General features: G+C 47.1%; 92 protein-coding genes. 71 read left to right on the forward strand and 21 right to left on the reverse strand.

The genetic code is table 11. The features are described from left to right. The 18 genes from FJQ58_RS20165 to FJQ58_RS20250 all read left to right on the forward strand — a co-directional run. Positions 1 to 1743 (forward strand): S-layer homology domain-containing protein (locus tag FJQ58_RS20165; protein ID WP_202915298.1); only part of this gene is annotated, 1743 nt, incomplete at its 5' end. A gap of 233 nt (positions 1744 to 1976) precedes the next feature. Then, entirely contained in the window at positions 1977 to 3101 is a 1125-nt protein-coding gene (locus FJQ58_RS20170; protein WP_139996576.1) for an SGNH/GDSL hydrolase family protein, read from the forward strand. 259 nt (positions 3102 to 3360) lie between these two features. Then, a complete protein-coding gene (locus tag FJQ58_RS20175; RefSeq protein ID WP_139996577.1) occupies positions 3361 to 5169 on the forward strand; it encodes a cache domain-containing sensor histidine kinase in 1809 nt (602 codons plus the stop codon). Beyond that, positions 5166 to 6254: a response regulator transcription factor gene (locus FJQ58_RS20180; protein WP_139996578.1), complete on the forward strand. Its 1089-nt coding sequence runs from the start codon at positions 5166 to 5168 to the stop codon at positions 6252 to 6254. Before FJQ58_RS20175 ends, FJQ58_RS20180 begins: the two co-directional genes overlap by 4 nt. 99 nt (positions 6255 to 6353) lie before the next feature. After that, positions 6354 to 7343, forward strand: a complete 990-nt coding sequence (locus FJQ58_RS20185; protein ID WP_238404207.1) for an ABC transporter permease — start codon at positions 6354 to 6356, stop codon at positions 7341 to 7343. 10 nt (positions 7344 to 7353) lie between these two features. Further along, entirely contained in the window at positions 7354 to 8235 is an 882-nt protein-coding gene (locus FJQ58_RS20190; protein ID WP_139996579.1) for a carbohydrate ABC transporter permease, read from the forward strand. A gap of 68 nt (positions 8236 to 8303) precedes the next feature. Beyond that, positions 8304 to 9881, forward strand: coding sequence for an extracellular solute-binding protein (locus FJQ58_RS20195; protein WP_162341637.1), 1578 nt, complete (start codon positions 8304 to 8306; stop codon positions 9879 to 9881). Between the two features lie 113 nt (positions 9882 to 9994). Further along, positions 9995 to 14656 (forward strand): polysaccharide lyase family 8 super-sandwich domain-containing protein, encoded by a 4662-nt coding sequence (locus tag FJQ58_RS20200; protein WP_139996581.1) that lies wholly within the window; start codon positions 9995 to 9997, stop codon positions 14654 to 14656. Between the two features lie 125 nt (positions 14657 to 14781). Then, complete coding sequence (locus FJQ58_RS20205) at positions 14782 to 15396, forward strand: hypothetical protein (protein WP_139996582.1); 615 nt, start codon at positions 14782 to 14784, stop codon at positions 15394 to 15396. A 219-nt stretch (positions 15397 to 15615) separates the two neighbouring features. After that, entirely contained in the window at positions 15616 to 16386 is a 771-nt protein-coding gene (locus FJQ58_RS20210; RefSeq protein ID WP_139996583.1) for an HAD-IIA family hydrolase, read from the forward strand. Positions 16387 to 16438: 52 nt separating this feature from the next. Continuing rightward, positions 16439 to 16996, forward strand: a complete 558-nt coding sequence (locus tag FJQ58_RS20215) for a glycerol-3-phosphate responsive antiterminator (RefSeq protein WP_139996584.1) — start codon at positions 16439 to 16441, stop codon at positions 16994 to 16996. 34 nt (positions 16997 to 17030) lie between these two features. Continuing rightward, positions 17031 to 17726 carry an MgtC/SapB family protein gene (locus FJQ58_RS20220; RefSeq protein WP_139996585.1) on the forward strand — a complete coding sequence of 232 codons (696 nt, stop codon included), beginning with the start codon at positions 17031 to 17033 and terminating at the stop codon, positions 17724 to 17726. A gap of 18 nt (positions 17727 to 17744) precedes the next feature. Beyond that, entirely contained in the window at positions 17745 to 19577 is a 1833-nt protein-coding gene (locus FJQ58_RS20225; RefSeq protein ID WP_139996586.1) for a cache domain-containing sensor histidine kinase, read from the forward strand. Next, positions 19558 to 21063, forward strand: coding sequence for a response regulator (locus FJQ58_RS20230; RefSeq protein ID WP_139996587.1), 1506 nt, complete (start codon positions 19558 to 19560; stop codon positions 21061 to 21063). Before FJQ58_RS20225 ends, FJQ58_RS20230 begins: the two co-directional genes overlap by 20 nt. Positions 21064 to 21165: 102 nt before the next feature. Next, on the forward strand, positions 21166 to 22437 hold the full coding sequence (locus FJQ58_RS20235; RefSeq protein WP_139996588.1) for an ABC transporter substrate-binding protein: 1272 nt from the start codon (positions 21166 to 21168) through the stop codon (positions 22435 to 22437). 76 nt (positions 22438 to 22513) lie between these two features. Beyond that, complete coding sequence (locus FJQ58_RS20240) at positions 22514 to 23437, forward strand: carbohydrate ABC transporter permease (protein WP_139996589.1); 924 nt, start codon at positions 22514 to 22516, stop codon at positions 23435 to 23437. Then, a complete protein-coding gene (locus FJQ58_RS20245; protein ID WP_139996590.1) occupies positions 23434 to 24261 on the forward strand; it encodes a carbohydrate ABC transporter permease in 828 nt (275 codons plus the stop codon). Before FJQ58_RS20240 ends, FJQ58_RS20245 begins: the two co-directional genes overlap by 4 nt. Beyond that, on the forward strand, positions 24261 to 25013 hold the full coding sequence (locus FJQ58_RS20250; RefSeq protein WP_139996591.1) for a glycerophosphodiester phosphodiesterase: 753 nt from the start codon (positions 24261 to 24263) through the stop codon (positions 25011 to 25013). The genes FJQ58_RS20245 and FJQ58_RS20250 overlap by 1 nt, the downstream gene beginning before the upstream one ends. A 137-nt stretch (positions 25014 to 25150) precedes the next feature. Here FJQ58_RS20250 and FJQ58_RS32405 read toward each other — a convergent pair whose 3' ends face one another. After that, a complete protein-coding gene (locus tag FJQ58_RS32405) occupies positions 25151 to 25288 on the reverse strand; it encodes a hypothetical protein (RefSeq protein ID WP_162341639.1) in 138 nt (45 codons plus the stop codon). 568 nt (positions 25289 to 25856) lie between these two features. Between FJQ58_RS32405 and FJQ58_RS20255 the strand changes: the two genes are divergently transcribed. Beyond that, positions 25857 to 26963 carry a response regulator gene (locus FJQ58_RS20255; protein WP_238404253.1) on the forward strand — a complete coding sequence of 369 codons (1107 nt, stop codon included), beginning with the start codon at positions 25857 to 25859 and terminating at the stop codon, positions 26961 to 26963. A 79-nt stretch (positions 26964 to 27042) separates the two neighbouring features. Here FJQ58_RS20255 and FJQ58_RS20260 read toward each other — a convergent pair whose 3' ends face one another. Next, positions 27043 to 28776 (reverse strand): sensor histidine kinase, encoded by a 1734-nt coding sequence (locus FJQ58_RS20260; RefSeq protein WP_162341641.1) that lies wholly within the window; start codon positions 28774 to 28776, stop codon positions 27043 to 27045. A 224-nt stretch (positions 28777 to 29000) separates the two neighbouring features. Between FJQ58_RS20260 and FJQ58_RS20265 the strand changes: the two genes are divergently transcribed. Both FJQ58_RS20265 and FJQ58_RS20270 read left to right on the forward strand, forming a co-directional pair. Continuing rightward, positions 29001 to 29498, forward strand: a complete 498-nt coding sequence (locus FJQ58_RS20265; protein ID WP_139996594.1) for an RNA polymerase sigma factor — start codon at positions 29001 to 29003, stop codon at positions 29496 to 29498. Then, positions 29479 to 30324 carry a hypothetical protein gene (locus FJQ58_RS20270; RefSeq protein ID WP_139996595.1) on the forward strand — a complete coding sequence of 282 codons (846 nt, stop codon included), beginning with the start codon at positions 29479 to 29481 and terminating at the stop codon, positions 30322 to 30324. Before FJQ58_RS20265 ends, FJQ58_RS20270 begins: the two co-directional genes overlap by 20 nt. 111 nt (positions 30325 to 30435) lie before the next feature. Here FJQ58_RS20270 and FJQ58_RS20275 read toward each other — a convergent pair whose 3' ends face one another. Continuing rightward, complete coding sequence (locus tag FJQ58_RS20275; protein ID WP_139996596.1) at positions 30436 to 31413, reverse strand: DUF4303 domain-containing protein; 978 nt, start codon at positions 31411 to 31413, stop codon at positions 30436 to 30438. Positions 31414 to 31674: 261 nt separating this feature from the next. Between FJQ58_RS20275 and FJQ58_RS20280 the strand changes: the two genes are divergently transcribed. The 11 genes from FJQ58_RS20280 to gucD all read left to right on the forward strand — a co-directional run bounded on the left by FJQ58_RS20280 (position 31675) and on the right by gucD (position 45716). Beyond that, positions 31675 to 33510, forward strand: coding sequence for a cache domain-containing sensor histidine kinase (locus FJQ58_RS20280; RefSeq protein WP_139996597.1), 1836 nt, complete (start codon positions 31675 to 31677; stop codon positions 33508 to 33510). Continuing rightward, on the forward strand, positions 33491 to 35065 hold the full coding sequence (locus FJQ58_RS20285; protein WP_162341643.1) for a response regulator transcription factor: 1575 nt from the start codon (positions 33491 to 33493) through the stop codon (positions 35063 to 35065). Before FJQ58_RS20280 ends, FJQ58_RS20285 begins: the two co-directional genes overlap by 20 nt. 152 nt (positions 35066 to 35217) lie before the next feature. Next, positions 35218 to 36543 carry an ABC transporter substrate-binding protein gene (locus tag FJQ58_RS20290; RefSeq protein ID WP_139996599.1) on the forward strand — a complete coding sequence of 442 codons (1326 nt, stop codon included), beginning with the start codon at positions 35218 to 35220 and terminating at the stop codon, positions 36541 to 36543. A 66-nt stretch (positions 36544 to 36609) separates the two neighbouring features. After that, positions 36610 to 37476, forward strand: a complete 867-nt coding sequence (locus FJQ58_RS20295) for a carbohydrate ABC transporter permease (protein ID WP_139996600.1) — start codon at positions 36610 to 36612, stop codon at positions 37474 to 37476. 9 nt (positions 37477 to 37485) lie between these two features. Further along, positions 37486 to 38316 (forward strand): carbohydrate ABC transporter permease, encoded by an 831-nt coding sequence (locus FJQ58_RS20300; protein ID WP_139996601.1) that lies wholly within the window; start codon positions 37486 to 37488, stop codon positions 38314 to 38316. Positions 38317 to 38352: 36 nt separating this feature from the next. Further along, the gene (locus tag FJQ58_RS20305) at positions 38353 to 39132 is read left to right on the forward strand and encodes an SDR family NAD(P)-dependent oxidoreductase (protein WP_139996602.1); all 780 of its coding nucleotides are present in this window, start codon (positions 38353 to 38355) and stop codon (positions 39130 to 39132) included. 49 nt (positions 39133 to 39181) lie between these two features. Continuing rightward, positions 39182 to 40528: a family 4 glycosyl hydrolase gene (locus tag FJQ58_RS20310; protein WP_162341645.1), complete on the forward strand. Its 1347-nt coding sequence runs from the start codon at positions 39182 to 39184 to the stop codon at positions 40526 to 40528. Between the two features lie 13 nt (positions 40529 to 40541). Then, the gene (locus FJQ58_RS20315) at positions 40542 to 41519 is read left to right on the forward strand and encodes an aldose 1-epimerase (protein ID WP_139996604.1); all 978 of its coding nucleotides are present in this window, start codon (positions 40542 to 40544) and stop codon (positions 41517 to 41519) included. Between the two features lie 2 nt (positions 41520 to 41521). Then, positions 41522 to 43243, forward strand: a complete 1722-nt coding sequence (locus tag FJQ58_RS20320; protein ID WP_139996605.1) for a dihydroxy-acid dehydratase — start codon at positions 41522 to 41524, stop codon at positions 43241 to 43243. 49 nt (positions 43244 to 43292) lie between these two features. Beyond that, entirely contained in the window at positions 43293 to 44225 is a 933-nt protein-coding gene (locus tag FJQ58_RS20325) for a hypothetical protein (protein ID WP_139996606.1), read from the forward strand. A 33-nt stretch (positions 44226 to 44258) separates the two neighbouring features. Continuing rightward, complete coding sequence (gucD, locus tag FJQ58_RS20330; RefSeq protein WP_139996607.1) at positions 44259 to 45716, forward strand: alpha-ketoglutaric semialdehyde dehydrogenase GucD; 1458 nt, start codon at positions 44259 to 44261, stop codon at positions 45714 to 45716. Between the two features lie 101 nt (positions 45717 to 45817). On the opposite strand, the gene FJQ58_RS20335 is transcribed toward gucD, so the two are convergent. Continuing rightward, on the reverse strand, positions 45818 to 46618 hold the full coding sequence (locus FJQ58_RS20335; protein ID WP_139996608.1) for an AIM24 family protein: 801 nt from the start codon (positions 46616 to 46618) through the stop codon (positions 45818 to 45820). A gap of 277 nt (positions 46619 to 46895) precedes the next feature. Between FJQ58_RS20335 and FJQ58_RS20340 the strand changes: the two genes are divergently transcribed. From FJQ58_RS20340 to FJQ58_RS33435, 6 genes are all read left to right on the forward strand, one after another. Continuing rightward, positions 46896 to 47651, forward strand: coding sequence for a class I SAM-dependent methyltransferase (locus FJQ58_RS20340; RefSeq protein ID WP_139996609.1), 756 nt, complete (start codon positions 46896 to 46898; stop codon positions 47649 to 47651). A 276-nt stretch (positions 47652 to 47927) separates the two neighbouring features. After that, positions 47928 to 48785, forward strand: coding sequence for a class II fructose-bisphosphate aldolase (locus FJQ58_RS20345; protein ID WP_139996610.1), 858 nt, complete (start codon positions 47928 to 47930; stop codon positions 48783 to 48785). Positions 48786 to 49151: 366 nt separating this feature from the next. Continuing rightward, positions 49152 to 51329 (forward strand): S-layer homology domain-containing protein, encoded by a 2178-nt coding sequence (locus tag FJQ58_RS20350; protein WP_162341647.1) that lies wholly within the window; start codon positions 49152 to 49154, stop codon positions 51327 to 51329. A gap of 242 nt (positions 51330 to 51571) precedes the next feature. Further along, on the forward strand, positions 51572 to 52744 hold the full coding sequence (locus FJQ58_RS20355; RefSeq protein ID WP_202915299.1) for an SPFH domain-containing protein: 1173 nt from the start codon (positions 51572 to 51574) through the stop codon (positions 52742 to 52744). Next, complete coding sequence (locus FJQ58_RS20360) at positions 52744 to 53484, forward strand: hypothetical protein (RefSeq protein WP_139996612.1); 741 nt, start codon at positions 52744 to 52746, stop codon at positions 53482 to 53484. Before FJQ58_RS20355 ends, FJQ58_RS20360 begins: the two co-directional genes overlap by 1 nt. 24 nt (positions 53485 to 53508) lie before the next feature. Further along, complete coding sequence (locus FJQ58_RS33435; RefSeq protein ID WP_139996613.1) at positions 53509 to 53916, forward strand: NINE protein; 408 nt, start codon at positions 53509 to 53511, stop codon at positions 53914 to 53916. Between the two features lie 117 nt (positions 53917 to 54033). Here the strand turns inward: FJQ58_RS33435 and FJQ58_RS20370 are convergent, their stop codons facing one another. Next, positions 54034 to 55113, reverse strand: coding sequence for a phosphatidylglycerol lysyltransferase domain-containing protein (locus FJQ58_RS20370; protein ID WP_162341649.1), 1080 nt, complete (start codon positions 55111 to 55113; stop codon positions 54034 to 54036). A 300-nt stretch (positions 55114 to 55413) separates the two neighbouring features. Between FJQ58_RS20370 and FJQ58_RS20375 the strand changes: the two genes are divergently transcribed. The 4 genes from FJQ58_RS20375 (at position 55414) to FJQ58_RS20390 (ending at position 62890) form a co-directional block, all read left to right on the forward strand. Beyond that, positions 55414 to 58053: a hemoblobin-interacting domain-containing protein gene (locus FJQ58_RS20375; protein ID WP_162341651.1), complete on the forward strand. Its 2640-nt coding sequence runs from the start codon at positions 55414 to 55416 to the stop codon at positions 58051 to 58053. 34 nt (positions 58054 to 58087) lie between these two features. Then, entirely contained in the window at positions 58088 to 59812 is a 1725-nt protein-coding gene (locus tag FJQ58_RS20380; RefSeq protein ID WP_139996617.1) for an S-layer homology domain-containing protein, read from the forward strand. 139 nt (positions 59813 to 59951) lie between these two features. Then, entirely contained in the window at positions 59952 to 61757 is a 1806-nt protein-coding gene (locus tag FJQ58_RS20385) for a sensor histidine kinase (protein ID WP_139996618.1), read from the forward strand. Further along, positions 61754 to 62890 carry a response regulator gene (locus FJQ58_RS20390; RefSeq protein WP_139996620.1) on the forward strand — a complete coding sequence of 379 codons (1137 nt, stop codon included), beginning with the start codon at positions 61754 to 61756 and terminating at the stop codon, positions 62888 to 62890. Before FJQ58_RS20385 ends, FJQ58_RS20390 begins: the two co-directional genes overlap by 4 nt. Before the next feature lie 114 nt (positions 62891 to 63004). Here the strand turns inward: FJQ58_RS20390 and FJQ58_RS20395 are convergent, their stop codons facing one another. Further along, the gene (locus FJQ58_RS20395; protein ID WP_139996621.1) at positions 63005 to 63922 is read right to left on the reverse strand and encodes an aldo/keto reductase; all 918 of its coding nucleotides are present in this window, start codon (positions 63920 to 63922) and stop codon (positions 63005 to 63007) included. 264 nt (positions 63923 to 64186) lie between these two features. Between FJQ58_RS20395 and FJQ58_RS20400 the strand changes: the two genes are divergently transcribed. Both FJQ58_RS20400 and FJQ58_RS20405 read left to right on the forward strand, forming a co-directional pair. Continuing rightward, positions 64187 to 65014, forward strand: coding sequence for an alpha/beta hydrolase (locus tag FJQ58_RS20400; RefSeq protein WP_238404209.1), 828 nt, complete (start codon positions 64187 to 64189; stop codon positions 65012 to 65014). A gap of 105 nt (positions 65015 to 65119) precedes the next feature. Further along, positions 65120 to 65461 (forward strand): zinc ribbon domain-containing protein YjdM, encoded by a 342-nt coding sequence (locus tag FJQ58_RS20405; protein WP_139996622.1) that lies wholly within the window; start codon positions 65120 to 65122, stop codon positions 65459 to 65461. 77 nt (positions 65462 to 65538) lie between these two features. Here the strand turns inward: FJQ58_RS20405 and FJQ58_RS20410 are convergent, their stop codons facing one another. After that, positions 65539 to 66738 carry an MFS transporter gene (locus tag FJQ58_RS20410; RefSeq protein ID WP_139996623.1) on the reverse strand — a complete coding sequence of 400 codons (1200 nt, stop codon included), beginning with the start codon at positions 66736 to 66738 and terminating at the stop codon, positions 65539 to 65541. A gap of 341 nt (positions 66739 to 67079) precedes the next feature. On the opposite strand from FJQ58_RS20410, the gene FJQ58_RS20415 reads away from it, so the two are divergent. From FJQ58_RS20415 to FJQ58_RS20440, 6 genes are all read left to right on the forward strand, one after another. Beyond that, a complete protein-coding gene (locus tag FJQ58_RS20415; RefSeq protein ID WP_139996624.1) occupies positions 67080 to 68693 on the forward strand; it encodes an ABC transporter substrate-binding protein in 1614 nt (537 codons plus the stop codon). A 70-nt stretch (positions 68694 to 68763) separates the two neighbouring features. Next, the gene (locus FJQ58_RS20420) at positions 68764 to 69714 is read left to right on the forward strand and encodes an ABC transporter permease (protein ID WP_139996625.1); all 951 of its coding nucleotides are present in this window, start codon (positions 68764 to 68766) and stop codon (positions 69712 to 69714) included. A gap of 4 nt (positions 69715 to 69718) precedes the next feature. Next, positions 69719 to 70564 (forward strand): ABC transporter permease, encoded by an 846-nt coding sequence (locus FJQ58_RS20425; protein ID WP_139996626.1) that lies wholly within the window; start codon positions 69719 to 69721, stop codon positions 70562 to 70564. A 38-nt stretch (positions 70565 to 70602) separates the two neighbouring features. Next, positions 70603 to 71625: an ABC transporter ATP-binding protein gene (locus FJQ58_RS20430; RefSeq protein WP_139996628.1), complete on the forward strand. Its 1023-nt coding sequence runs from the start codon at positions 70603 to 70605 to the stop codon at positions 71623 to 71625. After that, on the forward strand, positions 71612 to 72526 hold the full coding sequence (locus tag FJQ58_RS20435) for an ABC transporter ATP-binding protein (RefSeq protein ID WP_139996629.1): 915 nt from the start codon (positions 71612 to 71614) through the stop codon (positions 72524 to 72526). Before FJQ58_RS20430 ends, FJQ58_RS20435 begins: the two co-directional genes overlap by 14 nt. 27 nt (positions 72527 to 72553) lie before the next feature. Further along, positions 72554 to 72985: a hypothetical protein gene (locus tag FJQ58_RS20440; RefSeq protein WP_139996631.1), complete on the forward strand. Its 432-nt coding sequence runs from the start codon at positions 72554 to 72556 to the stop codon at positions 72983 to 72985. A 675-nt stretch (positions 72986 to 73660) separates the two neighbouring features. Here the strand turns inward: FJQ58_RS20440 and pepT are convergent. The 4 genes from pepT to FJQ58_RS20460 all read right to left on the reverse strand — a co-directional run bounded on the left by pepT (position 73661) and on the right by FJQ58_RS20460 (position 77720). Further along, a complete protein-coding gene (gene pepT / locus FJQ58_RS20445; RefSeq protein WP_139996632.1) occupies positions 73661 to 74893 on the reverse strand; it encodes a peptidase T in 1233 nt (410 codons plus the stop codon). A gap of 97 nt (positions 74894 to 74990) precedes the next feature. Continuing rightward, positions 74991 to 76514, reverse strand: coding sequence for a DHA2 family efflux MFS transporter permease subunit (locus tag FJQ58_RS20450; RefSeq protein ID WP_139996633.1), 1524 nt, complete (start codon positions 76512 to 76514; stop codon positions 74991 to 74993). Between the two features lie 2 nt (positions 76515 to 76516). Beyond that, on the reverse strand, positions 76517 to 77053 hold the full coding sequence (locus FJQ58_RS20455; protein WP_139996634.1) for a PadR family transcriptional regulator: 537 nt from the start codon (positions 77051 to 77053) through the stop codon (positions 76517 to 76519). A gap of 238 nt (positions 77054 to 77291) precedes the next feature. Continuing rightward, positions 77292 to 77720, reverse strand: a complete 429-nt coding sequence (locus FJQ58_RS20460) for a MarR family winged helix-turn-helix transcriptional regulator (protein ID WP_139996636.1) — start codon at positions 77718 to 77720, stop codon at positions 77292 to 77294. A gap of 119 nt (positions 77721 to 77839) precedes the next feature. Between FJQ58_RS20460 and FJQ58_RS20465 the strand changes: the two genes are divergently transcribed. Further along, positions 77840 to 78427, forward strand: a complete 588-nt coding sequence (locus FJQ58_RS20465) for an NAD(P)H-dependent oxidoreductase (protein ID WP_139996637.1) — start codon at positions 77840 to 77842, stop codon at positions 78425 to 78427. A 187-nt stretch (positions 78428 to 78614) separates the two neighbouring features. Then, complete coding sequence (locus FJQ58_RS20470; protein ID WP_238404211.1) at positions 78615 to 82622, forward strand: S-layer homology domain-containing protein; 4008 nt, start codon at positions 78615 to 78617, stop codon at positions 82620 to 82622. Between the two features lie 115 nt (positions 82623 to 82737). Here the strand turns inward: FJQ58_RS20470 and FJQ58_RS20475 are convergent, their stop codons facing one another. Beyond that, positions 82738 to 83589, reverse strand: a complete 852-nt coding sequence (locus FJQ58_RS20475; RefSeq protein WP_139996639.1) for an SDR family NAD(P)-dependent oxidoreductase — start codon at positions 83587 to 83589, stop codon at positions 82738 to 82740. A gap of 2 nt (positions 83590 to 83591) precedes the next feature. Beyond that, complete coding sequence (locus tag FJQ58_RS20480; protein ID WP_139996641.1) at positions 83592 to 83999, reverse strand: MerR family transcriptional regulator; 408 nt, start codon at positions 83997 to 83999, stop codon at positions 83592 to 83594. Between the two features lie 242 nt (positions 84000 to 84241). Between FJQ58_RS20480 and rlmN the strand changes: the two genes are divergently transcribed. The 7 genes from rlmN (at position 84242) to FJQ58_RS20515 (ending at position 90213) form a co-directional block, all read left to right on the forward strand. Next, on the forward strand, positions 84242 to 85318 hold the full coding sequence (rlmN, locus tag FJQ58_RS20485) for a dual-specificity RNA methyltransferase RlmN (RefSeq protein WP_139996642.1): 1077 nt from the start codon (positions 84242 to 84244) through the stop codon (positions 85316 to 85318). A 223-nt stretch (positions 85319 to 85541) separates the two neighbouring features. Then, positions 85542 to 86381 (forward strand): YitT family protein, encoded by an 840-nt coding sequence (locus FJQ58_RS20490; protein ID WP_139996644.1) that lies wholly within the window; start codon positions 85542 to 85544, stop codon positions 86379 to 86381. Positions 86382 to 86588: 207 nt separating this feature from the next. Further along, positions 86589 to 87068 (forward strand): transcription elongation factor GreA, encoded by a 480-nt coding sequence (gene greA / locus FJQ58_RS20495; protein ID WP_139996645.1) that lies wholly within the window; start codon positions 86589 to 86591, stop codon positions 87066 to 87068. Between the two features lie 32 nt (positions 87069 to 87100). Next, complete coding sequence (locus FJQ58_RS20500) at positions 87101 to 87658, forward strand: pyridoxamine 5'-phosphate oxidase family protein (RefSeq protein ID WP_139996646.1); 558 nt, start codon at positions 87101 to 87103, stop codon at positions 87656 to 87658. Positions 87659 to 87953: 295 nt separating this feature from the next. Then, entirely contained in the window at positions 87954 to 89150 is a 1197-nt protein-coding gene (locus FJQ58_RS20505; protein WP_139996648.1) for a ParM/StbA family protein, read from the forward strand. A gap of 54 nt (positions 89151 to 89204) precedes the next feature. Further along, positions 89205 to 89561, forward strand: a complete 357-nt coding sequence (locus FJQ58_RS20510) for a hypothetical protein (RefSeq protein WP_139996649.1) — start codon at positions 89205 to 89207, stop codon at positions 89559 to 89561. Between the two features lie 265 nt (positions 89562 to 89826). Next, entirely contained in the window at positions 89827 to 90213 is a 387-nt protein-coding gene (locus FJQ58_RS20515) for a VOC family protein (RefSeq protein WP_139996650.1), read from the forward strand. A 190-nt stretch (positions 90214 to 90403) separates the two neighbouring features. Here the strand turns inward: FJQ58_RS20515 and FJQ58_RS20520 are convergent, their stop codons facing one another. Together FJQ58_RS20520 and FJQ58_RS20525 are read right to left on the reverse strand one after the other, a co-directional pair. After that, positions 90404 to 91585: an NAD(P)/FAD-dependent oxidoreductase gene (locus FJQ58_RS20520; protein WP_139996652.1), complete on the reverse strand. Its 1182-nt coding sequence runs from the start codon at positions 91583 to 91585 to the stop codon at positions 90404 to 90406. A gap of 36 nt (positions 91586 to 91621) precedes the next feature. Continuing rightward, positions 91622 to 92062 (reverse strand): DUF1641 domain-containing protein, encoded by a 441-nt coding sequence (locus tag FJQ58_RS20525; RefSeq protein ID WP_139996654.1) that lies wholly within the window; start codon positions 92060 to 92062, stop codon positions 91622 to 91624. 423 nt (positions 92063 to 92485) lie between these two features. Between FJQ58_RS20525 and FJQ58_RS20530 the strand changes: the two genes are divergently transcribed. After that, complete coding sequence (locus FJQ58_RS20530; RefSeq protein WP_139996655.1) at positions 92486 to 92809, forward strand: MGMT family protein; 324 nt, start codon at positions 92486 to 92488, stop codon at positions 92807 to 92809. 35 nt (positions 92810 to 92844) lie between these two features. Here the strand turns inward: FJQ58_RS20530 and FJQ58_RS20535 are convergent, their stop codons facing one another. Both FJQ58_RS20535 and FJQ58_RS20540 read right to left on the reverse strand, forming a co-directional pair. Further along, positions 92845 to 94140 (reverse strand): ABC transporter permease, encoded by a 1296-nt coding sequence (locus FJQ58_RS20535; protein WP_139996657.1) that lies wholly within the window; start codon positions 94138 to 94140, stop codon positions 92845 to 92847. A gap of 15 nt (positions 94141 to 94155) precedes the next feature. Continuing rightward, positions 94156 to 94833: an ABC transporter ATP-binding protein gene (locus tag FJQ58_RS20540; RefSeq protein WP_139996659.1), complete on the reverse strand. Its 678-nt coding sequence runs from the start codon at positions 94831 to 94833 to the stop codon at positions 94156 to 94158. Between the two features lie 185 nt (positions 94834 to 95018). Between FJQ58_RS20540 and FJQ58_RS20545 the strand changes: the two genes are divergently transcribed. Together FJQ58_RS20545 and FJQ58_RS20550 are read left to right on the forward strand one after the other, a co-directional pair. Beyond that, positions 95019 to 95756, forward strand: coding sequence for a MerR family transcriptional regulator (locus FJQ58_RS20545; RefSeq protein WP_139996661.1), 738 nt, complete (start codon positions 95019 to 95021; stop codon positions 95754 to 95756). Between the two features lie 129 nt (positions 95757 to 95885). Next, a complete protein-coding gene (locus FJQ58_RS20550) occupies positions 95886 to 96344 on the forward strand; it encodes a hypothetical protein (RefSeq protein ID WP_139996662.1) in 459 nt (152 codons plus the stop codon). Positions 96345 to 97520: 1176 nt separating this feature from the next. Here the strand turns inward: FJQ58_RS20550 and FJQ58_RS20555 are convergent. Together FJQ58_RS20555 and FJQ58_RS20560 are read right to left on the reverse strand one after the other, a co-directional pair. Then, complete coding sequence (locus FJQ58_RS20555; protein ID WP_202915300.1) at positions 97521 to 99755, reverse strand: GDYXXLXY domain-containing protein; 2235 nt, start codon at positions 99753 to 99755, stop codon at positions 97521 to 97523. A 284-nt stretch (positions 99756 to 100039) separates the two neighbouring features. After that, a complete protein-coding gene (locus FJQ58_RS20560) occupies positions 100040 to 101656 on the reverse strand; it encodes a copper amine oxidase N-terminal domain-containing protein (RefSeq protein WP_139996665.1) in 1617 nt (538 codons plus the stop codon). A gap of 196 nt (positions 101657 to 101852) precedes the next feature. Here FJQ58_RS20560 and FJQ58_RS20565 point away from each other — a divergent pair, with 196 nt between their 5' ends. From FJQ58_RS20565 to FJQ58_RS20590, 6 genes are all read left to right on the forward strand, one after another. After that, the gene (locus FJQ58_RS20565) at positions 101853 to 103622 is read left to right on the forward strand and encodes a sensor histidine kinase (protein ID WP_139996666.1); all 1770 of its coding nucleotides are present in this window, start codon (positions 101853 to 101855) and stop codon (positions 103620 to 103622) included. Next, positions 103603 to 104649, forward strand: coding sequence for a response regulator (locus FJQ58_RS20570; RefSeq protein WP_139996668.1), 1047 nt, complete (start codon positions 103603 to 103605; stop codon positions 104647 to 104649). The genes FJQ58_RS20565 and FJQ58_RS20570 overlap by 20 nt, the downstream gene beginning before the upstream one ends. Before the next feature lie 211 nt (positions 104650 to 104860). Continuing rightward, positions 104861 to 106252, forward strand: a complete 1392-nt coding sequence (locus FJQ58_RS20575) for an extracellular solute-binding protein (RefSeq protein WP_139996670.1) — start codon at positions 104861 to 104863, stop codon at positions 106250 to 106252. Positions 106253 to 106312: 60 nt separating this feature from the next. Next, positions 106313 to 107197 carry a carbohydrate ABC transporter permease gene (locus FJQ58_RS20580; protein WP_139996672.1) on the forward strand — a complete coding sequence of 295 codons (885 nt, stop codon included), beginning with the start codon at positions 106313 to 106315 and terminating at the stop codon, positions 107195 to 107197. A 5-nt stretch (positions 107198 to 107202) separates the two neighbouring features. After that, positions 107203 to 108018 carry a carbohydrate ABC transporter permease gene (locus FJQ58_RS20585; RefSeq protein WP_139996674.1) on the forward strand — a complete coding sequence of 272 codons (816 nt, stop codon included), beginning with the start codon at positions 107203 to 107205 and terminating at the stop codon, positions 108016 to 108018. Between the two features lie 35 nt (positions 108019 to 108053). Then, complete coding sequence (locus FJQ58_RS20590; protein ID WP_139996675.1) at positions 108054 to 109085, forward strand: Gfo/Idh/MocA family protein; 1032 nt, start codon at positions 108054 to 108056, stop codon at positions 109083 to 109085. Between the two features lie 189 nt (positions 109086 to 109274). Here FJQ58_RS20590 and FJQ58_RS20595 read toward each other — a convergent pair whose 3' ends face one another. Together FJQ58_RS20595 and FJQ58_RS20600 are read right to left on the reverse strand one after the other, a co-directional pair. Then, positions 109275 to 110333 (reverse strand): hypothetical protein, encoded by a 1059-nt coding sequence (locus FJQ58_RS20595; protein ID WP_139996677.1) that lies wholly within the window; start codon positions 110331 to 110333, stop codon positions 109275 to 109277. After that, on the reverse strand, positions 110330 to 112165 hold the full coding sequence (locus tag FJQ58_RS20600) for an HSP90 family protein (protein ID WP_139996678.1): 1836 nt from the start codon (positions 112163 to 112165) through the stop codon (positions 110330 to 110332). Before FJQ58_RS20600 ends, FJQ58_RS20595 begins: the two co-directional genes overlap by 4 nt. Before the next feature lie 264 nt (positions 112166 to 112429). On the opposite strand from FJQ58_RS20600, the gene FJQ58_RS20605 reads away from it, so the two are divergent. The 3 genes from FJQ58_RS20605 to FJQ58_RS20615 are packed head-to-tail and all read left to right on the forward strand — an operon-like array spanning position 112430 to position 115113. Continuing rightward, the gene (locus FJQ58_RS20605) at positions 112430 to 113878 is read left to right on the forward strand and encodes a DEAD/DEAH box helicase (protein WP_139996679.1); all 1449 of its coding nucleotides are present in this window, start codon (positions 112430 to 112432) and stop codon (positions 113876 to 113878) included. A 27-nt stretch (positions 113879 to 113905) separates the two neighbouring features. Further along, complete coding sequence (locus tag FJQ58_RS20610) at positions 113906 to 114466, forward strand: class I SAM-dependent methyltransferase (RefSeq protein ID WP_139996681.1); 561 nt, start codon at positions 113906 to 113908, stop codon at positions 114464 to 114466. A 32-nt stretch (positions 114467 to 114498) separates the two neighbouring features. Continuing rightward, complete coding sequence (locus tag FJQ58_RS20615; protein ID WP_238404212.1) at positions 114499 to 115113, forward strand: class I SAM-dependent methyltransferase; 615 nt, start codon at positions 114499 to 114501, stop codon at positions 115111 to 115113. The last annotated feature ends 230 nt before the right edge of the window (positions 115114 to 115343 follow it).

Consider the following 115343-nt stretch of genomic DNA (forward strand, 5'->3'; position numbering starts at 1 on the left):
AATGGAACATCCTACACCTTTACGGTAGTTGCGACTAATGCAATTGGAGATTCGTTGGCATCTGATCCTACGGATGGGGTCACACCAAAAGCAACGGAAACACCGGGAAATCCGGACCCGGGCGAAGAGACGCCAGCCACTGCCCCGGACAAGCCATCAAACGTAAAGGCGACAGCGGGCGACGGTGAGGCTGCAGTACAATTCACTGCTCCATCAAGCAACGGAAGCGATATTAGCTTTTACACGATTACGGCATGGACAGGCGGAGCAGTGTTCAAGACCGCGGCGGGAACATCCAGCCCAATCAAGGTAACGGGGCTGGAGAATGGAACGGTCTACACCTTTTCAATAGTTGCAACTAATGCAATCGGTGATTCGTTGCCATCTGATTTCACGGATGAGGTCACACCTAAAGCAACAGAAACGCCGGGAAATCCGGATCCGGGCGAAGAGACGCCAGCCACTGTCCCGGACAAGCCATTAAACGTACAGGCGACAGCAGGCAATAGTGAAGTGACCGTACAATTCACTGCTCCATCAAGCAACGGAATTGATATTAGCCTGTACACGGTCACGGCTTGGATTGGGGACACAGCGGTTAAGACAGCGACTGGTATATCCAGCCCAATCAGGGTAACCGACCTTGCCAACGGAACAACATATACGTTTACGGTTGTTGCGCGCAATGGCTTAGGCGACTCACTGCCGTCGGAATCTTCCTCGGGAGTTGCGCCGGCAGGCGGAGGTTCAACGTCTCCTTCGGTGCCAGTATCACCACCGGTAACGCTGCCCACAACGGCTGAAACGGTAATTCAGGCAAATGAGGCTGGTGAAATCAAGCTGAATGAGGAGATTTGGGTCGTTGTTCCAAAGGAAACATCAAATCGGACGATTCAAATTAAAGTAGAGAAGCTCTCGAATAGCACAAATTTGGTCGAGAACGGACAAAAGCTCGCTAGTCCTATTTTTGAGCTGCTGAAAAACTTTACCGAAAACTTTACAAAACCGATTACGCTACGGTTTGCATTTGATCAGAAGATTCTACAAGACGAAAGTCAAACAGCATCGGTGTTTTATTATGACGAGACGGCTAAACGCTGGATAGAAATCGGTGGTGTCGTGAATAACGGAATCATATCGGTACAAGTAGATCATTTTACAAAGTTTGCCGTGTTCGCAGTGAATAAGCCTGATCCTAAACCAGTGGTTCAGTTCGCAGATATCGCCGGGCACTGGGCAGAGTCTGCGATCAAAGAAGCTGTAGAAAAGGCTCTCATTTCTGGATACCCAGAAGGCACCTTTAAGCCCAATAAAACAATTACCCGTGCGGAATTTATCGTTATTTTGGCAAAAGCGCTAAACTGGCAGAACGAGGGCTCCGATCTTTTTTTCGAGGATAAGGACGCGATTGGCTCATGGGCTCAAAAGGCTGTAGCGCAAGCGGTTGAAGCTAAGGTAATTTCAGGGTACAACGATGGCAGCTTCCGGCCGAATGCGGAAATTACACGCGCCGAAATTGCAGTTATGATTAGCAGGGCGTTTGGGTTTGCGCGGACAGAGGTGGCAGTGGAGAGTGATTTTGCCGATGAAGATGCTATTCCTTTCTGGTCTAGGGAAGCCGTAGCGGCTGCGCGGGAGAGAGGCATCGTAACGGGACGTAGTGGCAATCTGTTTGCCCCTAATGATAGTGCAACCCGAGCGGAAGCAGTAGTCATTTTGCTAAAATCACTTGGCAGCCTATAAAGAAAAAACGGATCGCTCCATTTGTGGAGCGGTCCATTTTTTTGAGGGGGGAAGAAGTAATGGGCATAGTTATGCTCGTCTTGGAGTGACAATTGCCCCTGAATTTTTGTTGTAGAAGTATCCCCTTTGATAAACGTATAATGGGAGCATTAAACAGGAAAAAACAGGGAGGAACTACAGGCGGAGCACGTCATAAATAGGGTCCAATACAATGGGCTGAGGAGGAATGATCAATGAGTAACACAAAATTAGAGGTGTATCCATTATCGGGTATCGACTATTTAAAGGTTCATGGCCGTACAACGGGGAATCTTTCACCCTTAACGCTATATTGGACAGGGAGTGCGCTTGAGTTTAATGTAAATGGCTCTGAACTATGGATTGAAGTTGAAGTTGATTACGATCATTATGAGCCGTGGATAAGCGTCTTGATTAATGGGGTCACTGTAAGCAGACAAATGCTAATAGCCGGAAGGTACTGGGTATGCCTATTTAGAGGAATGAATGAAATCGCTATAAAAAGTGTGCGCGTGGTTAAAGACCTGCAGGCGATGAACGCAGACCCCGGCTGTTCACTGCAGATTCATGCTGTGAAGAGCGACGGCGAATTTAGGCCAGTGAAGGACAAGCCCTATAAGCTGGAGTTTATCGGAGACAGCATTACCTCGGGGGAAGGCGCTATAGGCGCGAAGGCTGAAGAAGACTGGATTCCGATGTGGTTCAGCGCCATTCATAATTACAGCATGATAGCCGCAGAAGCGTTAAACGCGGAATACCGAGTAATTTCCCAAAGCGGATGGGGCGTACTAACTAGCTGGGATAACAATCCGCGTTCCAATATTCCTGATTATTATGAGCAAGTTTGCGGTCTTCTTACCGGAGACAAAAATAAAGCGCTAGGTGCATTTGAAGAAAATAATTTTGCCGCCTGGCAGCCGGATGCTATAGTCATTAATCTCGGAACAAATGATGGCGGCGCTTTCCATACGCCCGAGTGGCGGGATGAATCCACGGGAGAAACGTTTAAACAGCGGCTAAATGAGGATGGCAGCTATAGGGAAGAGGATCTTCAAGTTTTTGAAAGGGCCGCCGAGCAGTTTCTAGTTAAACTTAGAAAATATAATGCTCATGCACATCTCGTGTGGGCCTATGGCATGCTGGGTATACCGATGATGCCCGCAATCTACCGCGCCGTGGATGCCTACGTGAAGAAAACGGGTGATCGGAAGGTGTCGGTATTCCAGCTTCCGACAATCACGGATGAAACCGTAGGGGCAAGAAATCACCCAGGCGTATTAGCCCATCAGCATGCTGCAAATGCGTTAGCAGGATATCTTAAGGGAATTTTGCCGGTATAAAATTGTAAGCAATCGCCCTCCTACTTAAATCTGATATCACACGCCGAGATGGCGGTAATGCAAGTAAACGAGCCATTCCTTGCGGATGGCTTTTTTTCATATTTTTTTTGGATCGTAATTACATAAATGTAATAAGAGGATGACTTAAACTAAAGGAATCCTATTTATATTGTCGAAATAAGGATAATCCAAATCCGAACCGGTGTCGAAAATATAGAACTAACGCAAGCGGGTTAACTTTACTTAGGGGGTGGCGGTCTTGTATCGCAAGCTGCGGCATTCACTGCAATGGAAGCTGGTATTTATGATTACTGCCATCATCACGCTTGTGATTTCAGTAATCGGAACCGTGAATTATAGCAAGAGCATAAATGCGATCGATTCGGACGTAACCAGGTTCAGCAATCAGATTTTGACGCAAGCCAACTTTAATTTAAGCCGATATGTCGAGGATAACGAGCATTTTTTTCAGACACTAGGCACAAGCGGTGAATTTCGCAATTGGTCTACGGCACTAAATGCAAACGCTTACCACATTTACAGAAGCTATAAGAACATGGAAAGCAAATATATCGGTCCCTTTATTGCCTATCATCCTGAGCTGCTTGCTATTGTGTTCTACAGCAGCAATGGATACCAGAGCGTGTACCGAAATCCGGATATTCCGAATTATATGCTGAACACCGGCTACGCTATGGAGAAAGAGCCATGGTTCGGCCAGCTTCCCTTTGAAGGAGAAGCAACGAGATCGGTGAAGGTCAATATCTCCTATGTAAACTCTTCTGGCTCTCCGGTTCAGCTTCCTGTACTAACCTATTTGCAGCAATTCAACTACGGGAATGAGTCCTCCTATTTGCAGATGGATATCTCGCTAATCTCCACACAGGCGATTCTCGACGCTGTTAAGCTCGGTGATACGGGAAGCACGTTTATCGTGGACGAGTCTGGAACGATTATCACGGCCCATGAGCAGGATCAGGTGGGGAACCGCATTGACGACAATCTGCAAAGTGTGTTGAGTCAAAATGATTCCGGCTCCTCTTACATGAAGTCGACGAAGCAGATGATTGTCTACCAAATCATTCCCCAGACCGGCTGGAAGATTGTGTCCCTGATTCCTTACCGAGAATTAGCGAGAAGCGTATTCAGCATACGTAACTGGACGACCGTCATGACGCTCGTTGGCATCGTCATTGCAAGCTTATTGGTCTACCTGGTTGCTACCTCCATAACGGGACGGTTGAAGGAGCTCCGTAAAACGATTGGCATGACCCGGCTGGGTCGTTTGGATGTCCGCGTAAACATGAAGGGAAGTGACGAAGTGGCGGAGCTTGGCGCGGCTTATAATCACCTGCTTGACCGAATGGAAGATTCCATCCACGAGCTGGCCGAATCCCGAATCGTCCAGCAGCATGCCATCTTGTCGGCTTTGCAGGCGCAGATCAACTCCCACTTTTTGTTTAATGCGATGGAATCCATTAACTCTATGGCTAATCTCGCCCGGCACAGAGGGATCATGGATACAACGGTGGCCTTGTCCAATATGCTGCGGTATACCTCCAATTACCAGCAGACGCTGGTTACGCTGGAAGAAGAGCTCAAACACGTATCCGATTATTTGCATATTATCCGAATCCTTTACAGGGATGATGTGCAGTTCGATATGGAGACGGAGGACGAGGTGAAAGGTGCACGATCCCTCAAGGCGATCATTCAGCCTTTCGTTGAGAATTGCATTAAGCATGGTTTTGAAACGACGGCTGAACCGATGATGATCCGGATATCGGCCAGACGGGAAGGCGAGGCGTACGTTTGTATCGAAATCGAGGACAATGGCCGCGGCTTCACGGAGGAAAAGCTTCGGGAGCTGCAGCAAGCTCTTGCGCTTGATCGCCAGGCTCAGGAATTTATGCAGCTGTCTCGGATCGGAGTATTGAATGTTCATTACCGGCTTCGGGCGTTTTATAAGGATAGCCGGTCCGGAGTCTCCCTATCGGTAACAGGCGAGGGGAAAACCTGTATCACGCTTATGTTCCCCTATTACACAAAGGATGTGTATCCCCTATGATTCGAGTACTGCTGGTAGATGACTCGCCGCTAATTCGGGAAAGCCTGTCCCAGTCCGTGGAGGAAGCAGGAGATTTGACGGTTGTATCTGGGACGGCAGCCAACGGAGAGAAAGCGTTAACGTGGCTGGATAGCCATTATGCGGATCTGTGCATTACGGACATTCGGATGCCAGTCATGGATGGATTAACGCTAATTGAGCGGATTAACGAACGTTATCCATGGATGATGTGCCTGGTCGTGTCGAGCTATGACGATTTTGAATATGCCAAAACAAGCATTCAGCTTAAAGCGCTGGACTACATCTTGAAGCCGGTTGATAATCGTTTGCTTAACCGCACGCTGGTGGCGGCGGAGGGCCGTATCAATCAGGAGCGTAGTCGGGATGCGGCCTCCATCATGCTCCGCAAACTTCCTCATCATCGGAGTTTCTTGGAGCGTTGGCTGAATCAGGTCCGGACTCTCCAAACGGGGACCATGCCCCTGCTTATTGTGGATACGTTGGAACTGCTGGAGTCTTGGATTGGTCATCAGTACTACCTTCTAAATGCATTGTCGGATGCTTGGCTCCAAATGCTCATCGAAGAGCTAATGGAGGACAAGCTGCGCTTGGAGCTGAAGGAGGGGAAGGACCTCGTATTCGGCGAGAGAACGCTGCCGATATCCGAAATCAGAAGTCATTTCCGGTTATGTGCGGTACAGAGGCTGGAGGAAGGCTCCCACCAGCTGGTGGCCGCTATGCGCGGAGTTCGAGACACGCAAACAATGCGCAAGATTGAGCTCGTGAAGCAGTATATTCGGGAGCATTTTACCAAGGACATTAATTTGCAGGAACTGGCGGAGCAGGTGGACATGAACAAAACATATATGTGTACGTTATTTAAGCAAGAGACCGGGATTACGGTCTGGAACTACATCGTTGCGGAGCGAATGCAAAAAGCACGAAGCTTGCTGCTGGAAACCTCTTTCAAGGTTTACGAAATAGCTAATGAAATCGGTTATGAGGATGTTCCTTACTTTTCCCAGAACTTTAAGAAATATTATGGCATGACGCCCCTGGATTATAAGAGGCGGATGAAATCATAACCGCAATCCAAACATTACCCCTATAAATCGAAAGATAGACTTCTACTGATTATTTCCCTCTTTCCTTATAATTGACCATAAGAAGGAGGGAGCTGCACTATGTCAGAGAGAAAAATGTCTTATGTCGGTTTACCCCGAAAACTACCGAATAGCGGCCGTTCCATCGGCAAAGAACGCCATGCGAGAGAACCGCTTGCTAAGTTCATCCGAAAGCATTGGCCGCTTTACGTTATGGTTGTCCCCATGCTTGCCTATTTTCTGGTTTTCAAGTATATCCCCTTACTGGGAAGCGTAATCGCATTTAAGGATTACAACATATTCGACGGATTTATCGCAAGCAAATGGGTAGGATTCCAATGGTTCGAAACGTTAGCGACCGAGCGGAAGTTTCTCCTTATTTTTCGAAATACGTTGATTATATCCTTGTACCAGATTGTATTTGCTTTCCCGGCTCCGATTATTTTAGCGCTTCTGTTAAACGAGGTTCGTAAGACTGCATTTAAGCGAACAGTCCAAACCCTCGTATACCTTCCTCACTTCTTATCCTGGGCACTGGTTTACGGTATGGCCTATATGATGTTCTCTACGCAAACGGGCTTAGTCACCCAATTGCTTAGCCATTTCGACATGCCCCCCATTCATTTGTTGCAGGCACCTGAGTATTTTCGCACGCTTGTGGTAGGAGCGGGAATATGGAAGGAAATGGGCTGGAGCGCCATTATCTTCTTGGCCGCATTGACCGGCATTTCTCCTTCGCTGTACGAAGCGGCCCAATTGGATGGAGCAAGCAGGTGGAGACAGCTATTGCACGTCACGTTGCCCGGACTGCTTCCCGCCATCGTTATTTTGCTGCTGCTGAAGGTTGGGAACGTGCTTGACGTAGGCTTCGAGCAAATTTACGTGTTTCTGAATCCCTTGACGTATTCGGTCGGCGAGGTGCTCGACACCTATTCGTTCCGCCTCGGCATCATTAATGGCGAATTTAGCATTACGACGGCGATTGGGCTGTTTAAGTCGATCATCGGTTTTGTTCTCTTGGTGAGCGTCAACAAATTAAGCAATAAGATTACGGGCGAGGGCTTGTACTGAGGAGGCAGCTATGCGTATTAAATCTTCCCTTGGGGGGCGCACGTTCGACGTTTTCAATTATGTGATTTTGGGGCTTATCAGCTTCGTTTCATTGGTTCCGATTTTGCATGTCGTAGTAGGCGCATTCAGCTCCTCCCAAGCTATCATTCATAATCGCGTATTTTTATGGCCGGTAGATGTGACACTCGACAATATCAAGCTGGTCGTTCAAACCTCAACCTTCTGGAAGGCCGCTTGGATGACCATCAAGGTTGTAGTGATCGCGACCACGGTGAATATGGTGCTGACTGTTTTTGGAGCGTATCCGTTATCTAAAAGCTGGCTTCGTGGACGCAAATTTTTTATGCTGTTCCTCATTTTTACGATGGTCTTCCAAGCGCCTATGATTCCTATTTATCTGGTAGTCAAATCACTAGGCTTGCTGAACTCGCTATGGGCTTTGGTCATACCCAGCGCGGTGTCCGCATTTAATGTCATTCTCTGCTTGACCTTCTTCCGCTCTCTTCCCGAGGAGCTGCTGGACGCGGCTAAGGTTGACGGCATGGGGGAATTCCGGATTGTGGCGAAAATTGTCGTGCCCCTATCTCTGCCGATTATCGTCACCTTGCTCTTGTTCTATGCGGTTGGCCACTGGAATTCTTATATGGGACCGCTGATGTATCTGAATGACCGAAATTTGCAAACGCTTCAACTTTATATTTATTCGTTAATTTCCCAAGGGAACAGCAATGATATCGTCGCGGCAGCAGCAGGCGAGGCATCGATTACGCTCGTTCCGGCTGCAATCGAGATGGCTACCATTGTCCTGGCAACGGCACCGATTGTGCTGCTCTATCCGTTCGTGCAGAACTACTTCATTAAGGGCGCCACTTTAGGCTCCGTCAAGGAATAACCGGCTTACCGTTATGCGGACTTCAAGTCTTCATATAAATGGACCATCCAACAAGGAGGCAAAAAGAAATGTTCAAGAAACATAAGGGGTTATTATTGGCCACTTCATTAACGATGGTTGTCGCATTATCGGCTTGTTCGTCAGGGAAATCCAACACGCCGGCCACGGTCGCGCCATCAACAGATACGGCGGCAAGTCCAAGCAGTACCACTGCTCCCGAGCCGGCTGCCATTCGGATCTTCACTTCCGATTTCAGTCAACCGGTTCCGGGCGGCGCAACCATGTCCAACCCGACGCTTAAATATTTGGCAGACAAGACAAATACCAAACTGGACATCGTCTTCCTCCCGCACACCCAAATGGATCAGCAGCTTAGCACTAAATATGCGGCTGGCGACATCCCGGATGTCGTTATGGGCTGGAACGCGGGTGGCGAGTTGTTTGCCAACAACCAACTGCTCGAGCTTAACGATTATATCGACCAATATGGCCCTAACCTGAAAAAGGTAATTCCCCAATCCGCATGGGATGCGGTTACGATCGACGGCAAAATACTAGGGATTCCGGAGCCCGCAGGCGGAAACGTGACGGAGAACAGTATCTTCTACGTCCGCAAGGACTGGATGGATAAGGTCGGCATCACTGAAGCTCCCAAAACGCCTGATGAATTGCTCACTTTACTTAGGGCTTTCCGGGACCAAGACCCGAATGGCAACGGGCAGAAGGATGAGATTCCATTCTCCTCCCGTGAGAATTTGTCGTGGGTCAACAACATCTTCGGCATGTACGGCCAAACCCATACAACTGCCAAATATGAGAATAACGAGCTGCTGCCAGGCTTTATTACGAGCAACAACAAACAAGGTCTTGGATTTATGAGGACGATGTTTGAAGAGAAACTGATCGATAGCGAGTTCATGACAAACAAGCGCAATGTATGGGAGCAAAAGATTCAGCAAGGCATCGTAGGCATGTGGAACCATGACCCCTCCCTTGCATGGGATTGGCAGGATCGCCTTAACAAGTCTTTGCCGAATGAGAAGCCGGATGTGGTAGCTTTCGCGACTCCGAGGGCTCCTGGGGTGACGGACGTCGGCTCCCTAAGAACCTCTACCAATAAGGTCTACCTGGTCACGAAAAAAGCAAAGGACCCTGCTGCGGTCATCAAATTTTTCGATTGGCTGGCTACGCAAGAAGGCCAAGAATTCGTCAACTTTGGAATCCCGGGTGATACGTACACAAATGAGGGCGGGAAAATCGTCTATGACAAGCAAAAGGATACGGATGCCAAAACGAGCACTTGGAGATCACTCATATTAAACATCGTTGGCTATAACGAAGAGCTCCTCAAAATTAAGCTGGATAACGAGCAAGCCTTTGAAAAGCAAAAGATGGCTTATGAAGTGGCCCGCAACGAATCCATTCCGAATTTAATGTCTGCTCTTCCGGCAATTAAGACCAATCAGCCTGAGGTGCCAAACTTCGGCTATAATAATCTGCCTATTTACTTGGAGGCCGCCACTCAAATCATTATGGGCGAGAAACCGCTCGACTACTTCGACGAATTCGTGACGCAATATAAATCTCTGGGGGGCGCCGAAGCGATTAAGCAAGCTTCGGATTGGTATAACTCTACTCAAAAATAAAAGAAAGGAGTGATAGGTTTTTGGTGCAGGGGATTGCGGAGATGTCCCCTGTACCTTTTATGTATGGCTTCGCTGTTGAAGATCAAATCCTAATCGACGAATGAGGTGTGATAGTGAAAAAAACGAAGCGTAAGTTAAGTATGCTGTTGGTCGTAGCGATGTTCGTTTCCTTGTTAGGATCCTTTGCCTCAACAAAAGTAAGCGCTTCCTCAGATGAGTATGACACCATACGCATCAAATGGAGGGAAAACTTAATCGGCGGCACCGGATATGACATCAACGATCCAGTGATTGCCCGTAAATTAAGCAGCTTAAGCCAGACCAGCTGGGATACCATGAACAAGAGCGCAAGCAGGACTTATCTATGGAGCGATCTGTCTAGTACAACGTTATCCGGTCACGTTACAAATTCTTTCCTTCGCATTAAAGATATGGCGGTAGCTTACGCTACCCAAGGCTCCACCCTATATGGCAATCAGCAGTTAAAGACAGACATTATTAATGCTTTGGATTGGATGTACGCTAATCGGTACAACGAAACAAGAGCTTATTACGATAATTGGTGGGATTGGGAAATTGGTTCACCTTTGCAATTAAACGATACGGTAGTTTTGATGTACGATGATTTGACTCAGGAGCAGATTTTGAATTATATGAAACCGATTGATCGCTTTTCCCCTGTGCCGGAGAGAGTGAATTATAATCAATTGGTCAATACCGGAGCCAATCTGGTCTGGAAATGCAACATCATCGCCCTACGCGGAATAATTATCAAGTCGGCTAGCAAGATCACGCTGGCCAGAGACGGTTTAAGCCCGGTGTTCGATTACGTTAACGTCGGAGACGGGTTTTATGAAGACGGCTCCTTCGTCCAGCATGACGTGTTCGCTTACACTGGCGGGTATGGCGCAAGCTTGCTGCAGGAGCTAGGAAATGTCTTGTACATGCTGGTTGGCTCAACTTGGGAGCCTGTAGATCCGGATGCCAACCGAGTTTATCAGTGGGTATATGACGCCTATGAGCCGTTGATCTATAACGGTGCGTTTATGGATATGACAAGGGGCAGAGTCATTGTCAGAAACTATGACCAGGATCATAATACAGGTCACAGGACGATTGCTGCTATCGTGCGATTGGGACAACTGGCGCCTGCGGAGCACGCCGGGCGCTTGAAGGGCATGGTTAAATATTGGGTGCAATCCAGTACAGAATTTGATTATTACAATGATGTCAATTTAACCTTTGCTAATTTAACTAAAGAAATAATGAACGATTCATCCATTGAGCCGAGAGGCGAACTGATCAAGAGCAAGATCTATTCGGGAATGGACAGAGCAGTTCATCTTCGGCCAGGCTTCGGCTTTGGCGTAAGCATGTCTTCCAAGCGAATCGGTACCTATGAAGCTACGGTTGGCGAGAACATGCAAGCCTGGTATAGCGGATCAGGCATGACTTATTTGTACAATGACGATCAACGGCAATATTATGATTTCTGGCCTACGGTAAACAAGTACAGGCTTCCAGGCACGACCGTGGATACGATGCTAAGAACGGACAATGAGGGAACGGCGTACCGAAGCCCAAAAACCTTTGTAGGCGGTTCGGAGCTCCTAGGCGAGAACGCAACTGTTGGCATGGACTACAAGGCTTACGGGAGCTCGTTAACGGCCAAAAAATCATGGTTTATGTTCGATGACGAAGTGGTTGCTTTGGGTGCGGGAATTAGCAGCACGGACAATCGAACGATTGAGACGACAATCGAGAATCGGATGCTGAACAAGCCGTTCAACACCAATGGCATCGACCCTGCTTCGCCTCCTGCCCTTCCGATTGGCAGCGAACCGCTCCGCCATCGGATTTACGCGGTGACGGATAGTACTAACGATAAGGCGCTGAGAGAAGGCTCTTTTGACAATAATTTTGGCACAAGGTGGTCTGGCTTAGGGAGCGGCCAATGGCTTCAGTTTGACCTAGGCAAGGTTCAGTCTGTTGGATATGTAGGCATCAGCTTTTTTGTTCAAGATACGAGAACCTCCGCTTTCGATATTCTGGTTTCGGAGGATAACCAGAATTGGACTACGGCGTACAGTGGTAATTCCAGCGTTGCGGCCAATGATTCGATCATTCAAGTTTTTGATTTCCCGGACGTGCAGGCCAGATATGTGAAGATTATCGGATACGGAAATTCTCTAAACCTTTGGAACAGCTACAATGAGGTGCAAATTTATGCTCCGTTAGCGGCTGGAAACTTGATTATTCAGCCTTCAGTCACGCCGCTAGTTACTACGAGCGTAATCGATGCCACCTATGGATCACGCATACTAACCGCTAATGACTTCAATATCACTACTTTCTGGGCGGCTCAAGAGGAAGGACAATCCTTGGTATTGGATATGGGCAAGGACGTTCAAATCGGCTATGCGGGCATTAGCTTCCCTGAAGGCCAGCATCGGGAATACAGCTTTAATATCCAGACCTCTTCGGACCAATCGGTGTGGGCATCCGTTTACGGCGGATACAGCTCAGGGCAAACCTCCGAGATTAGAGCGTATGATTTAGAGGATACGACGGCAAGATTCGTCAAATTTACGATGAACAACAATGATTTAGGGAACCCAGGCAAGGTATCGGAAATTCAGCTGTATGCTCCAAATGCGCTGGGACCTGTACTAGACCCTCTGCATGTTACTCAAGTGACGAAAGGCGATGAGGAGTTTATCGTTGACGGCGTCTCCAAACCGAATGGATTGGGCTGGAAGGAAGAAATGAACAATGTCTCCTACGCTTATCTGGAGGGCACGGGTGGTTATTATTTCCCTGAGCCGGTTACGATCAAAGGTGAACGTGCAGCTTCCGTAGGCAAGTATTCACAAATTACGACGGCAGGTACGACTACGGAAATTAGCAAAAATTACTTAACGCTTTGGTACGATCATGGCAAAAGCCCGGTGAATAAGGATTATTCCTACGTGATCCTGCCTAATAAGTCGGCAGCGGAGACGTCATCCTACAGCGCGAATCCCGATATTGAAATTATTGCGAATGATCGCAATATCCAAGCCGTTCGGGAGAAGACGAAGAACATCGTCGGCGCTAACTTCTGGCAACCGGGGACGGTAGATCGAATTAAGGCGTCGAACTCTTCCTCCATCACGTTAAAAGACGAAGCGAGCGTGCTGGACATTGCCGTGTCTGACCCAACGCAGCTTCAGACCAAGCTAACGTTTGAAATCTTCAGGCAGGGCTTATCCGTGCTGGAGCAGGATCCGAGCGTAACGGTACTTCAGTTAAGCCCTACGATCAAGTTCGAAGTGAATACGAATAAGCTGAACGGCCATTCCCACGCCGTCCGCTTCCAGTACGATGCCAGCGCGCAAATTCCGCTGCCAACGCCATCGCCAGTCCCTCCGGTGAATCCTCCTGCAGATCCGGAGCCGGAAATACTGACAACGGTGGACGTATTGGATGATTATACGCAAGTTTATGCACGCAGCTCCAATTTGGACTTTGAAAGAGGAACGCCAGCCTACTTCAATGACGATAGATCCCGTGCTATTCGGACGACAAAAAACACATCAGGAGAATATCTAATTTACAAGGCTGCCGACAACAGGGAGATGACCGAATTTGACGTTACCACTTGGTTCCTCCCGTCCGAAGCCAAGACGGACTTTCAAATCTATACATCGCCGGATGATTTGGCGTATACCTTGCTTACCCCAACGAAGACGACACAGCTTCAGGGCTGGACGAGGATCAATTATAGCGGCTTACTGCCTACAGGCACCAAGTTTTTGAAAATTGTTTTCCAGCATAAATCGAATTATGTGTGGAATCCGCAGATCGGAGAGGTAAAGATCGTAAGCAAGCTGGCGACCTCTTCGCCGCCGGTTACGAGGGAATATACGCTGGAAGATCCTTTAAACGATTTTAGCAAGGTGTTCGCACGCAGCACCAATTTCATGTTTGAGAGCGGTTTGCCGGCCAATTTTAACGAAGATACCTCTCGCGTCATCCGGACGACGAGCAATACGAAGGGCGAATATTTAATTTACAAAGCACCTTACAGCATGGATATGACCGACTTTGACGTCACGACCTGGTTTCTTCCGGGCGAGGCGAACAAAACGGATTTTCAAATCTACACTTCGCCAGACAATGAGGTCTACACGCTGTATACACCGACCAAAACAACGGCACTCATGGGCTGGATGAAAACAAACTACAGCGGGTTACTGCCCCAAGGCACGAAGTATTTGAAGATCGTCTTCCAGCATCAATCCGCCTACACCTGGAATCCGCAGATTGGCAATGTAAGAATTACGAGTAAAGTGCCGATCATAACGGTGACCGATCCTTTGAACGATTTTAGCCATATGCATGATCGCAGCGCGAATTTGCTCTTCACGGGCTCTAATTCGGAGCATATCGGCAACGATACGTCGAGACTCGTGAGAACGACGAACACGGAAGAATACGTAGTCTACAAGGCGGAGCCCAATATGGATCTATCCCATTTCACGGTTAAATCTTGGGTCTGGTCGTACGAGTCGATGAATGATCTCGTATTCTACAGCTCGGAGGATAATACGAATTTCACCTTATTCTCCCCGGCTAAAGCGACCGTGCCAGGCAGCTGGAATGAAGTGAACTATAGCGGAGACTTGCCTGTGGGCACACAGTATTTGAAAATCGCCTTCAAGCCTTCACCGACCAACGCTTGGAATCCGCAAATCGGTACGCTAAGCCTGACCAGTCACCTCACCTATTCTTAACTAGAAATTAGGGCGCTTACCTATGAGGGAGCGCTCTTTTTTCTGATTATTGAGGTGGAAAATGGTTCCATTCTATGATAGTGTATTTTTAAAATATTCGAGTAAATAAATTGGCGGTGAACAGGATGAATCGATTGAAACACAGCGGATTTTACAAACTCAAATTTCTTATTACGCCAGAAGAATTTAAAGATGTGCTTCAGCTCTTTGTGCAGAAGCAAGCACGATTTCATCGGACGAATTACGATCAGACCGAGCATGATCAAGCTCAGGTATGTGAGGCTTATCAAACATATTATCAATATTTTACCAAACAAGAAAAACCAGATTATTATCCTTTTTTTGTGTATTCTATTCCTTTATCTATTAATAATAAAAAATCTGGATTTTTTGTGCGAAATGAAAGTATCCGGTTTCCGGATCAGAGGCAATGGGCAGAAGACGAATGGCCTTACCTCATGCTTTCACTTCCGAAGGGCGTGCAAATCGACGCAGAAGATGAGAAGGGGAAGTATTATATTTATGAGGATCTTCGCGAGCATCAGCCGCTAACGTATGCTTTCTTTGATGAAGTAGCGACCCATATCAAAAAAATGACAAAGCCGCTGCGTTTTTCGGCACACACCGTAGATGCTTTGCAAGAGCAAAAACCATCCGTTCGCATAAGTGAAAATGCGGCAAATGACATGGTTAACTCTTGGATGTTCAAAAAATATAAGCTTGTTATGAACGGCAAATAGGAGCTTTTTTTGATCATATGGGATCAATTTACAGGAACAACCTAAGATTGACAATGCAAATCGTTCGTTATACAATACAACAAAATTCATACGCAAACGGCTAGGTTGAGAAAACTGAGAAAACCCTTATCCGTAACCATGTGCTCCCAAGGGAGTGCGTGTTTACTGTGGAAAGGGTTTTTTGTTTTCTTATTTTTTTATTTCAAGGGAGGAAACGAAGTGAAAGGATTTATTTTTGATTTGGACGGCACGCTTTATTTAGGAGAATCGATGATTGACGGAGCAGCGGAGGCTGTTCAAGCTTTGCGGGATCGAGGCGATCGCGTCGTCTTTCTGACTAATAAACCGATCGCAACCCGATTGTCCTATGCGGAGAAGCTGACCAAGATGGGCATACCCGCAACCCTTGAGGATGTGCTCAACTCCTCGCAGATTGTGGCTAAATATTTGCAAAAGCATATGAAGCCCTCGGATCGGATTTATGTCATTGGCGAGGAGCCGATCCATGAGGAATTAAGGGAGCATGGCATCCCGTACACGATGGAAATTCACGATTTGGATTATGTTATTTTATCCTGGGACCGCCAATTCACTTACGATAAGCTAAATTATTTGTATCAAGCGTACATGAATGGCGCTAAAGTGATTGCTTCAAATCCAGATATGACATGTCCTACGGATTTTGGTCAAATACCCGATACAGGCGCAATTATTGCAGCTTTAGAAGCGATTACAGGTAAGCCGATTGATTTTGTCGCGGGAAAACCATCATTAATCGCGGCCGAAGCAGCAGCGGAGCAGCTAGGCTTGCCGGTAGAAAGCTGCTATATGGTGGGCGATCGTCTGGATACCGATATCAAAATGGGAAATGATGCCGGGATGAACTCTGTCCTTGTGCTTACCGGTGTAACGACCGCAGAGATGGCAGAGCAGTCGGCCACGGTACCAAAGCATATTATCCATACGATTAAGGAAATCGTGCAGATATAAAAAAATGCCGACTTCATGTACAATGTTATCACTTAGGGAAGGGGAGAGATAAATGGCTCGAATCGTTGATATCGTCGATCATCAGGTTATAGCGGCAGTGGAAAGGGAAGAAGATTTGAATGACGCGATAAATAGCCGATGTGACGTTATATTTTTGCTGCATGGCTCTATTTTTAACGTGAAGCAATTGGTCGATCGTATAAAAGCAGCTGGCAAGCATGTATTTTTGCATATCGATTTTATTGAAGGCATTGCGCAGGACAGAAGTGGAGTCGCTTACATGGCGCAGTATATTAAGCCTACGGGTATTATATCCACGAAGAATAATTTGATCCGTATGGCCAAGGATATGGAATTGATGACGATACAACGCTTGTTCCTCATCGATCGTAACGCGATTATCAGAGGCATAAAGTCAGTGGAGAGCAGTAAACCGGATGCCATTGAAGTGATGCCGGGCATTATGCCGCGAATTATTAAGGAGATGACTCATATGACGGAGCTGCCTATTATTGCGGGGGGGCTGGTCAGTGAGCAAGAGGAGATTGACGAAGCGTTAAAAGCAGGGGCCTTGGCTGTATCGCTTGGTACTTCCGGGCTATGGTCATAGCCAACTCTAGAATAAGCTTAAGGAGCATACGAAATTGAGTAGCATATGGACGATCAACGAAATAGATCTGACCATACGGGTGTTGACCGCGGCCGCTTTGGGCGGCTTGGTGGGATTCGAGCGAGAATGGAGCAACCATGCGGCAGGCTTGCGCACCCATATATTGGTCTGTATTGGTTCAGCAGCGATTATGCTATTGTCTATTTACGGATTTAATCAATTTGTGAATGAGTCGAATGTCAGAATGGACCCTGCCCGGCTCGCAGCGCAAGTCATTAGCGGGATTGGTTTTTTGGGCGCAGGGGCGATTATGAGGGATGGCTCCAAGGTATCAGGCTTAACCACGGCCGCTTCCATCTGGGTCGTTGCCGCGATTGGCCTATGCGTAGGAGCGGGTTTTTTATTTGCCGCTGTTTTAACGACGGTGATCGTGCTGATTAGTTTATTTGTTTTAAATAAATTAGAGAATCAGATGATGCGCCATCGAAGGCACCGGCAATTAATCATAGCGGTGATCGATAAACCTGGCATGATCGGCAATGTTTTCACACAGCTTGGCGAGCAGGGCATTCAAGTTACGAAGATGAGCTTGCATAATAAGGACGAAGATCAGCCCGTTACGGAAATGAAGCTAAGCGTGAAAGTGAAAAGCCATCTTCGATTAAATCAGTCCATCGAGCTGATTAACAATATGGAGCATGTGGTATCCATAGAAATAAACCTGTTGTAACAAAAGAGGTGTAAGCGTATGAAGCTGAAATTTCCGGTTAAAGGCGTAAAGCCTGTGACGTTTCAAAATAAATTAATGCTCTCTTATATTATGATTATTATGGTCCCCGTATTATCAGCCCTGCTGATTTACGGGGTTAATTTGTACAATCAGACTAAAGGCTATTATGAGGATTTATTGCAGCAGCTAAATAATCGGACGAATGTCAATATGAATGACTTTATTTCCAATCTATCGTTGAACTCCTTCTTTTATTTGACCGACCCTGCGCTCAAAAACATTATTACGAAAAATTATCCGTTAGAGAGCAAGGAGCATGTCGAAAACCTGGCTTATGTCCAAAGGTCGCTCGATCAATTGGTCCTGATGAACCGAAATATTGCCGCGATCTCCGTCCTCGCGCCTAACGGGCGGATTTATAGCTCGAATAATGCTTTTGAGCCTGATATGCAGCCGGTTGTGAATTCGATGGATAAACAAGGGCTGGAAAATGGCGATTTGGTTGTTTCTTCTCCATACGAAGGAACTAAGCGGGGAAATAAGGCTAAAACCATCTCGATCGTAAGATATTTAACGGACCTGAATTTGGGTGAGGGCTCGGTTAGCTACGTGAAGATCGACATTCCGTTTTCGGCATTGGAGAATATATTGGGCGGGGTTACGAATTCCAATAGCGAGCTGGGAACGATTGTAATCTTGGACGGGAAAGTGATTTATCTCTCCAGTGAGCCTTCCGAATCCTACGATTCGGTGGAGATGCAAGAGGTGGCTGCGGCTTTTGAGAAGGGGGCCGTTTCGGGCAAACAATCGCTCAAGCTCGGCAGCGAGCAAGAGTCTTATCTATTTAGCACTGTTGAAAACGGTTACACGAAATGGAAGGTCGTCCATTACCTTCCTGCTCGGCTAATCGACCAAACCTTCTTAACGAATACGAGAAACTATATCGCGGTAAGCATCATGTCGCTTATTGCCGCAGGCATGCTTGCTTTTTTCTTCTCCAAACGGTTCATCAATCCGATCAATAAGCTGAACATTGCCATGAAGCTCGTAGATTCCGGCTTTCTGGAGCAGGTTCCGGTGAATGAGACCAAAACGGACGAGTTAGGCCGGTTGGTCATGAGCTACAACCATATGATTCATCGGCTGAAGGAGAGCAGGGAGCATGAGATCGTATCCGGCCAGCTGCAGAAGCGTGCGGAGATGAATATGCTTCAAGCTCAAATCAATCCTCATTTTTTGTATAATACGTTAAATGTGATCCACTCTGTGGCGGAGTTGAATCGAGTGGGGGATATTTCGATTATGGCTCGAAGCCTGTCCTCCATGTATCGGTACAATATTAAGTCGGGTGACGAGATGGCGATACAGCATGAAATGGAGCAGATCAACCATTATGTGACGATCCAGCAAATCCGCTTCTTTGGCAAATTTCAAGTAAACTATGAGATTGAAGAGGAGCTATATCCTTATAAAATATTGAAATTTCTGATCCAGCCGATTGTTGAGAATGCCTTCTATCATGGGCTAGAGCCCAAAGGGGGCAAAGGCATCTTATCCATATCGGTTCGCAAAAGCGGACATTTGGTCCTTATTCGGGTCCAAGATGATGGCGTGGGGATTGCGGAGGAGAAGCTGACGCTGATCAACGACATTTTTGATAAGCCTTTTGAAGCTGCGAGCCTAGATGATAAGAATAACTTTGGTTTGCGGAATGTACATGCGAGAATCAAAAATTTTTATGGCGAGGACTATTGGATAAAAGCCTATTCCAAGCCTAATGAGGGTACCTGCATAGAGATGGGCATACCGGTAGTAAAGGAGATGAGCGCGAATGAGAATACTCGTAGTTGATGATGAGTATTTTGCCAAAAAGGCGATTGTGCAAATGATTCAAGATTGGGATCCGGAAGTGATCGTGGAGGAAGCGGACAATGGCAAAGAGGCGTTGGAGTTATTTGCGATCCACCCGCCTGATGTTGTGTTCTCGGATATCCGAATGCCGCTCATGGATGGAATCGAATTGGCTGCTTATATCAAGGAGCATCACCCGAGTACAATCAATGTCATTATTAGCGGGTATGATGATTTCAAATACGCGCAGCAGGCGATACAAAATAAGGTTGAGCATTACTTGTTAAAACCAGCAGGCAGAGAACAATTATGGCCGATATTGGAGCAGTGCAAAGAGAAGGAAACGATGTCCAATGAGAAAAAAATGGAGGAGAGCGTAGCTGCTGCCATCTACGAAGGCGCGGCTTTGGCGTTCCCGCCTACGCACGGAAGTGAGCAGGTGCCGAATTATATCATTGTGGTATTGCGAACAGATTCTTCCTGCAAAGACCAGTTGAATCAGACGGTGAAGCGAATAGGAGAACAAGCGAACTGGCGCTTTGTCATGTTCGGGGATCGGCGTCATGCCGATACAACGGTTGTTCTGACGTGGAAGCCCGATGAAATGACTTCGTCCGAATGGCTTAGGCAGCTTCGCCATCGCTTTGAACAGGTGATTCATGCTTTTGCCGCAGAGGCTCAGCAGAGCATATCCATTGGAGTGAGCGGTGTCCATGCACAGTGGGACGAGCTTGCTGCCGCCTACAAAGAGGCGAAAAGCGCTGTATTGTACAAGCTGATTTCTGGCGATAACCTGCTCCACACGCAGGATAACACGAGAGCGCATCATCCCCAAGACTATAACCTAATCGATGATTGGGTTATTTCCTTGCGCCAGAAAATGGTGAGGCATCAGAACGCGGAAGCCGTGGACATCTTGCGCCAATACTTAAAGAATGCCGCGGAGCAGCAGCTATCGGTCATTGCCCTTCAGGATATGTGCGCTAAGGTGACCGCCATGCTGAATTCCCTGATTGAACAGCTTGAGGCTTCCGAAGAGGACAATATCGCTTACTTAGAGCAAATGGACCTTCATGAATATTCATCCATCGATGAAATTGTCGATGCATTCGCGGTCATGATATCCGCCATTGGAGTGAGGATGAGCAGTCCAAGCAAGGATTCGACGAGCATGGTCGAGGATATTAAAAATTATGTGAGGCATAACTACAAGCAAGATATTATTCTTGAGGATTTAGCCAAAACGGTCTATTTTACGGACCCTGCCTATTTAAGCCGGATCTTTAAGAAAAAAACGGATATGCGCTTCTCGCAATTTCTGCTTTCCGTGAGGATGAACAATGCAAAGGCCATGCTGAATAGCGGCTCCGACCTTATGATTTCGGAAATTGCCAGCGCTGTCGGCTTTAACGACTACTCTTACTTTATCCAAATGTACAAAAAGTTTTTCGGTGAGACGCCCGGGAAAACGAAAGCGAGCAGATAGACATTTTTCTCACATTGAAGTGGTCAGTTATCTCCTATTTCGCTGATGCCCGCACCGATATAATTAGGCTATATCAAGCAGCGAAAGGGGTAAGTCATAGACATGAAATTACTTAAAAAATGGGGTTCCGTCGGCATACTTTCAACTTTAATGATTGTAACCGCTTGCTCTAGCGGAAATACACCAAATAACGCTCCGAATGGAAGCGCTTCGCCAGCAAACGGCGAGAAGGTTAAAATTGAGTATTTCCAAATGAAATCGGAAATGGTCGATGTCGTTAACTCGCTAATTAAGGATTTTGAAGCTGCAAATCCGAATATAACGGTTGAACAAAACAATGTGCCAAACCCGGAGAATGTTTGGACGATGCGTGTTTCAACGGACGATGCTCCTTCCGTGTTTACGCATTACCCGCACAATCCCGTGTTCCAACAAATGACGAAGGAAGGCCGCGTTGTTGACTTGACGGGCGGACCTCTTCTTGCGAACGTATCGCAAGGGATCGTTGATCTCAGCCAAATCAACGGCAAAAACTACGTGGTTCCCGTGGCTGTAGCGACACTTGGCGTATACTACAACATCGATATGTTTAACGAGTTGAACCTGGACATTCCACAAACCTATGATGAGCTGATTCAGACAGCTGAGAAAATCAAAGCAGCAGGCAAAACGCCGTTCTACTTCAATGATAAGGATGCGAATCCGATCCGTCAGGAAGTCGTGTCCAGAATGGGCTTGCAGCTGACAGACATTGAGGCGTTCCTGGATAGCGTAATGAAAGGCGAGGCACATATTACGGATAATGCCGAGCTTAAGCCATTTGCGCAAAAGCTTTACGATCTTCGCCAATATGGCCAACAAGATGCGCTAGGAACAGGCTATGACGATGCGCTTCGCGAATTTGCCAATGGCAAATCAGCGATGTGGTACACAGGCATATGGGCTGTTCCAACGATTAAAGAGTCGAACCCTAACCTTAACTTCGCTATGTTCCCGATGCCGGCGGACAAAGCGGAAGATACCAAAGTGCAAGTATCGGTAGATACGGCGCTAGGTCTTCCTGCCAATGGCAAAAACCAAGCGAGCGCGGAGAAGTTTATTGAATTCATGACTTCCAAAGAATCCGTTCAGAAATATGTAGATGTTGGCGGCTATCCTTCAGCAATTACGGGTGTTGAAAACAATAACAAACAAATTACAAGTTTAAGCGATCTGATTAACGCGGATAAAGTATACCCAACGATTGAACGCTCATGGCCATCCGGCGTAAATGGCGATGTAGGTAAAGCGACGCAGGAAATGTTCGCAACGGGCGATATCGATAGCTATTTGAAAGCATTGGACAAAATATTTTTCAATAAGTTTAACCAATAAGAGCGGCCCCCGAGGCATTCAGCTGTGAAGCCGAGGGGGTTTTTCTATTCTTTTCAATGAAAGGTGGAGATGGGCCATGGACTATGCAAATAAAACAGGAGGTTCTGTTCAGAAGAAGAAGTCATTCGCCGGCAATAAAGCCGCGCTTATTTTCTTCCTGCTGACGGTGCCTACGCTGTTGTTATATATCGTTTTCTTTCTGTTGCCGCTGGGGATGGGCGCTTATTACAGCATGACGGACTGGGATGGCTTTTCACTGAGCTACCGTTTCGTCGGTTTCAAAAACTATATCGATATTTTGCAGGATAACCGTTTTCTTCATTCGGTTCGATTTACTTTTTTATACGCGGTTATCGTTGTCGTATTGAAGCTGTTCATCGCTTTAGTACTGGCGATATTCCTAAGCGGAAAGCTGAAGCTGCGCGGTTTTTTCCGTTCCGTTTATTTCTTTCCGGCGGTTCTGAGCATGATTACGGTCGGCCTCATTTTTAACCAGATATTTTATTCGGTATTCCCGGCCATTGGACAAGCATTGGGGATAGATTGGCTGTCGAGAAACATCCTTGGCAACAAATCAACGGCGATTTACGGCATTGCCCTTACGAATATTTGGCACGGCATTGCAACGCCAATGGTTATTTTTATCGCAGGTTTGGCAAGCGTTCCAAAGGATCTGAAAGAAGCATCTTTGATCGATGGCGCAACGCCGCTGCAGCGCTTTTTCTCCGTGACAATGCCTTTCCTCATTCCAATGCTTACCGTTAACTTGGTCATGGCGATCAAAGGCACGCTTACTGTATTCGATTATATCGTAGCGATGACAGATGGCGGACCTGCATTTGCGACGGAATCGATGGGCTTCTTGATTTATAAGCACGGCATGGCGGAAATGAAGTTTGGCTACGGGACCGCCGAGGCGATCTATGTGTTCGTGATGATTGCGATTATCTCCTTCATCCAAATTAAAATTTTAAATCGGAAGGAGGCAGGACAGCTATGAGGAGTAACAAGCTTGTCCAAATCGGCAGCTATACCTTTCTATTCATAGGCCTGCTATTTGTTCTTGCCCCTCTGTATCTTACGTTAACCATTGCGATGAAAACGCCGCAAGAGACGGCAGAAAGCTTTTTTGCATTGCCTACTCGCTTGTATTTTGGTAACTTTATTGAAGTCATTAATAAGGCTAACTTCTACACCTTTGTAACCAACTCGGTGTACGTAACGGCCATTTCGATTTTGCTCATGCTGCTGCTCATTCCGATGGTTTCTTATGCAATTTCGCGGAATATGAATAAACGGTATTATAAGCTTTTGTATCTATTGGTCATGTCCGGTATTTTCGTACCGTTTCAGGCGATTATGCTCCCTATTTATCGGCATATGAGCAACCTAAAAATGTTAAACCAAACCGGATTGATTATTATGTATGTGACGCTGTCCTTCGCCCAAGGGATTTTCTTATGCGTAGGCTTTCTCAAAAACGTGCCCCTTGAGCTGGATGAAGCGTCGAACATCGATGGAAGCGGCGTATGGCGCACATTCATTAGCATTATCTATCCGTTAATGATGCCGATCATTGCAACTGTTCTCATTTTGAACTCCCTGTGGATCTGGAATGACTTCCAGCTACCGCTCATTATTCTTAATCGCCATCCTGACTTCTGGACGCTGCCGCTATTCATATATAATTTCAAAAGCGAATATGCGTCTAATTACAACCTAGCATTTGCCGGCTTCTTTATTTCCATGCTGCCTATTATTATTCTTTATGGCTTTACGCAAAAGCATATTATTGGAGGACTTACCGAAGGAGCGATCAAATAATGGCCATAACGAACGGTACCCAAGTAGACCGCGTGCAGGTTGTAGCCCATCGCGGAACGGCTGGGTATGCGCCAGAAAATACGATGGCCGCATTCGAGCGTGCCATTCAAATGAATGCGGACTACGTGGAGCTCGATATTCAATTAAGCAAGGACAACGAGCTGGTCGTTATTCACGATAGCACGGTGGACAGGACGACAAACGGCTCAGCCGCTGTAAAGGACCTCACCTTGGAGGAGCTTCGCGGTTTGGATGCTGGCTCTTGGTTCCATGAAGAGTTCAAAGGGCAGCAAATTCCTACGCTCGGCGAAGTGTTGGCACTATGCCGCGGACGAATTGGCATACTGATTGAAACGAAGTGGCCGCATCTGTACCCTGGCCTTGAACAAAAGCTTGCCGACGAGCTTGCAGCCTATCAAATGCATCTGCCGGCGGAGCGGGTGATCGTTCAGTCCTTTGATCAGGACTCTCTGAAACGGTTCCATGCCACGATGCCTGAGGTACCTATTGGTGTATTGGTGGAGGATGCTGCTTTATTGGCTGAAGATAAGCTGGCAGAGTTGGCTGATTACGCAGCATACGTTAATCCCGCTCTTGAGCTGGTGACGGCTGAAGGTGTTGCTCATATTCACTCTCGAGGCATGAAAATATTTCCTTGGACGGTCCGTTCGCGCAGCGTGGTTCCTTCCATTCTCGCCCTTGGCGTCGATGGCGTTATAACCGATTATCCCGACTATATCTCGCAAGAGTAAATTTTATTTTGGCAAAACCCCTCAGGGTGTACAGTGGTTGAACCGTTCATTCTATTGATGAAGGTTCACCGACTCCCAAAGGGGTTTTTTGCTGTCGAAAAAGGCAAAGAGAGACTTTCATTTGCTATCTATATAAGCTAAAGCTTCTCGTTTTGGTCGCTGCGCGAGTAGATCATTCTATGGCTTCTAAGAAGAACAATTCGTTTCTCCAGTACGATCCTCTCGCTTTCGTTCAACTTATCTATTTCTCCAAAACCCAGCCATATCCGTTCCATTTGACTCCTCTGAGCTAGATTAAATCTATTTTTTAGACCTATTTCAGCTATTTTGGCTTGTTACGCCAAGTTAGATCTAAAAATTAGATCTATTTCTCCAAAACCCAGCCATATCCGGTCCATTTGGGTCCTCTGAGCTAGATTAGATCTATATTTTAGACCTATTTCAGCTATTTTGGCTTGTTACGCCAAGATAGATCTAAAAATTAGATCTATTTCTCCAAAACCCAGCCATATCCGGTTCATTTGGAGCCGCTGGGCTATGGACTATCATAGACTGATTGTCGGTCCGTGTGGAATTCTTCTTTCAGTAGTCTTTCATGGTCATTTGTTAAAATTTAAAATAAGGGGATTTAACCAAATCCTTAGATAGAAAGTATAAAATACATGGCTATTCGCAATGAAAAGCTAACGGAACAGTCGCCGCAATCATAAATGAGATATCCATACAGTCTTGTGCCCTATCCTTTTGTATTCGTATACTAAAGATAAAGCATTTTAGGGCCTATGATTCGTATTTTGGTTATATTGCAATTTAACGCGAGAGGGGGACAAAGCGGTGAAAGTTATGCTTGTAGATGATGAGCCTGCTATGCTGCTTGCTATGAGGCGCCTGCTCTCCAAAATGGAAGGAGTAGAGCTGGTCGGAAGCTTTCAAAGCGCTAAAGAGGCGCTGTACTTTGTTCAGCAGGAGAAGGTAGAGCTGGCTTTTCTGGATATTAAAATTGCTGAGGATGATGGATTAGAGCTGGCCCGCAGCCTGCGTTTAATTAATCGTACCTTGGATATCGTATTTACAACTTCCCACTCTGAGTTTGCGATTCAAGCCTTCGATGTTTATCCTCTCGATTATATGGTCAAGCCGATTTCCAGATTACGCTTGGCTCAGACGATTGCACAGGCGGCGAATAGACATAACGTTTCCTTAAACAATGGGAAAGAGAGCACAATCAAGCCGCTCTTGGTTCGGGGGTTGGGTTGCTTCGAGGTCAGTGACAATCAAGGTGAAACGGTAAAATGGATATCCAAAAAAAGCATGGAGCTATTTGCTTATTTGCTTGTTAACCAAGGCAGAGGAACCACTAGAACCCGTATCTTGGAGGATATTTTTCCGGAGATGCCGCTAAAGAATGCCGAGACTTATCTTCATACGGCCATTTACCAGATCAGAAAAGTGCTTTCACCGAATGGGTTGAAAGAGATGGTCCTTTCAGTGCAAGACCAGTACCGTGTAAACGTGGATCTCGCAGATGTTGATTTTATTCAATTCGAGCAAGGCGTTAAGGCAATAACGGAAATAAACCAGACAAATGCAGCGGCGGCTATCATGTTGGAAGAACAATATACCGGTGAACTGTTTGAGGATAAATCTTTCGATTGGGTAGCCATGGAACGTGAGAGGTTCGCCATTATGTATGATTCCTTAGCCAAGCGGCTAGCAAGCTGGCTAGCAGCAGAGAAGCGATATAGAGAAGCGGCACTAATCGCGAGAAGAATAGTCTCAAGGAACGAATTTGAGGAGGATTCCAATTTGCTGCTGCTAAAAATCCTCGGGGCTATGGGGGATCGGCAGTCATTTTACAGCTGCTATGAGCACTATACGCAATTGCTGCAGCAAGAGCTTGGCGTACGGCCTTCGGATGAGATTCGCGAGATTTACGAACAATATCAATGATGATACCCAAAAGCCGAGCCGATATCTACAAGTAATGGATGAGAGAAGGATAAGGGGATTAAAGCTGGGCATTTCGATTTTATTGCTCCATATCCCCTTTTAGAGTAAACCGAAACCAGCTTCCCTCTCCTGGCTTGCTCTCCACGGATAAGCTCCCGCCGCTGCGCTGTATGAACTGTTGGCTTACGCGTAGTCCAAGCCCCGCCCCTTTCTCTCCGAGCGTCCCGGCTAACGAGCCCAGTTCTTTCTCGGCAAATAGCTGGCCGATCTGTTCCTCGACCATTCCCACACCATTATCACAGACAGTAACACTCACCATATCCCCTAACCGCGCAGAGGAAATTTGGACTAAACCGCCTACCCCCGTAAACTTAATGGCATTGGACAACAAATTACGCATAATTAATCCTAGCGCTTCCCGGTCCGTATAGACAAGCATGCCAGATGCAACATGATTATTCACGATGATTTGTTTGGCTTCGCTTGTTATATGCAAGGCATGGCAGCACTCCTCCACAACCTCATATAATTCTAGCAGCTGCGGACGAAGGGACATATCTTCTTTCTGGCTGCGGAACCATTCCAACAAATTGGATGTCATCCCGAGCGTGCTGCGAATCTGGTCTCCCAGCAGCTCAATAATTTCCCGGTGGTCTGGGTTGAAGCTATCTCGATCCTCTTCCAGCAATTCAATCAATTGGAATTGAAGTGCCAGCGGACTGCGAATATCATGCGATACGATGGTCATAAGCTGGTCCTTCAGCTGATTGAGCTCTGCGATTTGTTCCAAATGCCTCTGCTTCTCTGTGATGTCAAATATGAGCGAAATACTGCCTTGCCCTTGCTTACGCAGCACCTGAAGCGGATAAACATTGACACTATAAATTCTCCGTTCACCCTCCAGCAGGGCATCTATTTCTACGCTGCCTTGCTGCATAGACCTGCATAACCTATACCAATCGGGCCAACCCGCTAGCAGCTGCTCGATATTTCGATCAGATACCGATGAATGTCCCATCTTGGCGAACCATAAATAGGCCTGTTGATTGCTATCAATTACTTTACCTGAAGAGTTTGCAATCAAAATACTTTCCTGAAGCGTATCCAGTACAATATTTCGGGCAAACGGAACGATTGAAAAGAACTTGTACCTTAAAACAATCAAAAGCATAAGCGTACCTGTAAACCCGCAATAAACCGTCAATGGAAGCAACCAGGGAGACCAAGCGGGATTTGCGAATTTGACAATCTCCAGCACAAACGAAAATGAGGCCAGAAATATAACCCAAAGCCCCGGTTTTCGCAGGTCGCTTCGAATATTGCGTATATATTGAAACAACAAGTACAAGCTTGCTGCGATTATGATAAAGCAGATCATGGTAAATGTAATGGAATAGCTCGTCCTCGTCGTCACTAAATGACCGTTATAGAGCTGAATCGTGAGGTAAATCATATGAAAATGGGGATCCAACCACATTTGCAGCGACCAAAGAGCAAACGCAGCCAGGATTGATATTTTCCAGGGCATTTTTAATCGCTTGTGAGGACCAATTAATTCAAGGACAAACAAAAAGAAGAGAGGAACCATTAAATTAAGGGCGGTCTGATGAATATTTCGGAAAAAAAGCTTTTCTACTAGCAGATAGCTGCTTTTTTCCAGAAGGACACCGCTTGCGTAAACGATTCGACATATAATTACACCAAGCAGATAGACGACTCCGCGTTCTCTTCGGAAGCTATAGACAGAGATGAAAATAATGCATATTAAAATGACTGAAGCCGTCATAAAGAGGAGTTCTATTGTGGCACTCATGAAGGAGATCCTTAGTTTTTGACTTAAAAACAGGGTAACCTCCATTATATAGGCAGCTTTATTGCAAGGCAATGATGGTTTCCATTCTTATCCGGCTGACAATGGTGAAGGCGGCAAACGAGCGGTTATTTTATTACATATATTCGAATGCTAAAAAAAAAAATGAGCGGCAATGAAAAATAATAGAGCTCTCAGTTGTATTAAAAGTGAAAGGGGGTGCTGAGGTGTACAATTCATATGAGCTCAATGAATCTGTACGGCGGGCCTTGGATCTATATTCACAAAGCATGATCAAAATTGCTTTTGCGTACTTGAAAAATATAGCTGACGCAGAAGAAGTGGCACAGGAAGTATTTCTTACTTACCTTCAGAAGCACCCTGTATTTGAAAATAGTGAACATGAAAAAGCATGGTTGATTCGAACAACCATTAATAAAAGCAAAAATATGCTGAAGACCGGATGGTTCAAAAGCAGAAACCCTGTTCCCGAAGATCTAAGCTACCTGCCGAAGGAAGAAAATGATGTTTTACAAGCCGTATTGGCCTTGGACAAGAAATATCGAATTCCAATTCATCTGCACTATTATGAGGGCTACTCGATTCAGGAGATTGCAGTTATTTTGCAGTCTAAGCCCGCAACGGTAGGGACATGGCTTGCACGAGGACGTCTTATCTTAAAAGAGAAGATTGGAGGCCTAGAGGATGAAGAAATCTGTTTATAAATCCGCGATGTCTCGTGTGAAAACAAGTGAGAATTTTAAAGAAGAAACCTATCAAAAAGTGATTTCAGAAATGGAAAAAACATCACAAACCAATCAGATCAATCAAAAGGAGAGTTTGAAAATGGAAAAAGCGAAAAGAAAAACGTTAACGGGTTGGACTGTCGGGATTGCAGCATGCGCGGTATTATCGGTGAGCCTCTTTGCAATGAATCAACAAGCCCCCACGATTAATAACCCTAATCCTTCGGAAGTTGCAACGAAGCCTCCGACATTGGGCAAAGTAGCAGTCAATATTGACGGAGTTATTTCCGAGGTCAGCGAGGATGGAAAAAGCTTTAAGATTGGCGACCTATGGGTAGAGGTAACCGATAAAACGGAGCTGGGCAGCAAGGAGCCTACAGCAGTGAAACCATCGGAAGAGCTGCTGGGCAAAGAATTTAAAGTGGGCAACATCGTGTCGGGCTTCACCTCCCAGGATATCAGCACGGGCAAGGTGGCGGCAGATGTCATCTACAACAATATTGCTCCGCAGAAGGACGATACAGCGAACCCGCCTACTACAGGCAAAGCAGTAGTTAATATTGAGGGCGAAATTACGGAAGTAAGCGAAAATGGGCAAAGCTTCAAGGTTGGCGACTTGTGGGTAACCGTAACGCCAGAAACCGGCCTCGGCATCCAAGGCCCGACGGCTGCTGAGCCATCGGAAGAGCTGCTAGGCAAAGAATTTAAGGTGGGCAATATCGTGTCCGGCTTCACATCGGAAGATGTAAGCACAGGGAAAGTGAATGCAACGCGGATTTACAATAATATTGCACCGCAAAAATAAGAACGTTATCGCAGAGCGCATAGCTGCTAAGAATGATATGAAAAACTGCAAGATCGTACAGCCTCCTAAGGCAGCGATCTTGCAGTTTTTTGTGTCATGGGCGTTGCTCTCTTACCCACCCTTGCGCAGCACCATTTCTAGAATCAGCTTTGTCTCCTGTTTGAGCTCGCCGCTCCATTGCTCTTGGATGTAAGGGATAGCCCGATCACCGAGTTCGATTAACTGTTCATACGCTTCATAGTCGGTTTTCCAGAAGCTGTACGGGCTTCCTTTGCCGAATTCTCCCTTTTCAATGACGGAAATCCAGTGCAGAACCTGCTCGTGGAGCGGCTTCTGCTTTACAGCAAATATGGCCGCTTGGAATGCCTCGTCCTTCTCTTTGACATCAGGCATCGCCTTGTACAACTCCTCCTCACTGACGCATTTTCGAAGCAATTGACTGGTGGTCAGAAAATCGCCTCCGACGCCATCTGCAGCAGACACATAGGCGATGAAATGATCGGTTCGAATGAGCCGCTCAAAGTCATGCCTCAAGCGATGGATTACATCGATGGCAATTAGGAAGAGCTGGGAGTCAACGAGCGTTTTCTCGAATATGTAATTTTGTTCGATAGTCAAATAACCGGGTTCCTCCAAAGTGATGCACGAGTACATGCTTAGCCACTTCTGAAGCCGATCAGGCATAGATTCATACATGAATGGGTAGTCGCCTTCTGCGTATTTGAATTGCAGGTGAAGCTGCTCGCGTGTCATGTTGTCGTGGCCGTAGGCTTCTTCCACGCTTTGATTCAAGCATTCCAGATTATTGATATAGATGAGATAGCTGCCGTGATATGTGTCTGTATAAATAGAAAAAGTGTAGACATCCTTGTTGTTCCCACTCGCAATATAATCATCCAGAGCAGATTGGCAAAACTCATATAAGGCATCCTCAACATCTTTGGAACTTACAAAAATGCCGTTAACCGAGCTGCGTGAATCTATCTCAACGATGTCCTTATCGGGGGTGCAGAGCAGATAGCCTCCGCCGCCTTCTAATGGCCTTTTTCCGCTAATCAGTTTGCCTATATGTACATCATAAGCACTCATTTTGATTCGCCTCCTGCTGGTTTGGACCTTAAGTAGTATTCAACGTATGCTAAACGATTCCTCCCCTTCGGACTACAGTCTTTATAAAATCGGAGGAGGTGCGTTGTGCTTGCGCAAAAAATAATTAATCGTGGTATTGATTATTATTCTGGATATAATAGCACTACAAGATAAGAAATAGTTAAATAGGACTGCAGAAATAAATAAATAAACAATATTCATTGTATGAATCATTATAAAGTCGAAAGGAAGGGTTTATAGATGATACGGATAAAACGCCGGCTGAACTTGATTACGCTTGTTTTACTGCTCATGTGCATTATTATCGTTCCCGTTCTTATCCAAGGCTACATGCTGGGCAAAGGAGCGGTTCAGCAAGTCGAGACACTATATGATAAATCGGTTTCCAGCAACATGGAGTCGCTCTCCATCAGCTTGGACTTTTATGTGAACCATATTGAGGATTATATTCGCACCTTGTCGCAGGATCAGGAATTACAGAGGCTGTTAATTCGAAATGATAACGCTTCCATAAATGAACAAGCGGTCAGAGATCGCCTGAAGTCATTTACTGCTGCATATCGGTTAAGGGTGCCCTTATACGTACAAATTATTAACGATCAAGGAGATGTATTTAGCAATAGCGTTTTGCATGATACCGAGGTTGAGCGATTGAAGCAAGTCGTGCAGCAGTTTAATTGGCCTTCCGAGAGGATACCTTATGATAATAACGTCATGTATCGCAATGTGGGCCCCAATTTTCACGACCTCTCGGAAGGGCAGAACGCATTTTATTTCACTAAAAATATTGTACATGGCAATTCGGCGCTTGGCCTCTTAAACGTAGAGGTCAACGAGAGCTTATTTCAGCGGCTGCTGCGCAAAATTCAACTGAATAGCTCAACCCTTGCATTTATAAGTCAGGAAGACGGCGAATTGCTCATTTCTAGCGAAGATGATGACGACCACCTGCAGGAGCTATCCAGACAGGCGATATCGAAGGCGAAGGTGGACGGTGGGGGATATGAAAGCTTTCTGATTCAGTGGAACGGCCAAAGCTACTTTTGCTCCATCCAAAACATTCCGTTCTTAAGATGGTACTTAATTGCGTTAACGCCAGAAGAGCTATTGGCCAGTCCTACAAAGCAATTGTGGAGCCATACGCTCACGGTAACCGTGTCGTCCATTCTTTTGATTTCACTGATTCTGTATATATTCACAAGAAAAGCAATGATACCTGTGCTGAATTTATCGAGGATGGTTCGGAAAATACGTTTTAATGATGCTGGGCAGGGGCAGGATGTCATTGGAAATTTCCAATACAAAGGCTTGGAGGAAATTGAAATTTTATTCTCGGGCATTCAGCAAATGCTAAGCCGGATTAATGAACAAATTGAGCGAATTAAAACGGATGAACGGGAAAAGTCGAGCCTGGAGCTCAATCTCTTGCTGTCCCAGATCAAGCCTCATTTCCTGCACAATTCGATTAACTCGATCCGTTGGATGGCGGAAATGAAGGGCGAGAAGATGATTGCCCAGACCCTTGTTAATTTAAGCAGCATGCTGAACTACACGCTAAGCAAATCACGAACCATATGGAGCACGGTCGGTGAGGAAATGGATTATGTCAGAAGCTATATTGCATTTCAAGAAAAACGGATGTTTATCAAAATTGAAACGATATGGGATGTGCCGCGTGAGGTGCAGGGCGCAAGAATATTGAAGCTGACGCTGCAGCCGATTGTCGAGAATGCAATCATGCATGGATTTACTAATCTTGATGGAATTACGCCACAGCTGACGATTGCTTGCGCGATGGAAGGGGAGCAGGTACGGGTGGAGGTTATAGATAACGGAGTCGGAATTGAAGAAGGCTCCATTGCCGGTATGCTGATCACCGATTCTAATGAGGACGACGAGGAGGAACGAACCTCGGGGATTGGTCTTAAAAATGTGCATCGTCGCTTGCAACTGGAGTATGGCGAGAGGTATGGCATCGAAATTCACAGTGTAGTGGGTAAAGGGACGAACGTAACGCTTACCTTTCCCTATATCGATCATAATGGAGGGATTCGGAATGAAAGTGATGATTATTGAAGACGATATGCTAGTTAGAATGGGGATCAAATCATTAATTCCTTGGTCTGAAATGGGTCTGGAGGTTGTCTGCGAAGCCAGAGACGGAGTTGAAGCCGTTGAGTTATACGAGAGGTTTCTGCCGGACATCGCACTTGTAGATATTTTGCTTCCCAGAATGAATGGGCTTGATTTTATTGAGAAGGTAAAGCCCTTAAATCCGGACGGGGAATTTGTTATTTTGACCTGCAACCAAGATTTCGAAACGGTTCGCAAATCGCTGCGCCTGGGCGTTCATGATTTCATCGTTAAATCAACGATGGAAATTGAAGAGCTTCAGCTCATTTTGAAGCAGCTGACAGCCAAGATGAAAGCCAAGCTGCTGGAGCATCATTTTCAGGAAGAAGGGACGCCGGAAGCGGGTTCAAGATTCGTTCGTAAAGCCAGCATCTTAAGAGATTGGCTGCACGGCTTATATAACGGCGAGGAGACAGAAGCGTTTGCTGAGAAGCTGGGAGAGTATAAATATTTTCTGCAAAAGGGACAATATGAGGCATGGGTGGTGGCATTAGACCCTGCTCAGGAGGATTCCAAACTAACTTCCCAAGAACTCGTTAAAATAGGCCATTCGATTGACCATATGGCGGTTGAGCTTTATCGCGGCAGGCTAATTGGGTTCGTGGAAAATATGAAAGATAACCGCTGGCATGTATTGCTAAGCAGCACGAGCAGCTCGGATATCGATCCGAAGCTGTTGATCGACTCGGTATCGCAGTATCTTGGACATTCGCTATCCATTGCGGTGAGCAACAGATTTACGGACTGGAGAGAGTGGACCTTGTGTGATCGTTCAGCTAGCGAACTGCTAAGCCTCAAATATTTCCGTGAAAATGACCATCTCTTTCATGGCGTACTGCCTGAAGCAACGCTTTCCGATGCCGTGTTTATTTGGAAAAAAGCAATGATGAACAAGCTGTCCAGCTTTCAATTTGAGCAGGCAGGGGATCTGCTGGCAGATCTTAAGCAGGTTATTGGCCCGCCGTATCCAAAACCAATCCTGCTGCACAATGTACTGGAGGATATTTTATTTCAGCTGAAGCAAATTTGCGAAATGTCGGGACGACGCCCATCGGAGTCCTATTTCCAAAGATCGGAGTTACTGGACTGCGTTTCATTAACCCAAGCTGTACATTTGCTATACAACGCCATTCATGTGTTGCAAGAACCGGCTTTCAAAGAAAAGAACGGCCATGAAAGAAAGAAGTTTGTTGAAGCCACCGAGAGGTTTATTCAGGAGCATCGTTTTGATGAAATTAGCTTGAATGCCATCGCGATGCATCTGAGAGTAAGCCCCGTATATCTCAGCCGGATTTACAAGGAGGAGAAAGGGATTTCGTTCAGCACCGCCGTATTGACTGCCAAGGTGGAGCAAGCCGAAACGATGATCCGCAGCGGGATGACCTTAACGGAGGTCTCAGATAAGCTGGGCTATTTAAACCTGAGCTCATTTACCCGCATGTTTAAGAAAATTAAGGGGATTGCTCCTTCACACTATGCTGAAACAGAAAAGGATTAAAAAATGTTAACAGCGGCTTGAAAAATGATAAATGGCATCCTCTTCGGATATAAAGTGATAAATCAAATGGTTGGCTTAGGAGATTCATCTGCTTATGGAAAGCTTCTATACTAGGAAGCAAGACATCAACTAACGAAAGAAGGAAGGTTTCCATGAAAATGAGAAGATGGTCTGTTTTAAGCATAGCTCTAATGATGCTGGTTACAATGTCGCTCACTGCATGTACTAAGAATGAAAATGAAAGCGCTTCTACGGGTAGTGAGGGGCAAGAGAAGGTCAATATTGTTTTCTGGAATTCAGGGTTTGCGACCATTGATGAAAATAACAAAGCGAAGAAAAAAGAAGACTTCTATATTTCTCAGGCCGTTGCCCGCTATGAGAAGGCTCATCCCAATGTGAAGATTGATGTGCAGGACGTACCTTCCGGAGATGAGCTGTTTGCTAAATTCCAAACGGCAAGCATTGCCAAGAATGGTCCTGATTTAACGGTACTCTGGTCAGGTTCCTATATGCTTCGGTTTAAGCAATTTTTAGAGCCGATGGATAGTTACTTTTCAGGTGAAGAAAGATCCAGAATCGTGGGATGGAGCGCAACGACGGAGGACTTTACGGCAGATGGCAAAGCCTATGGCGTTCCATTTGGGACAGATGGAACTTTTCTTCTAGCGTATAACAAGAAAATTTTCGCAGATGCCGGCATTGATCCGATTGCCCAGCGCCCGAAAAATTTTCAGGAATTTGTAGCCATGCTGGAAAAAGTGAAGACGAAGGATATTACGCCACTTGGTTTGTTCAAGGACAGCTTCCTTCATGTGCCGGACTATTGGATTGCTCAAACGGTGGATATTCCTGGCCTAGACAGCTTGGTGAAAGGCACAACTAATTTCTCCGATCCTAAGCTGGTGAATGTCATGAAGGGCTGGCGCGAGCTGTTCGAGAAAAATTTGGTCATTGCCGACGATTCGGTTCGACAACTGTTTATTCAAGAGCAGCTTGGCATGACGGTTGGAGCAAATGCGGATATCTTGAACTTCAGCAAGGAGATGGGCGATAAGGTCGGCTTCATGAAAATTCCGGACTTCAGCGAGGATGTCAAAATCCACGATGGCGGCCCTGGCGGAGTAGGCGCTGCGTTTGTGGTAACGAACTACTCAGAGCATAAGAAAGAAACGGCTAATTTCGTCAAATTCCTCATGAGTAAAGAAGAACAAATCAACAAAATCAAATCGGGCGAAGCACGCATCACTGTTGTTAACGATGTTGACGTGAACGAGTACGTATCCGAGCCGCTAGTGAAAACGATGCAAGATATGGCCAATGAGCCTAGCACGATTTTCTGGCCGGATAATGTATATCCAGCGGAGCTGACAAGCGAGATGATGTCGCTGCAATCCCTAGTTTCCAGCGGGAAAATGACAGCGGAAGAATTTATGAAGAAAATCGATCAGAAACGCGATTCGCTTCTAAAAAATAAATAGGCGGCCAAGAAGCGGCCTCCTCCGACGGGAGGCTGCTTCTGCCGATAGGCAAGGAGGAATAGAGGAATGGGTCTCAAGCAAGAACGATGGGTAGGTTTGTTCTCCTTGCTGCCGGCTTTTCTGTTGCTAGCTGTATTCGTTGGTTATCCCATGTTCAACACATTTTTTCATAGCTTTACGGAATGGGATGGGGTCACTTCTACGTACGTTGGCTGGGACAATTTCAAGACGATCCTCAGTAATGGCGATTTGCCGCTTATGCTGCGTAACAATCTGATCTTTTTATTATCGGTACCGGGCATCTTGTTCATATCGCTTACGGTGTCGGTTCTGCTGCATGAGGAGGTTCCGGGGTGGCGCTTGTTTCGTTCGGTGTATTACTTGCCGGCAATCCTCTCCTCGGTCGTTATCGGTTTTTTGGCAAAATCGATGTTTACGAACAAAGGGATCGTGAATACGCTTCTGGAAAATGCCGGACTTGGCGCGTTTACGACGGATTGGCTGAATACGGTGCCGACCGAATTTATGATCTTGATTCTATGTTTTTACTGGCAGACGCTAGGCCAAGGAACGCTCATTTTTTTATCGGGGCTATCTTCGATCTCCAATGAATTGTTTGATGCGGCCAAAATAGACGGAGCCAATTGGCGTCAGCGATTAATGTACATTGTCATCCCGTCGTTATATCCAGCGATTTTCTACTTTACGATCGTCAATGTCATTTATGTTTTTGTCGGTCTGTTTGGCCTTGTTTATTCGATCACAGGCGGTGGGCCAGGTTACGAGACAACTCCCATCGACTATATGATTTATATTCAAGCCTTCCGAAGCGGAAATATGGGCTATGCGAGCGCACTGTCGGTTTTCTTGTTCTTCATTGTTATGTTCATTACGTGGATTCAGTTGAAAATATCCAAGCGCTTGGAGCAATAGGAGGACATTATGAAAACAGCCTCTAGAAGAATGATCAGATTTCTGATTTTTATCGTGCTCGCTGTCATTGCCTTCATGGCGATGTATCCGTTGTTCTACATGGCCATCAGTAGTATGAAGCCAACGATAGAATATATCAAACATCCGATGGGTCTTCCAAAAACCTGGTATTTTGATAACTTCATCGCACTCATTTATCGCTTCTCTCTTGTTCGGTTGTTTGGCAATACGCTCGTCTATGTTGGACTCAGCTTAGTTGCTTCCCTAGCCTTGTCTATTCCGGCGGCCTATGCTTTTGCCAAATTAAAATTCAAATACCGCAACGGGTTTTATATTATTATGATCGCCACGATGACCATACCGGGTATTACCTTTATCATTCCAAACTATTTGTTGATGTCCAAGATCGGCTGGACCGACCATATCATATCCGTAGTAACCATCTGGTCTGTCTCGGCTATTCCGAGCACGGTCTTCTTACTCACTTCACTGATGAGAGCCATGCCCGATGAAGTGCTTGAAGCGATAAAAATAGACGGCGCCAAATATCATCAGGCGATGTTCAAAGTGATTTTGCCCATGAGCTTGCCGGGTGTAGTCACGGTATCGATCTTTAATGCGACGAACTGGTGGAACGATTTGTTAACCCCGCTGATCTATTTGCAATCGGATGGCTTAAAGACCGTAACCGTTGCGGTGGCGACGGTACTCAACAGGTTCAGCTCAGACTACCCGCTGTTATTGTCAGGGCTGTTGCTTGCTTCGCTGCCTCCAATTGCGATTTATATTATTTTTCAAAGCTATATTCGTAAAGGGCTGGTTATCGGAGCTGTTAAATAAACGAAATCGAATGAGGATAAGAAAGGATGTCATCACATGAGCAGAAAGCAAGGGCGTCTCTATTCAAAAGTAGCGATCATTACAGGAGCGGCAGCAGGAATAGGCAAGGGAGCAGCATTGCTCTTTGCCGAAGAAGACGCGAGTCTTATCCTGGTCGACATCAATGAGGAGAAGTTAAACGAGGTTGCTGCGGAAATTCGCCAAATGGGCGGAAACTGTGAGATCGTATGCGGCAGCGTGGGCTTGATGAAGACGGCTGAAGATGCGGTGGCAAGCGCGGTCAATGCTTACGGCGGGCTTGATATCGTTTTTAACAATGCGGGAATTATGCCTGTTGGCGATATTTTGGATTATGAGGAAGAAACCTGGGACGAAGTGCTGCAGGTGAATCTGAAGTCGATGTTCTTAATGTGCAAAAAGGCGATCCCTGAGATGCTCAAGAGAAATGGCGGCTCTATCATAAATACTTCTTCGGTCATGGCTTCTTTAACGGAGCCCGGCTATACCGCTTATTCTGCTTCCAAGGCAGGCATTATTGGGTTAACCAAAGAGATTGCCGTCTCCTATGCCGAGAAGGGCATCCGCTGCAATTCGATTTCGCCAGGCTGGGTGGAGACCGATATGAACGTCCGTCTCGCCGAAAGCATGGGCGGAATGGATAAATTATACCCAATCATTAAACAGCAGCAGCCACTCGGAAGAATGGCAACCACGCGCGAGGTTGCGTATGCGGTGTTATTCCTAGCCTCCGACGAATCTGTTGTCGTTAGCGGCTCTAATCTAAGCATTGACGGAGCAGCATCGGCTGCGATTTGATAACAAGCCCTTATTCAAAAACATTCACTCTCATATGGAGGTTATACCTATGGCTAAAATTAGCATTATCGGAGCAGGATCGGCCATGTTCTCCCTCAGCCTAATCAAGGACATCTGCTTGACGCCTTCTCTTGAAGGCAGTGTCGTCAGCTTTATGGATATCGATGAGCAGAGATTGGAAAGCGCATATTCCCTTTGCGAACGCTACGCCAAAGAAGCTAATATCCATCTTGTTCTGGAAAAAACGACGGATCGGAGAGAATCGCTGCGCGGAGCCGACTTCGTCGTGCTTGCTGCGCTAGTCGGCGGCCATCAGCGCTTGAAGGACGGATGGGATATAGCCCAGAAGCACGGTTATCGGTTTGGAGGAAGCCTGCATGTGATGCATGACGAAGGCTTCTGGATTAATTTCGATCAGCTGCGCCTGATGGAATCGGTCATGCTGGATATTTTGGAGATTTGTCCGGACGCTTGGTATATGCTCGTATCCAACCCGGTCATGGCAGGCGTAACCTACTTGCAGCGCAAGTACCCGCAGGCTAAGCTGGCAGGCTTCTGCCATGGTTCTAACGGGGTAAAAGCTGTTGCTGAAGTCATTGGACTCGACCCGAATCATATTACGTATGAGATTCCAGGCGTGAATCACTTTATTTGGCTGACCGAGTTCCGATACAAAGGGGAAAATGCATTTCCTATTTTGGATCGTTGGATCGAAGAAAAATCGGCTGCTTACATCGAGAACTGCGCGACCTGCGACTGGTTAGGTCCCAAAGCGCTTGATCTCTATAAGAAATTCGGCGTATTTCCAATTGGTGATACGGGAAATCCGGGCGGCGGCTCTTGGCCGGCTTGGCACCATGCGGATCAAGAAACGGAGCTTCTCTATAAGGAAGACCCTCAGGCTTGGTGGCGGGACCTTTACTTCGCGGGAGGTGCAGCTGGCGTAGAGAGAATCCGGAAGGTTTCTGAAAATACGACAGAAGCGGTGATGGATCATTTCCCGCCGGTGCATTCGTCAGAACCGATGATTCCGTTCATTGAAGCGATAGCCTGTGATGTGCCTAGAGTGATGATCCTTAATATATTGAATGACAGCAACTACGTGCCGGGCATCCCGCTCGATTTTCAGGTGGAAATTCCTTGTTACGTCAGTGGAATCGGCGTTCAAGGCATTAAGACCAAAGGCTTGCCTAAGCCTCTGATTAACTTTGCGCTTCGTGATCGTGTGGCTCCCGTGGAAATTGAGCTTCAGGCCTATGATAGCGGGAATCTAGAAGATCTTGTCCAGTTAATTATGATGGATCCGTGGACCCGTTCCGAGAAACAGGCTCGTGCACTGCTGGATGATATCCTTAAATTGCCTAGCCTTGCTGCGATGAGACAGCATTTTAATTAAGGGGGCAGGCAAAATGGCTATCGAACAGTATGAGCTATATGGGGAGACAGCAATAAGGATACAAAATGAGGAACTGGAGTTCACATTAGTGCCCGCTTGGGGAAGTAATTTACTATCTTTGCGCTTAAAAAATAAAAATCTTGAATTGCTGCGATTTCCGGAAAGTCAGGAGAAGTACAAGGCAGATCCTATCTTGTATGGCCTGCCTATCCTCTTTCCTCCTAATCGCATTGCCGATGGCAGGTTCGCTTTTAATAGTAGGGACTATCAGTTCGATATAAATGATGCCGCTGAACATAATCATACCCACGGCTTATTATTCGATGCGCCGTGGAAGCTTCTAAGGGCGGAGGCAGAGGGAGAGAGGATCGTACTAGAGACGATCATTCATTCGGATGAACATGAAGCGATTTTAGCTCGGTTTCCACATTCATTTAGTGTTCAAATGAGTTATATCTTGGAGCGGGCAACGCTCACCATTAAAGCAACAATCAGCAGCCGAGATGCCGCGCCATTTCCTTGGGGACTCGGCTACCATACGACGTTTAATTATCCGTTTGATCCCTCAGGGGATCTGGCGCAGTGCCGATTTTCTCTGAATGCGGATAAGCAGTGGGTGCTGGACGAACGTTTCTTGCCAACCGGCGAACTAGTGGATATTCCTTATTTGGAGGAGCTGCGCGAGGGGAAAAGCTTAGTCGAGCACGCGCTGGACGATGCGTTTCAGACAGCAGAATCGGGAGCCAATGAAGCGGTGCTGACCGATCTGAATGCCGGCATTCGCGTTGTGTATAGTGCGGACGAGCAATTTAAGCATTGGGTGGTTTACAACCATGATGCACGGCAGGGTTATTTGTGCCCAGAGCCTTATACTTGGATAACGAATGCACCAAATTTGCAGCTTCCGGAGGAATTGACGGGCTTCCGGGTTCTTCAGCCTGGCGAGCAAGTGACAACAACAACACGAATTCGAATGGAAGAGGTGATTTGAGCATGTCTTTGCGCAGTGACCGATGGTTCAGACACCCGTCCAAGGAAACGCGATTCCAGCATCTGTCGGCCATGAGGGCTAATGGGCATGTTCCCGAATCGTTTGTAGGCAAGCCGATTATTGGCATCTTCAATTCATGGAGTGATTTGAATAGCTGTAATGCGCCCCATAAAGAATTAGTCGAATTTGTCAAACGCGGAGTGCTGCTTGCCGGAGGATATCCGCTTGAGATGCATACGATCACGACGCCTGCCGATTTTATGAAGCCTTCGGATCTGCCTTATCGCAATTTGATGGCGATGGATGTTGAGGAATCCATTCGGGCATTGCCCATTGACGGTGCAGTGCTGCTTTGCGAATGCGATAAAACAACACCCGCCCAGCTTATGGGTGCAGCGAGCAGCAATATTCCTTCGCTGCAGCTTGCTGCCGGGCACCGGGCATCAGGTTCCTTTCGCGGGAAGAAAGTGAATTATGGGACAGATCTTTGGAAGCTGATGGATGATTACCATGCGGGCCTTCTGACAGACGAGGAATGGAGCGAGCTGGAAAAATGCATTTCATGCACGCAGGGAGGATGTCCTGTCATGGGAACCTCCTCTACAATGAAATGCTTGTCGGAGATTCTCGGCATGATGCTGCCGGGCACCTCCACGATTCCGGCCACGCATGCCAGCCGTAAATGGGCAGCCGAAGAAACGGGCAAACGAATTGTTGCGATGGTTAGGGAAGAGTTGACTCCGGCTCGTCTAATGACGGAAGCTGCATTTGATAATGCCATCAAGCTGCTGGCAGCACTTGGCGGTTCTACCAATGCCGTTATCCACTTGACTGCAATTGCAGGCCGGCTCGGCATTCATATCCCTTTGAAGCGCTATGAAGAAAAATCTAAGGGCGTCCCGCTTTTGGTCAATCTCCAGCCGAGCGGAGAGCATAGCATGGATGACTTTTTTGAAGCAGGCGGGCTTGGAGCGGTGATCGGCAGACTGCTGCCCGAGCTGGATGCGACTTGTCTGAGCGCACTTGGAACTACGCTTGAAGAATGTTATCGCGATTACCCGGCCTATAAGGATACGGTTATTTACTCGGTAACCGAGCCTTATAAATCGGAAGCGGGCATTGCCATACTAACAGGCAATCTTGCTCCTGCGGGAGCTGTACTGAAACGAGCGGCTAGTTCCTTAATCAGTCACCGGCATAGAGGCCAAGCGATTGTATTCGATAGCTATGAAGAGATGAATGAAACCATAGATAGCGAACAGCTGGAGGTTGATGGAACCTCGGTGTTAGTGCTACGAAACTGTGGCCCGGTGGGGGCAGGGATGCCTGAATGGGGAGCGCTGCCGATTCCGAAGAAGCTGCTAAAACAGGGAATTCGGGATATGGTACGAATCAGCGACGCCCGAATGAGCGGAACTAGCTTCGGAACGAATATTTTGCAAGTTTCGCCGGAAGCCCAGCTCGGAGGGCCTATCGCTGCCATTCGAAGCGGGGACTGGATTGTGGTCGATCTGGATCACGGTACGATCAGCGTAGAGCTAACGGATGTGGAAATACGTGAGCGTCTGCGTGATTGGTCGCCTGTTCGTCCGCATAAGCGCGGGTTTATGAAGCTGCATGCGGATCATGTCTTGCAAGCCGACCAAGGCTGCGATCTCGATTTTTTGCGTCCAAATTCGAAAGAGGAAGCTAAATTTATAGAACCAATTGTCGGACGAGGTTAAGAGAAGTTAGTCATTCACCTATATGGAATGAGTGAAGGGGGAAACAACGATGAACAAAGCTCAAGCCTTTGCGGCTAGTCTTGGCCTGCCGGACAAAGAACAGTATCAGCTCGCGACAAGCGCAAAAACATTTGAAGATGGAGCCCATTACCGTGTGGAAATCCCTTCGGTAGAGGGTCCTGCAATAATGGAGAGCGTCATTGCAGAAGCCAAGCAATTTGGATTAACGGTCAACCGCGTCTCTCAGGGCAGCGGAATTATGCTGTTAAGCGATTCCGAAATTAGCGATATGGTCCAAATGGGCATGGCGGAAGGGATGGAGGTATGCCTCTTCGTTGGGCCGCGAATGAGCTTCGATATCGGAGCTATGTCTCATAGCAGCAGCGGAAAGCTGCTTGGCGGGCGACACGCCGGAATGGATCAGTTGCTATACGGTTTGGAAGAAATATTCCGAGCGGCGGATTTAGGCATTCGAAGCGTGCTTGTGGCGGATGAAGGCTTATTATGGCTGATCAATCAAGCGAAAATCAAGGGTCAGCTGCCAGCCAATTTGGTTGTTAAGATTTCTGCGCTGATGAGTCCAACCAATCCGGTAAATGCTCGGATCTTTACGGAGCTTGGCGGCACTACCTTGAATTTGCCTGGCGATATCACTCTGCCGCAGCTGTCATCGATTCGAGCCGTGGTTGATGCTCCGATCGATCTCTATATTGAGTCGCCGGATGATTTGGGCGGTTTTATTCGCAACTATGAAATCCCGGAAATTGTAAGAATCGCTTCACCGGTTTATCTGAAATTCGGGCTTCGGAATGCTGTTAGCGTGTATCCGGCGGGGATTCATAACAAGGATCTGGCTATCGCCCAGTGCAGAGAGAAAGTGCGCAGAGCTCATTTGGGCATTCAAGTTCTCGACAGGTATCATTCGTCTGCCATTCAATCCGCCAGTTTTGCCGAGGGGTTGGGAATTCCTTCAGTGAGCTAAAGCGATAACCCAAGGGATGGAGTGAATAGAGAAATGACTATAGAGCAGACTTATTTGAATTTTATAGATGGAAAATGGAGCGTATCCGCAACCGGAAGGTTGACGGAAAGCATTAATCCTGCGAATTCGTCTGAGATCGTCGGATATGTGCAAGATTCCAACGAAGCGGATCTTGAGCTTGCGGTGAGCGCCGCTAATCGTGCCAAAGAAGCATGGCGCAGGCTTTCGGGCGCGGCCCGGGGCGAGTATCTGTTCAAGGCAGCTAACCATCTGGAGGCAAGACTGGAAGAGATCGCCGAAACCATGATGCGCGAGATGGGCAAGACACTTGCGGAGTGCAAAGGCGAAACGGCTCGTGGAGTTGCTATTCTTCGTTATTATGCGGGGGAAGGCATGCGGAAGACAGGCGACGTTATACCTTCAACTGATCCTGAGGCGATCATGTTCACAACTAGAGTGCCTCTAGGCGTTGTGGGTGTTATAACGCCGTGGAATTTCCCGGTTGCGATTCCGATGTGGAAAATGGCTCCAGCGCTTATTTATGGCAATACGATTGTCATAAAACCAGCCATTGAAACGTCGATTACCGCAGCTAAGCTCCTTGCTTGTTTTGAAGAAGCGGGTTTTCCATCTGGCGTTGTCAATATGGTCACAGGTGACGGTGCTCTAATTGGAGGCGGTATTGCCAACCATTCCAATATTCAAGGTATTACCTTTACGGGTTCCAATCGAGTAGGGAAACAGATTGGCCAAGCGGCTCTTTCGCGGGGAGCCAAGTATCAATTGGAGATGGGCGGGAAAAATCCGCTTATCGTCGCTGAAGATGCTAACCTCGATCTTGCCGTAGAAGCAGCGATTAGCGGCGGATTGAAATCTACTGGACAAAAATGTACAGCTACAAGCCGAGTACTTGTTCAATCCTCCATCTATGAAACGTTCCGGGCGAAGCTGCTGGATCAAGTCAAACAATTGAAGCTGGGAAATGGGAAGGATTCCACCACATGGATGGGGCCTTGTGCCAATGAAAAGCAGCGTGATACCGTTCTTTCCTACATTAATAAGGGAATCGCGGAAGGGGCGAGCCTCCTCTATGGTGGAAGCATACCGAAGGACGAGGAATTGATGAGCGGCTATTATGTGCAGCCGACCGTCTTTGACAAGGTAACCGTGAATATGACGATTGCCAAGGAGGAAATTTTTGGACCGGTACTGGCGCTTATCCCGTTTGAGGACTTGAAGGAAGCGTTAGCGCTGGCCAATGACGTGGAATATGGACTGAGTGCCTCGATTTATACGCAAAATATTAGCCATATTTTGACCTTCATCTCTGATATGGATGCAGGCTTGATCCGCATTAATGCTGAAACGGCAGGAGTGGAGCTGCAGGCTCCATTTGGCGGAATGAAGCAATCCAGCTCGCATTCGAGAGAGCAGGGACAAGCGGCTATCGAATTTTTCACTTCAATCAAAACCGTATTCTTAAAAGCTTAGTGTTAATCCTGTTACCCAAACGCTTAGGGAAATTGGTTTAGCATATCCCCCAAAAAAGTCCTTTAAGCGAACTTCGCTTAAAGGACTTTTTTTCTAAAACGTTATCCGACCGTGCCTTTGATTTGGCCTGGACCGCTCGAATATTGCATGAGCGGAGCTAACCATACCATTCCTGTTCCCCGATAGACATTGACGAGACCCTCGCCAGAAGCAGCGGAGCCCATCCGGGTTTTTCCGGATTTTTCAACGGTAAAGTCAAGCGTATTTGACCACATTAGAGCAAAATTTCCATCGACCTTTAGTACGTCATTTTTCAATTCGACGACAACAGCCTCTTCAGCTGGAATAGGAGCTTCGAGTGCGAGAATCCCTTTTCCTTTGGCGCTTAAGTTAAAGAGACCTTCCCCGCCTAGTACTGCAGAGGAAAGGTTTTTGCGGGCAGTGACGGCGATCTCCAGCGTGGTTTCGCAAGCGAGAAATAGGCCATCTTCCATTACGATATGGTCATTGTCGACATCAATGAGCCATAAGTATTTATAAGTGGTCTCAAGCAAAATCGTGCCGGTGCCTTTGTAAAGAGGCTTGACCGCACTCGTCCCTGTAGCCGCGCTGGACATCAGGTTTCTCATTAAACCTCCAACGCCTTTAATCCCCGAAGTCATTTCAATATTGCCTACCATATACTGCATGGCTCCTGCGCTCAACATAACCTCGCTATTATTGATCTCAATCATTAATTGCTTATTGCGCATATTGCTTTTGCTCATGTAAAAGTTGGATTCCGCCTCAGATAAGGTTGTGCTGCTTAAATCTTCTTTATACTCAATGACCGTAAACCCGCCAAGCTGCTCTTTAATTATAACGTTATTGTTATCTTTTAAATTATTGATGGTGAAAGCCATAATGAGATACGCCTCCTGTGGAAGTTATTAAAAATAAGCGTTGCTAAAAACTCATTTAGAAATAGATATTCGACAATAAGCTTCGGTATCCTTGCTGCATGTCCCTTAATTGAATCAACACTAGCTATTTAATAGAAGTTGATTTAAAATAATAATAAATAATGAAACATGGTTTTATCTAATGAAACAAAGCGTGGTTATGGCTAAAAAACTCGACTAATGCTTATTGATTGCAGTCTTGGAAGCAAATAATGGTTTAACGGGAGAGTGGTCGTTCATGAATAATAAAGACCGGTTTTCAACACGAGTGGATTCGTATGTGAAGTATCGCCCAAGCTATCCGAGTGAAGCCATGGATTATTTGTATAACAAGGTAGGATTGAGTTCAGGCAGCGTGGTGGCTGACATTGGCGCTGGGACGGGTATTTTTTCGGCACTGCTTCTGGAGCGGGGAAGCCAGGTCATTGCGGTTGAGCCTAATCAGGAGATGAGGGAAGCAGCGGAGCGGGGCTTGATAGGCCGTGCTGATTTTCGGGCGGTGGTAGGGTCTGCTGAGGCTACGGGGCTGCTAGACCAATCTGTCGATTTTATTGTTTGTGCACAAGCGTTTCACTGGTTCGATCTCCAAGCAGCGCAAGTGGAGTTTAGACGGATTTTGAAGCCAGGGGGAAAAGCCATCCTGATATGGAATTCCCGTCTTACAAAAGGCACCCCATTTCGGGAAGAGTATGAGCAGTTGCTTCAAACCTTCGGCACCGATTACAACAAAGTAAATCATAAAAATATATCACCGGAAATTTTGGCTACTTTCTTTAAACTAGGGAAAGTGCAGGAAGCGCGGTTCGTTAATCAGCAAATGTTCGATTGGGATGGGCTTTTCGGCCGTTTGCGTTCGTCTTCTTATACCCCAGCACCTGAAGATCCGCATTATGAAGGGATGCTGCGCGAGTTAAAGGAGCTGTTTGAACGTAACCAACTGGACGGAAACGTAGCCTTCGAATATGAGACCGAGGTCTTTTGGGGCGAGATCTAGGCGTTATCCTTTGAAACGTAAGCCAAGTCCGTAATCGAGTTGCATCTATGGTATAATTGAAGAAGTGCGATAAAGTGATCAACCCCGCTACAGGTAGTCTTATGCTGAATTTTGTGATAACATGTAGACTGATGAGTAGAACGTGAACGTGGAAAAGCCCATGCCGTTCGTGCCAGTATAACTACAGTTTTCGGACGCATTTTAAACTGTAGATGAATTGGGTATGATTGAAAGATCGAGTTTTAAAAATGCAATTATTTTGAAGGAGGATTTAACATGGCTTTGGAATCAATGAAAGAAATGTTGAACAAAGGACTAAAAGAAGGTTACGCTGTTGGTCAATTCAACATCAATAACCTAGAGTGGACGCAAGCAATCCTTGGCGCTGCTCAAGCAGAGCAATCCCCAGTTATTTTGGGCGTTTCTGAAGGCGCAGCTCGTTACATGGGTGGCTTCACGGTTGTAACTGCAATCGTAAAATCCCTTATTGAAGAAATGAAAATCACGGTTCCAGTTGCGATCCATTTGGACCATGGTTCAAGCTTCGAAAAATGTAAAGCAGCCATTGATGCTGGTTTTACTTCCGTTATGATAGATGCTTCACACTCTCCTTTCGATGAGAACGTAAAAACAACTCAACAAGTGGTTGCTTACGCGCATGAGCGCGGCGTTTCCGTTGAAGCTGAGCTTGGTACCGTTGGCGGACAAGAAGATGACGTAATCGCTGATGGCGTTATCTACGCTGATCCGCAAGAATGTAAGCAACTGGTTGAGCTTACAGGTATCGATTGCCTTGCTCCAGCACTAGGTTCCGTACATGGTCCTTACAAAGGCGAACCAAACCTTGGTTTCAAAGAAATGGAAGAGATTTGCCAAACCATCAAGCTTCCATTGGTATTGCATGGCGGTACAGGAATTCCAACTGCGGATATCAAAAAATCGATTTCCCTTGGAACTGCAAAAATCAACGTAAACACAGAAAACCAAATCGCGTTTACAAAAGTAGCTCGCGAAATTTTGACTTCGGATGCAGAAGTTTACGATCCGCGTAAATTCTTGTCCCCGGGCCGCGATGCGATTAAAGCAACGGTTCAAGGCAAAATGCGTGAGTTCGGTTCTTCGAACAAAGCTTAATAAACACAAAATGAAAAAAGGTTGGACAAGCTGCAAATCGCAGCAGGTCCAACCTTTTTTTTATTCCTTCTGATCATACGATCATCCCTTTCCTTGTCGGAGTTTGTCATTTTGCCGTCATTGGGGCCGAGTATAATGGATCTTATTATGAGGATAGGGAGAGATATGGATATGCCGCGATTTTCAGTACGTTCTTTATTTTTGGTTTCGATGTGTGTTTTGATCGTATTAAGTGGGTGTGTGACTCAAACAAGCCAAGTGGTTATTAATTTTGAAAATACCTCTTTGGGCAGCGATGAGCAAATCTTTCTAAGATATTCGGACGGTAGTGTTGCCCATGCGCCTAAGGCTGATGGAGGAAGCTCCGTGACCGTTAGTACTAATGCCACAAAAACGATTGTGGGAGGCTATGTGACCAATGGTGCTTTAAGTTGGGTACCGAGTTTGTCTTATATTCCGAATTTTACTATTAGTGAAATTCAAAAGCAGAAACCTACTCATTCAATCGATCATATTATTTTAGCCGACGGGCCAGAAGAGGATAGTATTCACCCCGGTTATGTCTCCCTGACCTTCAAGGTCTATGGCACTGATGGTCAGCTTGTGAATGGTCAAACCGAAATATTTGCCCATTCAGCAGATCCTGACTTAGAATTCTATAATATCCATACCAGCGGTACTGCAACGGTTAAGGAAGGGTATTCCTGGTATACAGTTAATGGATTGGTCACTTTTTCAGTTAAATCCACTCTTAAAGATATTTTAACGGTGCCGCTATCGATTTACTCCGGTCCCCAGCTCATTACGGACGACCCTTTCAACATAGATCCTTTGCTTGTAACCGAGATTAATGTAACTAGCCATGACGATGCATCATCTTTAGAAGTAGGGTCTACATTAAACATGTATGCTGAAATTTTGCCCGAAAATGCATTATACAAAAAAATTAAGTGGTCTGTAGAAAATGGAACAGGCACAGCGACAATTAACGCGAGTGGCGTGTTGACCGGAACAACAGCAGGAACGGTCACGGTAAAAGCTACGGCTGTTGATGGCAGTGCTGTTTATGGAACGAAGCTTATAACGATTACAGAGCCAGTGGTGCCGGTAGAAACCATCTCCATAACTGCTGAAGACGAAGTAACCTCAGTAGAAACAGGCGCGGAGCTTCAAATTTTTGCCGCAGCAGCCCCTGCTAATGCGACAAACCAAACCGTATCGTGGTCAGTCCTTCCTGGAACAGGCACAGCGTCCATTGATGCAGAAAGCGGCTTGCTAACTGCGGGTTCCCCTGGCACAGTAACCGTGCAAGCTGAAGCATTGGATGGAAGCGGAGTGATCGGCAGCATGACGCTAACGATTACGGCAATACCGGTCTCTTCGATTACAGTAACCGGCGTATCTACCGTAGAGGTGGATGAGAACATTACATTTACAACGGCGGTTGCTCCAGCAAATGCAACGGATCAAGCGATTCAATGGTCTGTTGAAAATGGGACAGGCACAGCGACAATTAACGCGAGTGGCGTACTTACGGGTAAAACGGCAGGAACCGTTACGGTTATAGCTACGGCTGTCGACGGCAGCGCTGTGTATGGAACTAAAGTGGTTCAAGTTACCACGAAGGAAATTATCGAACCAACACCGTCACCGGAAGCAACGCCATCACCGACGCCGGAAACAACACCGGAAGCAACACTAACGCCAACAGCGTCGCCAGAAGTGATACCATCACCAACGCCGGAAACAACACCAGAAGCAACGCCGACGCCAACAGCGTCGCCAGAAGCAACACTATCACCAACAACACCGCCAGTGGTAACACCCGGAACGCCAACGGTTACAACACCAGTACAGACAGCAACACCAACGCCAACACCAACAGCAAAACCTGAAGTTGGCTTTAACAACGAAATTATTGATGTTTCTCAATTGGTATCTAGACTGAGCAAACAAGCGGAGGAAGCAAAAGCTAATCCTACAACCGTTCCATTCAAAGATACGACTGCTCATTGGGCGCAATCGACCGTGAATATGTTTGTTCAATTTGGGGTTGTGAAAGGTTATAGCGACGGAACATTCCATCCCAATGCAAGCATTACACGCGGGGAGTTTGCCACAATCATTGCAAAAGTGTTCGATTTGTCTGCTAAGGCTAATGACTATAAACTAGCCGACGTGAGCGGGCATTGGGCGGAGTCATCCATTCATGCCTTAATCGAAAGTGGAGTTATTTCTGGCTATGAAGATGGTTCATTTAAACCGAACAAAGAAATTAGCCGTGCCGAGATTATCTCCATTATTTCTAAAATCATTAATTTTGCTGATGTGAAGGATGAAGCCGCGTCTGCTTTTAATGATATTGAATCTGCTTGGAATAAAGATCAAATCCAAAAAGCTGCATCTGCTGGAATTATTAGCGGACAGGGGAATGGACAATTTTCGCCGAACAAACCGTCTACCCGTGCCGAAGCGTTAACGATTATTTTGCACACTCTTCAATTGAATGCAGACTTGAAAAAAATATTAGGAGAAATGAGTTAAGCTTATAACTCTACATGCGATAGAATAGGGCTCAGCCTATCGAAGACGACGAAGTCGGTATACCCATTTGAATATAGGCTGTAAACAAAAACGGCAAGGCATCTGTATACGCAGAGGCCTTGCCGTTTTAATAGTAAGGTCGTATGAATCGACCATATTCGCTAAAATGTGTAAAATATAAAAATTCATAATTGATTAAAAGAGATACAATGTAATACAATTACAAGTGGAATAATATTGAAATGGCTGCGAAGTGGGGGATATATCTGGCTATAATCGATGTTATAAAATTTAATGGATTAGCTAATCGGGATTGGTTAGTTTTTCGTTATCCAGGAGATAGTTTCGTTTTTGGGACTCAATTAATCGTTGGTGAGGGTCAGATTGCTGTTTTTGTTAAAGGAGGCAAGGCGCTCGATTACTTCTCAGCAGGGACGTATACACTAAGCACTAATAATATTCCTATTTTGCAATCATTAATTAATATACCTTTTGGTGGAAGAACTCCTTTTACTGCGGAAGTTTTTTTTATAAATAAAGCAATAAAAATGGATGTTCTTTGGGGAACGAGCGATCCGATCAGTTTAATCGATCCTAAGTATGGTGTTCGATTAAGAGTGCGTGCGTTTGGCCAACTGGCGATGAGGGTTTCTGACTTTCGCGTTTTCTTGACCGAGTTAATTGGTGCCGTTGGAGACGAGCAGGTCGTCAAATATGATACGGTAATTCAATATTTCAAAGGACTAACGGTAACCAAAGCTAAAACCATTATAGCTAACATTATTATCAACCAAAAAATATCTGTTCTTGAAATAGCGCCTTTACTAGAGGAAATATCGGAGAAAACAGAAATAAGCATTTCAAGTGAATTTGAACGATTTGGGCTCTCCATCATGAATTTCTTTATCTCATCCATTAATTTTCCAGATGAGGACTTTGCTACAATTAATAAGATATTAGGCGAGAGGGCTGCTTTCGATATCATTGGGGATAATCGCTATAATGTTAAGCGTTCTTTCGATGTTATGGAAACCGCAGCAGGTAATGAAGGTTCGGGCAGCATTGCTGCAGCGGGAATAGGCTTAGGTCTCGGTACTGGAGCCGGTTTGGCGGTAGGAAGCACGTTTGCAAGTGCTGCGGGCAGTGTTTTGAGCACCCCGACAAAAAAAACGATATGCAAGAAATGCGAGAGAGAGAATGACTCGGACGCCAAGTTCTGTTTAAACTGCGGGGATAAACTAATCGCTGCAAAAATCGAATGTTACTCATGTACTACCTTAGTAGATAGTCATGCTAAATTTTGTCCGGAATGCGGCAACTCTATGCAAATGAAAAAATGTCCAGGATGTAACAAAGAAAACGCGCCTGGAACCAAGTTTTGCCCTGAGTGCGGGACTAACCAGGGGGGGCAATAATGAACATTGGCGAGTTTACGTTATCAAAGCTATTAAAGGTAATCAGCTGTTTAGTCGTTGATGTGGCTTTCATTATTTTGTTTATCCATTTCTTTGCCCTTTTTTCAATCGTTGAACCAGTGAAATCAGTCTTGATGTTATTTGTATTAATGTTAGGGCTTATTATTTCAAATGCAGCGATCATCTTTTCTGACTTTTTATACAAAAGATATGGTGTCGTGCACGCCGTATCCCTTATGGTCGTATCGATCGTCTATGCGTTCATTGCCAATACGCTATCTATTATTTTTATTTCTGGGAATGTAACTGGATATGTGGTGGGGCAATTGCTCCTATTTGCTTTATTATTAATCCTTTATTCCATTCTTATATCGTTTGCTCAAAAAACGTTAAAAGAATCAAGTAACGAAGCCATGGAACAAATGGCTAATCATTCGATTATGCTGCAATTAATGGAGATCGAAGCAGTTCTTGCAGAGAAGGAATCATCAGAGGACTTATCAGCTGTAGTTTCTTCATTTCATGCGCTAAAAGAACGTATTCATGCTTCTACTCCGTTTGGAAGAGTGCTCGGGAATACGAAGATTGTCGAAATTGAAAATAGGGTTCAAAGTAATTTAGAGTACATTCAATATCAAATGAAATTAGTATTTACTGAAATAAATTCGATAGATATTAAAAAAATGCTTGATGAAACCTTGCGACTTGTGAAAAACAGAGAGGCTTTAAACGTTAGATAATATAATAATAAGGGAGATTTTTTTATGAGTTCAAGAAACTGCCCATCCTGTGGTGCTCCAGTATCCGTGGATACTACAGATTGTAAATATTGCGGAGAGAAAATTGCAGTCGCACAGCCGCAACAGCAAGGCCAGCAATATTCGCAAAGCCAACAACCACCGTATGCTCCATCCCAACAGCCGCAGTATGCCCCACCCGGATATAATCCGTATGCTAATTACAACAGAAAGAGTAAAGTAACTGCGGGTGTACTTGGTATTTTGCTTGGCGGGCTTGGTATCCATAAGTTTTATTTAGGCAGAATTGGCTGGGGAATCGTTTATTTAATTTTTTGTTGGACGTACATTCCAGCTTTGCTAGGGGTAATTGAGGGAATCATCTATTTATCATCAAGCGATGAGAAATTCCACATGAAGTATAGCAGAAAGTAAGTTATCTTAGGTGAAAGCATAAGTGGAAAATGGAATAGGTAGAGCATCTTCTTTCGAGATGCTCTACCTATTTTTTGTTAATCCTACAAGCAGAGGTCTAGCAGCTAAAGCGCAATGTTAGCTCTTCTGATCAGTAGAAGCCTTTCGCTTCCTCGAAAATGAGTTTTTGTTTATAAAACGTTTAGAAGATGCTTGACTGGCAGAGTGCTGCTTGTAAAGCGGTGTATGAATGATTTTAGCAAGCGCAGCGACGGTTAAGGTGACAGAGGAAGGAGGATAAACAAAATAAACCTCTTCCCAGTGTGGTGCAAACTTATTTTTATATTCATACAAGCCCTTAAAATTATAGAGTCTATTCCCATATTTGTAGAGCAGCTTCATAATAAGCAGGTCACAGGCGTTGGCCAAGGGAGACATGCCCAAGCTGCATAGCGAGTAGTGGTGCTCTTGGGCCCATTTGAATAACGAAGCAAATAAGACGTCCATTGCGCCAGGCGGACAGGCTTTTGTATAGCGCATCAAGTCTACCGTAATTTGTCTGGCAACAAAATCTTCTTGGTGCGTGAACGTGCTGGGCGGATGGTCCCCGGCAATTGTGGCGAATGCCTCATAGCTTCCATCAGGGCCGACTAAGACAGCGACGGGAAACCTGCTCACATAGTCAGGCGCAAAAGAGCCGACGGAGAAGCTTTTTTCTTTGCGGTCACCTAGCCACTCGTTGGAGATGCTTTGAAGCCGGTGAAGAAATGAATCGGTATAAGGAGGATACATAACTTGAACTGAGTAGCCGCTGCGTTCAAATTTATTGATACGATTGCGAAGCTTAAGCCATTGTTTCCCATTCAAATGAAAAGCGGACACATGAATCTGGGCTTCTTCTCCGATTTTGGAACATTGGAGGCCGAATTGCTTATATATAGGAAGAAAAGCAGACTTAGCCTGGTAAAATACCGGTTTTGCTTTGTTCTCCTTGCAATACGCGATAAATTGTTCGATGACTCGCAGGCAAGCTTCATGGCTTCCGACAGGATCTCCGAGTACAATTTTCCTCTTCCCAATCGAGCGGTATACCAGTAAAGCCTCGCACTCCGAATCCCAAAACGACTCTTTATCACCTAAAAGATATAAATGAGAGTGTGAATTGTGGCCACGGTTTTCAAGCAGATGTTGAAGCCTTTTTTCAGAAATTTGGTCCATAACGAGAAAATCCCCCAGGTTTAATATATGTAGGCTTTCATTTATACCCATTAAAATCTATCCCTATATTCATCGGCTATTGCCTGAGTAGACTAAAGAGATTTTATCACATCAGCAGAGACAATGGTCTTGTTTTCGACAAAAAAGCAGTTGTTTTGCAAAGTCTAGAGGCAAGAGCTCACATTGTCGTCGATGTTTGTCATTTTGCTGTCATTAAGGTAGTTTATACTACTTTTATTACCATAAAATGATATCAGGAGTGACAAAGGAACTATGTATATGACAAGGAAAGAAAAGAGTATGAAGCAAGCGACGGTTGGACGGCTCTTCCGCTCGAGCGTAATGTCTTTTAAAAAGGGTTCAATCAGTCTGCTAGTAGCAATCATGGCTTTGTCTTCGTTTTTATTTGTTTCACCCGCATCTGCGGACAATGGTGATTGGGTTTTCTGCGTGAACGAAAATAACACCTGTGAAATCTCAGGAACAAAGGAAGTTCGTTTTGGTATAAACAATCTCTATGACTATCGCCAAATGACAAATAACTTTAATTGCAACGTTTCTACATGGGGCTCTGATCCCGCACCAAATCAAGCGAAGCAATGCTTTGTACGTGATGTGCTTGCAGAAGGAGCACCGCGGCTAACAGTAGACGTTAGTGATTTTAACAAAAAAATAACCGTGACATTTAGTGAATTTGCTGAACAGGCGGGTACGTTGGAAGATTTGAAAAATGCCATTACCTTGGAAAGATCGGAGACCCCAGGCTATTCACCTCTTGCTCCTAACGACAGCATTTCTTTTTCCACTAGCGAGTCTGCGACTACATTGATTATTCATTTAGAGAGTGCTTTGAATGGAAATGCAAACGCTATAAACATAGCTTCAGGAGCACTCCTTGATATTGATGAAGAACCATTCAGCACTAATATGGAAGTTCGTAATATTGTTGCGTGGGATCTTGTTGCTCCTGCTTTCATTGGTGCTGAGGTCAATAATTCAGGCGGTCAGGTTTACTTGAATTTTGATAAAGATTTTACCATTAATGCGCCAGTGGACGCCGATCAAGATCAAATTAATGCTTTTCTGAGAAGCAAAATAAGCGTAGCTGCAGACGGAGAGCATTTTTCGCCTGTATTGAGTGAGCAAAATGAAATCTATCAGAATGGCTCTAGGCAAATTCACATCAGATACTATAATGATATAAAAGTTGTTATAGGCGAAAAAACAGTGATTAAAATTGCTGCAGGTACGTTGAAAAATGCAGCAGGCAGCCTGAATGAGGATTTGCTGCTGCATGTTTCTCCTCCTGTCATTCAAAGTACTGTCATTAGCAACGATAATCACGATGTAACGATTTCTTTCTATGATGATATTTTCGATAATATGAATGAAAGTGACCCTTTAAGCAATTATATTTATTTAATGAAGGATGGTTATCAGCAACGTAAAAGTTTAGGTGAAGGTGATACAGCGATCGTAGAAGACGGAAAGTTGAAAATCCATTTTAAAGAGGCTTTGTCTGGAGCGAGCAATTATATTTATGTCGAAGGCGGAGTCCTGAAAGATCGTCATGGCAATATTCAAAGGGAACGGTCAGTAACAGCACCTCTGCAAGCCCATGTTGGCGGAGTCGATCCATTCCCAGCGGATACGACAGCGCCGGTGTATCAATATTCTTATTTCTCAAATCATTATCAGGATTTAAATATTGTATTTAATGAAGATATTCAAAATGCAAAACAAGATGATGCTAATTTCTTGCAAAGTGTGTATTGGTATAACAGCCAGAACTGGAGAACCGGACTTCCGGTGGATACTACGCTAACGTTCTCGGGTTCTGTGGCTACTATTCATTTTGCCGCGCCACTTACAGGCTATCAATATTATTTCCAATTTAATTCTAATATGTTCAAAGATTCAGTGGGAAATATGAATAATAATAGTTACACCACAAATTGGTTCTACCCTGGTAATAACGATTTAAGTATGAACAATGGATATTTTTCTTACAATGGCCGTTGGTTAAGCATTCAGTTTAATACGGATACGGATATCGTAGATCAAACTTTAGTGGACGGAGTGTCCCATCTGAAAGAGAGCATTACCTATTCCATCGATCATGGAGCAACCTATAAAGCTTTGGACGAGCTTGATGTCGTATCTATTTATGGTAGAAATATCAATATACTGTTTCATGATGCTATAAAAATTGGCTCGGTTAAAGTGAAAATTGCTGAAAATGTGATTAGCGATCAGTATGATACAAAAAGAAATATACCTATAGAAGTAGAGCTTGCCTACAATACGCCGGAGATTACAGGATATATGCTAAGCAATACAGCAAGCGAATTTACTTTTGTAGACAATGCCTTGTGGAGAAACCAAGTCAAAGCAATCATTTTATATGATGGAAAAATTGGCATGAGAAGACAACTGAACAGCTCTGAATATCAACTGAGCGAAGGCAAAATTACGATTGCTAAAGGTGTGTTTCAAGAGGGCAATTACTACGAAATTCTTGTTGACGCTGAAGGCTACAGCACCAAATACGTTGACGGCCGAGCTTATAAATCGTCTGAACTGTTTTATATGACAGCACCGGTTGTGACGACGGAAAACGGGATTACAGCCAAAATTAATCTTTTAAACAATGCTGATCAAACCCAATATATAGGAAATCAGTCCGTTGTATTTGAACTGTTCAATGGGACCACGCCGGTTAGTATTGTTGCAGCTAATTTAAAGCTAGGGACAGGCGTATATTCAGCTAATTTTAATGTCAGTGACGCGGCGACAAATCCGAATTACACCGTCAAAGCCTATGTTGTGAGCAAATACAGCAGCGATCTTGCTGATGTAGGTCTGAACCTCGCATCTATCAAGACACAAACTGAATTTGATATTGCATTGAATGAGAGAAACAACAATGAATTGGACTAGTAAAAATGAATAAGAGGAAAGCGAGGAATGTAAAGTGAAATTGCGCAAGCTCAGTTTACTATTGATTTTTACGCTGTGTTTATCGCTTTTGCCTGCTGCAGCTTTTGCAAACGGTTCAGCGGTTACATTAGACGCTATAGGAGAGAAGGCACCAGGAGATGCCGTGGTCATTTCCGGAACATCTACGCTGGATGAAGTGATTATTAAGGTGCTGCGTCCGGGTAATAGCGTATTATTTTACGATATCACTAAAGTGAACGGTGGGAAATTTTCAAGCTCGTTTACACTAGGTGCCAGCGAGGCTAGCGGCACTTACAAAGTCATCGCTGGGCTAGCTACCGAGGTAGCCAATGCAGAGTTTGTTGTTAAGAAGGCAAATACAGGCGGCGGAGACGGCGGCAACACTGGCGGCGAAGGTCCAACCGGAACGATTACAACGCCAACGCCAACCCCAGCGGCAGCCAAACCGGTCACACCTGGCAAATCGGGTGCGGAGCCTGTTATTGCAGATACGAGCAAAAATACAACAGCATCTGTAACGGCAGGAAATGGACAACTAACAACTACGGTTACCCAAGACGGCTCAGCACTTGCAGACGCTCTTGCTAAAGCCGCCAAGCAGAATAATCATGGCACGGCACCAATCGTTTATGTTTCTTTCAACAATACAGCAGGCGAGGCGGTGCAGTTTAACCTAAGCTCATCCGTATTGGCAGCTGCTGCAAAGATCGCGCCAAACACCATTATTTCATTACAAACTAATGATGGGGAGTATTCTTTGCCCCTCAACATTATTGACTTTGCTGCGTTAGAGCAAGATTTAGGAACTACGGCTGAAAACATTAGCATTCTTGTGAAAATTTCGACAGTCGCTATTGATTTAAATTCGAAAATCAAACAAAGCGCACAGGATATAGCCGCTGTACAGCTTGGAAACGCAATTGAATTTAATCTAGTCGCTTCAGGAAATGGAAAGACGATCGAGCTTAACGCTTTCGGTTCCACTTATGTGGAGCGAAATGTCGTACTGACAGGTTCAGTGGATGCTGCTCATGCATCCGTCGTCCGTTACGATCCGACTACTGGGCAATTTTCGTTCGTTCCGGCTATCTTCGAGAAGCAGACAGACGGCTCCACGAGAGTTGCATTCAAGCGCAATGGAAATAGCATTTATACGGTACTCTCTGTGACCAAAACATTTTCTGATATGAGTCAGCACTGGGCAAAAGTAGACATTGAGCTGCTAGCCTCCAAACTGGTGGTTAACGGTGTGACGGAGAACAGCTTTGCTCCAAACAATAACATTACGAGAGCTGAGTTCGCCGCGTTATTGGTCCGCTCTTTAGGCCTATCTTTGGATGCTTCATCTGCAGCTTTCACTGATGTGAAATCCAGTGATTGGTTCGCAGGCGCGATCGGCGCGGCTGTAAAGGCCAAGCTCGTTGACGGCTTTGATGGCAACCGCTTTAAGCCAAACGATACGATCACCCGCGAGCAAATGGCGGTTATGGTTACAAGAGCGATTGCTGCAGCGGGCATTACAAGCAATGCCTCAGCCAGTCAAAACGAGCCTTTATCCAAGTTTAAGGATCAGGCTGCAATTAGCAGCTGGGCACAAGCGGCAGTTGCAGAAGCAATGGAAGCCAATATCATCACAGGATTGAGCTCGGATACTTTTGCTCCTTCGGCGAAAGCGACTCGTGCGCAAGCATCGGTCATGCTGAAACGCTTCCTGCACTATGTTCACTTCATCAACTAGGTTTCTTCATTTACTCTTTGTAGAATATAGCAGCTCCTCACGATTTTTCGTGGGGAGTTTCTAAGTTTTTTTGCCCTGTTTCTGTTAACATGAAAAGTAGAGATTCATAGACCCTATCCCGCATGGAGGCTAGTCAGCAATGAGCTACAATCTGTATTTATCAGCACTGTTAATAGGAGCCACCTGCTGCTCGCTGGTGTTGTGTTATCTTTGCTGGAAAAGAAGGGAGCTCCCCATTGCCATCAGTTATGGACTGGGTTCGCTGACAGGTGCCTTCTATACGCTCGGCTATGCTTTTGAGATTGTCAGTACCTCCTTGGAGCATATCCGGTTTTGGCTGCGGGTGGAATATATGGGCATTCCGTTCGGTACGTTACTTTGGTTTATCATGGTATTGCAGTATACGGGACGTCAAGCGATGGTTAGAAAATGGGTCGTTGCGGCTCTAATGGTTGTTCCCCTTATTACTTTCGTTGCCCACTATACGAATGAATGGCATCATTTGTTTTATAAAAGTATGACACTCGATTATTCGGAAGGCTTCCCATTGGTTACCTTGGTGAAAGGCCCCCTGTACTATCTTCATGTATATTATTCCTATACTTTTTTTGTCATTGGCATGGTTTTAATGATCCAAATGTTTATCAAAGAGACTGGCCGCATGAAAAAGCAAGTGGCCTTAATGATCATTGGCTCATGGGGTCCCTTCGGCTTCACGCTCATCTATCTAAGCGGAGCATTCTACATGCCTATTGATATCTCTCCTTTTGGCTTTGTCATTTCTGGCATTTTCTATATATGGGGAATCTACCAATTCAATATGCTGAGACTGGCGCCGTTGGCGCTTCAGAAAATATTCGAATCGATGCAGGACGCGGTTATTGTACTGGATATGGAAAATAGCTTAACCAGCTTTAATCAATCGGCAGCGCGGATTATTCATGGCCTAACGAACAAACGGATTGGAAAATCAGCGCTTGAACTATTCGCGGATTACCCGGTATTGCTGGAGAGAATTATGCAGCAGCCTTCCTTAGGAAGCCGTATTAAAATTTCAGGCCAAGCAGACCGAAAATTTTATAATGTCCATATTTCCTATGTCACCAAAAACGGTATAAAGCCCGTAGGGAAAATGATTTTGCTAAGCGATGTGACCGAATCCGTCCGTTCTGAGGAAATACTGCTCGATAATGCAAGGCAGCTCAGTGAGCTAAATACATTTAAGGACAAAATGTTCAACGTCGTCGCACATGACATTCGCGATCCGCTCGCGGTACTTATTAATTTAATGGAGCTAATGGAAGAAGAAATGGAAGATTGCGGAGAAAATCACGAGGAAATCGTCCAAGAAATGGGCGAGCAAATCCACAATACCTTTACCCTGGTTGAAAGCTTGCTCGATTGGTTTCAAAGCCAAAGGGGAGGTATGGTATTCAACCCGGTGGTCAGGGATTTGGCCCAAGCTATCCAAATGAATATACGTTTTCTGCAGGTTCGCAGCGAAGGGAAAGGGATTCATATTCATTCTCTTATACCTGAGAATACGCTTGTGTTTGCGGATAAAGAAATGCTCGATCTGATCATTCGCAATTTGCTTTCCAATGCGATTAAATTCACGGATTATGGCGGTAGCATTCAACTGGATGCCCAACTCGCAAATGGCAAAATGATCGTTTCCGTTAGCGATACTGGAGCCGGAATTCCGTTAGAGCAAGCCGATACCTTGCTGAATGAAGCCTATCCGGTCTCATCGGTAGGCACGGCCGGCGAGCGTGGCGTGGGGCTCGGGTTAACGCTATGCAGGGAGTTCGTCCGCTTAAACGGCGGGGAGATCTGGTTCGAAAGCGCTCCCCAACAAGGCAGCACTTTTTATTTTTCGATTCCTACTTCACCTAAAGCGACTGCATACCCTATTGAATGGAATGAAAGAAGGGAAATCGTGTGAAGGTTGTTATCGTCGACGACGAAAAAGCGATGCATCTCATTATGAAACGCATGCTTGGCAAGCTGGATCAAGTCAAAATTGTAGGCATCTTTCATGATACGGCTGCGGCCTTCTCTTATTTAGAGGATCATGATGCGGACTTGATCTTTATTGACATCAATATGCCGAAGGAGAGCGGCCTGGAGTTTGCGGGGCGCTTACGGGAGAGCGGCAGACAAATAAAGCTCGTTTTTGTTACCTCTCACAAGGAATATGCGCTTTCCGCGTTTGATGTGTATGCTTATGATTATATCGTCAAACCCGTATTGCAAGAGAGACTGCATCATACCGTCCAAAGAGCGTTGGCTGAGGTTCAGGTAGAGCAGGCTCTTACCTTGCGGGAACCTTCTTCGATTCGGATCATGTTCAACTGTCTTGGCGGTATGGAAATTCGCAGCGCGCAAAATGTCATCGTTAAGTGGAAATCGAGCAAAAGCGCTGAGCTATTTGGTTATTTGCTTATCCAGAAAGGTAGGCAAGTATCGAGAGCTAGGTTAATTGAGGACATTTTTGGCGACATGCCGCAGAAAAATGCTGAAATCTATTTAAATACGACCGTCTATCAGCTGCGCAGACTACTCGATAATTATGGCTTGAGGGATCGTTTGCATTCCGATAACAACCATTATGCATTGGATCTTCATCAGGTACCCGTGGATATGGTTAGCTTTGAAGAAGGCTGCAAAGAGATGCAGGTGGTAAACCAGCAGAATTTGGATCAGGCGATTGAGCTTCAGCAGCTTTATGCCGGCGATTTGTTTGGCGACCGTGCGTTCCCCTGGGCTTGGAGCGAGGTAGAGCGGCTGTCTCAGCTTTACTCTTCCTTTACTCAGCGTCTTTGTACGGCCCTATTAGCCAAAGGCGATACGCAAATGGCTATTCGGTTATTATTGAAGCTGTTTGTACGGAATGAGCTAAATGAAGAAACGTTCAAGCTGCTTATGCGCGCATTGGCTTTGAAGAAGGACAAAGAAGGATTGACTCAGCACTATATTAAATTTACCGAAAATATGCGTCGTGAGCTTGGGCTAAGCCCATCCCTTGAAGTAGCCGCTCTATACAGAAGACTGCTATCGAAGATAGAGAGTGCTTAGCTTATAATACGGAACAGCCTCTGGCCTATTAGACCGGAGGCTGTTTCGTATTTGAGCTGCTACCTACTAGTTCAATCGCAGAACAGTGGCAGAACTATCTTATGGACACAGTGATTAAGGAAGTACATTGCCTGCCGCACGATAGATGCCATACCATTCTTCGCGAGTCAGGTAGATCTCGCTTGCTTTGCAGCAATCCTGTAGCCGGCCAATATTCATCGTGCCAATTACTGGCTGCATGCGAGCAGGATGGCGAAGCAGCCATGCAATGGCAATCGTCGTATTGCTCACATTATAGGTTTTCGCTACTTCGTCAATTTTTTTGTTCAATTCAGGAAATTTATCGTTATCGAGGAACACGCCCTCAAAAAATCCGTATTGGAATGGGGACCATGGCTGAATGGTCATATCGTTCAAGCGGCTGTAATCGAGAATGCTGCCATCGCGGTTTACAGCAGCATCGTTCTCCATGTTTACGTTGAATCCATTCGAGATCATCGTCGTGTTGGTAATGCTGAGCTGCAGTTGGTTGGCAACTAACGGCTGCTTCACCGATTTTTTCAGCAATTCGATTTGCATAGGCTTTTGATTGGACACGCCGAAATGACGTACCTTCCCTGAACTTTCCAGAAGATCAAAAGCTTCAGCTACCTCTTCCGGTTCGACGAGCGTATCTGGGCGGTGCAGAAGCAGAACGTCCAAATAGTCGGTTTTTAGCCGCTTCAGAATGCCATCCACCGATGTTAGAATATGCTCTTTGGAGAAGTCGAACATGCCCGGACGGATGCCGCATTTGGATTGAAGGATAATTTTCTCGCGAACATCATCGCTCATATGTATGGCGTCTGCGAATATTTCCTCACAGGTGCCGCTGCCATAAATGTCGGCGTGCTCAAAGAAGTTTGCGCCTTCCTCAAGTGCGGTTTGAACAAAACGCTCAGCCTCGGGTTTGTCCAGCGAATTAATACGCATACAGCCAACCGCAACTACGGGTACCTCTAAGGTGCTGCTTCCTAGCTTTATCGTCCTCATTTGTTTACGCCTCCTGTTTTGTTTGTCTCTATTGATTGTCGCACAAAAGATTGCTCGATTACAATATGAACTAAAGTAAGCTATAATCCTCAAATATATAGAAGCGATGAGGGGAGACGGAGAGGAACGATGACATTGAAACCTAACTTCTTATCCTATAACGATTCAGTTTCCTACTAGAAGCAATATCAACGGTTCTTTCCCGAAGAAATACGGATAAACGGACCAGACCTGCCTGAAGAAGAATGGTGGGCATGGGACGGGATGCAGATTCATCTGGACCGTATGAAGGTGACGGACGCTAAAATAAAAATTATATTTATTCACGGAGCAGGCGGCAACGGGAGATTATTGGCTCCTTACGCACGGATGCTGCAGCAGTACGGCTATGAGGTTGTCTCGCCGGATCTTCCTCCATATGGCCTAAGCTGTTTCGAGTCACCATCTCTAATTGATTATCAGCAATGGATTGACCTGCTTACGGCGCTCATTGCAGTGGAAACGGAACGTGACGGTAAACCTGTTGTTCTGCTGGGGTCCAGTATTGGCGGCATGCTGGCGTATCATACGGCGGTCAATAGCAAGCAGGTCAAAGGATTGATTGCAACGACATTTGTGGATACAAGCAATCCGAAGGTTAGGGATCAAGTTGCCCCTAACAAGATCGTCAGCCGTTTGGGTAAATATGTGATGGATGCTTTTCCTTCTGTACTGGATTCCGTACATATTCCGGTCACCAGGGTGTCAAGAATGAAGCTAATTAGCAATCATACGGCGTTGACTCGGTTGATAATAAAGGACCCTCACGCGGCAGGCACAAGGGTTCCGCTGCGCTTGCTGAGAACTTTTTTAAATATGAAGCCAAAGCTGGAGCCTGAAGAGTTCAATGGCTGTCCGGTTCTGCTTGTTCATCCCGAAGTGGACCCGATGACGCCTTTTGCTCTGAGCGAGCCCTTCTTCAATCGGCTTAAGAGCAGGAAAGAATGCGTTCTATTAGAAGGGGCGGGGCACTTTCCGATTGAGCAGCCGGGTCTGGAACAGATGAAAGCAGCGGTACTTGCCTTTCTTAAAAGGCTGGAGCAGGAGGAATAACGACAGATAGCAGTTTATATTGGTGCTACTAACGAATATCAAATATACTTATATAAGGAAATTCAAAGTGAAAATACATAGTTAATGAATGGAGAACTTAATATTATGTCTACTTTACCGAATTGCCCGAGCTGTCAGTCCGAATATACTTATGAGGATGGAAGCCTACTCGTATGCCCGGAATGCGCGCATGAGTGGAGCTTGGATGCAGGTGCCGAAAACATCGATGAAAAAAAAGTAGTGAAAGATGCTAACGGCAATATTTTAAACGATGGTGATTCCGTGTCCGTCATTAAGGATCTAAAAGTAAAAGGAAGCTCATCGGTTATCAAAATCGGCACGAAAGTCAAAAATATCCGCCTGGTGGACGAAGATCATGATATCGACTGTAAAATCGACGGTTTTGGAGCAATGAAGCTGAAATCGGAGTTTGTGAAAAAGATTTAGATACTGTTTGCATATAAGTGTACAAAAAAGCCCTGCTTCTAAGCGAAGCAGGGCTTTTTGTGCAGGCAGGTAGCGGGTTACGCCACTTGGTTTCTGTTTTCTGTCATGTAACACACAAGGCCGAGAACCAAAGCCAGGCCGACCAATACAGCACCAACCCAAGGAAGCGCGCCGAGAGACAGATGGGTAATGACCCATCCCCCGATAAATGCGCCTGCTGCATTGCCCAGGTTACCCGCCGAATGGCTGGAGGTGGAGGCAAGCGCGGGAGCCGATTGGGCCAAGCTCATCACCCGGACCTGTAGCCCAGGAAAGACAGCGAATGAGGCGGTACCCCATAGCAAGATGGTTAGTACAGCAGCAATCGGATTGTGAATAGTAAAGGTGAAGATCGTCAGGATTAAGCAGATGGCAAAATATAATCCGAGGATCGAAGGCATCAGCTTCCAATCCGCGAGCTTGCCGCCAACAATGTTGCCAATGGTGACCCCACAGCCGAACAGAACGAGAATCCATGTCACGTTATGCTCGGCAAAGCCGCTGATTTGTGTAAGCAGTGGCGTAATATAAGTGAAAACGGCGAAAAGGCCTGCGTTGCCCAGTGCCCCTATCAGCAGGTACACCATGAGCTTTGGTTTAATCAGGGCAGAGATTTGTTGGATTATGCTCGCCGGTTTATCTTGCTTAAGCTTCGGAATGAAGATGAATATGCCGATCAAGGCGATGATTCCCATGATCGCAATAGCGCCGAACGAGGAGCGCCAGCCCATATGTTGACCGATAAAGGTTCCAAGCGGTACGCCGATAATATTCGCGATCGTGAGTCCCGCCATCATGATCGATACGGCCCCCGCGCGTTTGTCCGGCCGGACAAGGTTGGATGCAATGACAGCGCCGACTCCGAAGAAGGTTCCATGAGTAAGCGCAGTTAACATACGCGCTCCCATAAGCACGGCATAGCTTGGCGCGATAACGGAGATGCTGTTGCCAAGAATAAATAATAGCATGAGCAAGATCAGGAGCTGCTTTTGCGGAATTCGGTGCGTAAGGACGGTTAATATAGGAGCTCCGACTGCAACCCCGAGGGCGTACATCGTAATGAGTTGACCCGCTGACGAAATGCTGACATGCAAATCCTCGGCTACGTTAGGCAGTAGTCCCATGATGACGAATTCGGTCATGCCAATGGCAAAGGCGCCGACGGTAAGGGACAGAATCGAGACGGGGAACGGTTCTTTTACGGCTTGTTTCTTGGTTATGCGGTGTGATAATTCCATGCTGTCTGTGTCAACCTTTCTTCTGCGGACGAGCAATGCTCATCCCGTTCATTTCGTATAGGCCAATAAGGCCTGCATCATATTATTTAGTTTTCAGAGAGTATAATCAAGTTATTTATTTTGAAGAATAAGTGAAGGAAGGGCTTATAATATTAAAGATTTGAAGCATACTATGGTCATAAATGGGATGGGCTTTTGAAAATAATATGAGTGGAAAATGCAAAAAACTGAACGAAATGACAATAATGGAAGCTTTTACAGTTGTAATTCCAAGTAAACCGATATACAATTTGAGAGGTTAATAGCCTACAGAGAGTCAGACACACGGAGGATGAGAGAAAATGAATAAAAATCGTTTAGGGGTAACCTTGCTTTTATTATTAACGATGCTGATCAGTGCTTGCTCAAGCAATAATGGCAGCAATACGCCAAGCGCAAGCCCGGCAACGGACAACGCGGAGCCAACCGCGGAAGGCCAGCCGAAAGACGGCGGAAATTTAATTATAGCCGTACAAGCAGATCCAGTCTTACTGAATCCGAACTACGCCGGAGACCGTGTCAGCCTTACGATTGACCAAGCGCTGTTCGCGCCGCTATTTCAAGTAAACAATGGCAAGAAAACATTCTATTTGGCGGACAGCCTCGAGCCTTCCGCGGATAACTTAACGTACACATTGAAGCTGAAGAGCGGCCTTACTTGGCATGATGGCGAGAAGCTGACAGCGGATGACGTCGTGTTTACGATTGAGAAAATTTTGGATGAGAAACAAAACAGTCTTCTGAGAGGCAATTTTATCATCGGAGGCAAAGCTATAGAGGCAGTGAAGGTTGATGATACAACGGTTGAATTCAAGCTTCCGCAGGTTAGTCCTGCTTTTGAAGCGACGCTTGTCCAAGTGACGCCGATTCCGAAGCATATTTTCGAGAACGAAGCCGATATCCAGAAGAGTACGAAAAACAATGCGCCAGTCGGTTCCGGAGCATTTAAGTTTAAAGAATACAAGACTGGTGAGTATGTAACGCTGGAGCGCTTTGATAACTATTTTGCCGGCAAACCGCATCTGGATTCGGTGACTTACCGTATCGCGAAAGATACGAATGCCGCGAATCTGGCTTTGCAAAACGGTGAAATTAATATTAAATACCTCGACCCTCAGGATGTTGCGACGATAGAGGGAACGAATAAATTTGAAGTTCTGCCCTATAGCGAAGGCCGTTTGTCTTACCTTCTCTTTAATGAGAACAGCGATACCGGCTTGCTTGGCAAAAAAGAGGTCAGACAAGCGCTGTCCTACGCGCTGAACCGAGACGAGTTGATTCAAGTGGCTTACACTTCAAGCGACTATGCTGACCCAGCAAAATCCTTCGTTACACCGGATGGCTTGTTCCACAACAACGATGTTACAAGCTACGATAACGACGCTGCCAAAGCAAAGGAGCTGTTGAAAGCTAACGGCGCTGAAGGGCTTAAACTTCGGTTTATCGTCTCCAGCGGCAATAAAGCACAGGAAGCGATCTCGCTTTATGTTCAACAAAAGCTGAAGGAAATTGGCGTAACTGTAGAGATTAAAGCGATGGATGCTTCCGCATACGGCGATAAATTCGTTGATCCGAAAGCAACGGACTTCGAGCTTGCTGCAGCAGGCTACATTATGGGTTACGATCCGGACGCATACAGCATTCTCTATACAACGGGTGGCGATTCTAACTACACTCATTATGGCAATGCAGAGGCGGACGAGCTGTTCAAGCAAGGCGCTGGCGAAGCGGATGCAGCGAAGCGCGGCGAAATCTATAATAAGCTGCAAGAGCTTATAGCGGTTGACGCGCCAGTTTATCCGATTGCCTATACGAAGACGATTGTCGCAGTCGACAAAAAGTACGGCGGACTGGAAGAAGCGGTACTGAAACCCGTTGTTATTTTCGAGGATCTTTCTAAACTTTACTTGAAATAAGGATGGGCGAAAAATAAGCTGGAACATCCAGCTTATTTTTTTGTCCCTGCGAGGCTGGGAGAATTGAAGCATGAGACGATTGATTTTCAGAAGACTGCTGCAAACTTTGCCATTGCTGTTTTTTGTCTCAATCGCCTGCTTTGTTATGGTGAAGGCGGCACCGGGTGATCCGGTGCTTTCCTTCGTTACGCCTAACATGCATGCGGAAGACATTGAGCGCATCAGGCATAACCTCGGGCTGGACAAGCCCGCCTATATGCAATATTTTTTATGGCTGAAGGAATGCTTGACCGGGAATTTGGGTTATTCGCTTATTAATCATAAGCCCGTGCTGGATCAGATTTTGGAGCGTTTGCCAGCGACGGCGGGACTCATGGGCGCTGCTATTGGCTTGGCGGTATTGATCGCTATTCCCCTTGGCTTGCTCGCAGGGGCCAACCGCAGCAAGCTGGTCGATAAGCTTGTCAATTTATTAGCGTATATTGGCGTTTCGATTCCGCTTTTTTGGCTTGCTATTTTACTTATGTATTTCTTTTCGATTAAGCTGCATTGGCTGCCGAGTATGGGAATGCGGACGATCGGCACATATTCTGCGTTTGATGTCCTCTTGCATGCTATTTTGCCATGCTCGGTGCTGACTATCGGCTTTCTGGCCGTATATGTGCGTTATATCCGTTCCAGTACGATCAGCCAGCTCAAAGAGGATTACGTTCAAATTCAATATGCCTTTGGATCTGCGAAGCGGACGATTCTGTTTCGGCATGTAATGAAGCATGTATTGCTTCCTGTTATTACGCTGCTAGGCATGTCGATGGGCGACTTGGTTGCGGGCGCTATTGTGACGGAGACCGTATTTTCGTGGCCGGGGATCGGCTCACTTGGCATGACCGCAGTGCGCGGAATGGACTACCCCGTCATCATGGGCATTACACTGTTCTCTTCCGTTATGTTGATCCTGGGCAATTTGCTCGCGGATATTTTGTACAGCTTTGCGGACCCGAGAATCAAAACAACGAGGTGATCTCATGAATCGGAATAAATGGAGCAACGTCATCCGCGAGCTGCTGGCGAACAAACTGGGTATCATCGCTTTTCTTTTCCTGTTGGTCATTGCTTCCGCGGCGGCGCTTGCGTTTCTCTCATCAAAGGACCCAAACCAAATTAATGTCTTAGATCGGCTTAAGCCGCCAGGTGCTGGGCATTGGTTCGGAACGGATGATTACGGAAGGGACTACTTGGCTAGGGCGCTTTATGGTGGTCGTGTCTCCCTGATGGTTGGTTTCGTTTCGATGATTTTCGCGACGAGTATCGGCGTGGCGGTTGGAGTCATTAGCGGTTATTTCGGCGGGCTCATTGACAGCTTGCTCATGAGGCTGCTGGAAATCGTTATGTCGATTCCATCCTTCCTCATTCTGCTGCTGCTAAGCGTTTATTTAAAGCCGAGCGTAGGCAATATTATCGTTATTATTTCTTTATTGATGTGGATGAACATTGCCCGTATTATTCGGGCGGAGACGATGGCGCTGAAGGAACGTGAATATGTCATGTATGCCAAGGCATCAGGCCAGAGCTCATTCGGGATTATCATTAAGCACATTATACCGGGCTTAATGTCCGTTGTTATCGTTAGCGCGACAAACAATATCGCATCGGCAATTATGATGGAATCCTCGTTAAGCTTTCTGGGGTTTGGCGTCCAAGCTCCGAATGCGACTTGGGGCAGCATGCTGAACGGAGCACAGGGCTATTTGTCTCAAGCGCCATACTTAGCTATATTTCCGGGCGTATTAATTTTTCTAACGGTGCTTAGCTTTAACGTTCTCGGCGATATTTTGCGAGTGGGCTTTGAACCGAAGCTGGGTAAACGGTAACCGTCGTTGTGCGGCGGCATGAAGGAGTGTGAAGTACGATGGCAAAACGGCTGCTGACCGTAGAGGATTTAAAGGTTTCATTCCATACCCGGGACGGGCAAAATCAGGCGGTGCGAGGCGTCGGCTTTCATGTAGATGCCGGCGAGACCGTCGGCATCGTTGGGGAGTCAGGCAGCGGCAAGAGCGTGACTGCGAAGGCCATTATGGGGCTTATTCCCCCGCCAGGGCAAGTGCTTGGAGGCGAGATTCACTTTCGCGGTGAAAGCTTGAACAAGCTGCCGGAGAAGAAGTGGCGCGAGATCAGGGGCAACCGAATCGCAATGGTATTCCAGGACCCGATGACTTCTTTGAATCCGGTTAAGAAGATTGGCTTTCAAATGGCCGAGGTTATCCGCAGGCATCGAGGACTTGGCAAGGAGGAAGCGCTCCGAGAGGCTGTAGAGATGCTGCGAAAAGTAGGCATTTCCCAGCCGGAGCGCCGCGTTAATCAATACCCGCATGAATTTAGTGGCGGTATGCGCCAGCGGGTGATGATTGCCATGGCTCTTTCCTGCAGCCCGGAGCTGCTCATTGCGGACGAACCGACGACAGCTCTCGATGTCACCATTCAAGCGCAAATTCTTGATCTGCTCCATGATTTGAAGGAACAATCGGGTACAGCGGTCGTCCTAATTACACACGATTTAGGCGTCGTCGCTCAGGTGTGCTCCCGCGTCATTGTGATGTATGGCGGAATGGTCATGGAGGAAGGTACAGTCGAGGATATTTTCTATCGCACGGGACATCCGTATACGCAGGGCTTGCTCCGCTCGCTGCCGAAGCGAGGTGGCACAGGCCGGGAAAGGCTTGTACCGATTGAAGGATCGCCTCCGGATCTGATCGATCCACCGACAGGGTGTCCTTTCATGGAGCGCTGTCCTTATGCGTTCGCTAAGTGCAAGGAACTGCCGCCGATGTTCGAGCTGGCGGACGGCCATCGTTCTCTCTGCTGGCTTCTGGATGGGAAGAGTACGCTTGAGGGAGCATTAGCGGAAGGGGGGCTGGCGAATGAGCGACCATAACATTCTCGTGGATGTACGGAATTTGAAGAAGCATTTCTCTAAAGGGACCGATATATGGGGGCGCAGCACAGAGGTGCTGAAAGCCGTGGACGGTGTGAGCTTCCAAATTCGCAAAGGGGAAACGTTCGGGCTGGTCGGCGAGTCCGGAAGCGGCAAGTCGACAGTTGGGCGATGCCTTATCCGATTGTATGATTATACGGAGGGCGAGGTTTATTTTGACGGGCATGACTTGTCGAAGCTGGGGGATAAACAGTTGAAGCCATTCCGGCGGCGAATCCAAACCATCTTTCAGGATCCCTATTCATCGCTAAATCCAGGTATGAACGTGCTCGATTTGATTGGCGAGCCCATGAATATCCATGGCTTGTACATGAAGGAAGAGGAGCGCAAGGAAGTCGTTTCGGCTTTGCTCGAGAAGGTTGGACTGAAGCGGGAGCATCTTTATCGTTATCCCCATGAGTTCAGCGGCGGGCAGCGTCAGCGGATTTCGATTGCGCGCGCAGTGTCCGTAAGGCCAGACTTCGTCGTATGTGATGAGCCGATCTCAGCGCTTGACGTGTCCGTACAGGCGCAGGTGGTCAACATGCTGGAGGATTTGCAGGCTGAATTTGGCCTAACGTATTTGTTCATTGCCCATGACCTGTCTATGGTGCGCCATATTTCAGACCGCATTGGCGTTATGCACGGCGGGCGCCTCGTGGAAGTTGCGGATAGCGACGAACTATACGATAACCCGCTGCACCCCTATACGAAGGCGTTGTTGTCCGCCATCCCAATTCCCGATCCTAAAGCGGCGAGGGAAAGAAGCGCGTTTAAATATGATTTTGAGGCGTCTGGTGACAAGCAGCACGCAGAGCTTAGGGAAGTAAGTCCGGGGCACTTTGTTGCAGACCATGAATAAGGAGTAAGAATGGAAGGAGGGTGAAGCATGGAAACGAACAATCTGGTGAAGTTATCCCAATGGAATGCGTTGCTGCTCGAAGGGCTCAGGGCGCTAGGATGGTCCGACGAAGTCGTGTTGCGCAGAGTTAAAGAGGGTGATCTACCTTCTGACGAGAGCATGTACCACTTTGATTATCAGGAATTGGCGGCATTTGCCGCGGCCGAGCCTGAGACATTCGAGAGAGCGGTAAAGGAAGGCTACGCGATTAAATACAATACCGTCCGCGGTATCCGCTCATGGATCGCGGTCGCTTATGGCAAGGAGCCTGAGCTAGTTCTCGAGGAAGGCAACGAATCGGTGCTGGTTGTCCTTACGCCTGCGGAGAAGGAGCGGCTAGCAGCCGTTCTATCCTTCGGCTGGGCGATTCGCGAGGAGCAAGCAGGCACGTTATACCGTATCGAGCCTATCCAAAGATAAGCAGAAAAGGCTGTCAGAGGTTGTCGCCATAGGTGACAACCTCTTTGCTATTCCTTTCCCCTATTCGGATAGGGGGAAAGCATGAAGGATGGGGGGTCACTTAACCCTCTCAAGCGCGGAAGATTTGGTTTTACAGTACAAGTAGACTTATCCCGCTCAAATACAGCATATTGGCGGTCATTGAGGGGATGTGGGAATAAATAGGCCTACTTTCTAGATCTAAACCTTCCAATATTGCTCATTTAAACAAATTAGATCTAAAAAGTAGGCTTATTCGGCTCAAGGTTGGCAAATTGGCGGTCATTGAGGGGACGTGCGACTAAATAGGTCTACTTTCTAGATCTAAACCTTTCAATATTGCTCATTTGAACAAAATAGATCTAAAAAGTAGGCTTATTCGGCTCAAAGTTGGCATATTGGCGGTCATTGAGGGGGTGTGCGATTCTTTAGTTCTATTTTTCTACTTATTTCGAGCAGGTTCAGTGTTTAAACGGTATGAGTTGAAGTGGGGTGAGGAGGAACCGGTGGTTACTGCCTTTCTTCGACACGGTGCTGACTCCCGAATGACGAGAAAAGGAGCTGTCCATACAGGCATGAAGCCTGATGAAACAGCCCCAACTAAGGGTTCTAAAATGTGCCAACGTTTTTTGCTACATTAACTCGCCAAGCAAGTAACTACGCTTTTTGCTCATAGAGCTTCACGATTTCAAGGATGGTATTCACTGCCTTCTCCATATTGTCTACAGAGACATATTCGTAGCGCCCATGGTAGTTCTCGCCACCGGTAAAAAGGTTTGGCGTCGGCAGGCCCATGTAGGATAGCTGCGAGCCATCGGTTCCGCCGCGAATCGGCTGGATCAATGGCTCGATTCCGAGGTTTTCAAGCGCTTGCCGCGCGATGTCCACGACTTCCTTGACGGGTTCGATTTTCTCGCCCATGTTGAAGTACTGGTCTTTAATTTCAAGCTCGATGCGATGCTCGCCGTATTTAGCCTGGAGATCCTTTACGATGCCGGTTAGCAGCGTTTTGCGTTCTTGGAACTTCGTACCATCATGGTCGCGAATCAAATAACGAAGCTGGGTCTGTTCGACGTCGCCCTCAATGGACGTGAGATGGAAGAAGCCCTCATAACCTTCCGTGAGCTCAGGCACCTCATCCGCAGGCAGCCTGCTATGGAGCTCCATAGCAATTTTGGCCGAGTTGACCATCTTACCTTTTGCGGTGCCGGGGTGTACGTTTTTGCCTTTGCAAGTGATGAGTGCGCCAGCTGCGTTAAAGCTCTCGTACTGAAGCTCGCCTAGCGGTCCTCCATCCATCGTATAAGCGTAGACGGCATCGAAGGCAGCAACATCAAACTTGTGCGGGCCTCTGCCGATTTCTTCGTCCGGCGTAAAGGCTACGCGGATCTTGCCGTGCTTCAGCTCGGGATGGCGGATTAAATGAGCCATGGCGGTCATAATTTCGGCGATGCCAGCCTTGTCGTCAGCGCCGAGCAGCGTAGTGCCGTCCGTCGTAATCAAGGTATGGCCTTGATAACCGGTAAGCTCAGGGAACTCTTTTGGTGATAGGATGATATTCAATGCTTCGTTCAAAATAATATCCTGCCCATCGTAGTTTTCAACGATCTGCGGCTTTACATTCGTACCGGTAAAATCGGTAGCCGTATCGATGTGGGCAAGAAAGCCGATGGTTGGTATGTTCTTGTCGGTGTTGGCGGGTAGGGTAGCCATGACATAGCCGTTGTCATCAATCGTAATCTCTTGCATGCCAATCGAAGCAAGCTCTTCTACGAGCATGCGGGCTAGCACCCATTGTCCCGGTGTAGAGGGGCAAGTCTCGCTGCTATCATCCGACTGGGTTTCCACTTGCGCGTATGTAATAAACCGGTTCATAATCTCCGTTTTCATTGTCGTTACTCAGCTCCATTGCTTTTATTTTTATAGGGTAAATTATAATACAAAAGAAGCGGCATCCCAAATGATGCCGCTTCTTCCTATTGCCTATTTAAACATGAGAGGCAGCAGCTGGCTGATTTTTCTCGGAGGTCAGTCTGCTCTTGCCTACAAAGAGGGCCGTAACGAAGCCAAGGCCGCCAACACAAATACTAAGTATGAAGCCATGGTTAATGGCCGTGCTTAGCGATTCTTGTAAGAATCGACGAATGTGAGGTTCCATTTCACCGCCGGCGCGCATGAGCAGCTCCGGATTAGCTAATGTGCTGGTTTTATCGGCAGGAATGCCAGCTTGTTCCGCACCATCCGAAATCAGCCTAGTCAAGTTGCCATTGACAATCGTTGCCATGATGGAAGCTCCCAATATACCGCCGATATTGCGCCAGAAGCCTACAATGGAGGAGCTGACACCCATATATTTCGGGTCCACATTAGCGGCAATTGCGCTTTGCGCTACGCTCATTAAGGGGCCAACTGCTCCGAGACCTAGCAAAATCATTAGCACAATCATAAATCCGCTCGAAGCATCCGGTCCTACGTTAGCAAGCAGGGAGGCTACGATGATGGTCATGAGCATCGTGAAGAGCATGAGAGTACGGAAGGCAAATTTAGATTGCAAAAATCCGAACAACATCGCTCCGACAATCAAGGATGCCATCATAGGAGTCAGCACGCCGTTTGAATTCGTGTGGCCAAGCACCCCGATCGTAAAGCTAGGCAAATACGTAATGGCCGAGAACATAATTACGCCCTGACAGAAACAGAGAATGCTCGTTCCGAGAACCATCTTATTTTTGAATATGCCAAGCGGCAGCACCGGCTCGGCAGCTCGCAGCTCCACCAATATAAATAAAGTACCGATGACAGCAGATGTTACAAAAAGGCCAATCACCTGCCAGGAATTCCATGCATAATCTTTGCCGCCCCATTCGAGAGCCAGCATTAAAGAGATGGTGGTCATCATGAGGAACAGCGTTCCTAAATAATCGATTTTCGGTTTGCGGTCGGAGCGGGTTTCTTTAAGGGCAATCATCAACACGATCATAGAAGCCAAGCCGATTGGCACATTAATGTAAAAATTCCATCTCCAGCCCATATGCTCAGTAATGAAGCTGCCAAGTTGTGGCCCTGCAACGGAGGAAAGTCCGAAGATGGCGCCGAATACGCCAGACATTTTTGCAGCATCCTTGGGATCCTTAAATATCGTGTAAATGATAGTGAAGCTGATCGGAAATAGGGCGCCGGAGCCTATTCCTTGAATAACGCGGAACCAGATGAGCTGATCAGCGCTTTGTGCAACCCCGCATAGGGCAGAGCCGAGAAGAAATAAGCCAATTCCGATCATATAGAACATTTTCCGGCCGAACAGGTCGGACATTTTGCCGAAGACAAGCATGGTGCTCGTTGCCGCTAGCATATAGGCCGTAAATACCCAGCTGACCTTGTCAAAAATGTTAAAATCCTCACTAATTTTGTTGATACAGGACGCCACAATGGTATTGTCGAGAGATGACATCAATAAGCCGAGCGCCATCGCTAGAATTATAAGCTTGTTATTTGAACCGGTGCTTGCCATGGCTATGCTCTCTCCTCTTGTTCTAATTGTTCCATGCGCGCCAAGCCTTCTTGAAGGGTCTCAAGTTTGGCTGTGTACTCTTTGATTCCTATTTCGATGCAAATAATGTGAGCAGGGTGCATGCCAGCTTTGTAAATGGCATATTTCTTGCTCAGCTCCTCCAATTGCTTTCTGGTGTGCTCTTCTGCTTGCTTGAGCCAAGCGATGACGAGATCATTCCCGACAAACTGGCCAAAATAAAGACGCATCAAAAAGTCTGATTTGATTGAATCCGACTCCATAGGGCTATGCAAGTAGGAATGGAATTGTTGTTTGCCGTGTTCCGTAATCGTATACACGTTTTTGTTCGGTTTGCCCTCCTGAACGACATTTTCCTTTGTGAGCAGTTCTTCTTTCTCCATCCGATGAAGCATGGGATAGATCGTTCCATAGCTGGAGCTGTAGAAGTAAGCGAAAATATCCTCAAATAATTGTTTGATTTCGTAGCCGGATAATGATCGCTTCATAAGCATGCCTAAAATAACATCTTGACTGTTCAAATACGTACCTCCTCCATACTATTCAAAGCAATAGGGCGTCTTGGATTCATCTGTATTTTCATGTATTGCGATTTGTAATATATCACTCCAATATATATCATGTCAATATATATAAATGGATGGTCTAACCAAATTATCTTTTTTGGCTTAATTATGCGTTAGTCCAAAAACACCAAAAAGCCCCTGAATAGTTCAGGGGCTCCTCTTGCCTGCAAAAGGAATAGCTTCACGTTCATCCTCAATAAAACACCTTGCGATGCAGCAGTTCAAGTGCATCGGCCAGCTTCTGCAGCTCCTCCTCCGATTCCTTCTCAATTCGCTGCGCGAACCGAGCCGCAATGAACCCGAAAGCTTCGCCCATCATCGCTTCGCCCTTTGCGGAAAGGCGAATAAACTGCTTGCGTCGGTCCTCTTCGTCGGTCACCTTTTCGCATAACTCCTTATCGGTTAGCTTCTTTAGTTCCCTACTCGTATTCGGCATCGACATCAGCATGCAGTCACTAATTTCGCTGATCGTAACCGGCTGGCTTACGGCAATGTATTCCATGATTTTATATTGAACGGGCGTTATCGATTTGGGTCGTAGATCCTTGGATATTTCATTTGTGGTTTGATGAACAGCCGTCGTGAAGGCCACGAATTGTTGGAACATGGCGCTATTGTCCATGAGATCACCTCTATTGACACGATAGCAAATTAGTTCTCATAAAACAATTATCTTTTGACAACTATTTTATCGATGTGCTACGATTTAATTATCAAATGATAAGTAAAAGGGGTTTTATTATGAACATGCTCATTATTTATACACATCCTAACCATAAAAGCTTAAGCTATTCTTTTTTGCAGGAGGTCATTCAGGGGAGTAAGGCGAATGCGGCGATTAAAGAAATAAAGGTATTGGATTTGTACGAGGAACAGTTTAATCCGGTCTTGGTCTTTAATGAAAACAAGCGCCGCAGAGACATGCATGCCGACCCACAATTGGCCAAATATAGGGAGCAGCTGACGTGGGCCGACAAAATTGTGTTGGTGTACCCGATCTGGTGGGGGCGTCCGCCAGCTATGCTTATGGGTTACATTGATCAGATGTTTGCTTCCGGCTTTGCCTATAAGGATAACGGGGGAATGCTGCCGGAAGGACTGCTGAAAGGGAAGTCGGTTGTTTGTATTTCAAGCATGAAGGGCCCTACGTTTTACCCACTATATTGGTTGTATAATGCGCATAAGGTCTTGATGCGAAAAGCGCTGTTCAACTATGTTGGCATCAAAAAGGTGAAGTTTTTTGAGTTTGGCAGCATGGAGAGCCCGAAAGGCAAGCATGCTCAGAAGCTGCAGCGAATTAACCGCTATTTTAAGATGGTGAACAGTTAATGGCGCCATTTTATGTTATTTTTACAGGTTTTCGCTCCTTATGAAATTTAAGTGTGGAAGCCTAAAATAAACCTTCTTTTTTTACAAAACCTTCACGCTGCGAAAACAGAACAATAATATCTTCTTGTTATGATGGGCCAGTCCGGTAGAGCCGGACGAGTCAAATTCATTTACAAAGGAGATTATTATGAACAAGGTTTACAACCGGTTATTATCTATTCTGTTATCTTCGGCACTATTGCTAGGTATGTTCGGCGCAGCCGCACCGTCTTCGGTATCGGCAGCTCCAGCGGATGAGCCCATTGTGTTACTGCCAGGAAATTCGGAGTGGAAATATTTCGATAAAGGCGTCGATCAGGGAACTGTATGGCAATCGACTTACGATGATTCGGCTTGGAGCCAAGGCAATGCGCCTTTCGGATACAAGGATTCGGGAGCAGTAATCAGCACAGCGCGTTTCGGCGCTTTGAAAACCGTCGTTGATTACGGCGGCGATAAAAAGAAGAAGCATCGGACGACTTACTTCCGTCAAATTCTAAATGTGGATGCAAATGAAATCGGCGAGTATGGCCAATTGCTGGCTACTTTCGCGATTGATGACGGTGCCGTCTTTTATGTAAACGGAACGGAAATCAAACGCTTCGGCTTGCCGGAGGGCGAGATCACGTATAGCACTTTTGCAACATCAAGCAAGGACCTACCGGTTCTTTACGAGGCTGTTGACCTGACAGCTGAGCTGAAAGCAGCGCTTCACCCAGGCGACAATGAGCTAGCGGTAGAGGTTCATCAGCAAAGCGACAGCAGCTCCGACCTCTATTTTGATATGGAGCTTGCAGCGCTTCATAAGGCGCCAGCCATTGAAGTTAGCAAGGTGACGGTAACTTTTAACGGTGACCCGGTCAGCTCCAAAGGATTTACATGGTACACGCCGCTTGCTTCTACTCGCAGCGACCTGCAGGTAGTAGAGAAAACGGAAAGTACAGCTGATTTCACAAATGCAGCCCTATTTACGGGTACCACTACCGTTTCAAAAAATTCAAACGGCGAGCATGTGCATAAGGCGGAAGCTTCCGGCCTTAAAGCAGATACATCTTATTTCTTCCGCGTTGGCGACCAAAACCTGGATGTATGGAGCGAGACGGGAACGTTTCAAACCGCACCGATTGGCGGAGCTTTTTCCTTTATTGATCTAACTGATACGCAAGCAAAAGAAGAAGACGAAGCGATTCTTTCGGCAGCAACGCTTTCCAAAGCGTTGGCTACTGTGCCAAACGCGAAGTTCATTGTTCATAACGGCGACGTTGTTGAAAATGGAACTTCAGAGCAAGAATGGAACTGGCTGCTTGGCCATTCGCAAGCGAGCTTGCTGAATACGACGCTCGTTCCGGCGGCCGGAAATCATGAAGACGATAACTATTCCTTTATCGATCACTTTAACGTAAAAACTCCCGAGAATGCAGCTACGGAAACGGGAGCTTACTATTCTTATGATTACAGCAATGCGCATTTTATCGTATTGAACTCCAATGAGAACTCTGCGGAATATGCTAACTTCTCGGTTGAGCAAGTAGAATGGATGAAAAAGGATGTAGAAGCTGCGAAAGCAGCCGGTGCAGAGTGGATTTTGGTTAATATCCATAAAGGCCCGTATACGACATCGAACCACGCCACGGATAGCGACATTATTGGCACTAACGGCGTACGGAACAAAATCGCGCCTCTGATGAATGAGCTGGGCATCGATTTTGTATTCCAAGGCCATGACCATATCTATGCACGCACCAAGCCAATCAAAAGCGATGGCACTGCGGAAGCGGTTGAAAAGATTACAGAATCGATCAACGGAAAAACGATCGAGTACGCGGTTAAGCCAGACGGCACGATCTATTTGATCCCGGCTACTGCAGGAGCGAAAGTTTATTTCAAAAATACGAAGGCACAGCTTGGCGATGCCTACTTCAACTTGTTCGAGCTGGCAGACGAGAACCATGCGAGAAAATATGGCGACACGACCAGCCTTGCACGCGGTCATGTACAGAACTTTGTCGGCGTTACGATCGATGGCGGCAAGCTGACGGCCGTAACGTATGAAATCGACAAAAACATTAATGACGGCGTGCCGTTCATTATTGACCAATTCGGAATCGTGAAAGAAACAAAACCGGATTATAGCAACGAAAAAATCAGCAAGGTAACCGTTACGTTTAACGGAGATACAAAAACCGCTAAAGGTTTTGCATGGTATAGCTCCCTCCTGCTTACAGGAACGGATCTTCAGGTAGTTGAGAAAACAGACGCAGCGGCTGACTTTAATCATGCGCTGACGTTTTCTGGACGCTCAAGCGTATCCTCGAACTCGGTGAACGAGCTTGTTCATAAAGCGGAGGCGACTGGCCTTAAAGCGAATACCGCTTATGATTTCCGCGTCGGCGATGCGGCACTTAATATTTGGAGCGAAGCGGGGACCTTCCGCACAGCGCCAGAGAGCGGAGCATTTACGTTTATTGATTTGGCGGATACGCAAGCGAAGGAAGAGGACGAAGCGAAGCTGTCGGCCGAAACGTTGGCAAAAGCGCTTATCCAAGTGCCAAACGCACAATTCGTTGTGCATAATGGTGACATTGTAGATACGGGTACAAAGGAAGAGCAGTGGAACTGGCTGCTTGGCAATTCCCAAACCAGCTTGCTGAACACGACAATCGTTCCCTCTGCAGGTAACCATGAAGACAAGAACAATGCGTTCTACGAGCATTTCAACATCAAGGAAGCGGAAAATTCCGCAACGCTAACCGGCGCTTATTATTCATATGATTACAGCAACGCACATTTTGTTGTGCTCAACTCTAATGAAAACTCGGAGGAGTACGCCAACTTCTCGGTGGCCCAAGTGGAATGGCTGAAGAAGGATGTACAGGCTGCGAAGGCAGCGGGTGCGCAGTGGATCATCGTTAATATCCATAAAGGCCCGTACACCACTTCAAACCATGCAACGGATTCCGATATTATAGGCGCTAACGGGGTGCGTAACCAAATAGCTCCGCTAATGGCGGAGCTGGGCATCGACTTTGTCGTTCAGGGCCATGACCATATCTATGCGCGTACGAAGCCGATCAAACAAGACGGAACAGCTTCTGCGCCAGAGAAAATTACAGAAACGCTGAACGGCGAGAAAATTGAGTACTCGGTTAATCCTGACGGCTCAATTTATGTCATTCCTGCTACGGCAGGTCCGAAGGTTTATTATAAAAACGCTAAACCAGAGCTTGGCGATGCGTATTACAGCCTCTTCGAGCGTGCGGAAGAGAACCATGCTGCCAAGTACGGACCAGATCCAAGCGACAGCAAGCGCCCGATGCGCAGCCAAGTACAGAACTTTGTTGGCATTACGATCGATGGCGGCAAACTGACGGCAGTAACGTATGAAATTGATCAAAACCTGAACAATGCTGAGCCGTTTATCGTGGATCAGTTCGGAATCGTGAAGAAAACTGTTACAGACCCTGGAACAAATCCAGGAACGAATCCAGGAACGAATCCAGGAACGACAAACCCAGGAACTAATCCTGGAACAACCAACCCAGGCACAACCAACCCAGGCACGACGAACCCTGGAACGACCAATCCGGGAACTGGCAATGGTGGCGGCAGCACGCCATCCGTCGTCTTGACAGACATCGCAAGCCACTGGGCTGCGTCCGCGATTGAGCAAGCGGTAGAAGCAGGCTTCGTGAAAGGTTATGAAAACAATGCTTTCCGTCCGAATAAAGGCGTGAACCGTGCCGAGTTTATTACGATGCTGGCTCGTGCGCTGAAGCTTCCTGACACAGGCAAGACCATGGATTTCAAGGATGCTGGCAAAATCCCGGCATGGGCGCAATCCTTTGTTGCACAAGCTGTAGAATCAGGCATCATCAGCGGTTATCAGGATGGTACCTTTGGCCCTGAGAAAGAGCTCAACCGCGCTGAGATGGTTGCGATGATCGTTCGCGCTAGCGGAATCAAGGTTAACCCGGATGCCAAGCTATCCTTTGCGGATACGAAGAACATTCCGGCATGGGCTGTGCCTTACGTAGCAGCAGCTGTTGATGCTGGGCTGGTTAGCGGCGTAGGCCAAAACCGTTTTGCACCGATGCAGGTGGCTACAAGAGCCGAGTCGGTAGCGCTCATTATTGGGCTGCTTAACCAAACAAAGTAAGCGAAATGGCATAGATTCAAAACCGAAGCCTGCAAGCTTCGCCTATCCGGCGTCGTTTGCAGGCTTCTTTCATTCGGGGGAATAACATATGGCTGTATAAGGCCAATAAGGCTATCTAAACCCTTCCCATGGAGAACTCTTGCTGGTAGATGAAATGGACTTTCTCGAGCACGTTCAGGCTTTGTTCCGCAAATCGCAGCGGAGTCGCTTTTCCTTTATTGAGGAAGACGCCTGTCATTTCTTTTGCATGGCCTAAAGCAGCTTCGTATAAACGGGAGGCGCCTTTGCTTGGATGGGAGAAAAATAAATTTCGAATCGGAATCATGTACCGCGGCATTCCTGCATTTTTGGTCATTGTGGTTTTGTTTCCTCCCGGGCAGGCGCTCGTCAATCGAATTCCTTCTGTAAGAGCTGACGAAGCGGCTTCTTGTGTCCACAGGGAAAGAGCTAGCTTGCTGGCGGCATACGGACCAACAAGCTTCTTAAACGAAGCGGGTTTATCCAGTGTCTTGAAGTCAAATTGCTTAAGAAATAATAATGCGTTTGAAGAGGTGTTGATCACTGTTTTCATCGTTCCCTCAAGCAATAGCGGTTTCAGCTCCAAATAGATGAAATAAGGGACTACGGTGTTCACCTCAAAATGCATCTCACGGCCCTGTAGCGAATAATTTCGTTCGCCTAATGATACGCCTGCATTATTAAAGATGACGTCAATGAACGTCTCCTTGCTTTTGATTTGACTCAATACAGCCTTGAGAGACTTGAAGTCGGCCAAATCGGCCTTGTATATTCTTAACTGCTTCGTTTGTAAGGAGCTGGCAATGAGCGGATCTTCACTCGATAAGCTGGAGCGGATTAGAGCGAGAACTTGCCAGCCTTCGGCCAGCAAGCGCTTGGTTAGCTCAAATCCCACACCGGAGGCGGCGCCTGTAACTAAAGCCACCTTTGATGGCTTGATGTTCGTCATGTTCATTTCTCCTCATTTATATGATTTAGCATTTCATCAGGGCGATTGAGTAGAGACTGATTGTTGCTCAGCTTGTGATCTATAAACTGCAATACACGTTGGAGCTCATCGACTTGCCGCTGGACTTTCTGCCTGTACTCTACAAACATGGCATGCAGCTCGGGCACCTTGGTTATTTCTTCTTTAAAAGAAAGCGGGACGTAGATTTTCATCTCCTCCAAGGTCATCCCTGTTTTTTTGAGACAGGTGATTAGTTCCATAATGTCGGTATCCGTCGCTTGATAGACGCGGTGGCCATTTTTCTTTCTTTTGGCTGGTGGGAGAAGCCCGATTTTTTCATAATAACGAAGGGCATCCTCGGTTAAGCCCGTTTTAGCTGAAATTTGCTTAATGGTATAGGTTTCACTCATGTTTTCACCTGCTTCCCCATATTGAAAATATTTCCTGCTGGGCGGTGGCGGTTCAATCGGAATAGGTTTATGCTACAACTTGGTGTTAACACCAAGTCAATAGGTATTTTTTATTCAAAATAAATGCCCCGATTCTACTTGTTTTAATGGTGCAATTTTGGGACAATAATAAGCAGATTATACGTTTCGGCAGACTGGTCAAAGCAGGACTGAATTATGGCGTTTTGAAAAGAGGCTATCGCATGAGTAAAGAATCTATATATGGATTAACATTTGAACAATTAACGGAATGGCTGAACGGACATGGCTTTACGAAATTCCGTGCTTCTCAAGTATGGGAATGGCTTTACCGGAAGCGGGTAACTAGTTTCGCAGAGATGACGGATGTGAAGCAAGAGTGCCTTGCGCTGCTGGAGGAGCATTTTGTTATCCAGACGCTTACGGAGCATACCAGGCAGGAATCCGCTGACGGGACGAACAAGTTTTTGTTCAAGCTGAAGGACGGCAACTTGATTGAGACGGTTCTCATGAGGCATAAATTCGGGCTTTCGGTGTGCGTGACAACCCAAGTGGGCTGCAACATCGGCTGCAGCTTCTGCGCAAGCGGGCTGCTGGCGAAGAGCCGTGATCTCTCCAGCGCCGAGATCGTAGAGCAGATTATGCAGGCGCAATTGCATCTGGACCGTATGGAGCAAGACGAGCATGTAAGCCATGTGGTCGTTATGGGCATTGGCGAGCCCTTCGATAATTTCCAGAACATGACCGATTTTATCGGCGTGGTCAAGAGCCAGAAGGGCCTTGCGATTGCGGCAAGGCATATTACGGTTTCTACAAGCGGACTTGCGAACAAAATCGTGGAGTTTGCGGATTCCGACCTGCAGGTTAACCTTGCGGTTTCTTTGCACGCGCCTAATAACGAGCTGAGAACGCGCATTATGAAAATCAACAAGGCGATTCCAATTGAGAAATTGATGCAGTCGATCGATTATTATTTAGAGAAAACCAACCGCAGAATTACGCTTGAGTACATTTTGCTCAAGGATGTCAATGATCAGCGCGAGCATGCCTTGGAGCTTGCGGAGCTCATCGGTAACCGCCGCAGCTTGGCTAATGTGAATCTCATCCCTTACAATCCGGTGGATGAGCACAGCCAGTATCAACGGACAGACCGCGAAACGATTCGCGCGTTCTACGATACGCTGAAGAAGCAAGGCGTCAGCGTGAGCGTGCGTCTAGAGCACGGCACCGATATTGACGCGGCCTGCGGGCAGCTACGAAGCAAGCAAATCAAAAAATCCAAGGAGCTTCAGCTTGGATAATAGAGGAGTAGGACGGGGCGTTTCCATAAGCATAGTGCTTATAGGGAGCGCCCTTATTTTTAAAATATCAGGATGTATAGTTTGTTAGAGCGAAGCTGGTTGGAGGAGTGCAGTTTTATTAGGGTATTGCGTTAACGTGACAGTCTTCTGCTCCATGACAATTTCTGATAAGATGAATTTGCTATACGGCGTTATTTTTAGCTGAGAAGGGTGTATGAACTTGATGAAGAAGAAGGTATTATTGGACCTGCTTATTATTATGGCAGGAGCGTTTTTATTTGCGCTAGCTATCAATTTATTTGTTATTCCGAATGAGCTTGGCGAAGGCGGCGTTACCGGGATAACAATTATTTTATATTATTTATTCGATTGGTCGCCGGGGATCGTCAGTTTAATCTTTAATTCCTTTTTGCTGCTTATTGGCTATCGTTTTCTGGATAAAAGAACGGTGGTCTATACGATTGCAGCAGTGATATTTCATTCCTTTTTTCTGGTCTTAACCGAGAGCTGGTCCATTGCATCGGATGAGATCACCGTAAATGCTGTATTTGGCGGTTTATTCGCGGGCATAGGGATTGGCATGATTATTCGGGTCGGAGGCACAACGGCGGGTACGGCGATCCTGGCACGGCTTGCGAACAAGTACTTAGACTGGAATATCAGCTACGCGCTGCTGTTCTTCGATCTGATTGTAGCGTTCTCTTCTTATTTTATCATTGGAGCGCAGGCGCTGATGCTGACAATCATTATGCTGTATATCGGAACGAAGGTGATGGATTTTATCATCGAGGGCGTGAATCCGAAAAAGGCGGTCACAATTATTTCCAAGGAGCAGGACAAAATTGCCGAGCAAGTCAACGTATTGATGGACCGTGGCGTTACCGTTATTTATGGCCGCGGCTATTATACAAAGACGCCCCAGGAGATTCTCTATATCGTCATTAGCAAGCAGGAGCTTAGTCAGCTAAAGAAAATCGTCAAGGCGGCGGATAAGAGCGCATTTATTACAATCCATGATGTGCGCGACGTATTTGGCGAAGGTTTTATTGATATTTCAAAATAGCGCATCCCCACGGGGATAAAGGGCTTCCTGCTTTTTTAGAGCGGGAGGCTTATTTTTATGGCTATTTATTGGTCATCATTATTTCGCTTTATTGTCCAAACTGCGGACACTTATGAATAAATAATGCGAATTGCCAGTCATCGTTCTTCGCTTATTTTCCGAATATAGAGTAAGATTAGAGCAAGAAAGCAAATGGGAGTTGTTGAAATGTCGAAAGACGAAGTGATTTTGACCAAAGAGGGCTTGGCGCAGCTGCAAGCGGAGCTTGACGATCTCAAGTATGTAAAGCGCAAAGAGCTGGCTGCCCGGATTAAGCTGGCGATCAGCTACGGCGATCTTAAGGAAAACAGCGAATATCATTCGGCCAAAAACGACCAGTCCTTTATGGAAACGAGAATTCTCATTTTGGATAAAATGCTGAAGAAAGCCCGCGTCATTGAAGAGAAAAGCTTAGATCTCTCGAAGGTGAACATTGGCTTAACCGTTATTTTGAACGATATTGAATTCAGTGAGAAGATCGAATATAAGATCGTAGGAACGGAAGAAGCAGACGTTGCCGATAATAAGATTTCTTATGAGAGCCCGCTGGGCAAGGAGCTTATTGGCAAGAGCGTAGGCAGCATTATTCATGTCAACGCACCGATGGGCGTCATTAAATACGAGCTTCTTGAAATTAGAGCAATGTAATCATTCATACCTATAACAAAGGGTGATGGCAGATGGGAAAACAATTTGACGCGATGCTCCCGCAGCATGAGGCGTTTATTCGCCAGCAGCATATTTTTTTCGTAGGATCAGCGCCGTTATCGGAAGAAGGGCATGTCAATATTTCACCTAAGGGGCATGACTCGCTGCGGATTTTGTCCCCTAACCGCGTGGCGTATCTGGATTTAACGGGCAGCGGAAATGAAACGAGTGCGCATATCGATGAGAACAGGCGAATTACCATCATGTTCTGTGCGTTTGAGGGCGCTCCTAACATCTTGAGGCTGTATGGAACAGGGACGGTCGTACTGCCCGACACGCCGGAGTGGGGGGAGCTTTATCCGCTCTTCACGCCCCTTCCGGGCGCAAGGCAAATTATCGAGATTGACGTTCATTTGGTACAGACCTCCTGCGGATATTCCATTCCGTTTATGTCTTATACGGGGGAACGGGAGACGCTGCAGCGCTGGTCGGTTCAGCAGGGCGAAGCAGGCTTAAAGAAATATTGGCATGAGAAAAACAGAAAGACCATTGATGGAATGCCAACGCCTTTAGGCTCTAAGCTTATCTAATTCCATTTGCCAAAGCCTGCTTCTGAAGCGGGCTGCGAAATCAGCTAATCCAACGATGAGGGGTTAGCTTTTTTTCGCTTTAGGGGCTGGTTCCGACACCTTTGCTGTCCATCTGATCCAGTCATTCATAATCCGACAAAATTAGATGAGAAAAGATTAATGCGGTATGGGACTCAGGTTTGATGTAAACTAATACTTTGTATGGCAAAGTAATACTTAGGAATATGCTAGGCGCGAACATACACCTTGGAAGCCAGATTTGTTTTCCAAAACCTTTTCTAGGAGGAAAGCTATTATGAATTATCATTTTTTTGTAGGCAACGATAACGGAAACAGCGAACATGATCTGATCATTGACGGTAAGTTGATCCAACAGCCCAATGTCAATTGTACGGTGGACGAGCTCCCGTGGAGCGAGGAGCAATCGCCCGAGAGCTTTATCAAGAACTTGCAGGATCAGCTCGTCGTAACGATTGATTCGCCCGCTGCAAGACCAGGCATGTATTATGTCGGTAAGTTTGCTCTGGAGAGCGGCGAAATATTGGACAACCTCCAAATCGGTATCGATATGAAGAGCGATATGGATCTGCCGGTGATCAATACGCTTGCACAAATTGCAGCGATGGCGGTTCAGAAGGCGTATGAGGAAGAGAAGAAAATACCAGTGCAAATCGATGTTGAGGCCGATATGGCAACGGCCTTGCCTGTGACGCAGCACACGGATGAGACTTCCGCGAAGTTCGAGAAGCGCTTCACTTCTGGTACGCATCATGTGACGGTGCATTTGGGCATTCAGCGCGTTGCCGTGAAAATTGTATTCCCGTTCGCCAAGGTTGTACCTGAAGCGACACCGGTAATTTTCACCCTTCAGAAGGATTCGGCAGGCGGCTGGAGAGAAGGCGAGATCTTTGATGATTTCCTGCAATCCTACGGCATTGAGAAGAAATTTAACGGCAGCTATTTCAAAGATAAGCGGATTCTCCATATTGATATCGGCGACGGTTCGACGGAGTATCCGATTACAGAAGGCAATAAATTTTTGCGTCAATTCGTGCACGGCAGCCACCACGGCGCTGGTTATGCGATTGAAGAAGCGCTTCAGGAGTTTAATCGCTTGATTCATTTGCCGGATAGCCCGCGGCAGTTCTTCAGTGACGTGATTAAGAACCCGAAGCATAAATATCATGCTAGAGCTCTTAAAACGTTGAAGCGTCCACTGGAGAGCCAAGTCAGACAAATCGTACAGCATGTGAAGAAACAGCTCACCAAAGCGCGTAATGAGATTGATCTGATCTGCGTATACGGCGGAGGAAGCATCCTCATGCGCTCGGTCCTTTATCCGCAGCTTAAGGAGCTTTGCGCGGAAAGAGAAATGCAGCTGCTATATATCCCGGCTGAGTATGCCGTACTTTTAAATGCGATGGGGCTTGATGCGTTTGTGCGGGGCAAAATTTACGAGGCGCTGAAAAACAAGGCGGTTCAGCCTGCATAACAAAAGCAGCTCGATCTGGGGCATAATCTAACGGATTCTGGTAGGTGACTCTTGATGAAGAAAACAAAGCTTCCCGGTGATAATATCAGCTTGAAGACGAAAAAAAACGAGGATCCTTTGGTGATGCAATGGTTGAATTCGCAAACCAACCTCATGGACTCTCTGCGATATTTGGTGGAAAGCGAGATCGCGCAAAATGGCGTGCGCAACCTGCAGGCGTTTGTTCCCATGGAGCGAAATTTGCTTCAAGGCAGCTCCGGCTTGCCGCGGACAGAGGGCGATTTCTCTCCAAATACCGCAGCTTTAGCGCAAATGGCAGCCGCTTCCGAAGCGCCGCGAGAGGCAGTTTCTGTGCCTGAACCAGTAGTGGAAGAAGAGATAGATGACGACGATATTGAGGCATGGAGCTAGAAAATATCACTTGATGATACTTGGTAATACCTAATATTGAGTAAATTTGGAGTTACTGGGGAATATATAATAACATTAAGTAATACCGAGAGACACTAAGTGTTTCTCGGTATTTTTGTGTGAAATACCAAACTTTTATTTCGGGTTTACAGTTGAAAATGATGCTTTATAAAGAGCAATCCATAAGAAATGATAATCTCTTTAAACTGCTATAATGAGTTAGATAGTACCAATAATTGGATTTCAAACGAAAGGATGATGAAGAGTGGCTACGCTTAAACCGTTCTTATTTTCGGAGGACTCCCGAGCACAAGCTGACTTTTATATTGGAGCGCTTGGCGGCGAGATCCAGTCTGTTATGACGTTTGGAGACGGGCCGGAGCCTCATGGGGCAAATAAAGACAAAGTCATGCATATGTGCCTGACTGCTGGCGGGGTAACCTTCTTTATGGCTGACTTGCTTGATCCCCTTACGCGCGGGAATGGCTTCAGCTTGAATTTATATTTCGAATCCGGTGATGAAGGCAGGGAAGCGTTCAATAACCTCTCAGCAGGCGGCAACGTGTTGCACCCACTCGAGCCAGTATTTTGGGGCGGTATGTACGGACAATTAGAGGATAAATTCGGCGTTCAATGGATGATCAGCTGCTGAGCGCGCGACTTAAAGGCTATGTGAAATACCTAAATAGGCCGCAAGGGATGATCTCCCTGGCGGCCTATTTTGCAATATAAGGCTTTTTATGTTGGGAACAATGAAGTAAGAGCAGCCTTATATTACGATGAGAAACGGTTAACCTCCTCTTGCAGAGGGCGGCGAAGCCGTTTCTCCTTGTGATTACAGATTAGTGCGCTAGCGCGAATAGACCGTGGATATGCGATAGGTAACGAATGTTGCTTGCTTCCTTCATAAGCGATGCAGGCAAACCTTTCAATTGTGTCGCGTTGCCGCCAATTGTGCCTACGCCGTCTTTGCGGCCAAGGCTTCCAAGCGTACCGGAGAATACCGGCACGAATTTGTCCATAACGCCGCCTTTAATTTGAACCGCTAGGTTGTAGCCTACCGTTTCGCCCATTTGCCAAGCAAGCTGAGCTGTTGGAGGGTAAGGACGGTCGCCTCCCTCTGGGAATACAACCGCGCAGTCGCCAGCCAGGAATACGTCAGCATGCGAAGTCGATTGCAAGGTTGGCGTAACGGTCGAACGGCCGCGGTCTTCTGCAAGGCCGCTGCTGCCGACAACAGGGTTGCCTTTTACGCCGCCAGTCCAGATGATCGTGCTGGATTCAATCGTACGTCCGTCTTTGAGGGATACAGAGCTTTTTGTAGCTTCCGTGATCGCTACGCTCGTAATAAAGTTTACGCCGCGTTTCTCAAGGCTTGTTACGGCACGGTCAATCAACACTTTCGGGAAGATTGGCAGAACGGCTGGGCCGGCTTCTACGCAATATAGCGAAATGTCATTGAAATCAATGCCTTTGCTGCGGCAAACTTCAGGAAGTCTGTCCGCGAATTCGCCTACAAGCTCAACGCCAGTCAAGCCGCCGCCGCCAACAACGATCGTTGCGTCTGCTTTGTTGCCTGATTTTTTGTAAGCGTCAAGACGATCCTCAACATGCTTGCGGATCTTGTTAGCATCGGCAACGGATTTAAGAACAAGGCTGTTCTCTTCCAGTCCCGGGATACCAAAGTAGTTTGTTTCGCTGCCTAGGGCTACGACAAGCGTATCGTACTTTTGAACCTGGCCGCTTGCAAGAACGACTTGTTTATCGTCAGGTTTGATTTCTTTAACCGAATCAACGATGATATTAACGTGCTTGTCACCAAGAAGCTTGCTAAGCGGAAGTGCGACCGCTTGCTCAGCGATAGTGTCTCCTGCAAGTCTGTGCAGCTCGGTAATGATTTGGTGCGTAGGAAAACGGTTAACGATAGTAATGCTCGCTTCTGCTGGTGTCAAATGCTTGCGTGCTGTAAGAGCAGTAAGAAGACCGCCATAGCCGCCACCAAGAATTAAAATTTGCTTCGACATGTTCATCCTCCGTTCGTTCTATACGTATTCGGTGTATTATGCTTTTTCGTTTTTGCGTTCGGACAATACGCTCAAGAAAGCTTGCGCAAAGCGTAGCGTTTTTTGAACTTCCGGATCTTTTAGCATTTTCAACATAGCGAACAGGCCCACTGACGAACCAGCTGCCTCTTGTGAGCGCTCGCCAGCTTCCATAGCTGCAGTAGCGATACCTTTTGCTTTTTCTTGAACCGGTTTGACGAATTCACCGATACCTTGAGCGAAATCGTTGATCAACACTTTGTCTGTAGCAATGCCTTGCGCGAAGTCGTAAGCTTTTGTCATTAGCGTGACCATTTCAGCTAGCTTAGGAAGGTTGTCCACGAGCACAGTCAACGACTGTTGAACCTCCGGCTTCAATAACTGATCAAGTACATCTAACGTTTGCTTTTCTTCAACGAGGCTAGCTGCGACCTCTTGTCCAGCAGATGGTTGTGACATATTAGAATGTCCTCCTTTACGTAAATTTTGAAAGTAAGTTGTAGTCTCAATTGTGCCAGCCGCTAAAGGTAAGGATGCATCCTTAAAAGATTGTTACACTTTTCACATAGTTTTACGAAAAAATGTCTGTGCGCACGTAACAGCCTCATCTCCCAAATACAGGAGATAGATGTGATAGCAGTATGACGTAATCGGATTCAAACCCTTTGCTTCTATTCTACATCGTTTTGGCCAAAAGTTAAAAAGAAATTTATAACTTTTCAAAAAAAATATTGCCTTTGCTTCCAAAGGGCGCTCAGAAGCTGCCAAAAGTCGATTTTTAACGGCGACGACTTCGATTTTATCGGTATGACTACCTTTTAGTGTAATCTAATACAGCAGTTCATATGCAGTTACTTTTTATAGCGAGGAGCGAGAATACCTATGCAGCCTTTTACAGAGAGAGTCATTCAAGTGATTAAAGCTATTCCAGAGGGCTCTGTGATGACCTATGGGCAAATTGCTGAGCAGGCGGGCAGCCGAAGAGCGGCGCGTCAGGTAGTCCGGATACTACATTCCTTAAGCGGCGCGCATAAGCTTCCCTGGCACCGGGTAGTGAATGCGAAGGGCGAGATTGCCATAAGGGACGTGGAATCACGCGATATACAAATCCTGTATTTAGACGGGGAAGGCGTACAGGTCAGCCGAGAGGGCACTGTTGATTTGGATAAGTACCGTTATTGCCCAGCTGAAGCGGAACAAAGCTAGCCCTTCTTTTCGGATGAGCTAGCTTTGTATTTAGGCTACAAGTCTCTTCGAAGAGCTTTCAGCACATCGACTTCAGTAGCGCGGCGGGCAGGCCGCATGCCAGATAGAATAGCAATGCCGATGCTAATGGCTGCTGACACCCCTATTAACGAAAACGGGATATCGCTGAATACAAAATTCATCGGTTCGTTACTCTCGTTTTGCTTGCTTAAAATAATCGGAATAAGCCGATTGGCTGCCAAGCTTACGCCGAATGCAACGATCGTGCCAATCAGTGTACCGACGATGCCGATAAAGCTGCTCTCGATTAGAAAGATACTCCGGATTGAAGAAGGGGAAGCGCCAATAGCCTTCATAATACCAATGTCCTGTGTCCGCTCGGTAACGGCCATCGTCATCGTATTATAAATGCCAATCGCTGCGATCAAGACGGCAATGGCTCCGACAAACAAGAGGCCAAGCTTCACGAAGAGGAAGACGGAATCCACCTTCGTCAGCTCGCTAGCGACAGAATAGGCATTGTAGCCTGCTTCCTTGATCGTTTTAGCGATGCCGGACACATGCTGCATATCATCGGCATACACAAGCACGTTCTGGTAATGATCAACGAGAGATTGCTCTTCCAAGGCCAGCAGAGGTTGAAGGGTTATAATGTTCCGTTGATCCATAATAACGCTCGCATCCTGCAGCCAGTTTTTGGCCGGCTCCTTCAGAATGCCAACCACAGTTGCTTTAAGCTCCATGGACGCTGGCTTGTTTCCCTCAGCGTCAACCGGTTGAGTTAACATCATGCTAATTTCCTTATTTAGCACACTGGCTGAATAGGGCTTGTCCGGCTTGCCGGCTTGCAGGAGAGATTCGGCAAAATCATAACCAACGAGCATTTCGTTCGGGGCCAAGGGGAACCTTCCCTCGGAGAGCTCGAGCTTACCGTGCTTCTCGGCCTCCATCACCGTAAATACAGGAGAATAATCAGTCTCCCTGGCATAATCGTCATACGTGTAGCGCGCGGATAGACTGACCATATTTTGCCTAACAACGGATGCCACATGGGGGATGCCCTCGAACTGCTTCACTTCCTCCATGGAATAAAGCGAAAAACCGTTGTCTGGCTCAGCGCTTGTATTTGTTTTTCCGTAGATGGAAACCTCCGTAATCTTGCCGAAAGAAGTAATCTCCTCCGTTATGCTCTTCTGAAAGCCAAAGCCGATGGAGGCTAGCACGACAAGAAAGCAGCAGCCCATAGCCGTTGCTAAGATCGTCATGAACAGCCTTGATTTGTTTCTCTTCATATTTTGCTTCACAAAACGATATTTATCTTTCCATTTCATCAGTATTCTTCGCTCCTATCCAACGATTTGTCCGTTATGAATGGTGACCGAACGGTGTGCAATGGAAGCTACCTCGGCGTCATGTGTAATCATAAGAAACGTAGTACCCCAATCCCGATTCAATTGCCGAATGAAGTCCAGCACCGATTGCTCGGTCTCGCTGTCAAGGCTGCCCGTTGGTTCATCCGCTAGAATAAGGGCAGGGCGCAGCACCATGGCTCTTGCAATGCCGATCCGCTGCTGCTGCCCGCCCGATAACTCGCTGGGATAATAGTGCTGGTATTCCCCCATTCCTACGAGCTCCATCGTTTCTCTTACCCGCGCGGCACGTTCTTTCTCCTCAATTCCTTTCAGGGTTAGGGGCAGCTCAATATTTTGGAAGGCGGTCATGCTCGTGATTAGCTGAAAGCTCTGGAAAATAAAGCCCATATGGGCCAGCCGGAACTTCGACCACTGCACTTCGCTGTAGCTGCTCACTTCGGTGCCGTTGATACGGATACTGCCGCTTGTAGGTCTCATATATCCGGCGGCCAAGTTCAGTAGCGTGGATTTGCCGGAGCCGCTCCGACCGAGGACGGATACGATTTCTCCTGCTTGCACCACAAGATTTACGCGGTTTAGGACAGGAACGAGCTTCTCGCTGTCTTTTTTGCCAATTTGGAATTGATGGGATACGTTCTGTATGGCGATCAAATGAGTCAACATCCTTTCTTGGCTTGCCGTCCATAGTAGGGCTAGCTATTGTAAGGAAGACGGTAACGTATCCGAAAATGTAGCAGATTTTGATAATGGTTTAGCAATCATCATTCTTATACTTTGCTTATTGACTCTCACGTTGCGTGATACCCTATAGTGATGAATAAGGGAGGCGAACAGCCATGAAAGTAAAGGAAGTCGCGGATTTGGTCGGGATCAGCGTGCGCACGCTGCATCATTACGATGAGATCGGACTGCTTAAGCCGGGGAACATAACGGAAGCGGGCTACAGGCTTTACTCCGGACAGGAGCTTGAGCAGCTTCAGCAAATATTGTTTTTCCGAGAGCTGGGCTTTCCCTTGAAGAAGATAAAAGAAATACTGGACAGTCCTTCTTTTAACCGGGAAGAGGCCCTTCATTTGCAGCGCAAAATGCTGCTAGATAAGCAGCGTCAGGTGGAGCGGATGATCAAAACCATTGACCGGACCATTCAGGACGCGAGAGGAGAAATTAAGATGACGAATGAGCAGAAATTTGAAGGCTTCAACTTCGACAGCAATCCCTATGAGCAGGAGGCGCGCGAGCGTTGGGGGGAGGAAAGAGTAGATCAGGCCAATGCGAAGGTTCGCAAAATGAGCAAGCAAGAGCAAGAGAACTGGGCAAATGGCATGAACGCCATTTATGAAAGGCTTGCAGCGCTTAGAGGTGAATCACCGGAATCGGTACCGTCCCAGGCTGCCATTCATGAATGGTTTGTTTATCTGAACCGAATGGGAAGCTATTCCCTTGAAGCCTTCCAAGGACTGGGCCAAATGTATGTTGATGATGAGAGGTTTACGAAAAACATTGACCAATTTGGCGAAGGGTTGGCAAAATTCATGCGTGATGCGATGGCCGTTTATGCCGTTAAGAACCAATAAACAGGTTGCAGAGCAGAGGTGAAAGGTTACAGACTGGTTACAATTAACTTTTTTTAATAAAGCCTAAATTGAATCCCACCTTCCGAACCTTTATTATGGTATAGACCAATCGGAAGGGAGATCAACCAAATGACAACTGAACTAACGCCTAGCAATGTAAGAAATTTTACCGTTTCCACTGAAATCTTTTATAATCCGAGCCTGGATATTTACTCGCAAATGATTTATATCGTGCTTAGCTCGAGCACGGTTGATTCTGCCTCGCTCACGATAGATGAGGTAGCGAAGAAAGGCCGCATGAGCACCAAAAATGCCATCAAAGCGATGCAAGCATTAGTTGATGAACAGCTAATCCCACATAAATTGTTCCGCAAAATGATCGGTGAATTCCAGGATGACCGCTTGTCATGGGCAGCGAAAGGGCTGCTCACTTATTGCAAGGAGCATAGGGGAATTACACTGGAGGAGCTGCTTGCTCTCTCTGACCAATCCAGTGAGGACGAGCAAAGCATCCGGAAAGCGATCATGGAGCTGGAGAAAAACGGCTATCTGGAGGAGTTTCCAGAGCTGAGCAAGCTGGCAAACTAATTCATAGAGCAGGGACGTATACCGCTTGGCGGCTTCGTACGTTCCTGCTCTTTTTTTATGCCAATCGGAATAGGAGGAGCTGCTAAGTCGAATACTGCCACTTACGGGAGGGGTCTATCAATCAGAACCTTCTTTAGGCTTGCGCTTTAACTGAATAGATTTCAAAGGTACGGATTGGAAATAAGGCTTTATCTGCAAAAACTGCATCTCTCCAAGAAAATCTGCTGCTCGCTAGCTAAAAGCTTATGATGGAGGTAGATGACAGTGGATAAACACTGGGAAAGCAGCCGGAAATTCATGTGCATGGCTGCCTACCATAAGTAGCAAAAAAACGTAGATATCCAATCCGCTAAGCTAGATGAGAGCATTCATACAAATTTGAACTTGACCAAGAAAAGGGAAGGTTTTGAGGAATAGATCTAATTTATAGATCTAATCTGACGGAGATGGCCCATTTCGGGGAAATAGGTCTAAAAAGTAGATCTAAGGGTCGCTAGAGGTGGCCCAAAATGGGTGGGAAAGGGGTAATTTGTGAGGAATAGATCTAATTTGGCAGGAAAGGCTCAATTTGAGGAAATAGATCTAAAAAGTAGATCTAAGGGTCGCTGTGTGACCGAGAATGGGCAGAAAAAGACAGTTTGTTGAGGAATTGATCTAATTTATAGATCTAATTTGTCAGGAAAGGCCCATTTCGGGGAAATAGATCTAAAAAGTAGATCTAAGGGTCGCAGGATGGCCCAAAATGGGTGGTAAAGGGGTAGTTTTTGAGAAATAGATCTATTTTATAGATCTAATTTGTCATAAATGACCCAATTTGAGGAAATAGATCTAAAAAGTAGATCTAAAGGTCGTTGGATGGCCCAAAATGGGTGGGAAAAGGTTGTGCTTGAGAAGTTGGTACAAGCCAATATGGTCAGTTTTTTAAATTAAAACCTGGATTGCTCTCAGCCGTCCATCCTGCTCACCCCGCTCATCCCGTCCACCTCAGCCAATATAAGTCGAACTACTTGTTGCATGAGCGGATCAAGCATGATTATAAAGTCCCCCTTGCAGCCAGATTCCTTGTTTTCTTTCTTTTGAACCTATAAAAGTCAGAATCAGGCTGCAAGGGCGAACGCCGCGTTTCTCAAATCAATCTACTCGCTTCACTCCCACTCCATTTCTTACATTTAACCGTTAATCCTTGCTCAGCTTCTCCAACAGCGCGTCGCCTTTTTTGCCAACTTTTACATAGGCGTAGTGTGCGTTGCGCTCGGTTTCGAGCCCAGTACCCTCCGGCACAAAAAACGTTTCGATTCCGTAATAGAGGCTTTGCCAGCCACTGGTGGAAGCGTTGATAATGACCTCGTTAGCCGAAATCGTTTCTCCGCTTTGATAAAAGCGATCGAACGTATAGACACCGTCGGCACCTTCCTGCAAAACAACCTTGATTCGGCTTAGCCCCTGTCTGTTTTCCAGCTCTTGCTGTGCAGTTTCCGGAGGTGTGGAGATGCTGTAATTCAGCCTTACATAATCGCCTTGCAGCAGCGACCGGGGATCCAGTGGTTCAATGGCGAGCTTGATGGATTTGCCGGTGGACAGCAGCACCTCGCTAGTAGCCGCGTGATAACCGACGTAACCCAACTGCAGCACGATAACGATGGCGATCAAAACGGGTTTCTTGCTCAGTAAGCGGCTGAATTCATCTGTATTTTCGGGTACGCGGGCACGGGTCCGGTAAGCGAAAACATAGGTGACCGCAATAATGAGAATGCCAAGCAGCGCGAGTGTAATGGATTTGTGCAGCAGCGTCCAGAAGATATCGTAATATTTGAACGCGATAAAGATGAACCAGAATGTGAGGCTCGCGGTCGCTTCCAGTGCCTGGCTGCGGCGGACAAATAGGAAGGCCAGAGCAGTGACGGCAACAAAATTCATGATATTAAAAACTTCATACGAATAAGGAAAAATGTCGTCCATAAAGGTCAGCCAAAATAAGAAGAGCAGCGTATACAGCAGGCCGCATTCCCGCAGATTTTGCCGCAGCGCCCCTTCACCCAGCAGGTGATGGCAGGCATAAATCAATGCGTTCAGCGCCGCCATAATCAAGACCATAAAGGAGAAGGCATGCTGAACGGATTCAAATAATTGAAACAGCAGGATCGCGATATTGATATTGAATAACGAGTAGATGAAGAGATGCTGGCCTCGCCCGTCAAGGCGTATCCAGCCGGCACCCGTCACGACAAGAAAGAGCAAGGTCAGCAGTGGCTGCTCAATCCAAGCTATGGCAATCATGCCAGCCGCATAGCCGATCGTAAGGATGGTGTATCGAACAACGGCATTCAGGCGGCTCAAGAACAAGACGGGAATAATGAATAGCAGCGAGATGACAAACAGCACATACTCCGTGTCCTGGCCGTCAGAGGCTAGAAATACTAGGCCAACAAGCGAGATGCTGCCGATTAATATGCCAACGATGGTGACGACGGTGGAGACGATTTTGCCGATAAGCGCACCTTTATGTTTATTTTCCTCTGGGTCAGAGGCCTGCTTCTCATGGTCTTCAGCGGGCTGATCCAGCTTGTTCAAATAACGGAAGAAAAATACGTTTGCAGTGAGCAGGACAGCCACAAAGAGTAATCCGTAGACAAAAAAGGCTGTGGAGGCATGCTCGGATAACAGCTCCAAAAACTTGAATATGGCAAAGGCGGATGCAGCCAGCGCGTTAAGCGTAAGCATGGCTTTATTCAGATGCACCCGGCTAAAATAATAGAAGCCGAACGCGATAGCAGCTGCGGATGCGATGTTCATCCAAGGGCCGTACCGCTCATAAAGCAACGAGTTGCTTAAGATGAGCAAGGCTGTATGGAAAGCGATGAAGCTGACCGCTTTGAGCGGTGCGGAGGCTAGCAGCCTAGTTTCGGTCAGAAGAAACAGAATTAGATTGATCAAGGCGAACAAGCAGCCGATCAGGTAAAGCTCGGCTTCACTATGATAGACATGCAGCGAAGACGGGAAAAAGTACTGCCATAACGTCAAATGGACGAGCGTATAGGCGAGAAGATAAAACGGACTGAAACGCGTTATAAAAGCAAACAACAGCGCCGGAACTGACCATACGAGAAAGAGCTCATAGGTATCTGCATGCGAATTGTAGATTTGATTAAGCAGAGCGACGGCAGCCCCAAACGAGATACAGCCGCCAACTAGAAAGATGGCAGACAGGAAAGAATGGTGGCCCAGCATGATTTTCATTTTGGAGAAAATAAAGGACGCTCCATAGAACAGGACCATAATGCCTGCGGAGGCTAAAATTTTATCGGCACGGCCAAGGCCGCCCCAGTTGGCTGCAAAGAAATAGATGATGGCAGCAAGCAGCAGAGACACGCCCATGAGAAAACCGACACGGGTAACATTTAATCGAAGCATAGCACTCACTTGCCTTTCTTGTTGGTATGTCTTGTATTATAATGACCCATTCGCAACCCAACTAGTACTCACTTTTTATAGTACCTGCCAAGGAGGCTCTCTTACCTTTTACCCCGACATTAGATGGATTAAGCGGTTACTCAAATACGACTAGCCCAGCAAATAGGCCTTAATTGCTTTCCCCTTAGCCTCTCACCATACCAAAAAAATCCTGTCCCGGAGCTTGAAAGCGCCGGAGCAGGATTTTAGGAAGATCATTTTAATTCATCACGCTTAACGCTCAATTACATAGCTTTCGTCAACGTGGCAGATTGGTTAGCCCCATTCCAGTTGACATTCCAGCCTAGCCATTCTGCGATAAAGCGAAGAGGGACTTGCGTACGTCCGTCTTTGATATGAACGACAGCATCGAGGGTTACGTTAGCGCCGTTGACTTGAATGACATTTTTGCCTAGCCAGAATACGACTTTATCCTCGCCTAATCGAAGCTCAACTGTTTTGTTTGCAGGAACGTATTTCACATCGGCGCCAAGCGTATTCGTCAATGTGCGAAGCGAGACGAAGGTTGTGCCGTTTTTAACATAAGGAGCGACATCCATCATGGCTTTTTTGCCATTGATTTGCGCGGTTTTGTTGCCAAGCTGGAACCAGATGGTTGTTACGTTGTTTGGATTCTCGGGCTGTGTAACCGGTGGTTTGACTTGGAAGAGCTCCGGTTTTTGGGTAACGATTGCGCCGCCAAGAGCTTTGCCTACGCCGAACATAAAGCTGTAGCCCTTGCGGAAGCTGTCATACAGCCCCGCTTTGTTAGCGGTTTGATAAATATCAAATGCTTCGAGTACAAGCTTCTCATGAGCAGCTACAGCTGCAGTAGCGCCTTCCGTCGGCAGGTTCTGTCCTGTAGCGGAACCAAGAAACTTGCCAAATTCCGTTGAGAACGTATCAAGCTTCGCTCTAGCCTTGGCAATCGCTGCTGTATCGCCGGAGAGTGCCGCTTTGACGATCTCGTCTTGCGCGAAGATATGGTCACCGGTCCATACTTGCTTGAACGCTGCGCCGCCTTCAGCGCCATAAATAGAGGAAATCGCTGCGGTGAAGTCGTTGGTGTTGCCATCCTGCGCTTCCAGCAGCGCGCTGTAGGCCGGCGATTTGTCGAAACCCTTCTGCATGCTGAGAACAGCGAGCGCGTAATGCTCTGCGGCTAGGTGGTTCAGTGCGGAACGCAGGTCACCTGCCGGCGTATCCGAACGCGTATTGTCGAATTTCGATGGATACTGTGTCGTAATGGCACCAGAGAGTGCATCGCTGACCCCGAACATAAACCCTAAGCCTTCACGGAACTCGCTGTATGCCGCCTTATAGTTGCCCGCCGCATAGGAGTCAAATACTTCGAGCACCTGGTTCTCGTGTGTCCGAACAACATCCTGAGCTGCGGCAGCAGGCAGATTGCCTTCCGTCGCGGCTCCAAGGAAGCTACCAAATTCTTTGGCAAAAGCTTCAAGCTCGTTGCGGGCTGCGGTTTGCCCCATCCTATCCTTTCCCTTCACGGCAGTTACATATTTGTCGGTATAGCCATTATGGGCTGCGAAGATGCGGTCAAATTCCTTGGCGCCTGCCTCGCCGTAAATCGAAGCGATCGCGGGCACCATGTCTTTCGCATTTTGATTCAGTGCGGTTTGGGCTGCTGCTGCATCGGAAGCGCCGTCGTAAGCTTTGGTCATTGAGACTACAGCAAGTGTAAAGTGCTCCGATAGCAAGTAGTCCAGCCCTGCTCGAAGCTCTACTGCGGGTGTGTCTGCACTTGGTTTCATTGATTCTGCACGAACGCTTTGCGTCCCGGCGAGTGCGGGAAGCAGCAGAGATAAGCTAAGTACGGGGGCAAGCCATTTTTTCATTTTCATGGTACATTCACTCTCCTCGTGTGTGGTTGTTTTGCTTTCTTACTAAGGCTCACGATGGGAATGGATATTTGGATCACTCTTTTTCGAAAATTATTTTGGCTTTGTTTTTTTGTAAGGAAGCCGAGGAGATTATGCTATAATACGGCATTATTACACAGACAGCTTGGCATACTTACACAAAGCGGGGTGGACGGGAATGGAATGGCTTATTCGAAGCTTGGTCAATCCGATCATGAACCGAAAATTTTTCACGAAAATATTTGTTTCGATTTCCATCGTCTCGTTTGTTGGCGTATTTAGCCTAGTTTATATTTATCAGCATAATTTCGAGAAGATTCTGACCGAAAACGAAATGGAGCGCGTGCAGCGCTCCATTAACCAAGCGGGTCTCAATCTCGATAACCAGCTGAACAGAGTCGTTCAGAATGTTTATTACTTCTTTTATTATTCTGATAACGGCTCAGAGCTGATCGAGGCAACCGACCGAAGCCGGATAGAGAAGGCGCTTGAAGCGTATCGGACCCAATACTCCAGCGAGCTGGAATCGGTATTTTTTATGATCAAGGAAAGCAATGAGGGTGGAGCCGAGACGCTGATCTACGATCAGAATCTGGACCGCGTGCCGGATATCGACTATCGGAGCCAAGCGTGGTATCGGTATTTCTTAAACAAGGAAACCGATTTGTGGTCCAAGCCGACCAAGGAGCATCTCTTTTATCAGGACCGATCCTACAGCACGATCTATTTGACCTTGGGGAAATATGACGTTGAAGGCAGGGATGGCATTCTTGTCGTGCGGCTCAATGGCAAGCTGTTCAGCGATGCGTTCCGCCTGCTTGCCGCGTCGGATCTGCTTATTGAGCTGAAGGATGCGGGGGGACATATCGTCTATTCATCCTTTCCAACGGATATCAGCGCTAATCGCTCCGTCTATTTGAAAATGGATTCGAAGCTCAGCTACAGCGGCTTTGAAGTGCAGGCTTATATTAACCAGCAGGCCATTTCCGACAAGGTCAGAAAGATTCAAAACGTGCAGCCGCTCGTTATCGCTCTTATTTTGCTGTTCACGCTCCTCATTTCGTTCGTGCTGTCGCTTACGCTCGTTCAGCCGATCAAAAAGCTGCTTCAGCTTATGAAGAAGGTGGAGATCGGCGATCTGGATGTGCGGTTTACGAGCAAGTATACCGATGAAATCGGGCTGCTGGGGAGAAACTTCAATAAGATGCTTGCGAACCTCTCCGGCATGATCGATAAAGTGTACGTGGTCGAAATGGAGAAGATTCATGCGGAAATGAAGCAAAAGGACGCCACGCTGCTGGCGATGCAAAATCAAATCAATCCTCATTTTTTATATAACACGCTTGAGGTCATTAATTGTCAGGCTATTCTGAATGATGTGCCTGCGATCAGCCGGATGAGCAAGGCGATGGCCGACTTCTTTCGGTACACGATCGATAATCCGAAGGCCGAGGTAGAGCTGCGAGTTGAAATTGATCACGTACGAACGTATTTGGAAATCCAGCAGGAGCGATATCCGGATATCGAGATTGATCTGGATGAGCTGGAGCCTTATAATTCATACCCCATCATCAAGCTTACGCTGCAACCGATCGTGGAAAATGCCTTTCATTACGCGTTTATCGGCGAGCGTGATTACTATTTGAAAATTTATGCCGGCGATATTGGCGAGGAGGCCTACGCCCTCTATATCGAGGACAACGGGCAGGGGATGGATGAATTGGCGATGGCAGCGATGAACGAGCTTTTTGCGCTGGAATTTAGCGATTTACCGGAAAATGACGACACCCGCAAACGGGGCATTGGCCTGCTGAACGTGCATCACCGCATTCGGCTGCGCTATGGCGCACCATTTGGCCTGTCGCTTGAGGAGTCGATGACGGGCGGGGTAACAGTTCGAGTATGGCTTCCTAAGGAGGGGAAAGACAGTGAGGATTCTAGTCGTTGATGATGAGGTTGTCATTCGAAAAGGGATTATAAAGCTGCTGGAGCAATTCAGCAAGAGCATCACGGACATTGAAGAAGCAAAGAACGGCGAGGAAGCGCTGCTGAAAATCGAAGCACGCAAGCCGGATATTGTCATCACGGACATTCAGATGCCCGTCATGAACGGTTTGCAGCTCATTGAAAGCATAAGGGTCCGAGATCCGGAGATGGACGTGATTATCTTGAGCGGCTACGCGGAATTCGAGTACGTCCAGCAGGCGCTGCGGCATCAGGTCGCCGATTATTTGCTAAAGCCGATCACGCAGGAGCGATTAAACGAGGTTATGTCTAAGGTGCTGCTTAAAGACCCTGCTAGATGGACCTCCCAAATGGATGTGGATAGTATTCGCGTTATGAAGGATACGGTCGCGTCCCTCGTGAAAAACGTACTGGCCGAGAATCGGAACGAAATGGAGCGGATTGTAGACGATTGGAGCGCCTATTGCCGGACATACGGCTTTTCTTGGCTGGAGCTTAAGCAGATTATGGGGCATTTCCAGCTTTCCTTCCGTTCGGAGCTGCTGCTTAATCTCAAGCAGGAGGCTGGTGAGACGGCGCCTTCCCTCAATCAGGCGGCGACGACCGCTGACGAGTTGTTTGCGGTTTGGAAGAGTTACCTGGCAAGCGAAATTGCAAGAGTTTCCGAGAGAAGAGCGCCCCGCAATAAACGGATAGTCGAGGATGTGCTGGCCAAAATCGAAAAAGGCTACGGCGATGCCGGCTTGAATCTGCAGGGGCTTGCCGAGGGCTGCGGAGTCAGCGCTCCGTATCTCAGTAAAATCTTTCGGGAAGTGATGAAGAAGCCGATCACGCAGCATATTAGCGAATACCGGCTGGAGCAGGCGCGCTCGCGATTAAAAAACGAAGCATCTGCAAAGATTAATATCGTGGCCGAACAATGCGGCTTTAATGATTATCCCTATTTTTCGAAAATATTTAAAAAGTACTTTGGCATATCGCCGTTAGAATATAAGGAAAAAAATAGTTGATTGATGTAACAAACCTTCACGCGAAGGTTTGTTTTTTTCGTTTTTCGACTAGTTTAGTTTCGTGAAGACAAGGATGGACGCTACAATACATTGTTGTAAACGTTTTATTTGGATATTATTTGTGGTATCAACAACGCGTTCGTAAGATGAGTGACAGATATATGTTACTTAACCTTACGCAAAACATTCAGGATAAGGGGAGTGTCTGGTAATGGGGAAAAAAGGGTCTCTGCTCATCGTCGTAATGCTGCTGGTGGCAATCATTTCAGCATGCGGGGGGAATAACGGCGGCAAGAACGAGGGGAATAAAGGAGCTGATCCGGTGCAAGGAACATCGGGCGGCGCTACGGATACGCTTGAGGCGTGGGGTAAGACAATCAAAGAGAAGTACGACGGCGAAGAAATCAAGCTGGCATTCGCCAGCCATCCGTCAACGGAATCGTTCCAGAAGCTGACCGGGGATTTTGAGAAGCTGACGGGCATCAAAGTGAAATGGGAAGTTATGGAGGAAACCTACCTCAAGAACAAGCAGCTGCTGGATTACACAGGCAAAACCGGCACTTATGACGTGTTGATGGTCGACGGCTTCTGGATGAGCGAATACGGCGCCAAAAAGGTCGTAGAGCCGCTTGATTCCTATATCGTGAATAAAGATCTCACGCCAGCTTGGTTCGATTATGAGGATATCGTGCCTGCGTACCGGAACGGGATCAGCAAATACGATGGCAAGGCTTACGGTATCCCTACGGCGGGCGAAACAAGGTTCATTGCCTACCGCAAGGACCTCTTCGAGAAATACGGCAAACAGCCGCCAGCTACGATGGCTGAGTTTCTGGAATTGGCCAAGTTCTTTAACGGCAAGGAAGATGGGTTGTACGGCGTAACGATGAGGGCACAACGAGGCATTCATGCCGCTTCGGGCCTTATGACTGTGATGTATAACTTCGGCGGCGGCTTTATTGATCAGAAGACAGGCGCCGTAACGATGACCGATCCGAAAACAGTCGAAGCGATGCAGTTTTATGTGGATTTGCTGAAGAATGCTCCGAAAGATGTTGCTTCCTATACGCATGAAGAAGCGCTCTCTGCGTTTACGACGGGCAAAGCAGCGATGTGGCTGGATGCCACGGCACTAGCGACAAGAATTTTGGACCCTGCCGGTTCGCAAGTCTATGACAAGGTTGGTTTCGTGCCGACGCCGGAAGGGCCGGAAGGCAAAGCAAGCGCGCTCGCGGGCTGGAACATGTCCCTGTCCTCCCTCTCCAAGAACAAAGAAGCGGCTTGGGCCTTCATCGTCTATATGAACAGCAAGGAGAACGCCAAAGCTTACGTAGAAGGCGGAGGAGTGCCGGTTCGCACATCCATCTATCAGGATGAGGAGCTTGTTGCCGCTGATCCTTCGTATCCAGTACAGCTAGCAGCGCTAAGCGATGCGAACGTACTTGTGGAAAAAGGAATTTCGTGGATTCCGCCGCATGAGAAGCTTGGCCAAATTTTGGACCGGGTCGGCTACTATGTCAGCGCAGCGATGTTTGGCGAAATGACGGTAGAGGAAGCCGCGAAGAAATCACAAACCGAGCTTGAGGATATTGTTGGCAAGTAAGGGATACCAACGGGGCTGCGCCAGCAGCCTCGATAAGCTAAAGCAGAGAAGGTGACAACTATGATTCGCTCTTACTTTCAGAAAAAACCGCATCTCGTATATATTATGCCGGCCATGATTATTCTCGGGGCGCTTACCTTTATACCGACTTTGTTTCTGTATGTGCTAAGCGTCTCCGACTATGAGCTGGGTTACTCTTCCTTCAACTTTGTCGGCTTGGACAATTTTATCCGCTTGTTCTCCGGCCGCGATCCCGAGTTCTGGTATTCGGTCATGATCAGCCTTGGCTTCATGGTTATCGTTACCGTGGTTGAACTGCTGCTGGGCTTCTGGCTGGCCGTGCTGCTGGACCGAGAATTCAAGCTGAAGTTTCTCGTCTTTGCTTGCATGATCGTACCGATTGCCATGACTCCGAGCATTACGGGCCAGGTCTGGAAGCTGATGATGAACGCTGAATATGGCGTGCTTAACTATTTCCTCCAATTCATAGGGGCAAAGGTAATCTGGCTGTCCGGCGAAAATGCTTTTTGGTCGACAGTACTCGTGGACGTATGGCAAAACACCCCTTTCGTGGCGTTGATCATTTACGCGGGTATCCGCTCGCTGCCTTCCGACCCGTATGAAGCGGCGGCGATCGACGGTGCGAATCGGCTGCAAATTTTTAGAAACATAACGATGCCGCTGCTATGGCCCATGATTTTGCTGGCGGTTATTTTCCGGGCAATAGATTCGTTGAAAACCTTTGATATCCCGTATTCCCTCACGCAGGGCGGACCGGGCAGCGCCACCGAATTTTTGAGCTTGCATGTATACCGCCTGGGCTTTGCCCAAACCGGTTGGGTAGGAAGATCGGCAGCAGTCTCCGTCGTTCTGCTCATTCTGACCACGGTGATCAGCATGATCCTCATTAGGGCTTACCGGAAAGGGGTTGAGAACAAGGGATGAATCCGATGGGTACGAAAAAATTGGGAATTGGAACGGCTATTGTTCTGCTGATCGTATGCGTGTCCTGCGTGTTTCCCTTGTTCTGGATGCTCATCATCAGCTTGAAGACAAAAACGCAAACCTATGATCCTAGCATTTGGTTTTTCTCGCCAACCTTTGAAAATTACAAAAATGTATTCGCCAACCGGCATGCGCTTGATTATTTGAGAAACAGCTCGATCGTCGTTGTGTTGACTACATTATTTTCGATATTTATTGGCGGCATGGCCGCTTATGGCTTTGCCAGGTTCGAGTTCAAGAAAAAGGAAAACAAGGCGTTTTGGGTGCTTAGCCTTAGAATGCTGCCGCCGATGGCATCGGTCATTCCGATCTTTGTCATGGCCAGCCTGCTTGGCGTGCTCGATACGCATCTGGTGCTCATCATTTGTTATATGCTCTTCAACATCCCGTTTACGATTTGGATGATGCGCAGCTTCTTCGAGGAGATTCCGCTGGCGCTGGAGGAAGCGGCTTTCGTGGATGGCGCCTCGCGGTTTCAAGTATTTATGAAGGTGATTCTGCCGCTGGCAACGCCTGGGCTCATCGCTACCGCTATTTTTTGCATCATTAATTCTTGGAATGAATTCGTATTTGCGTTATTCCTGACGAGCGCGGACGCAAGCACACTGCCTACGACAGTAACGCTGTTCCTTTCCGTAAGCGGCGTCGTATGGGGCGAGATGTCGGCGATCGGCATCGTGACGATTATGCCCGTGCTGCTGTTTGCCATGATTGTTCAGAAATATATGATCCGCGGACTCACCTTTGGCGGCGTAAAATAACGGCATGCTAAATTGACTGAAAGGCGATGAGAGGTATGGAGAAAATTAAAATGGGGATTGTAGGAGCGGGCACATGGGGGGAGACCCATGCATTCATTTACAACGATCATCCGTGCGCGGAGGTTGCGGCTGTATGCGACATGAATGTGGAACGGGCTAAAGCGCTGGCGGCAAAGTTTAATATTCCGGAAAGCGGCATTTTTACCGATCATAACGAGATGCTGCGCAGCGGCGATGTGGATGCGGTCGCTATCGTGACGCCGGATTTTGCCCACACGAGAATCGCGGTGGACTGCGCGAACGCAGGCAAGCATTTCATTATCGAGAAGCCGCTGACGACCAGCCGCGAGGAAGCGCTGGAAATCGTCGAGGCCGTGGAGCGCAACAACGTGCGGATGATGGTGGATTTGCACAGCCGCTGGAGCCCTCTTGTCGCCTTGCCGAAGCAGAGTATCGTGGACGGGGAGATCGGAGAGCCGTACAGCGCATATTACCGGCTAAATGACATCAAATGGGTGGCGACCGATCTGCTGCCGTGGGCTGCCAAGTCGTCGATCCTTTGGTTTCTTGGTTATCATAGCGTGGATGTGCTGCGCTGGCTGTTTGATGACGAGGTGGAGCGTGTTTACTCCGTATCCCGCGAAGGTGTGCTGAAGAGCGAGGGAGTCGATACCGTCGACGTGTATCAGACGATTCTGGAATTTCGCGGCGGCGGCATCGCTACGATGGAGAACGGTTGGATCACGCCGAACTCCAATCCGAACGTGAACGATATGAAGCTTAATATTACGGGTACGAAAGGGATGTTCAATATTGATCCCACGCACAGCCAGATGATGGAGCGATTCACGGAAACGAAGGCAGACCGCCCGGATCTGCTGGTCCGCCACTTCATCCATGGCAAGCCCAAGGGCTTCGCATACGAGAGTATCCGTCATTTCGTAGATCAGCTGATTACGGGCGAGCCGTTCCAGGTGACAATTGAGGATGCGTACAACACGACGATGGTTATTTTAGCGATTATGGAATCCGCCAAAACCAGAACGCCGGTGAAAGTCGTTTATTAATCGCTCGCAGCAAAAAAAGGCTTTTCCTTCTGATCCTAATCGGATCTTTAGGAAAAGCCTTTTTGTAGGGAAATGCGTTGGTCCTGAAGCAGATGCTAAGCGACCATGATGATTTGCGGCAAGTTCAGTAAAGCCCAATGCCCAGAATATAGCTGCTATTGGCCTCTTTGTCGCTCGCCTACGTACGCGCTACGCGCGAAGCGCTTCCTCAGCCCACTCCATATAATACGAGTTGCCGTTGCGAGTGTCGTATTGCTGAGCAGCCGACAAGGCGAGCTGGGCAAAATGATCGGCCAGATGCGCCAGACTCATCTCCTCGTTTGAGACGAGGAAGGACATCGGCAGCCTTGGACGGTATTTGGATCCGTTCGCCGCGAGCTTCTGCAGCAGCTGCGCGCTGTAGAGATGGAATACCAGCTTGTGGAACGGGTCCTCGTGATCGAGAGTCATTGCCAAGTGGTGCTCAAACAACTCTATTCCTTTCTTCACGTCCGTCCGAGCCAGAAACGACATGTGCCTGCCAACCGTTTCGATAAAGTCACGTTTGCCTTTAATGAGCCGGTAACCTCTGTTATGGGTCTTGCGCGCATCCTGCTCTGATTGCAACTCAAGCATAGGCAGCAGCAAGTAGGATAACGTAATATGCGGCACCTCCGCGCAGCTCATAGCGCCGGACAGAATCGGCTGCGCAGCTTCTAGCGCCTTCTCGTGCTCGCCGAGCTGGGAGTAGAACTGAACGATCTGGTTTTGCTCGCAAGCATCGCAATCGCTCATATAATCGCGTTCGGCCTTTTGGAATAGCTCCAGATAGGTTTGGGCCTCTGCCATCTTGCCAAGGTCCATGGCAACGCGGAAGCGGTAATAGAAATAAGTGCGCTCATTATAGCCGTGCTCCTTGTAGCGCTTGCCCAGGTCATCCACGAGCTCCTCGATCTTATGAAGCGGGATTTCCGGGAAGTGCGCCACCTGGCCGACAATCCACTTATAAGACCACATCAGATCGAAGCTGCCGAACTGCTCGGGATTTCGGTCATATTGCCCTAGCTGCCAAGAGAAGGCGATCAATGCTTTTAAGGGGTAACCGTGAAAAATAGCAGTATGCACGATTTCTTTTCTCGCTTCAAAGCCTTGCTCGATGTCCCCCTCCGCGTCGGCATACCGTGCCGCCGCTTCCAGAACCTCCAGCTTCGCAAGCCCATCGGGCAAATCATAAGCTTCATCCATTAGTGTCTCGAAATCATAGTTCATTTAGAAGCCCCTCCATTCCCCGCATTCGCGGACAAACCCCAGTCGATAAATCGAACGATGCCTTGATTAAGCACGGCAAGCTCTTGCCGGCTAAGCGGGTAATGCCCCATCATTAGCGCATTCGTATAAAGCATCTCCACGGCGGCAGGAAGCATATCCTTGCTGCCTGAGGAGAATAAGCGGTCAATGAGCGGGTTATCCAAATTGAAATACAACGTGGAATAAGCTGACTCGCCAAAGCTGCCGCCTAAATTGCCAAGCACCGATGCTAGCAGATCCGTGCTGCTTTCCTTCGCCTTCTCCAGAGATCGCAGTGCGGAGGATTCCTTCGACAGCGTATAGAGGGCCGGCAGCTCGGCAGGCTTGAAGCGCTTCAGCTGGATTTGGCAGCGGAACCGCTGCAGCGTGATATCGGCAAGTCGGATCGCGTCGTAATGGTCGTTTTTCTCCTCCATCGTCAAATCGGTGAATGATAAAGATACGTCCTCCGGCATTAGCCGCTCTAGCTCAAGCTCGGGGTTCATATACGCGATTCCCTCGAGCAGCTGGTGGTTATAAATATAACCGCCGTTTAACACGAGCAAGGATTGCGCTGCCGCTACATGCGTTATTTGGCGGTATTCGTCGACCGTAGCGGTATAGTAGATCTTTTTCTTCTCGTCGATAAGCTCACCGAGCGTTTGCTCGCCATAAGTGCTCTCGAAGGAGAGCCATTTGTAGATGGTGTTCAGGAAAGCGGCGTCCTCCGCAGCCAGCGCCTTCATCGGCAGGGCGTGAAGCGAAATGATGCGCTGCAGCCGTTCGGGCTCATGGTTTCCGATGCGCACAAGCTCATCACGGATGGCTTCCCCTAGTTCATCGCGTACGGATTGCAGCCGGTCATCCTCATAAAAATGCTCGCGCGAGGCCGTCGGCTGCAGCTCATCGGTCCAAATCAGGCATTTGACGAAGAAAGCCCATTCCGGCAAAATATTTTCCGCTTTATCCGAAACCAGCATTTGCTTTAAGTAAACCTTGTGGGAGCGCCGCGTATTCAGATTCACGCTATGCGGAAGAATGTAGGCAATCCCGCCGGTACGGCCGTTAGCCGTGCGCAGCGGGATGAAATCTTCGAAGGGCTCCGCAAGAAGTCGGGTTCCGAAATCGAGTACTTCGCGGCGCTTGCCGCGGGCGAGCTCAGGCTCCGCGAACCACACGGGCTGCGTAGCATTAATGGTCTTCTGCTGTCCGCCTGCGACCAGCGTGACCGGATACGGCAGCAAGGCGCCGTAATAGAAAAGCAGCTCTTCGACGGCAGCAGGCTCAAAATAGTCCGCGCAATCGGCTTTGCAGCGGAGGTACACCTTGGTTCCGATTGCGAGCTGTGTATCGAGCTTGCGGATCGTATAGGTGCCGTCCGGCTTGCCGCGCCATTCCATGGAAGGGCCACCCTTGGCCGACTGGGTCAGCACGACAATCTCGTCGCTGACCATGAAGCAGGACAAGAGGCCGATTCCGAAGCGGCCGATAAAGGAGGTTTCCGTGGCGAGGAAGTCCTTGCCTACCTTGGACGAATGGCCGATCATCGCAAGAAACTGATGGATATCCTCTTCCGTTAGGCCGATGCCCGTATCCTCCACCGTCATCGTAACCTGCTCGCCGCTTCCTGCGATTTCAACGGATACCTTCCCTTTGTAGGAGGGGTCAACGCTGCTTCTTGCCGTAATTGCGTCGGTTGCATTTTGCAGCAGCTCCCGCAAAAATACCTTTGGACTGCTATATAAGTGATTAGATAATATATTGATCATTCCGCTTAGATTAACCTGAAACCGGTATTCCTGCTGCTCACTCATCGGACACTCTCCCTTAATCGTTGTATTCGAATAGCTCCTATGCTGGCGGGTATAACCAATAGTTTACTATCATTTTGTGTTATATTTCCAATATTGGTTGAATAATAAGACTAAGGTCTTGACTCTTCATGTGCCCTAAGACCTTATGCCTAAGCATCAGCAAGCCGTTTATGCGTGGAGGGCAAAGGTTTATGGATCAAAAGGCCAGCGAGTATGCTATGCTTAAAGTTACGAATAAACTACATGTGCAGAAGAGGTCTATAGATGAGTGAAATCAAATTTTCGGATTATGAATTGAGCCAAGAAATCGTGCGGGCGCTAGAGAGCCTGTCCTATGAAACGCCAACCGAGGTGCAGCGTGAGGTGATCCCCGTGGCGCTTGCTCAGAAGGATCTGGTGGTTAAATCCCAGACAGGCAGCGGCAAGACGGCAGCCTACGGCATTCCGCTGTGCGAGCTGGTCGATTGGAACGAGAACAAGCCGCAGGTGCTTGTACTGACACCGACAAGAGAGCTTGCGCTTCAAGTCAATGAGGATATTACGAACATCGGGCGCTTCAAGCGGATTAAGTCCATGGCGGTTTACGGCAAAGCCCCTTTCCATATCCAGAAGGCGGAGCTGAAGCAAAGAACGCATATGGTTGTAGGTACGCCTGGGCGCGTGCATGACCATATCGAGCGGGGCACGCTGGCCATTGAGAAGATTAAATATTTGGTCATCGACGAAGCCGATGAAATGCTGAATATGGGCTTTATCGAGCAGGTGCAGGCGATTATTCAACAGCTTCCAACGGAAAGGGTAACGATGCTGTTCTCAGCGACGTTCCCAGAAGATGTGGCCAAGCTGTCGCGCAGATATATGAAGGAGCCTGTAGAGGTAGAAATTAAGGCTTCGGGACTGACTACGGCGACGATCGAGCATGCGGTTATCGAGGTAAAGGAAGCGGACAAGTTCAAGCTGCTGCAGGACGTGATGATTACCGAAAATCCGGATAGCTGCATCATCTTCTGCCGCACGCAGGAGAACGTGGACCACGTATTCAGGCAGATGGCTGACCTCTCGTATCCTTGCGATCGCATACACGGCGGCATGGAGCAAGACGAGCGCTTTGAAGTCATGAATGCTTTCCGAAGGGGACAATTCCGTTATTTGGTTGCGACAGACGTAGCGGCTAGAGGCATCGATATTACGAATATTACCCATGTCATTAACTTCGATATTCCGCTGGAGAAGGAAAGCTACGTTCACCGTACCGGACGGACGGGACGGGCAGGGAAGACGGGCAAAGCCATTACCTTCGTCGCGCCTAAGGATGGAAGGCGACTAGCGGAAATCGAGGAGTATATCGGATTCTCTATTGCGAGAGCCAAGGCCCCTTCCGAAGAGGCGGTTGATCTTCGTCGCGAGGATTTTGAGCAGAAGCTAAATATCGGTCCAGTCCTTAAGAAGGATAAACGCGAGCAGTTGAACAAGCAGATCATGAAGCTGAACTTCAACGGCGGCAAGAAAAAGAAGCTTCGGGCCGTGGACTTTGTCGGCACGATTGCCAAGATCGAAGGCGTCTCGGCCGACGATATCGGGATTATTACCATTCTCGACAATGTTACGGACGTTGAAATATTGAACGGAAAAGGCTCGCTCGTCCTTGAGGTGATGCGTAATACAACGGTTAAAGGCAAGCAGCTGAAGGTTCGCAGAGGGAATAAGTCCTAAGACATAGCGCGGGTTGGAAGGGGGACGATGACGATCGAGAGCCTCGTCTACCAGATCGTGTTACTATCGGTGGCCGCAGCCGTGCTGGCTGCGGTCTTATCTATTGTCTATGTAAGCTGGCGTAACGGCATTTCCCCCATGCCTGCTTCAGAGCCTGTCAGGCGAGCGGTCATTTCGGCGATTCGCAGGCTCCCAGGCGGGAACGGGGGCTTGATGGTAGAGGCAGGCTCGGGCTGGGGAACGCTGGCATTGCAAATCGGAAGAAGCACGAAAGGCTGGCGCATTATAGGGATCGAAAATTCACTTATCCCCATGTGGATATCTTTTTTGGCTGCCAAATGGGATCACAGCCGGAATGTAACGTTCGTTAGAGGCGATTTATACACATATTTGTACCGGGATGTGGATATGGTTGTGTGTTATCTCTTTCCGGGAGCGATGCAGCGGTTAAGCGAGTTATTTCGGGATCAGCTAAAACCTGGCACGCGAGTCATAAGCGTCTGTTTTGCGCTGCCGGGATGGGAGCCAGAGCAGATTATGGTTTGCCGTGACATGTATCGGACTAAGGTTTATCTCTATACGGCCTGAAGACGGAAACGGGAAAGAGGTGGCGTCCTTTCATGCAAATGAGCATTAAGGAACAATTCGGAGATATCGATATTTATTTATTTGACCAGCTGTTGAAGGGCCGGATCACGAAGGAGCAGCGCATCCTCGATGCCGGCTGCGGGTCGGGAAGGAACATCGCCTATTTGCTCCGCGAGGGCTATGAGGTGTATGCTACCGACCGTTCGGAGGCCGCGGTTTCGGAGGTGCAGAAGCTCGGAGCCGCTTTAGTGCCTGATTGGCAGAAGGATCGGGCGCGCGTGGAATCGATTGAGCAGCTGAGCTTTCCCGCTGGGAGCTTTGATTTTGTTATCAGCAGCGCAGTGCTGCATTTTGCGGAGCATGAGGCCCATTTTGAGCAGATGGTTCAAGAGCTTTGGCGTGTACTGAAGCCCGGCGGACGGCTGTTCGCGCGCTTGGCCTCTTCGATTGGAATGGAATCGGCTATGCAGCCGCTTGGCAATGAGCGTTATCTGCTTCCCGACGGCAGCACTCGTTTTCTCGTGAACGAGGAACGTCTGCTGCAAATGACCGAGAAGCTGAACGGCGAGTTATACGAGCCTCTCAAAACCGTTATCGTAGCCGGCAAACGCTGCATGACGACTTGGTGTATACAGAAGCTTGGCTAAGCATGATTTTAACCCGTACGTCGGACACTTTCGCAAAAGTGACCAACGTGCGTTTTTTTTGTTTTCATTTAGAATGAACTATTAAATCGACAAATGATAGGTGTAGAAAATCAGGCTTTCAGCTGCCTCATTATCTGAGCTTCCATTTCAATATGTCTTCGTTTTGACCTCGTTATGACGACTTCCTATTTGATTTAGCAGGAATTTATGGCGTTATTTTTATGAAATTA

This window comes from Paenibacillus paridis, from assembly GCF_006345825.1.
GTDB lineage: Bacteria > Bacillota > Bacilli > Paenibacillales > Paenibacillaceae > Pristimantibacillus > Pristimantibacillus paridis.

What these genes read in the sequence shown, in the direction of transcription:
- FJQ58_RS20170 (WP_139996576.1), top strand. Translation starts at nt 1,977, where the DNA reads ATGAGTAACACAAAATTAGAGGTGTATCCATTATCGGGTATCGACTAT.
- FJQ58_RS20180 (WP_139996578.1), top strand. Translation starts at nt 5,166, where the DNA reads ATGATTCGAGTACTGCTGGTAGATGACTCGCCGCTAATTCGGGAAAGC.
- FJQ58_RS20185 (WP_238404207.1), top strand. Translation starts at nt 6,354, where the DNA reads ATGTCAGAGAGAAAAATGTCTTATGTCGGTTTACCCCGAAAACTACCG.
- FJQ58_RS20190 (WP_139996579.1), top strand. Translation starts at nt 7,354, where the DNA reads ATGCGTATTAAATCTTCCCTTGGGGGGCGCACGTTCGACGTTTTCAAT.
- FJQ58_RS20195 (WP_162341637.1), top strand. Translation starts at nt 8,304, where the DNA reads ATGTTCAAGAAACATAAGGGGTTATTATTGGCCACTTCATTAACGATG.
- FJQ58_RS20205 (WP_139996582.1), top strand. Translation starts at nt 14,782, where the DNA reads ATGAATCGATTGAAACACAGCGGATTTTACAAACTCAAATTTCTTATT.
- FJQ58_RS20215 (WP_139996584.1), top strand. Translation starts at nt 16,439, where the DNA reads ATGGCTCGAATCGTTGATATCGTCGATCATCAGGTTATAGCGGCAGTG.
- FJQ58_RS20225 (WP_139996586.1), top strand. Translation starts at nt 17,745, where the DNA reads ATGAAGCTGAAATTTCCGGTTAAAGGCGTAAAGCCTGTGACGTTTCAA.
- FJQ58_RS20230 (WP_139996587.1), top strand. Translation starts at nt 19,558, where the DNA reads ATGAGAATACTCGTAGTTGATGATGAGTATTTTGCCAAAAAGGCGATT.
- FJQ58_RS20235 (WP_139996588.1), top strand. Translation starts at nt 21,166, where the DNA reads ATGAAATTACTTAAAAAATGGGGTTCCGTCGGCATACTTTCAACTTTA.
- FJQ58_RS20240 (WP_139996589.1), top strand. Translation starts at nt 22,514, where the DNA reads ATGGACTATGCAAATAAAACAGGAGGTTCTGTTCAGAAGAAGAAGTCA.
- FJQ58_RS20245 (WP_139996590.1), top strand. Translation starts at nt 23,434, where the DNA reads ATGAGGAGTAACAAGCTTGTCCAAATCGGCAGCTATACCTTTCTATTC.
- FJQ58_RS20250 (WP_139996591.1), top strand. Translation starts at nt 24,261, where the DNA reads ATGGCCATAACGAACGGTACCCAAGTAGACCGCGTGCAGGTTGTAGCC.
- FJQ58_RS32405 (WP_162341639.1), bottom strand. Translation starts at nt 25,288, where the DNA reads ATGGAACGGATATGGCTGGGTTTTGGAGAAATAGATAAGTTGAACGAA.
- FJQ58_RS20255 (WP_238404253.1), top strand. Translation starts at nt 25,857, where the DNA reads ATGCTTGTAGATGATGAGCCTGCTATGCTGCTTGCTATGAGGCGCCTG.
- FJQ58_RS20260 (WP_162341641.1), bottom strand. Translation starts at nt 28,776, where the DNA reads ATGAGTGCCACAATAGAACTCCTCTTTATGACGGCTTCAGTCATTTTA.
- FJQ58_RS20270 (WP_139996595.1), top strand. Translation starts at nt 29,479, where the DNA reads ATGAAGAAATCTGTTTATAAATCCGCGATGTCTCGTGTGAAAACAAGT.
- FJQ58_RS20275 (WP_139996596.1), bottom strand. Translation starts at nt 31,413, where the DNA reads ATGAGTGCTTATGATGTACATATAGGCAAACTGATTAGCGGAAAAAGG.
- FJQ58_RS20280 (WP_139996597.1), top strand. Translation starts at nt 31,675, where the DNA reads ATGATACGGATAAAACGCCGGCTGAACTTGATTACGCTTGTTTTACTG.
- FJQ58_RS20285 (WP_162341643.1), top strand. Translation starts at nt 33,491, where the DNA reads ATGAAAGTGATGATTATTGAAGACGATATGCTAGTTAGAATGGGGATC.
- FJQ58_RS20290 (WP_139996599.1), top strand. Translation starts at nt 35,218, where the DNA reads ATGAAAATGAGAAGATGGTCTGTTTTAAGCATAGCTCTAATGATGCTG.
- FJQ58_RS20295 (WP_139996600.1), top strand. Translation starts at nt 36,610, where the DNA reads ATGGGTCTCAAGCAAGAACGATGGGTAGGTTTGTTCTCCTTGCTGCCG.
- FJQ58_RS20300 (WP_139996601.1), top strand. Translation starts at nt 37,486, where the DNA reads ATGAAAACAGCCTCTAGAAGAATGATCAGATTTCTGATTTTTATCGTG.
- FJQ58_RS20305 (WP_139996602.1), top strand. Translation starts at nt 38,353, where the DNA reads ATGAGCAGAAAGCAAGGGCGTCTCTATTCAAAAGTAGCGATCATTACA.
- FJQ58_RS20310 (WP_162341645.1), top strand. Translation starts at nt 39,182, where the DNA reads ATGGCTAAAATTAGCATTATCGGAGCAGGATCGGCCATGTTCTCCCTC.
- FJQ58_RS20315 (WP_139996604.1), top strand. Translation starts at nt 40,542, where the DNA reads ATGGCTATCGAACAGTATGAGCTATATGGGGAGACAGCAATAAGGATA.
- FJQ58_RS20320 (WP_139996605.1), top strand. Translation starts at nt 41,522, where the DNA reads ATGTCTTTGCGCAGTGACCGATGGTTCAGACACCCGTCCAAGGAAACG.
- FJQ58_RS20325 (WP_139996606.1), top strand. Translation starts at nt 43,293, where the DNA reads ATGAACAAAGCTCAAGCCTTTGCGGCTAGTCTTGGCCTGCCGGACAAA.
- gucD (WP_139996607.1), top strand. Translation starts at nt 44,259, where the DNA reads ATGACTATAGAGCAGACTTATTTGAATTTTATAGATGGAAAATGGAGC.
- FJQ58_RS20335 (WP_139996608.1), bottom strand. Translation starts at nt 46,618, where the DNA reads ATGGCTTTCACCATCAATAATTTAAAAGATAACAATAACGTTATAATT.
- FJQ58_RS20340 (WP_139996609.1), top strand. Translation starts at nt 46,896, where the DNA reads ATGAATAATAAAGACCGGTTTTCAACACGAGTGGATTCGTATGTGAAG.
- FJQ58_RS20345 (WP_139996610.1), top strand. Translation starts at nt 47,928, where the DNA reads ATGGCTTTGGAATCAATGAAAGAAATGTTGAACAAAGGACTAAAAGAA.
- FJQ58_RS20355 (WP_202915299.1), top strand. Translation starts at nt 51,572, where the DNA reads ATGGCTGCGAAGTGGGGGATATATCTGGCTATAATCGATGTTATAAAA.
- FJQ58_RS20360 (WP_139996612.1), top strand. Translation starts at nt 52,744, where the DNA reads ATGAACATTGGCGAGTTTACGTTATCAAAGCTATTAAAGGTAATCAGC.
- FJQ58_RS33435 (WP_139996613.1), top strand. Translation starts at nt 53,509, where the DNA reads ATGAGTTCAAGAAACTGCCCATCCTGTGGTGCTCCAGTATCCGTGGAT.
- FJQ58_RS20370 (WP_162341649.1), bottom strand. Translation starts at nt 55,113, where the DNA reads ATGGACCAAATTTCTGAAAAAAGGCTTCAACATCTGCTTGAAAACCGT.
- FJQ58_RS20375 (WP_162341651.1), top strand. Translation starts at nt 55,414, where the DNA reads ATGAAGCAAGCGACGGTTGGACGGCTCTTCCGCTCGAGCGTAATGTCT.
- FJQ58_RS20385 (WP_139996618.1), top strand. Translation starts at nt 59,952, where the DNA reads ATGAGCTACAATCTGTATTTATCAGCACTGTTAATAGGAGCCACCTGC.
- FJQ58_RS20395 (WP_139996621.1), bottom strand. Translation starts at nt 63,922, where the DNA reads ATGAGGACGATAAAGCTAGGAAGCAGCACCTTAGAGGTACCCGTAGTT.
- FJQ58_RS20400 (WP_238404209.1), top strand. Translation starts at nt 64,187, where the DNA reads ATGCAGATTCATCTGGACCGTATGAAGGTGACGGACGCTAAAATAAAA.
- FJQ58_RS20405 (WP_139996622.1), top strand. Translation starts at nt 65,120, where the DNA reads ATGTCTACTTTACCGAATTGCCCGAGCTGTCAGTCCGAATATACTTAT.
- FJQ58_RS20410 (WP_139996623.1), bottom strand. Translation starts at nt 66,738, where the DNA reads ATGGAATTATCACACCGCATAACCAAGAAACAAGCCGTAAAAGAACCG.
- FJQ58_RS20415 (WP_139996624.1), top strand. Translation starts at nt 67,080, where the DNA reads ATGAATAAAAATCGTTTAGGGGTAACCTTGCTTTTATTATTAACGATG.
- FJQ58_RS20420 (WP_139996625.1), top strand. Translation starts at nt 68,764, where the DNA reads ATGAGACGATTGATTTTCAGAAGACTGCTGCAAACTTTGCCATTGCTG.
- FJQ58_RS20425 (WP_139996626.1), top strand. Translation starts at nt 69,719, where the DNA reads ATGAATCGGAATAAATGGAGCAACGTCATCCGCGAGCTGCTGGCGAAC.
- FJQ58_RS20430 (WP_139996628.1), top strand. Translation starts at nt 70,603, where the DNA reads ATGGCAAAACGGCTGCTGACCGTAGAGGATTTAAAGGTTTCATTCCAT.
- FJQ58_RS20435 (WP_139996629.1), top strand. Translation starts at nt 71,612, where the DNA reads ATGAGCGACCATAACATTCTCGTGGATGTACGGAATTTGAAGAAGCAT.
- FJQ58_RS20440 (WP_139996631.1), top strand. Translation starts at nt 72,554, where the DNA reads ATGGAAACGAACAATCTGGTGAAGTTATCCCAATGGAATGCGTTGCTG.
- pepT (WP_139996632.1), bottom strand. Translation starts at nt 74,893, where the DNA reads ATGAAAACGGAGATTATGAACCGGTTTATTACATACGCGCAAGTGGAA.
- FJQ58_RS20450 (WP_139996633.1), bottom strand. Translation starts at nt 76,514, where the DNA reads ATGGCAAGCACCGGTTCAAATAACAAGCTTATAATTCTAGCGATGGCG.
- FJQ58_RS20460 (WP_139996636.1), bottom strand. Translation starts at nt 77,720, where the DNA reads ATGGACAATAGCGCCATGTTCCAACAATTCGTGGCCTTCACGACGGCT.
- FJQ58_RS20465 (WP_139996637.1), top strand. Translation starts at nt 77,840, where the DNA reads ATGAACATGCTCATTATTTATACACATCCTAACCATAAAAGCTTAAGC.
- FJQ58_RS20470 (WP_238404211.1), top strand. Translation starts at nt 78,615, where the DNA reads ATGAACAAGGTTTACAACCGGTTATTATCTATTCTGTTATCTTCGGCA.
- FJQ58_RS20475 (WP_139996639.1), bottom strand. Translation starts at nt 83,589, where the DNA reads ATGACGAACATCAAGCCATCAAAGGTGGCTTTAGTTACAGGCGCCGCC.
- FJQ58_RS20480 (WP_139996641.1), bottom strand. Translation starts at nt 83,999, where the DNA reads ATGAGTGAAACCTATACCATTAAGCAAATTTCAGCTAAAACGGGCTTA.
- rlmN (WP_139996642.1), top strand. Translation starts at nt 84,242, where the DNA reads ATGAGTAAAGAATCTATATATGGATTAACATTTGAACAATTAACGGAA.
- FJQ58_RS20490 (WP_139996644.1), top strand. Translation starts at nt 85,542, where the DNA reads ATGAAGAAGAAGGTATTATTGGACCTGCTTATTATTATGGCAGGAGCG.
- greA (WP_139996645.1), top strand. Translation starts at nt 86,589, where the DNA reads ATGTCGAAAGACGAAGTGATTTTGACCAAAGAGGGCTTGGCGCAGCTG.
- FJQ58_RS20500 (WP_139996646.1), top strand. Translation starts at nt 87,101, where the DNA reads ATGGGAAAACAATTTGACGCGATGCTCCCGCAGCATGAGGCGTTTATT.
- FJQ58_RS20505 (WP_139996648.1), top strand. Translation starts at nt 87,954, where the DNA reads ATGAATTATCATTTTTTTGTAGGCAACGATAACGGAAACAGCGAACAT.
- FJQ58_RS20510 (WP_139996649.1), top strand. Translation starts at nt 89,205, where the DNA reads ATGAAGAAAACAAAGCTTCCCGGTGATAATATCAGCTTGAAGACGAAA.
- FJQ58_RS20520 (WP_139996652.1), bottom strand. Translation starts at nt 91,585, where the DNA reads ATGTCGAAGCAAATTTTAATTCTTGGTGGCGGCTATGGCGGTCTTCTT.
- FJQ58_RS20525 (WP_139996654.1), bottom strand. Translation starts at nt 92,062, where the DNA reads ATGTCACAACCATCTGCTGGACAAGAGGTCGCAGCTAGCCTCGTTGAA.
- FJQ58_RS20530 (WP_139996655.1), top strand. Translation starts at nt 92,486, where the DNA reads ATGCAGCCTTTTACAGAGAGAGTCATTCAAGTGATTAAAGCTATTCCA.
- FJQ58_RS20535 (WP_139996657.1), bottom strand. Translation starts at nt 94,140, where the DNA reads ATGAAATGGAAAGATAAATATCGTTTTGTGAAGCAAAATATGAAGAGA.
- FJQ58_RS20545 (WP_139996661.1), top strand. Translation starts at nt 95,019, where the DNA reads ATGAAAGTAAAGGAAGTCGCGGATTTGGTCGGGATCAGCGTGCGCACG.
- FJQ58_RS20550 (WP_139996662.1), top strand. Translation starts at nt 95,886, where the DNA reads ATGACAACTGAACTAACGCCTAGCAATGTAAGAAATTTTACCGTTTCC.
- FJQ58_RS20555 (WP_202915300.1), bottom strand. Translation starts at nt 99,755, where the DNA reads ATGCTTCGATTAAATGTTACCCGTGTCGGTTTTCTCATGGGCGTGTCT.
- FJQ58_RS20560 (WP_139996665.1), bottom strand. Translation starts at nt 101,656, where the DNA reads ATGAAAATGAAAAAATGGCTTGCCCCCGTACTTAGCTTATCTCTGCTG.
- FJQ58_RS20565 (WP_139996666.1), top strand. Translation starts at nt 101,853, where the DNA reads ATGGAATGGCTTATTCGAAGCTTGGTCAATCCGATCATGAACCGAAAA.
- FJQ58_RS20575 (WP_139996670.1), top strand. Translation starts at nt 104,861, where the DNA reads ATGGGGAAAAAAGGGTCTCTGCTCATCGTCGTAATGCTGCTGGTGGCA.
- FJQ58_RS20580 (WP_139996672.1), top strand. Translation starts at nt 106,313, where the DNA reads ATGATTCGCTCTTACTTTCAGAAAAAACCGCATCTCGTATATATTATG.
- FJQ58_RS20585 (WP_139996674.1), top strand. Translation starts at nt 107,203, where the DNA reads ATGGGTACGAAAAAATTGGGAATTGGAACGGCTATTGTTCTGCTGATC.
- FJQ58_RS20590 (WP_139996675.1), top strand. Translation starts at nt 108,054, where the DNA reads ATGGAGAAAATTAAAATGGGGATTGTAGGAGCGGGCACATGGGGGGAG.
- FJQ58_RS20595 (WP_139996677.1), bottom strand. Translation starts at nt 110,333, where the DNA reads ATGAACTATGATTTCGAGACACTAATGGATGAAGCTTATGATTTGCCC.
- FJQ58_RS20600 (WP_139996678.1), bottom strand. Translation starts at nt 112,165, where the DNA reads ATGAGTGAGCAGCAGGAATACCGGTTTCAGGTTAATCTAAGCGGAATG.
- FJQ58_RS20605 (WP_139996679.1), top strand. Translation starts at nt 112,430, where the DNA reads ATGAGTGAAATCAAATTTTCGGATTATGAATTGAGCCAAGAAATCGTG.
- FJQ58_RS20610 (WP_139996681.1), top strand. Translation starts at nt 113,906, where the DNA reads ATGACGATCGAGAGCCTCGTCTACCAGATCGTGTTACTATCGGTGGCC.
- FJQ58_RS20615 (WP_238404212.1), top strand. Translation starts at nt 114,499, where the DNA reads ATGCAAATGAGCATTAAGGAACAATTCGGAGATATCGATATTTATTTA.